Origin of the sequence: Stenotrophomonas geniculata, from assembly GCF_034508895.1 — a bacterium.
GTDB classification, from domain to species: Bacteria; Pseudomonadota; Gammaproteobacteria; order Xanthomonadales; family Xanthomonadaceae; genus Stenotrophomonas; species Stenotrophomonas geniculata.
Genome location: NZ_CP140571.1, coordinates 3276270 through 3384726, shown reverse-complemented (window position 1 = coordinate 3384726; position 108457 = coordinate 3276270). Strand labels below are relative to the sequence as shown.

Annotated in this window: 129 protein-coding genes and 6 tRNA genes (2 of these 135 only partly in view); 51 read left to right on the top strand and 84 right to left on the bottom strand. The window is 66.1% G+C overall.

Going from position 1 to position 108457, the window contains the following annotated elements:
- On the top strand, window positions 1-1803 hold the 3' portion of the coding sequence (locus tag RI032_RS15615; protein WP_322547279.1) for a DUF4034 domain-containing protein. It extends 270 nt beyond the left edge of the window; the window shows 1803 of its 2073 coding nt (coding positions 271-2073); its start codon lies beyond the left edge, outside the window; it ends in the stop codon at window positions 1801-1803.
- Between the two features lie 88 nt (window positions 1804-1891).
- Here RI032_RS15615 and RI032_RS15610 read toward each other — a convergent pair whose 3' ends face one another.
- Both RI032_RS15610 and RI032_RS15605 read right to left on the bottom strand, forming a co-directional pair.
- Entirely contained in the window at window positions 1892-4222 is a 2331-nt protein-coding gene (locus tag RI032_RS15610; protein ID WP_100446290.1) for a TonB-dependent receptor, read from the bottom strand.
- 180 nt (window positions 4223-4402) lie between these two features.
- Entirely contained in the window at window positions 4403-4984 is a 582-nt protein-coding gene (locus tag RI032_RS15605) for a TetR/AcrR family transcriptional regulator (RefSeq protein ID WP_010486565.1), read from the bottom strand.
- Window positions 4985-5085: 101 nt separating this feature from the next.
- On the opposite strand from RI032_RS15605, the gene RI032_RS15600 reads away from it, so the two are divergent.
- The 5 genes from RI032_RS15600 (at window position 5086) to RI032_RS15580 (ending at window position 9512) form a co-directional block, all read left to right on the top strand.
- Window positions 5086-6141, top strand: a complete 1056-nt coding sequence (locus RI032_RS15600) for a sugar phosphate isomerase/epimerase family protein (protein WP_322547278.1) — start codon at window positions 5086-5088, stop codon at window positions 6139-6141.
- 21 nt (window positions 6142-6162) lie between these two features.
- Window positions 6163-7056, top strand: a complete 894-nt coding sequence (locus RI032_RS15595; protein ID WP_010486561.1) for an alpha/beta fold hydrolase — start codon at window positions 6163-6165, stop codon at window positions 7054-7056.
- A complete protein-coding gene (locus RI032_RS15590; protein WP_099559648.1) occupies window positions 7046-7972 on the top strand; it encodes an alpha/beta hydrolase in 927 nt (308 codons plus the stop codon). The genes RI032_RS15595 and RI032_RS15590 overlap by 11 nt, the downstream gene beginning before the upstream one ends.
- Window positions 7973-8071: 99 nt before the next feature.
- Window positions 8072-8147 (top strand) — tRNA-Ala (locus tag RI032_RS15585).
- A 156-nt stretch (window positions 8148-8303) separates the two neighbouring features.
- Window positions 8304-9512 carry a tyrosine-type recombinase/integrase gene (locus RI032_RS15580; RefSeq protein WP_322547277.1) on the top strand — a complete coding sequence of 403 codons (1209 nt, stop codon included), beginning with the start codon at window positions 8304-8306 and terminating at the stop codon, window positions 9510-9512.
- Window positions 9513-9584: 72 nt separating this feature from the next.
- On the opposite strand, the gene RI032_RS15575 is transcribed toward RI032_RS15580, so the two are convergent.
- Both RI032_RS15575 and RI032_RS15570 read right to left on the bottom strand, forming a co-directional pair.
- Complete coding sequence (locus RI032_RS15575; RefSeq protein ID WP_322547276.1) at window positions 9585-10568, bottom strand: hypothetical protein; 984 nt, start codon at window positions 10566-10568, stop codon at window positions 9585-9587.
- Between the two features lie 67 nt (window positions 10569-10635).
- Window positions 10636-11073: a hypothetical protein gene (locus RI032_RS15570; protein ID WP_425603800.1), complete on the bottom strand. Its 438-nt coding sequence runs from the start codon at window positions 11071-11073 to the stop codon at window positions 10636-10638.
- Between the two features lie 357 nt (window positions 11074-11430).
- On the opposite strand from RI032_RS15570, the gene RI032_RS15565 reads away from it, so the two are divergent.
- On the top strand, window positions 11431-12102 hold the full coding sequence (locus tag RI032_RS15565; protein ID WP_322547275.1) for an SOS response-associated peptidase: 672 nt from the start codon (window positions 11431-11433) through the stop codon (window positions 12100-12102).
- 50 nt (window positions 12103-12152) lie between these two features.
- Window positions 12153-12455 (top strand): hypothetical protein, encoded by a 303-nt coding sequence (locus tag RI032_RS15560; RefSeq protein WP_322547274.1) that lies wholly within the window; start codon window positions 12153-12155, stop codon window positions 12453-12455.
- A gap of 32 nt (window positions 12456-12487) precedes the next feature.
- Here RI032_RS15560 and RI032_RS15555 read toward each other — a convergent pair whose 3' ends face one another.
- From RI032_RS15555 to RI032_RS15365, 39 genes are all read right to left on the bottom strand, one after another.
- A complete protein-coding gene (locus tag RI032_RS15555; protein WP_322547273.1) occupies window positions 12488-15529 on the bottom strand; it encodes a hypothetical protein in 3042 nt (1013 codons plus the stop codon).
- A gap of 21 nt (window positions 15530-15550) precedes the next feature.
- Window positions 15551-18616, bottom strand: a complete 3066-nt coding sequence (locus tag RI032_RS15550; RefSeq protein WP_322547272.1) for a host specificity factor TipJ family phage tail protein — start codon at window positions 18614-18616, stop codon at window positions 15551-15553.
- Entirely contained in the window at window positions 18613-18990 is a 378-nt protein-coding gene (locus RI032_RS15545) for a nitrite transporter (protein ID WP_322547271.1), read from the bottom strand. Before RI032_RS15545 ends, RI032_RS15550 begins: the two co-directional genes overlap by 4 nt.
- Entirely contained in the window at window positions 18990-19469 is a 480-nt protein-coding gene (locus RI032_RS15540) for a DUF1833 family protein (protein ID WP_322547270.1), read from the bottom strand. Before RI032_RS15540 ends, RI032_RS15545 begins: the two co-directional genes overlap by 1 nt.
- A complete protein-coding gene (locus tag RI032_RS15535) occupies window positions 19466-19930 on the bottom strand; it encodes a hypothetical protein (protein WP_322547269.1) in 465 nt (154 codons plus the stop codon). The genes RI032_RS15540 and RI032_RS15535 overlap by 4 nt, the downstream gene beginning before the upstream one ends.
- A gap of 27 nt (window positions 19931-19957) precedes the next feature.
- Window positions 19958-22978 (bottom strand): phage tail length tape measure family protein, encoded by a 3021-nt coding sequence (locus RI032_RS15530; protein ID WP_322547268.1) that lies wholly within the window; start codon window positions 22976-22978, stop codon window positions 19958-19960.
- The gene (locus tag RI032_RS15525; protein WP_425603861.1) at window positions 22975-23223 is read right to left on the bottom strand and encodes a phage tail assembly chaperone; all 249 of its coding nucleotides are present in this window, start codon (window positions 23221-23223) and stop codon (window positions 22975-22977) included. The genes RI032_RS15530 and RI032_RS15525 overlap by 4 nt, the downstream gene beginning before the upstream one ends.
- 94 nt (window positions 23224-23317) lie before the next feature.
- Window positions 23318-23710: a hypothetical protein gene (locus RI032_RS15520; protein WP_322547266.1), complete on the bottom strand. Its 393-nt coding sequence runs from the start codon at window positions 23708-23710 to the stop codon at window positions 23318-23320.
- A 73-nt stretch (window positions 23711-23783) separates the two neighbouring features.
- Window positions 23784-24083, bottom strand: a complete 300-nt coding sequence (locus RI032_RS15515) for a hypothetical protein (RefSeq protein WP_322547265.1) — start codon at window positions 24081-24083, stop codon at window positions 23784-23786.
- A 78-nt stretch (window positions 24084-24161) separates the two neighbouring features.
- Entirely contained in the window at window positions 24162-24629 is a 468-nt protein-coding gene (locus tag RI032_RS15510) for a hypothetical protein (RefSeq protein ID WP_322547264.1), read from the bottom strand.
- A 127-nt stretch (window positions 24630-24756) separates the two neighbouring features.
- The gene (locus RI032_RS15505) at window positions 24757-24999 is read right to left on the bottom strand and encodes a hypothetical protein (RefSeq protein WP_322547263.1); all 243 of its coding nucleotides are present in this window, start codon (window positions 24997-24999) and stop codon (window positions 24757-24759) included.
- Window positions 25000-25008: 9 nt separating this feature from the next.
- Window positions 25009-25419 (bottom strand): phage tail terminator-like protein, encoded by a 411-nt coding sequence (locus tag RI032_RS15500; RefSeq protein WP_322547262.1) that lies wholly within the window; start codon window positions 25417-25419, stop codon window positions 25009-25011.
- Window positions 25416-25841, bottom strand: a complete 426-nt coding sequence (locus RI032_RS15495) for a hypothetical protein (RefSeq protein ID WP_322547261.1) — start codon at window positions 25839-25841, stop codon at window positions 25416-25418. The genes RI032_RS15500 and RI032_RS15495 overlap by 4 nt, the downstream gene beginning before the upstream one ends.
- Window positions 25822-26901, bottom strand: a complete 1080-nt coding sequence (locus RI032_RS15490; protein ID WP_322547260.1) for a phage minor head protein — start codon at window positions 26899-26901, stop codon at window positions 25822-25824. Before RI032_RS15490 ends, RI032_RS15495 begins: the two co-directional genes overlap by 20 nt.
- 6 nt (window positions 26902-26907) lie before the next feature.
- Window positions 26908-27264, bottom strand: coding sequence for a hypothetical protein (locus RI032_RS15485; protein WP_322547259.1), 357 nt, complete (start codon window positions 27262-27264; stop codon window positions 26908-26910).
- A complete protein-coding gene (locus RI032_RS15480; RefSeq protein ID WP_322547258.1) occupies window positions 27261-27773 on the bottom strand; it encodes a DnaT-like ssDNA-binding protein in 513 nt (170 codons plus the stop codon). The genes RI032_RS15485 and RI032_RS15480 overlap by 4 nt, the downstream gene beginning before the upstream one ends.
- Before the next feature lie 2 nt (window positions 27774-27775).
- Entirely contained in the window at window positions 27776-28363 is a 588-nt protein-coding gene (locus RI032_RS15475; protein ID WP_322547257.1) for a hypothetical protein, read from the bottom strand.
- 45 nt (window positions 28364-28408) lie between these two features.
- Entirely contained in the window at window positions 28409-29347 is a 939-nt protein-coding gene (locus RI032_RS15470) for a DUF2184 domain-containing protein (protein ID WP_322547256.1), read from the bottom strand.
- Window positions 29348-29359: 12 nt separating this feature from the next.
- Window positions 29360-29812 carry a structural cement protein Gp24 gene (locus tag RI032_RS15465; protein WP_313242145.1) on the bottom strand — a complete coding sequence of 151 codons (453 nt, stop codon included), beginning with the start codon at window positions 29810-29812 and terminating at the stop codon, window positions 29360-29362.
- A gap of 3 nt (window positions 29813-29815) precedes the next feature.
- On the bottom strand, window positions 29816-30946 hold the full coding sequence (locus tag RI032_RS15460; RefSeq protein ID WP_322547255.1) for a DUF2213 domain-containing protein: 1131 nt from the start codon (window positions 30944-30946) through the stop codon (window positions 29816-29818).
- Window positions 30947-30948: 2 nt separating this feature from the next.
- Complete coding sequence (locus RI032_RS15455) at window positions 30949-32733, bottom strand: anti-CBASS protein Acb1 family protein (RefSeq protein WP_322547254.1); 1785 nt, start codon at window positions 32731-32733, stop codon at window positions 30949-30951.
- Window positions 32733-34262 (bottom strand): phage terminase large subunit, encoded by a 1530-nt coding sequence (terL, locus tag RI032_RS15450; protein ID WP_322547253.1) that lies wholly within the window; start codon window positions 34260-34262, stop codon window positions 32733-32735. Before terL ends, RI032_RS15455 begins: the two co-directional genes overlap by 1 nt.
- Complete coding sequence (locus RI032_RS15445; protein WP_322547252.1) at window positions 34177-34650, bottom strand: terminase small subunit; 474 nt, start codon at window positions 34648-34650, stop codon at window positions 34177-34179. The genes terL and RI032_RS15445 overlap by 86 nt, the downstream gene beginning before the upstream one ends.
- Window positions 34650-34823 (bottom strand): hypothetical protein, encoded by a 174-nt coding sequence (locus RI032_RS15440; RefSeq protein ID WP_322547251.1) that lies wholly within the window; start codon window positions 34821-34823, stop codon window positions 34650-34652. The genes RI032_RS15445 and RI032_RS15440 overlap by 1 nt, the downstream gene beginning before the upstream one ends.
- Window positions 34820-35296, bottom strand: coding sequence for a lysis system spanin subunit (locus RI032_RS15435; protein ID WP_322547250.1), 477 nt, complete (start codon window positions 35294-35296; stop codon window positions 34820-34822). Before RI032_RS15435 ends, RI032_RS15440 begins: the two co-directional genes overlap by 4 nt.
- A gap of 1 nt (window position 35297) precedes the next feature.
- Entirely contained in the window at window positions 35298-35513 is a 216-nt protein-coding gene (locus RI032_RS15430) for a hypothetical protein (protein WP_312738865.1), read from the bottom strand.
- Entirely contained in the window at window positions 35510-35839 is a 330-nt protein-coding gene (locus RI032_RS15425) for a hypothetical protein (RefSeq protein ID WP_322547249.1), read from the bottom strand. The genes RI032_RS15430 and RI032_RS15425 overlap by 4 nt, the downstream gene beginning before the upstream one ends.
- The gene (locus RI032_RS15420; RefSeq protein WP_322547248.1) at window positions 35836-36351 is read right to left on the bottom strand and encodes a glycoside hydrolase family 19 protein; all 516 of its coding nucleotides are present in this window, start codon (window positions 36349-36351) and stop codon (window positions 35836-35838) included. The genes RI032_RS15425 and RI032_RS15420 overlap by 4 nt, the downstream gene beginning before the upstream one ends.
- Before the next feature lie 309 nt (window positions 36352-36660).
- Complete coding sequence (locus tag RI032_RS15415) at window positions 36661-37260, bottom strand: hypothetical protein (RefSeq protein ID WP_322547247.1); 600 nt, start codon at window positions 37258-37260, stop codon at window positions 36661-36663.
- Window positions 37247-37462: a hypothetical protein gene (locus RI032_RS15410; RefSeq protein WP_322547246.1), complete on the bottom strand. Its 216-nt coding sequence runs from the start codon at window positions 37460-37462 to the stop codon at window positions 37247-37249. Before RI032_RS15410 ends, RI032_RS15415 begins: the two co-directional genes overlap by 14 nt.
- On the bottom strand, window positions 37459-37968 hold the full coding sequence (locus RI032_RS15405; protein ID WP_322547245.1) for a RuvC family protein: 510 nt from the start codon (window positions 37966-37968) through the stop codon (window positions 37459-37461). The genes RI032_RS15410 and RI032_RS15405 overlap by 4 nt, the downstream gene beginning before the upstream one ends.
- The gene (locus RI032_RS15400; RefSeq protein ID WP_322547244.1) at window positions 37950-38300 is read right to left on the bottom strand and encodes a Ref family recombination enhancement nuclease; all 351 of its coding nucleotides are present in this window, start codon (window positions 38298-38300) and stop codon (window positions 37950-37952) included. Before RI032_RS15400 ends, RI032_RS15405 begins: the two co-directional genes overlap by 19 nt.
- Window positions 38301-38329: 29 nt before the next feature.
- Window positions 38330-38881 carry a hypothetical protein gene (locus tag RI032_RS15395; RefSeq protein ID WP_322547243.1) on the bottom strand — a complete coding sequence of 184 codons (552 nt, stop codon included), beginning with the start codon at window positions 38879-38881 and terminating at the stop codon, window positions 38330-38332.
- Window positions 38878-39507, bottom strand: a complete 630-nt coding sequence (locus RI032_RS15390; RefSeq protein WP_322547242.1) for a hypothetical protein — start codon at window positions 39505-39507, stop codon at window positions 38878-38880. Before RI032_RS15390 ends, RI032_RS15395 begins: the two co-directional genes overlap by 4 nt.
- Window positions 39504-40988 carry a replicative DNA helicase gene (dnaB, locus tag RI032_RS15385; RefSeq protein ID WP_322547241.1) on the bottom strand — a complete coding sequence of 495 codons (1485 nt, stop codon included), beginning with the start codon at window positions 40986-40988 and terminating at the stop codon, window positions 39504-39506. Before dnaB ends, RI032_RS15390 begins: the two co-directional genes overlap by 4 nt.
- Window positions 40985-41875 carry a phosphoadenosine phosphosulfate reductase family protein gene (locus tag RI032_RS15380; RefSeq protein ID WP_322547240.1) on the bottom strand — a complete coding sequence of 297 codons (891 nt, stop codon included), beginning with the start codon at window positions 41873-41875 and terminating at the stop codon, window positions 40985-40987. The genes dnaB and RI032_RS15380 overlap by 4 nt, the downstream gene beginning before the upstream one ends.
- Window positions 41876-41925: 50 nt before the next feature.
- Window positions 41926-42885, bottom strand: coding sequence for a hypothetical protein (locus RI032_RS15375; RefSeq protein WP_322547239.1), 960 nt, complete (start codon window positions 42883-42885; stop codon window positions 41926-41928).
- Window positions 42886-42964: 79 nt separating this feature from the next.
- On the bottom strand, window positions 42965-43408 hold the full coding sequence (locus RI032_RS15370) for a phage regulatory CII family protein (protein WP_322547238.1): 444 nt from the start codon (window positions 43406-43408) through the stop codon (window positions 42965-42967).
- Between the two features lie 153 nt (window positions 43409-43561).
- Window positions 43562-43792, bottom strand: a complete 231-nt coding sequence (locus tag RI032_RS15365; protein ID WP_322547237.1) for a hypothetical protein — start codon at window positions 43790-43792, stop codon at window positions 43562-43564.
- A 72-nt stretch (window positions 43793-43864) separates the two neighbouring features.
- Here RI032_RS15365 and RI032_RS15360 point away from each other — a divergent pair, with 72 nt between their 5' ends.
- The 15 genes from RI032_RS15360 (at window position 43865) to RI032_RS15290 (ending at window position 51325) form a co-directional block, all read left to right on the top strand.
- Window positions 43865-44347, top strand: a complete 483-nt coding sequence (locus tag RI032_RS15360) for a helix-turn-helix domain-containing protein (protein WP_322547236.1) — start codon at window positions 43865-43867, stop codon at window positions 44345-44347.
- Window positions 44301-44690, top strand: a complete 390-nt coding sequence (locus RI032_RS15355) for a hypothetical protein (protein WP_322547235.1) — start codon at window positions 44301-44303, stop codon at window positions 44688-44690. Before RI032_RS15360 ends, RI032_RS15355 begins: the two co-directional genes overlap by 47 nt.
- 196 nt (window positions 44691-44886) lie before the next feature.
- Entirely contained in the window at window positions 44887-45246 is a 360-nt protein-coding gene (locus RI032_RS15350) for a hypothetical protein (protein ID WP_322547234.1), read from the top strand.
- Window positions 45243-45524, top strand: a complete 282-nt coding sequence (locus RI032_RS15345; RefSeq protein ID WP_322547233.1) for a hypothetical protein — start codon at window positions 45243-45245, stop codon at window positions 45522-45524. The genes RI032_RS15350 and RI032_RS15345 overlap by 4 nt, the downstream gene beginning before the upstream one ends.
- Entirely contained in the window at window positions 45521-45730 is a 210-nt protein-coding gene (locus RI032_RS15340) for a hypothetical protein (protein WP_322547232.1), read from the top strand. The genes RI032_RS15345 and RI032_RS15340 overlap by 4 nt, the downstream gene beginning before the upstream one ends.
- A complete protein-coding gene (locus RI032_RS15335) occupies window positions 45727-45882 on the top strand; it encodes a hypothetical protein (RefSeq protein ID WP_322547231.1) in 156 nt (51 codons plus the stop codon). The genes RI032_RS15340 and RI032_RS15335 overlap by 4 nt, the downstream gene beginning before the upstream one ends.
- A complete protein-coding gene (locus tag RI032_RS15330; RefSeq protein WP_322547230.1) occupies window positions 45879-46121 on the top strand; it encodes a hypothetical protein in 243 nt (80 codons plus the stop codon). Before RI032_RS15335 ends, RI032_RS15330 begins: the two co-directional genes overlap by 4 nt.
- 39 nt (window positions 46122-46160) lie before the next feature.
- Window positions 46161-46682, top strand: a complete 522-nt coding sequence (locus RI032_RS15325; RefSeq protein WP_322547229.1) for a hypothetical protein — start codon at window positions 46161-46163, stop codon at window positions 46680-46682.
- Window positions 46683-46770: 88 nt separating this feature from the next.
- Complete coding sequence (locus tag RI032_RS15320) at window positions 46771-47064, top strand: KTSC domain-containing protein (RefSeq protein ID WP_322547228.1); 294 nt, start codon at window positions 46771-46773, stop codon at window positions 47062-47064.
- Window positions 47065-47382: 318 nt separating this feature from the next.
- Window positions 47383-48357, top strand: a complete 975-nt coding sequence (locus RI032_RS15315) for a hypothetical protein (protein ID WP_322547227.1) — start codon at window positions 47383-47385, stop codon at window positions 48355-48357.
- On the top strand, window positions 48354-50117 hold the full coding sequence (locus RI032_RS15310) for a YqaJ viral recombinase family protein (protein ID WP_322547226.1): 1764 nt from the start codon (window positions 48354-48356) through the stop codon (window positions 50115-50117). The genes RI032_RS15315 and RI032_RS15310 overlap by 4 nt, the downstream gene beginning before the upstream one ends.
- Window positions 50117-50407, top strand: a complete 291-nt coding sequence (locus RI032_RS15305) for a hypothetical protein (protein ID WP_164242555.1) — start codon at window positions 50117-50119, stop codon at window positions 50405-50407. Before RI032_RS15310 ends, RI032_RS15305 begins: the two co-directional genes overlap by 1 nt.
- Window positions 50404-50625: a hypothetical protein gene (locus RI032_RS15300; RefSeq protein ID WP_322547225.1), complete on the top strand. Its 222-nt coding sequence runs from the start codon at window positions 50404-50406 to the stop codon at window positions 50623-50625. The genes RI032_RS15305 and RI032_RS15300 overlap by 4 nt, the downstream gene beginning before the upstream one ends.
- The gene (locus tag RI032_RS15295) at window positions 50622-51071 is read left to right on the top strand and encodes a hypothetical protein (protein WP_322547224.1); all 450 of its coding nucleotides are present in this window, start codon (window positions 50622-50624) and stop codon (window positions 51069-51071) included. Before RI032_RS15300 ends, RI032_RS15295 begins: the two co-directional genes overlap by 4 nt.
- A complete protein-coding gene (locus RI032_RS15290; RefSeq protein WP_322547223.1) occupies window positions 51068-51325 on the top strand; it encodes a hypothetical protein in 258 nt (85 codons plus the stop codon). Before RI032_RS15295 ends, RI032_RS15290 begins: the two co-directional genes overlap by 4 nt.
- Before the next feature lie 2 nt (window positions 51326-51327).
- Here RI032_RS15290 and RI032_RS15285 read toward each other — a convergent pair whose 3' ends face one another.
- Entirely contained in the window at window positions 51328-52050 is a 723-nt protein-coding gene (locus tag RI032_RS15285) for a hypothetical protein (protein WP_322547222.1), read from the bottom strand.
- A gap of 32 nt (window positions 52051-52082) precedes the next feature.
- Here RI032_RS15285 and RI032_RS15280 point away from each other — a divergent pair, with 32 nt between their 5' ends.
- Genes RI032_RS15280 through RI032_RS15245 form a run of 8 tightly spaced genes read left to right on the top strand, consistent with a single transcriptional unit; the run spans window position 52083 to window position 58310 of the window.
- Window positions 52083-52223, top strand: coding sequence for a hypothetical protein (locus tag RI032_RS15280; RefSeq protein WP_322547221.1), 141 nt, complete (start codon window positions 52083-52085; stop codon window positions 52221-52223).
- Entirely contained in the window at window positions 52220-52540 is a 321-nt protein-coding gene (locus RI032_RS15275) for a hypothetical protein (protein WP_322547220.1), read from the top strand. Before RI032_RS15280 ends, RI032_RS15275 begins: the two co-directional genes overlap by 4 nt.
- Window positions 52533-54317, top strand: coding sequence for a DNA cytosine methyltransferase (locus RI032_RS15270; protein ID WP_322547219.1), 1785 nt, complete (start codon window positions 52533-52535; stop codon window positions 54315-54317). Before RI032_RS15275 ends, RI032_RS15270 begins: the two co-directional genes overlap by 8 nt.
- Window positions 54314-54649 carry a hypothetical protein gene (locus RI032_RS15265; RefSeq protein ID WP_322547218.1) on the top strand — a complete coding sequence of 112 codons (336 nt, stop codon included), beginning with the start codon at window positions 54314-54316 and terminating at the stop codon, window positions 54647-54649. The genes RI032_RS15270 and RI032_RS15265 overlap by 4 nt, the downstream gene beginning before the upstream one ends.
- Entirely contained in the window at window positions 54646-55314 is a 669-nt protein-coding gene (locus RI032_RS15260; protein ID WP_322547217.1) for a hypothetical protein, read from the top strand. Before RI032_RS15265 ends, RI032_RS15260 begins: the two co-directional genes overlap by 4 nt.
- Entirely contained in the window at window positions 55307-57820 is a 2514-nt protein-coding gene (locus tag RI032_RS15255) for a DNA methyltransferase (RefSeq protein ID WP_322547216.1), read from the top strand. The genes RI032_RS15260 and RI032_RS15255 overlap by 8 nt, the downstream gene beginning before the upstream one ends.
- The gene (locus tag RI032_RS15250) at window positions 57817-58074 is read left to right on the top strand and encodes a hypothetical protein (protein WP_322547215.1); all 258 of its coding nucleotides are present in this window, start codon (window positions 57817-57819) and stop codon (window positions 58072-58074) included. Before RI032_RS15255 ends, RI032_RS15250 begins: the two co-directional genes overlap by 4 nt.
- A complete protein-coding gene (locus RI032_RS15245) occupies window positions 58071-58310 on the top strand; it encodes a helix-turn-helix transcriptional regulator (RefSeq protein ID WP_164242564.1) in 240 nt (79 codons plus the stop codon). Before RI032_RS15250 ends, RI032_RS15245 begins: the two co-directional genes overlap by 4 nt.
- Window positions 58311-58471: 161 nt before the next feature.
- Here RI032_RS15245 and RI032_RS15240 read toward each other — a convergent pair whose 3' ends face one another.
- Window positions 58472-58642 (bottom strand): hypothetical protein, encoded by a 171-nt coding sequence (locus RI032_RS15240; RefSeq protein WP_181390032.1) that lies wholly within the window; start codon window positions 58640-58642, stop codon window positions 58472-58474.
- A 160-nt stretch (window positions 58643-58802) separates the two neighbouring features.
- On the opposite strand from RI032_RS15240, the gene RI032_RS15235 reads away from it, so the two are divergent.
- A complete protein-coding gene (locus RI032_RS15235; protein ID WP_049455706.1) occupies window positions 58803-59288 on the top strand; it encodes a hypothetical protein in 486 nt (161 codons plus the stop codon).
- Window positions 59289-59294: 6 nt separating this feature from the next.
- On the opposite strand, the gene RI032_RS15230 is transcribed toward RI032_RS15235, so the two are convergent.
- Window positions 59295-60056, bottom strand: coding sequence for an SDR family oxidoreductase (locus RI032_RS15230; protein WP_043400854.1), 762 nt, complete (start codon window positions 60054-60056; stop codon window positions 59295-59297).
- 132 nt (window positions 60057-60188) lie between these two features.
- Here RI032_RS15230 and RI032_RS15225 point away from each other — a divergent pair, with 132 nt between their 5' ends.
- A complete protein-coding gene (locus tag RI032_RS15225) occupies window positions 60189-61031 on the top strand; it encodes a bifunctional transcriptional activator/DNA repair enzyme AdaA (protein ID WP_322547214.1) in 843 nt (280 codons plus the stop codon).
- 73 nt (window positions 61032-61104) lie between these two features.
- Here RI032_RS15225 and RI032_RS15220 read toward each other — a convergent pair whose 3' ends face one another.
- On the bottom strand, window positions 61105-62130 hold the full coding sequence (locus RI032_RS15220) for an NADP-dependent oxidoreductase (RefSeq protein WP_313510822.1): 1026 nt from the start codon (window positions 62128-62130) through the stop codon (window positions 61105-61107).
- A gap of 334 nt (window positions 62131-62464) precedes the next feature.
- Here RI032_RS15220 and RI032_RS15215 point away from each other — a divergent pair.
- The 7 genes from RI032_RS15215 to dxs all read left to right on the top strand — a co-directional run bounded on the left by RI032_RS15215 (window position 62465) and on the right by dxs (window position 69163).
- A tRNA-Phe gene (locus RI032_RS15215) sits at window positions 62465-62540 on the top strand.
- 73 nt (window positions 62541-62613) lie between these two features.
- Window positions 62614-62689: transfer RNA gene (locus tag RI032_RS15210), tRNA-Phe, on the top strand.
- A gap of 161 nt (window positions 62690-62850) precedes the next feature.
- On the top strand, window positions 62851-63402 hold the full coding sequence (locus RI032_RS15205; RefSeq protein WP_322547213.1) for a lipocalin family protein: 552 nt from the start codon (window positions 62851-62853) through the stop codon (window positions 63400-63402).
- A gap of 162 nt (window positions 63403-63564) precedes the next feature.
- Window positions 63565-64041 carry an LEA/WHy family protein gene (locus tag RI032_RS15200; protein WP_010486516.1) on the top strand — a complete coding sequence of 159 codons (477 nt, stop codon included), beginning with the start codon at window positions 63565-63567 and terminating at the stop codon, window positions 64039-64041.
- Between the two features lie 65 nt (window positions 64042-64106).
- Complete coding sequence (locus RI032_RS15195) at window positions 64107-65897, top strand: acyl-CoA dehydrogenase C-terminal domain-containing protein (RefSeq protein WP_109815166.1); 1791 nt, start codon at window positions 64107-64109, stop codon at window positions 65895-65897.
- A 587-nt stretch (window positions 65898-66484) separates the two neighbouring features.
- Window positions 66485-67150: an HNH endonuclease gene (locus RI032_RS15190; protein WP_019336875.1), complete on the top strand. Its 666-nt coding sequence runs from the start codon at window positions 66485-66487 to the stop codon at window positions 67148-67150.
- Between the two features lie 105 nt (window positions 67151-67255).
- Window positions 67256-69163, top strand: a complete 1908-nt coding sequence (gene dxs, locus RI032_RS15185; RefSeq protein ID WP_322547212.1) for a 1-deoxy-D-xylulose-5-phosphate synthase — start codon at window positions 67256-67258, stop codon at window positions 69161-69163.
- Window positions 69164-69263: 100 nt separating this feature from the next.
- Here dxs and RI032_RS15180 read toward each other — a convergent pair whose 3' ends face one another.
- From RI032_RS15180 to RI032_RS15170, 3 genes are all read right to left on the bottom strand, one after another.
- Window positions 69264-69467, bottom strand: a complete 204-nt coding sequence (locus RI032_RS15180; RefSeq protein WP_005417823.1) for a hypothetical protein — start codon at window positions 69465-69467, stop codon at window positions 69264-69266.
- A gap of 167 nt (window positions 69468-69634) precedes the next feature.
- The gene (locus tag RI032_RS15175; protein WP_322547211.1) at window positions 69635-70198 is read right to left on the bottom strand and encodes a DUF3011 domain-containing protein; all 564 of its coding nucleotides are present in this window, start codon (window positions 70196-70198) and stop codon (window positions 69635-69637) included.
- Window positions 70199-70330: 132 nt separating this feature from the next.
- A complete protein-coding gene (locus tag RI032_RS15170; protein WP_010486505.1) occupies window positions 70331-70537 on the bottom strand; it encodes a hypothetical protein in 207 nt (68 codons plus the stop codon).
- Window positions 70538-70939: 402 nt separating this feature from the next.
- Here RI032_RS15170 and RI032_RS15165 point away from each other — a divergent pair, with 402 nt between their 5' ends.
- From RI032_RS15165 to RI032_RS15150, 4 genes are all read left to right on the top strand, one after another.
- The gene (locus tag RI032_RS15165) at window positions 70940-71212 is read left to right on the top strand and encodes a hypothetical protein (protein ID WP_019336879.1); all 273 of its coding nucleotides are present in this window, start codon (window positions 70940-70942) and stop codon (window positions 71210-71212) included.
- Between the two features lie 12 nt (window positions 71213-71224).
- Window positions 71225-71458 (top strand): DUF1653 domain-containing protein, encoded by a 234-nt coding sequence (locus RI032_RS15160; RefSeq protein ID WP_197599694.1) that lies wholly within the window; start codon window positions 71225-71227, stop codon window positions 71456-71458.
- An 88-nt stretch (window positions 71459-71546) separates the two neighbouring features.
- A complete protein-coding gene (locus RI032_RS15155; RefSeq protein ID WP_043401897.1) occupies window positions 71547-72119 on the top strand; it encodes a TetR/AcrR family transcriptional regulator in 573 nt (190 codons plus the stop codon).
- 13 nt (window positions 72120-72132) lie between these two features.
- Complete coding sequence (locus RI032_RS15150) at window positions 72133-72465, top strand: SMR family transporter (RefSeq protein ID WP_005410423.1); 333 nt, start codon at window positions 72133-72135, stop codon at window positions 72463-72465.
- A 22-nt stretch (window positions 72466-72487) separates the two neighbouring features.
- Here RI032_RS15150 and RI032_RS15145 read toward each other — a convergent pair whose 3' ends face one another.
- The 5 genes from RI032_RS15145 to RI032_RS15125 form a co-directional block, all read right to left on the bottom strand.
- Window positions 72488-72661, bottom strand: coding sequence for a DUF1328 domain-containing protein (locus tag RI032_RS15145; RefSeq protein WP_006380555.1), 174 nt, complete (start codon window positions 72659-72661; stop codon window positions 72488-72490).
- A 94-nt stretch (window positions 72662-72755) separates the two neighbouring features.
- Entirely contained in the window at window positions 72756-73397 is a 642-nt protein-coding gene (locus RI032_RS15140; RefSeq protein WP_019336882.1) for a LysE family translocator, read from the bottom strand.
- A gap of 98 nt (window positions 73398-73495) precedes the next feature.
- Window positions 73496-74104, bottom strand: a complete 609-nt coding sequence (locus tag RI032_RS15135) for an ATP-dependent Clp protease proteolytic subunit (protein ID WP_019336883.1) — start codon at window positions 74102-74104, stop codon at window positions 73496-73498.
- A gap of 37 nt (window positions 74105-74141) precedes the next feature.
- The gene (locus RI032_RS15130; protein ID WP_260362724.1) at window positions 74142-74492 is read right to left on the bottom strand and encodes an SRPBCC family protein; all 351 of its coding nucleotides are present in this window, start codon (window positions 74490-74492) and stop codon (window positions 74142-74144) included.
- Complete coding sequence (locus tag RI032_RS15125) at window positions 74492-74803, bottom strand: ArsR/SmtB family transcription factor (RefSeq protein WP_010486485.1); 312 nt, start codon at window positions 74801-74803, stop codon at window positions 74492-74494. The genes RI032_RS15130 and RI032_RS15125 overlap by 1 nt, the downstream gene beginning before the upstream one ends.
- A gap of 85 nt (window positions 74804-74888) precedes the next feature.
- Between RI032_RS15125 and RI032_RS15120 the strand changes: the two genes are divergently transcribed.
- Entirely contained in the window at window positions 74889-75581 is a 693-nt protein-coding gene (locus tag RI032_RS15120) for an aspartate/glutamate racemase family protein (RefSeq protein ID WP_049434133.1), read from the top strand.
- A gap of 24 nt (window positions 75582-75605) precedes the next feature.
- Here the strand turns inward: RI032_RS15120 and RI032_RS15115 are convergent, their stop codons facing one another.
- Window positions 75606-76001: a hypothetical protein gene (locus RI032_RS15115; RefSeq protein WP_012511691.1), complete on the bottom strand. Its 396-nt coding sequence runs from the start codon at window positions 75999-76001 to the stop codon at window positions 75606-75608.
- Window positions 76002-76243: 242 nt separating this feature from the next.
- Between RI032_RS15115 and RI032_RS15110 the strand changes: the two genes are divergently transcribed.
- The 3 genes from RI032_RS15110 (at window position 76244) to RI032_RS15100 (ending at window position 77630) form a co-directional block, all read left to right on the top strand.
- On the top strand, window positions 76244-76753 hold the full coding sequence (locus RI032_RS15110; protein ID WP_010486479.1) for a DUF3011 domain-containing protein: 510 nt from the start codon (window positions 76244-76246) through the stop codon (window positions 76751-76753).
- An 86-nt stretch (window positions 76754-76839) separates the two neighbouring features.
- Window positions 76840-77193 (top strand): DUF6713 family protein, encoded by a 354-nt coding sequence (locus RI032_RS15105; protein WP_010486477.1) that lies wholly within the window; start codon window positions 76840-76842, stop codon window positions 77191-77193.
- Window positions 77190-77630: a GNAT family N-acetyltransferase gene (locus RI032_RS15100; RefSeq protein ID WP_322547210.1), complete on the top strand. Its 441-nt coding sequence runs from the start codon at window positions 77190-77192 to the stop codon at window positions 77628-77630. Before RI032_RS15105 ends, RI032_RS15100 begins: the two co-directional genes overlap by 4 nt.
- Before the next feature lie 68 nt (window positions 77631-77698).
- On the opposite strand, the gene RI032_RS15095 is transcribed toward RI032_RS15100, so the two are convergent.
- The 9 genes from RI032_RS15095 to thrS form a co-directional block, all read right to left on the bottom strand.
- Window positions 77699-77775 (bottom strand) — tRNA-Pro (locus RI032_RS15095).
- A gap of 68 nt (window positions 77776-77843) precedes the next feature.
- The gene (locus RI032_RS15090) at window positions 77844-78200 is read right to left on the bottom strand and encodes a MerR family transcriptional regulator (RefSeq protein ID WP_005410431.1); all 357 of its coding nucleotides are present in this window, start codon (window positions 78198-78200) and stop codon (window positions 77844-77846) included.
- The gene (locus tag RI032_RS15085) at window positions 78181-78480 is read right to left on the bottom strand and encodes an integration host factor subunit alpha (protein ID WP_005410432.1); all 300 of its coding nucleotides are present in this window, start codon (window positions 78478-78480) and stop codon (window positions 78181-78183) included. The genes RI032_RS15090 and RI032_RS15085 overlap by 20 nt, the downstream gene beginning before the upstream one ends.
- A 27-nt stretch (window positions 78481-78507) precedes the next feature.
- On the bottom strand, window positions 78508-80889 hold the full coding sequence (pheT, locus tag RI032_RS15080) for a phenylalanine--tRNA ligase subunit beta (protein ID WP_322547209.1): 2382 nt from the start codon (window positions 80887-80889) through the stop codon (window positions 78508-78510).
- 121 nt (window positions 80890-81010) lie between these two features.
- Window positions 81011-82006 carry a phenylalanine--tRNA ligase subunit alpha gene (locus tag RI032_RS15075; protein ID WP_005417865.1) on the bottom strand — a complete coding sequence of 332 codons (996 nt, stop codon included), beginning with the start codon at window positions 82004-82006 and terminating at the stop codon, window positions 81011-81013.
- Between the two features lie 193 nt (window positions 82007-82199).
- Window positions 82200-82559, bottom strand: coding sequence for a 50S ribosomal protein L20 (rplT, locus tag RI032_RS15070; protein WP_005410435.1), 360 nt, complete (start codon window positions 82557-82559; stop codon window positions 82200-82202).
- An 11-nt stretch (window positions 82560-82570) separates the two neighbouring features.
- Window positions 82571-82768 carry a 50S ribosomal protein L35 gene (gene rpmI, locus RI032_RS15065; protein WP_005410436.1) on the bottom strand — a complete coding sequence of 66 codons (198 nt, stop codon included), beginning with the start codon at window positions 82766-82768 and terminating at the stop codon, window positions 82571-82573.
- A 265-nt stretch (window positions 82769-83033) separates the two neighbouring features.
- On the bottom strand, window positions 83034-83576 hold the full coding sequence (gene infC, locus RI032_RS15060) for a translation initiation factor IF-3 (RefSeq protein WP_005410437.1): 543 nt from the start codon (window positions 83574-83576) through the stop codon (window positions 83034-83036).
- A gap of 48 nt (window positions 83577-83624) precedes the next feature.
- Window positions 83625-85526, bottom strand: coding sequence for a threonine--tRNA ligase (thrS, locus tag RI032_RS15055; RefSeq protein ID WP_010486466.1), 1902 nt, complete (start codon window positions 85524-85526; stop codon window positions 83625-83627).
- Window positions 85527-85954: 428 nt separating this feature from the next.
- Here thrS and RI032_RS15050 point away from each other — a divergent pair, with 428 nt between their 5' ends.
- The 3 genes from RI032_RS15050 to RI032_RS15040 are packed head-to-tail and all read left to right on the top strand — an operon-like array spanning window position 85955 to window position 88084.
- Window positions 85955-86251 (top strand): hypothetical protein, encoded by a 297-nt coding sequence (locus RI032_RS15050; protein ID WP_005410439.1) that lies wholly within the window; start codon window positions 85955-85957, stop codon window positions 86249-86251.
- Window positions 86251-86514 (top strand): hypothetical protein, encoded by a 264-nt coding sequence (locus RI032_RS15045; protein ID WP_049409275.1) that lies wholly within the window; start codon window positions 86251-86253, stop codon window positions 86512-86514. The genes RI032_RS15050 and RI032_RS15045 overlap by 1 nt, the downstream gene beginning before the upstream one ends.
- A 10-nt stretch (window positions 86515-86524) precedes the next feature.
- A complete protein-coding gene (locus RI032_RS15040; protein WP_322547208.1) occupies window positions 86525-88084 on the top strand; it encodes a PepSY-associated TM helix domain-containing protein in 1560 nt (519 codons plus the stop codon).
- 24 nt (window positions 88085-88108) lie between these two features.
- On the opposite strand, the gene RI032_RS15035 is transcribed toward RI032_RS15040, so the two are convergent.
- The 19 genes from RI032_RS15035 to nuoG all read right to left on the bottom strand — a co-directional run.
- Window positions 88109-88513 carry a VOC family protein gene (locus RI032_RS15035; protein ID WP_010486459.1) on the bottom strand — a complete coding sequence of 135 codons (405 nt, stop codon included), beginning with the start codon at window positions 88511-88513 and terminating at the stop codon, window positions 88109-88111.
- A 90-nt stretch (window positions 88514-88603) separates the two neighbouring features.
- Window positions 88604-89794 (bottom strand): glycoside hydrolase family 18 protein, encoded by a 1191-nt coding sequence (locus RI032_RS15030; protein ID WP_049455698.1) that lies wholly within the window; start codon window positions 89792-89794, stop codon window positions 88604-88606.
- A 277-nt stretch (window positions 89795-90071) separates the two neighbouring features.
- A complete protein-coding gene (pnp, locus tag RI032_RS15025) occupies window positions 90072-92180 on the bottom strand; it encodes a polyribonucleotide nucleotidyltransferase (protein ID WP_019336892.1) in 2109 nt (702 codons plus the stop codon).
- 151 nt (window positions 92181-92331) lie between these two features.
- Window positions 92332-92592 carry a 30S ribosomal protein S15 gene (rpsO, locus tag RI032_RS15020; RefSeq protein ID WP_005410445.1) on the bottom strand — a complete coding sequence of 87 codons (261 nt, stop codon included), beginning with the start codon at window positions 92590-92592 and terminating at the stop codon, window positions 92332-92334.
- 173 nt (window positions 92593-92765) lie between these two features.
- Complete coding sequence (gene truB, locus RI032_RS15015; RefSeq protein WP_019336893.1) at window positions 92766-93674, bottom strand: tRNA pseudouridine(55) synthase TruB; 909 nt, start codon at window positions 93672-93674, stop codon at window positions 92766-92768.
- 105 nt (window positions 93675-93779) lie between these two features.
- Entirely contained in the window at window positions 93780-94163 is a 384-nt protein-coding gene (rbfA, locus tag RI032_RS15010; protein WP_005410447.1) for a 30S ribosome-binding factor RbfA, read from the bottom strand.
- Window positions 94164-94295: 132 nt separating this feature from the next.
- The gene (infB, locus tag RI032_RS15005) at window positions 94296-96941 is read right to left on the bottom strand and encodes a translation initiation factor IF-2 (RefSeq protein ID WP_010486450.1); all 2646 of its coding nucleotides are present in this window, start codon (window positions 96939-96941) and stop codon (window positions 94296-94298) included.
- Between the two features lie 92 nt (window positions 96942-97033).
- Window positions 97034-98545 (bottom strand): transcription termination factor NusA, encoded by a 1512-nt coding sequence (nusA, locus tag RI032_RS15000; RefSeq protein WP_006458580.1) that lies wholly within the window; start codon window positions 98543-98545, stop codon window positions 97034-97036.
- A 4-nt stretch (window positions 98546-98549) separates the two neighbouring features.
- Window positions 98550-99140, bottom strand: a complete 591-nt coding sequence (rimP, locus tag RI032_RS14995; protein WP_005410450.1) for a ribosome maturation factor RimP — start codon at window positions 99138-99140, stop codon at window positions 98550-98552.
- Window positions 99141-99498: 358 nt separating this feature from the next.
- Window positions 99499-99575, bottom strand: a tRNA-Met gene (locus RI032_RS14990).
- Window positions 99576-99657: 82 nt separating this feature from the next.
- A tRNA-Met gene (locus RI032_RS14985) sits at window positions 99658-99734 on the bottom strand.
- Window positions 99735-99861: 127 nt separating this feature from the next.
- Window positions 99862-101322 carry an NADH-quinone oxidoreductase subunit NuoN gene (nuoN, locus tag RI032_RS14980; protein WP_005410451.1) on the bottom strand — a complete coding sequence of 487 codons (1461 nt, stop codon included), beginning with the start codon at window positions 101320-101322 and terminating at the stop codon, window positions 99862-99864.
- Between the two features lie 15 nt (window positions 101323-101337).
- Complete coding sequence (locus RI032_RS14975) at window positions 101338-102846, bottom strand: NADH-quinone oxidoreductase subunit M (RefSeq protein ID WP_005410452.1); 1509 nt, start codon at window positions 102844-102846, stop codon at window positions 101338-101340.
- Between the two features lie 23 nt (window positions 102847-102869).
- On the bottom strand, window positions 102870-105029 hold the full coding sequence (gene nuoL, locus RI032_RS14970) for an NADH-quinone oxidoreductase subunit L (protein WP_191849726.1): 2160 nt from the start codon (window positions 105027-105029) through the stop codon (window positions 102870-102872).
- A gap of 7 nt (window positions 105030-105036) precedes the next feature.
- A complete protein-coding gene (gene nuoK / locus RI032_RS14965; RefSeq protein ID WP_006381125.1) occupies window positions 105037-105342 on the bottom strand; it encodes an NADH-quinone oxidoreductase subunit NuoK in 306 nt (101 codons plus the stop codon).
- Window positions 105339-105995 (bottom strand): NADH-quinone oxidoreductase subunit J, encoded by a 657-nt coding sequence (locus RI032_RS14960; protein WP_322547207.1) that lies wholly within the window; start codon window positions 105993-105995, stop codon window positions 105339-105341. The genes nuoK and RI032_RS14960 overlap by 4 nt, the downstream gene beginning before the upstream one ends.
- 9 nt (window positions 105996-106004) lie before the next feature.
- Window positions 106005-106493, bottom strand: coding sequence for an NADH-quinone oxidoreductase subunit NuoI (gene nuoI, locus RI032_RS14955; protein WP_005417924.1), 489 nt, complete (start codon window positions 106491-106493; stop codon window positions 106005-106007).
- A 4-nt stretch (window positions 106494-106497) separates the two neighbouring features.
- Window positions 106498-107592, bottom strand: a complete 1095-nt coding sequence (nuoH, locus tag RI032_RS14950) for an NADH-quinone oxidoreductase subunit NuoH (RefSeq protein WP_006381129.1) — start codon at window positions 107590-107592, stop codon at window positions 106498-106500.
- Window positions 107589-108457 carry the final stretch of an NADH-quinone oxidoreductase subunit NuoG gene (gene nuoG / locus RI032_RS14945; RefSeq protein ID WP_322547206.1) on the bottom strand. Its footprint extends 1366 nt past the window's final position, so 869 of the gene's 2235 nt are visible here — the last part of the coding sequence; the start codon falls outside the window, past its right edge; its stop codon occupies window positions 107589-107591. The genes nuoH and nuoG overlap by 4 nt, the downstream gene beginning before the upstream one ends.

Sequence of the window (108457 nt, the reverse complement as noted above, 5' to 3'; positions counted from 1 at the left end):
CGCCTGGGCGCCTGCTGGCAAGACGCTGCCGGTGAACTGCGCAGCGCCGACGTGGCCGCACTGGTGGAGGACAGCCAGTGGCTGGCCGCACAGCTGGCCCGCGACCATGCCGTACATGCTTACCTGCAGGCGACCGCGCTGTCGCCACGGCCCGCACTGGCATTGGACGGCATCAAACGCATCATCAGTTTCCTGCGCGAACCGAACTGGCTGCGTGCGCTGCAGGCCGGCCAGCCGCCGGAATCCGATGATGCCGCGCTGGCCGAGCACTATCCGCAGGCCTGGCCGCAGGCACTGCAGCTGCTGTCGCGCTTTGGTGCACCGCTGCAGGCGTTGCCCGCCACGCTGCCGCCGCTGCTGCGCGAACGCAGCCAGGACGACTTCGATGCGCCCTTGGCGTACTGGATGCGGCTGGTGCTGGAACAGCGCCCCGACGACCTGAGCACGTTGGAGAGCACCCTGTATTTCCTGTACCCGCGTTGGGGCGGCAGCCACGAGGCGATGGAAGAGTTCATCGAGGGCAGCTGGTGTCGTGGCCTTGATCTGACGCAGAGCAATGCGCTGCGCTGGCGAAAGGCGCAGGACTGGCTGGCCGAGCTGCCACAGCGCGACGACAGCGAAACCGTCGCGGCGCACGAGCAGGCCTACGCGCAGATCCTCGATTGGCACCTGGACCGTGCCCTGCGCGCGGAGGTGCTGACCCAGCGTGCCGGACTGCGCTACCGGCTCGGGCGCCGTGAGGATGCCGAGAACGACGTCCAGTGGGACGCCCAGCATATGCAGGCGGTGTTCGAGGACCTGCAGCAGGCCTGGACGCTCGACCGCGACATGGTCCTGCATGAAGGCCTCAGCAATCTCGAGGCCTGCGCCTGGTTTGCCCACGTCGATGGTGCCGAAGCGCTGTTCGCCCAGGTGGTGGACTACGCGGCACGCGAAGGTGATTCCGCGATCGGCCTGCTCTGGGCGGCCACCGCCATCGAGCATGGACTGCTCGGCCAGACCGCCGACCCGGTACGTGCCGCGCCCCTGCTGCAGCGCGCCCTGGAACTTGCACCGCGGGAGAACACCTCTGCAGTCACCTTCGCGGCCAACCTGTTCTGCGATGTATCACAGGCCGCCGGCCTGTCGCTGCTGCAGCGCATGGCCGACGATGGCGACGCCGGCGCGATGTCGGCACTCTGCGACCTGTACAAGGGCCGCCTGGGTGGCCGTGACCAGCCTCAGTTCGTTGATGCAGAAAAGGCCGCTCACTGGCAGGAGCGTGCGGTGGAAGGCGGCGACCTGATCGCCACCTACAACTTGGCCGTGCGCCTGGTCGCTGCCGGTGGCGCCGGCAACGAAGCCCGCGCGCGTGAGCTGTATCTGCGCTGCCTGGATGAAGCGGAAACCGGTGAACGCGTCTGGGCCCCCACTTGCCGCAACCTGGCCTGCTTGGCATTGGATGGCGAGAACGACGCGCACAAGCGCGAAGCGGTCGAGCGCGCATTGATCCCGCTGTGGTGGCGCGGCGATGACGACGACAAGCTGTGGGCGGCCGGCTATCTGGCCGACGTCTACCACTTCGGCAACGGCGTGCCGGCCAACGCCTTCCTGGCGCTGACCTGGCTGCAACGCGCCAGCGAGATCGATCCGGAGTATGTGGATGTGGTGCGCATGGCGCCGCTGATCAATGGCGAAGGTCGCTGGTTCGGTGCCAGCCGCGCACGCAGGCAGCAGGCGCAGGACCGCCAGCAGGTGGACAGCGCCACCTGGGCCCTGACCTTCGGCCAGCGCAGCCAAGACAGCGACCTTACCGCGGTCTGAAGCAACGCAAAGGGCGGCCCGGAACTCCGGGCCGCCCTTTGCTTTCCAGCAGTGCGATGGCGGGAGGCCCCGCCACCGCGCCAGAGCCTTACCAGTTCATGTTCAGCGAGACACCCACGGTACGCGGTTCGTTGTAGACCGCCGCCATGTAGTTCTCGATCACACCCTTGAGGTTCTTCTCGTTGGTGATGTTGCGCGCGAACAGCGCAACTTCGTAGGCACCGTAGTTGCCCGAGTAGCCGATCTTCAGGCCACCTTCGAAGTCGCCCTTGGAGTTGAACTCCTTGCTGTCGTACAGCACGAAGCTGGTGTAACCCTGCTTGTTCCAGTCGGTGGAGACGAACATGGTGCCGGCGTCGCTGACCGGGAAGTCGTAGCGGGCAGCCAGGTTCACGTTGTACTTCGGCGCGTTCGGCAGCGGGTTGCCGTCGATCTGCGCGAAGGTGTTGGCACCGACCTTGATGGTCGGGTCGCCGACGGTGCAGACCACCTGGCCGTTGAGGCCGCAGACCTGCGCGTAGACGCGCTTGTCCTTGATCTCGCTGTGCAGCAGGCTCAGGCCGGCGCTCAGGGTCAGGTTCGGGATCGGGCGCAGCTCCATGTCGGCTTCGAAGCCGTAGGCCTTGGCCTTGTCGGCGTTGAACAGCACGCCGTTGCCGTCCGAATCGTTGCCGTTGAGCTGGATGTCGTTGACGGTGTAGGTGAACGCGGTGGCGTTCAGGCGCAGGCGGTTGTCCCACAGGCTGCTCTTCACGCCCGCTTCCCAGGACAGGATCGTCTCGGAATCGGCGGTGGTGAAGTCGGCATTGAACACTGCCGAACGACCCTGGATGGTCGGGCCACGGAAGCCACGCGCGACCTTGGCGTAGACGCTCACGTCCGGCGTGATCTGATACATCGCGCTCAGATCCCAGCTCGGGGTGGTGTCGGACATCTTGACGTCGGTGCGGCCCTTGTAGGTGACCACGCCGGCAGCGGTGTCGGCGGTCTTCAGCAGGCGGGTGTGCTTCTCGTCCCTGGTCTGGCGCAGGCCGGCGGTGACGGTGAACTTGTCGGTGAAGGCGTAGCTCAGCTGGCCGAAACCGGCCCACGAGGTGTTCTTGTTGCGCAGGCGCACCCAGTTGTTCGGATTGCGTGCCGCGCCCTGCAGGAACCAGGCGCGCTGGTAGAAGTCGGTGGTGTCGCTGCCGTTGAAGTAGAACGCACCGGCCTGCCACTGCAGCGCGCTGTCGTCATGGCTGGCCAGGCGGAATTCCTGGGTCCACTGGTCCAGGTCGCGGATGCGGCCCATCGACTGGCCGTAGCCGTTCGGCACGCCGTTCACCGGGAAGTTCACCGCAGCGCCGCCGTCGGTGTCGCCACGGCTGTAGCCGGAGGTGGTTTCGTAGGCGGTGATCGAGGTGAAGTCGATCGCGCCGAAGTCGTAACGTGCCTTCACCGAGCCGCCGTAGGTCTTGTAGGCCTGCGGATTGTTGTCGGCTTCGTCGTAGGCAACCTTGTCGCGCGGCACGTCGGTCTTGTTCGAGCCCTTGGTCAGCGCACCGCGCAGGAAGAGGGTTGAGGTACCTTCGTAATCACGAGCATGGGCCGAGGCCAGGATCGAGAACTGGTCGCTCGGGGTCAGCAGCAGCTGCGCGCGCACGTTGCGGTCATCGAAGCCGCCCATGGCGTTCTTCTTCGGGCTGACCGTGCCGTCGGCGCTCGGGCCCCTGTAGGTGTTGTCGACGTAGTCGTCGCGGTGCTGGTACAGGGCCGACACGCGGAACGAGGCGATGTCGTTGATCGGGCCGCCGAAGCCGCCGTCGATCGACACGCTGTTGTAGGTGGCGTAGCTGGCGCTGACGCGGCCGGTATAGTCCTGGGTCGGCTTCAGGGTGTCGAACTTGACGATGCCGGCGGTGGTGTTGCGGCCGAACAGCGAGCCCTGCGGGCCGCGCAGCACTTCCACCTGGTCCACGTCAAAGACCGGGTTGGACTTCAGCACCACGTGTTCCAGCACCACGTCGTCCTGGATGATCGAGACCGGCTGCGAGGCACCCAGGTAGAAGTCGATGTTGCCCAGGCCGCGGATGTAGAAGCGCGGGAAGATACGGCCGGTGGTGGTTTCCGCATACAGGCTCGGCACGCGGCCGGACAGCGCCAGCAGGGTGTCGTCGCCGCCAGCGGTGAAGTCGCGCATGCGCTCGCCCTGCACCACGCCGACCGAAACCGGCACTTCCTGCAGGTTCTGCTCACGGTGTTCGGCGGTCACGGTGATCGTGTCCAGGCCGGTCGGGGTCGGCGCGCTGTCCTGCGCGGCGGCGCCGAAGCTGCCGACCAGGGCCAGACCGGCACAGGCCAGTGCCAGCGGGTGGCGGCGGAAGGAAACAAGGGAAGACGACAGACCCGACAGGCGGCGGGAATCGGTATGGGAGGGCATGCAATGCTCTGAGGAGGCGTCCGAGCGGCCTGCGCGGGCCGGGCGGCAAAAAGGAGGAAAACTGCGCAAGCGGCCATTATCCCCCAAACTGTTACGATTTCGTTGCGCAGCACCCAAACCCGGCGAAACAAGCGCTTTCGGCACAGTTACAGGGCATTCCGCACGCCCTGAAGGCTTGACTCAGGGCAGCGGGGTCAACGCGACATCGACCATCGCCAGCAGGCGCTCGCGGCTGATGCCGTCACGCGCCTGCACCGAGATGCCATGCAGCACCGTGGCGAAGTGGTCGCCCAGCGCCTGCACCGCCGCGTCGTCGGCCAGCTCCCCCTCGGCCTGCGCCTGCTGCAGCCGCGCGATGATCGCCGCCGTGCGCTGGCGACGATGACTGGCCAGCCAGTCCCGCACGCCTTCGCCATCGGGCGACACGCTGCTGGCCGAGGACACCACCAGGCAACCATGCGGGCGCCCGCGACGGGTGTAGGTCATCACCGCCTCGCGCAGCATCGAACCGATCGCCTCACGCAATGTTGCCTGCTCCAGCGCGCGCGGCGCGAAACCGCCCTCGCCTTCTTCGTACAGCGCCACGGCTTCGCGGAACAACTGCTCCTTGCTGCCGAACGCGGCGTAGATGCGTGCAGAGGCAATGCCCAGTGCTTCGACCAGTGCCGACATCGACGTGCCTTCATAGCCGTGCTGCCAGAACAGCAGCATCGCCTTGCGCAACGCCTGGTCCCTGTCGAATTCGCGCGGTCGCCCTGCCATCTGCCTGCCTGCTCCAGTGAGGCGCGCAGTGTAACGCGGGTGTTGACCATCGCGAGAGTCGCGCCTATTCTTTGTCGACCGACAAATAATTGGAGCAACACATGCAGACCCTCAAGGGCCCCAGCCTGCACCTGGCGCAGTTCGCCGGCGACCAGGCCCCGTTCAACTCACTTGCCAGCATTGCCGCGTGGGCCGCCGGCCACGGTTTCAAGGCGCTGCAGATTCCCGCGTGGGATGCACGCCTGTTCGACCTGGCCACCGCCGCCGACAGCCAGGAATACTGCGACGACATCCGTGGCACCCTGGCCGAGCACGGCCTGCAGGTCAGTGAGCTGACCACCCACATCCTCGGCCAGCTGGTGGCCGTGCATCCGGCCTACGATGAACTCTGCGATGGCTTCGCGCCGGAAGCACTGCGCGGCAATCCGCAGGCCCGCACGGAATGGGCACAGCAGCAGCTGCACCTGGCCGCTCGCGCCTCGCGCCGTCTTGGGTTGCAGGACATGGGCACCTTCTCCGGCTCGTTCGCCTGGCCCTACCTGTTCCCGTTCCCGCAGCGCCCGCCGGGCCTGATCGATGCCGCCTTCGATGAACTGGCCCGCCGCTGGCGGCCGATTCTCGACAGCTGCGAGGACAATGGCATCAACCTCTGCTACGAGATCCATCCCAGCGAAGACCTGCACGACGGCACCAGCTTCGAGCGCTTCTTCGAGCGCGTCGGCCAGCACGAGCGCTGCCGCATCCTGTTTGATCCCAGCCACTTCGTGCTGCAGCAGCTCGACTACCTGCAGTACCTCGACATCTACCACCCGCTGATCCGCATGTTCCACGTCAAGGATGCGGAGTTCCGCCCCAGCGGCCGCCAGGGCATCTATGGCGGCTACGCCGACTGGACCGAGCGCGCCGGCCGCTTCCGCTCGCTGGGCGACGGCCAGGTCGACTTCAAGTCGATCTTCTGCAAGCTGGCCCAGTACGACTACCAGGGCTGGGCGACGCTGGAATGGGAGTGCTGCCTGAAGGACCAGGAAGCAGGCGCGCGCGAAGGCGCTGCATTCATCCACGACCACATCATTCCGGTCACCGACAAGATCTTCGACGACTTCGCCGGTGCACCGATCAGCACCGCGCAGATGCAGCAGATGCTCGGCATCGCCTGAGCCCCAACGGAGCACTCCCTCATGACCACTTCTCTTTCCGCTGGCGCTGCCGGCGACGCTCCCCTGCGCCACCATTACCTGCGCATCGACGGCCAGCGCGTGCATTGCGTGTCCGCGGGTCATGGTGAACCCGTATTGCTGATTCCCGGCTGGCCGCAGACCTGGTACGCCTGGCGCCATGTGCTGCACGCCCTGGCCGAAGCCGGCTTCGAAGCCATCGCGGTCGATCCGCCGGGCATCGGCGAATCCGATCGCCCCAGCCACGGCTACGACACCGGCAGTGCCGCCGCCGTCCTGCACCAGACCATGCAGGCGCTGGGCCACGAGCGCTACCAGGTAGTCGGACATGACATCGGTATGTGGATTGCCTATGCACTGGCCAGCGACCAGCCGCAGGCGGTGCGCCAGCTGGCGGTTACCGAAGCGGTGATTCCCGGCCTGGCGCCGGAACCGGGCATCTTCGCTGCCCCGGCCGACAACATCTTCCTCTGGCACTTCATGTTCAACCAGGTCGCGGACCTGCCTGAAGCACTGATCAGTGGCCGCGAACGCGCCTACCTGGAGTTCATGTTCGACCGCTGGTCGTACCGCCGTGACGCGGTGGCTGCCGACACCTACATCGCCGCCTACAGCCGGCCCGGCGCACTGCGGGCCGGCTTCGCCTGGTACCGCGCGATCCCGGAAACCATCCGCCAGAACAAGGAACGTGCACAGCGCCGGCTGGCGATGCCGGTGCTGGCCATCGGCGCCGAGCACGCCACCGCCGATGCGCCGATGCTGACCCTGCAACCGCACGCCGACAACGTGCGCGGCAGCATCGTGCCGGGCTGCGGCCACTTCATCATGGAAGAAGCGCCGCAGGCGTTCCTGGCGCAGCTGCTGCCGTTCCTGCAGGAGGTGCGCCATGCAGCTTGAACCGGCGCTGCAGCAGTTCGTCGATGCCGTCGCGGCGCATCCGCTGCCGGAGGAGCTGCGCGAACTGCGGGCGATCAGCGAGAGTGCGCTGCCACAGTTGCAGGGTGCGCCGCAGCCGGTTGCGCATGTGATCGAACACACGGTGATCGCACGCGACGGGCAGGCGCTGGACGTCCGCCTCTACACACCGGAAGGTTTGCCCGACGGACCAGCGCCGGCCCTGCTGTTCGCCCACGGCGGCGGCTGGTTCCAGTGCTCGTTGGCGGTCTATGACGGTCCCTGCCGTGCGCTGGCCAATGCCAGTGGCTGCGTGATTGTGGCCGTGGGCTATCGGTTGGCGCCGGAACACCCGTTCCCGGTGCCGCTGCACGACGTTGCCGATGCCTGGTCGTGGCTGCAGGACAACGCCGAGCGCCTCGGGCTGGACCCGCAGCGATTGGCGATCGGCGGCGACAGCGCCGGTGGCAATCTGGCCGCCGCCTGCTGCCTGCTGCTGCGCGATCTCGGCCTGCCGCAACCGTGCCACCAGTTGCTGCTGTACCCGGCGCTGGATGCCGGCATGGGCAGCGATTCCTACCGCGACTACGCCACGGGCTACTACCTCAGCGCCGAACTGATGCAGCGCTGCTGGCAGGCCTATCTGGGCAATCTGGATCAGCCGCCGTCACTGGCCTCGCCCGCGCAGGCAACAGACCTGCAGGGGCTGGCGCCAGCCTCCGTACTCAGCTGCGAGCACGACCCGCTGCGCGACGAAGCCGAGCAGTACGCGCATCGCCTGCAGGCCGAGGGTATCGCCTGCACGCTGGAGCAACTGCCCGGGATGATCCATGCCTGCATCCACCTGCAGGGGGTGGCTGTTTCTACCGGCGTGGCGGTACAGCGCGCGGGCGCCCTGCTACGCCAGGCCCTGGCCTGAATCAGTGTGGGACGGTGGTGGCTGCACGGCTGCCGCTGTTCCGGTCCGGCCCGACGCTTGGCAAGCCCGCCGGGCAGCGCTACACTGAAACCCTGCCGTGGGGCCATAGCTCAGCTGGGAGAGCGCGTCGTTCGCAATGACGAGGTCAGGAGTTCGATCCTCCTTGGCTCCACCACTATTCAGTGCGGCAACGTACTCAGAAGGCCGGAACTCCTGAAATAACAGGGCTTCCGGCCTTTTTCGTTGCACGGTGCAGACCGGTCCAATGCGTTGCAGCTGGTGAGACGGTGGGGGCATATTTTGGGGCATCCGCCCAATGCCCCCAAGATCGATGCCCCCACTCTCCGACCTCGCAATTCGGCGCGCCAAGCCGACCGGAAAGACCCAGAAGCTGTTCGACGGCGGTGGGCTCTATCTGGAGATCTCCCCGGCCGGCAGTCGCTGGTGGCGGATGAAGTACCGCTTTGATGGGAAGGAGAAGCGCCTGGCGCTGGGGGTCTACCCCGAGGTGCCCCTGCAGCTGGCCCGGAACCGTCGCGAGGACGCACGGCGCCTGCTCGCCCAGGGCGTGGACCCGAACCAGCAGAAGAAGGAAGCCGCCGCGGCGAAGGCCGGCATGGAGGCGCAGACGTTCGGCGCGATCGCGCGCGAGTTCATGGATGGTCGGATCTGGTCCGACGACTACCGGGTGAAGGTCGAGGCCTGGATGAAGAACGACATCCTTCCGTGGATCGGCAGCCGGCAGGCGGCCGAGCTGGAGGCACCTGACTTCCTTGCCCTCGCCCGGCGGATGGAGAAGCGCGGCGCCATCGAGTCGGCGCACCGGGTCATCCAGAAGTGCGGGGAGGTGATGCGGTATGCCATCGCCTGCGGCATGGCCAAGCGTAATCCGGTCGCCGACCTGCGCGGCGCGCTGCAGCCGACGCCACGGAACCACTATGCGGCGATCACAGAGGCCCGCGAGCTGGTGCCGCTGCTGCGCGCCATCCCCGCATACCGCGGCAGGCAGGTCACACGCTGGGCATTGGCCCTGGCACCGCTGGTGTTCGTGCGCCCCGGCGAGCTGCGGAAGGCGGAATGGTCGGAGTTCGATCTGGACGCCGGGCAGTGGCTGATACCGGCCGGCCGCATGAAGCGGCGTAGGGAGCACCTGATTCCCCTATCGAAACAGGCCCTGGCCATCCTCCGCGAGATCCACCCGCTCACGGGCAAAGGGCAGTTCGTGTTCCAGGGGCGGAACAGCCCGAAGCGCCCGCTCAGCGAGAACACGATCAACGCCGCGCTGCGCAAGATGGGGTTCGAGGATGACGTGATGACCGGGCACGGGTTCCGCGCGACTGCGCGCACCATCCTGGACGAGGTGCTGGGCTTCCGGCCCGACATCATCGAGCACCAGCTGTCGCACATGGTCAAGGATCCGGACGGACGGGCTTACAACCGGACCAAGCACCTGGAAGAGCGCGCCCGGATGATGCAGGAGTGGGCGGACTACCTGGACCGGCTGCGCGACGGCAACGTGGTGCAGCTGCGGGTGGCCTGAGAGGACGCATCGAAGTTATGGAGATGCTGGCCCGCTGATTGGCGGCAGTTGAAACTCTGCCGCCAACGATTTTCATGCAGCGACCGGCGCGATAATTAGACCGGTTTCACTACCCTGGCCTCGAGTCAGCGAGACGTCCAAGTCCTCCTCTTGAGTTGCAAGGAGTTCAGGCTGAGCAAGCGGCATGAGTGCCGTTAGTACGTCCAGTATCGGATAATCTCGGCGCTCTTCTAGGAACCGACAGACTTGGCGGTCAGCAGGTCGGGGGAGCGAAACTTCCCGCGGTACACGTGCGTCAGCGTGGATGAACTGCTGAACAATTTGCCAGCCTTGATAGAAGACTTCCATGAACGAACCATCGTATGGAAGTGGCACCACGACCAAATTTCGATGATCGTCCCGCCTAATCTGATCCTGCCGTCCCTGCTGAGAAGGCACGATTGCAAGCCTAAGCCCTTGAGCACCCTCTAGATGCCGGGGATTAATCTTTACCGTTGTGCCGACCCACTGATCGGGGCCTATATCACCTACGAACAGATCTGCCTTCCACAGACCGTTGATTGAATCAGGCAGGTCCTTTCTAACTGCGCTTCGCCTAAACGCAGCAGCGACCGAATCGATGTGGCGCCTCAATTTAACTGGCTGACCTCTACTGCCAGATAGCAGACGACTCTCATCAGTAAGCACTTCTCTCGCAGTCTGGATGAGCTGGACTGCGCCGGTCTTCTCCGCACCAAATAGGATGGACGAGGGAGCTGCTCCTCGAATACGGCAGTGATCTCTCAGCGCGGTTGAAACGCGATCCAGTATCGATGGATTTGCATTTGCGATTGCATCGTGAACCGCGTACTCAAAGCTGATACCGCAATCACCATCGCCAGGGCGATAGATGCGGGGCAACTGCCGAAGCAGAACCCGTTCCAGCCCTCCCGCATCGTTGACGGCCTCAGCCTTAACCGCGAAAAGCACACCCTTTAGAATGGGAATTGTGACAGCGATGAGAGCTTGAACTTCATCAGCAACCGGGCTGCGCTGTATTTCCTTTCTAAGTTCCATGATTCCCCTGAATGTGGATGGGCTTCCCGCCCACGCCGATCATAATGAGGAATGGTTGTAAAAGTCTCTACTTCCGCACTAATGCACTGAGCGCTAGCTTTGCCTCCTCACATGCAGCCGCAGATACTGCACTTAGCCTTTCGGCTTGCTGAAGCTGCTCCGGTGTCGGCGGTAGGCCCGGCAGCGGCCGCCTTGGCTTGATGGGAGTTTTGTCGGTCAGGAGGACGACCGCCTCTCGCAGCGGCAGATCCGGAAGCAGCCTGGCGGCGCACCAGCGCTCGGCGAAGCGCTTGCCCTGGCGGATGCTGGCGACCGGAGCGTTCTTGGTCTGCCACATCTTCAAGGCGTTCATGTGCAGGCGGTAGCCACCCTCGCGGGTCGGGGTGACGCTGGCCACCTCGCGCCCGTTCCACCACAGCGCCCAGCGCTCGCCCATCTGCACCCAGCCGGACGGGATGGGGGCGGTGCGGAAGCCTTGGTAGCCGAGCGAGGGAAGCATGGCCATGAGGATACGACCGCGAGTCGCAGAAGCTGCGACCAGAAGTATGAACCGATCAGGCCCCGGTGCGGGTTATTTTCACTTCGACCTCTCCACCACAGGGGCACGATGCGGACCTGATGACCTCCTCGCCATAGGAGTTCTCGAGGCTCAGGGAAAACACCTCGGACTCCGGAACGCTCCAGCTACCGGCAGAAAAGCTGCCTCCCCCTCGCTCGCGCGCGACGGGCTCGTCCACCGCCCCGCATCCTTTACAGGTCAGACGGTACTCAGTCGAGTCAATGGTGCCCATGCAGCCTCCGGTCGTTGAACCAGAGCATATTCCTACCCTCCCCATCACGCCAATCGGGATAGGTTCCAGCCATGTGCGGAAGATTCGTCCAGCTCCCCGTTGTCGACTTTGGCCAGCCCGGCTTGGCTGACCTCGCCCCCGGCTTGGCCATTATCGAACCGAGCTACAACCTGGCTCCTACCCAGCGGGCCTCGGTCATCCTCGAGCGCGGCGAAGGGCGGCAGGTCACCCGAATGGCCTGGGGCCTGCTGCCGTTCTGGGCCAAGGCCAAGGGCCTGCAGGGCTCGACCATCAATGCCCGCATCGAGACGGTGGCCACCAAGCCGGCATTCCGCACGGCGTTCAAGAAGCGCCGCTGCGTCATCCCTATGGCCGGGTACTACGAATGGTCCGTCAGTCCCGAGGACGGGAAGAAGGATCCGTGGTTCATCCACGCCGCCCGCCCACTCCTGGCGGCCGGCCTGTGGGAAGACAGCAGCCCGCTCCTACCCGACGGCAACCTGGGCACCTTCACCATCATCACCGGCGACAGCAGCGGCGTTTCGGCGGACATTCACGACCGCATGCCGGTCTGGCTGAAGGCCGGCCAGATCGATGACTGGATGGCCGCCAGCCCGGACGACGCCATGGCCATGCTGCTGGCCAGCACGCCCCCGTCCATGGAGGCCTACCGTGTCAGCCGCGCGGTGAACACGCCTCGGAACAACCGCGAGGATCTTCTCAATCCTGCCTCCCTTGAATGAGGCTTACCGAGTTCCCATTACGGATTTCCAACCAGCCAGAGGGAACAACCATGGGCGAGACACCGGAGCAGCTGCAGGCAGAGATTGACCATCTGCGGAAAGAGATCAAGCGCGTCGTCGCATTGAAGAATCAGCTCAGTCCGGCCGAGTACACGGCCAAGATTGATGAGAATCACGCCCGTATTGACGAGATCAATAAGATCTTGGACGGGCTGGGCGAGGACGATCTGGAGGAAGAGAACGACCTGCTCGATGAGCGCGATTCTCTCCTGAACGAAGGCCCGGGCGGCCTGGACTCTATCGACGAAGAAATCGAGGAGCGCCTGGCGAAGCTGAAGAAGCTCGGCCAGTAGGGGTGCGGCGGGGCCTGAATGGCCCCGCTTTTTCAGTCCAGCCAGGAGGCAAGTCGCTTGCCAAGCAAGTTGTGTTCTCGCGGGCCCGGGTGCACATCGAAGGTGGCAGCGCTGAAGTCGTTCGCCGACAGCCCGATTGCACCCGCCACGGCATCGTCGTAGAGCATCTCGGTCGAGATGTACGCCGCCCCACATGCATATGCCGCTTCCCTCAGTGCGCGCTGGGTGTACCGCCAGTTCCCATAGGTGTGCACAGCGTTGAGGTCGTTGGCGTTCGGGCGGAAGCACCCCACCACCACCACCGCGGCGCCCACTGCCTGGAAGGCCTGACAGATCGCGATGATGTTTGACCGGGTCGAGGCCTGCCCCAGCTCGTTCTGGCCGAACCCAACAAGGACCAGATCGCCGGCACCCACGTCGGCCACCGCCGCAGCAAGCCTGACGGTGTCCTGCCCCTGATAGGTAGCGTTGGCTGAGGTGCTGCCAGGGATGCTCCGATTGCTCAGCGTCACGTTGCTGCCGTACCCCGCCTGCAGGGCGCGCACCAGTTCCCAGACCATGCCGAAACGGGTGTGCACGGCGCCAGCACCGTCCCCCGTGTCATACACGGGAACCGTGGCCAGTACGTCGGCACCATACGGCGGATTCGCCAGCAGCCCGCCCACGTCCTTGGTGCGGTCATGGAATACGGTGTTGGCTGAGGAGCGCACAGCCGCGAGGCTGTAGGGACCACCCATCTGAGCGAAGTTGCTGTCGCCGTAGGCCAGGACCTTGAGCGGCAGCCCCTGCCGAAGCTTGCGCAACACCGGCATGAGCAGCCTGCGGTTGCGCGCCAGCTCACTACTGAACTCCGCCATCGACTGCCGCTTTACCCCTTCCGGGGCGTTGTCCCAGACGGGCAGAATCACCCTGGCCTCAACGTCGACAGCGAACAGCGCCATCTGCCCAACGCCAGGAGCCGGCACAAACTCACTGGCGTCCCGCACCCGCTCCACGCCCGTGACCACTGACACCGCGCCGGTAAGGGGGGTGTAAACCACAAGGTCGTAGCGCCGCGCTTTCCAGCTGTAGCTGACCAGAGCGGCCCTCTCTGCACCGCTGGTGCCGGGCAGGGAGAAGGCGCCCAACGCCGGAATCGACCAGTAGTCGGTTTCCACGCCCAGAACTCCACCGGTGCCGGCATCCTTGACCACCACCCCCGTCAGAGCCGCGTGCGCCACTCGGTCCCGCATGTAACTCCAGGTCTTTGCAGTGCCGCCGGCTGCCCGCAGCGTGATCGGCTCATCGGTCACGCTGCCGCCGGTGAGCGGCGCCAGACTTACGGTGGTGTCCAGTGCGCGCTTGCCACCACTGCGCGAGGCAGTGAACTTTACTCGCAGGCCGGCGCCCTGCCACCGAGCGGTCGCCTCAAGGATGGAATCACCCAGCCAGACCTCCGCCCCCTTGTCGTCCTGGTCGAGCTGATATCCGGTCAGGGTCAGGTCGTAGGCAAATCGGTAGGTGGTCGAAGATGCGCCATTCGACCACGACGACACCGGACCGCTGCGCCAGAACTTTCGGTACTGATCAGGAGCCAATCCAGCTGCGCTGTGGTAGGTAATCGCAGAAAGCAGGCGCGCTCCGCCAGCGTCCTGCGCCTCCACCACCAGGTAGTACATGGTCCCGGCCTCGACGGTGAAGCGCGAGAGCGGCAGGTTTACGGTGGCCATCGACGGCGCGCCGGGCACGATGCCCAAGTCATCCACAGTTCCCTGCGCGCTCGCCACGAGGACGTCACCACTGAACCCTGGGGACTGCACCTCCCAAGCCGCGCCGCGCGGGCGCGAGTACAGCCATACGGAAACTTTCGCCGTGCTGGCCTCAACCATCAGCGGGATGTTCACACCATCAGCCACGATGCCGGCCGGAACATCCAGTCCACCGACGATTCCAATGGCCCAGGTATACCGCCCGGTGGGAATGGTGAAAGCGCTCTCGCCGGCCAGGGCGGCCACCGTCTGCGGGGCGCTGGGGATCACCCTATCGATCGCAGCCTTGAACGTTTCCAGCGAGGTTGCCCGGGCATCCAGCTCCGCCGACTTCACAAGCTGCGCCGCGCCCAGGCTCCACGCAAGCGCTGATCCCGCGCCCATGTTGCTCCAGAAGCCGGCCGAAGGGGTAGAGAGGTAGTAGCCCATCCTCCGCTGAGACAGACCGGTGGCGCTGAGGTAGCCCATACCCAAGGCCAATGCAGCGTCCGACGCATCGCGCGCATCAAGCGTGACCAGGTAGGTGTAGCCAGCCTCAGCGATCACCACCGGGATCGGAACCCACACCCTCGACGCGAGGCCAACGGTCAGTCCAAGATCTGAAACGGGAACGGATTTGCGGGAGATCAGCACATCTCCGGCAAGGCCTGGCCCCGCGCGGTCCTGCGTGGTCACCGCGAGCGACCGGCGCCACACAGATACCCGCAGCTGCGTGGTCCCTGCAACGAGCTGAAGCTGCGCACGAACGCCGTCGAAACTGGCACCGGCCGCGATATCGGTGCCAACATCGAATGCCTGCGTCCACGACGAGTAGCCAACGCTGGACGCAACCAGGGCGGTGGGCGCGCGCGAGATCAGTTCGTCGTACATGCCAGAGCGCACCGCATCAGTGAGAGGATCGACTTGGCTGATCGCCGGGCGAACCTCATAGCGGTTGGCCTTCTGCGACATCACATCCGCATCCCGCCACTGCAACCCGGCAGCAACCATCACGTAGCGACCGCTGTTGCTCACGGTCAGGCCGGAGACGGGGTCAGTGTGGGTTCCACCATCACCGATCACCGCCACCTGGCGGTTCAGCGGGATCTGCCCTGCGCTAGCCGCAGCGCTCGCCGCCGCCCACGTCGGGAACTCGATGGTGCTGCCATCGGCCAGGAACTTCGCAAAATCCTGTTCGACCCCGGCCATGCTCTTCCGCGTGCGGCCCTTTCGATCAACCCAGGTCGGGGCATCGCCATTGATGCCGCTGTCCAAGTTCTCCGCGTTGTCGTACAGATCTTTGACAGCCGCCGACGGCACCGGGTTCCCAGTGTTGTGAGTCGTCATCTTGGTGTATCTCCGTTGGTGTTACGGCGCGTTCGCGTCGTCGTACTGGTAGAAGGCCGGGTCGTACTGCAGTGCGGCGATCTCCACCGAGCCGTCGTCGCCGGGGGTGATCTCGGAAAGCACTGCGTCGTAACCGACCCGCGAGCTGTCGCAGAAGATCAGCTCCGGCGGGTCGATGGTCGCGTCATCGAGGATCCAGGTGCTGAAGGAGTGCTCCGCCGGCAGTGCCGACGCGGCGATGGTCAGGGTGTGATCATCCACCCGCGTGGGCACGATCACTGCCGACGCCGAGCCGTCCTGGAACCGGATCAAGCAGCGCGGCGCGGCCAGGCTCCAGTCCAAGTACTCGCCCACCTCGATCAGCACGCGCGTGCCCTGCAGCTCGGCGTGGTAGATCATGCAGCTGGTGGTGCTGGAGCCGGGGATATCGTCTGTCAGCTTGACCCGGTCCCCGAAGTCGAACCGCAGGCCCATCAGCTCCGTCTTAGTGGTGTAGGTCAGCCGCTGGCCCTGATACTTCAGCAGCCGGCGCATGCCGATCCGGTATGCCCTGTTTCGGTTCCCTACCCCCTTCAGTTCGAACGTCTCGACCTTCATCGGCGTGTCACTGCCCGGCAGGCGGCATTCCACGGTTTCGGCTGCCCAGGTCACCTCATCGATGTAGGTCACGTCGACCCCATCGAAGTCATCCGGCCCCGGCGCGGTGAACGACGTGGCCAGCGGCTCCAGCTGCCTCTGCGGCGAGATGGCACCGCGCCAGGTCTTGATGCCTTCGCGCCCTGCCGAGCACATGCCGTCGCTGAGCAGGAAGTAGCCCATGCCGGCCTGCGTGGCCAGCTGCAGCACGTCCAGCGCGCTGCTGCCGGACTGCTCGGGGCTGTAGTCGAAGAACTCCCCGCGCGGCGTCCAATAGGTCTCCTCAAGATGATCCAGCGTGGCGCTGTCGATCTGATCCTCAGGCAGGCCCAAGGACCGCAGCACGTGCTTCATGGCACCGCTGATCGTCCGCGCTGTGCTGCCCTCGTACTGCCGCGTCGCCATCACGTTGAACCGCCTATCCGACTGCGCCGCCAGCTTCGTGCCGGTGGTCACCGTCAGTCCGATGGTGGTCAGGTCGTCGTAGCGCGTGGGCCGTTGCGCCAACCGCGCGCGCAGGCCCTGCCAGTAGCAGGCGTCCTTCGCCGAGTTGCCGCCGCGCTCGGTGACACGCCGCACGCGGACCTCAATCTGCCCGGGCGTGGCCAGCGTAACCCGCTCGCTGAACCCCAGAGAGTCGTCCGTCATGCCGGTGTAGGTGTGCGTGCGCACAGTCCACGCCGCGCCGGATCCGAACACGCGGTAGCCCACCCGCAGCGACACGGTGAAGGTGCGCTTGTTACCCTTGTCCGTGTACCAGATCAGCCCCCCGGGAAAGTTCAGGTCGTACTCGAAGGCATCGGTCACCTCCCCGTCCGGGCACACCAAGAACGGGCCCAGCCACTCTTCGCCCTCCTGGAATCCCGTGGCGCGGTAGTCGGTGGCCGTCCGGCTGGCCCAGCCCGGCCAGCTGGTGTCGACCACGCCAGCCTCGGTCAGGCGCTGCACCGTCAGCGTGAACCCTGACTTCGATGCGATGCGGTACTCGCTCTGGCCGCGCGACATCGCCAGCGAGACGGTGCCAGGCGGCAGGCCACCGAAAGCCGTGCCGGCCGCGCTGTCATAGGCCAGCGTCACACGCGGCTGCGTCGCAGGCGTGCCGCCAGTCGTGGCCACACCGGCCGTCGTGGTCGGAGCGCTGCCGAACACCGCCGCCGGCAGGCCGCTGAAGGTGATGCTGCCACCGGCATACGGACTCTCTGCCTCGGCGATGGTCACCACGCCGCCGGACTGTGTGGCCACCAGCCCGCTGTCCACCAGCTGGTCGTTGATTGCCGTCAGCAACACGCCCAGGGTGATGTAGTTGGCCTCCAGGGCAACGCTGTGGGTGATGCCGCGCCAGATGATGCCGAAGGTCACGGGGGTGCCGCTGAAGTCGAAGCTACTGGCCGCCGAAGACCCGACCAGCCGCGCCGGGCTGCCGCCCACGCCGGGGATGGCCGGGGTGCCAGCAGCATAGGTGGCCACGTACAGCGCATAGTCCGCACCGTTGTAGGTCAGCAGCACCGGCATGCCCACGTAGGGCGCCAGCTCCGCCACCGTGCTGCCGGAGATGATCGAGAACAGCCCGCTGGTGGTCGCGGTGTAGGTGGCCGCCACCTTCAGCGTCAGCACTGCCCCCACCACCCAGCTGAGCGGAAGAGAGGTGGCCGGCCGTTCCTTGCCGTCGGCGCCGGTGATGGTCGCGTTGTTCAGGGTGAACACATTTCCCGAGACCGTCACCGAGTCCGCGTTGATGCCGGTAACCACGTCGGCCGTGTCGCTCAGGTCCAGGCCGGCCGTGCCTGATGCAGTTGCACCCACCTCGGTAGAGTTCACCCAGTTCTCGGACCGCGCGTCACCACCTACGTCTGCACCAGGCGGGTAGATGGTCATCTGCACGTCGGAACCGAACGAGCTGAGCGGGGTGTTGCCGATGCGCGCCCCGCCGGCGGGGATCACGTGCTGACCGCGGCCCACGCAGACGAACATGGAGGTCTGGTAGCTGCTGCCGCCCACGAAGCGGGACACTGGCTGCACCAGGTAGTCGGGATAGACGCGATACTGCCCCAGCACCTCACGGATGGGGCTCCCCAGCCGCGCATTGTTCGCTCGCGCGGTGTCCAGGCTGAGGGAATCACCCTGGCCAAACCGGTTGCCCGATGGCATGTTGCTGGCCATGTAGATGGCGTAGGCGGCAGCAACGGCCACGACCACCCAGTACACGACCGCAGCCACGCCCTCGCCGTAGGCGACCGGATAGATGCGCACGTCCGCCTGCGATTCCACCCAAGTGGTCGCCCATATATCAGCAGGCAGCGGCACGCCATCCACCTCCACCTCGATCGGGTGCGGGCCGGCTGCGGTGTAGCTGGGCACCGTGGAGCGCAGCCACCCCTCGACCGTGGTCCGGCCGTGGGCGTGCGTCTCCAGCGGCTCGCCCGGCAGGCGCGACGGATAGATTCGGATCACGCGTAGTACTCCACTCGGGTGAAGCGCCGCTCGAAGCGCGCCACAGGCAGCACCGTCACATCGTGGTGCTCATTGCATTCCAGCGCGCACAGGCGGCCATCCGCCTCGATCAGCACCGCCACGTGCTCAACCACGCTGCCCTGGTAGCAGAAGGCCACAGCCCCCTGCCGCAGGTCGCTTCCGCTGCGCTCGGTGGCTGCGTCTGCGGCGAGGTCCGGCAGCTGCACGGCCGTGGCACCGGCATGCTCCGGCCATGCCTCCAGCCCCAGGTCCCTGCGCACCTCATTGACCACCCCGTAGCAGTCCAGCTCGGGGAACGCGCGGCCGCCGCGCACCCAGCGCACGTCCTGGTACTTCTCCAGATCGATTTCCATCACATGTACCTCAGGCCGGGATGCTTCGACAGCACGTAGCGGTTGCGCGGCCATTCCGTGTCCAGCACGTTCATGAAGCCGGCGGTGATCTGCACCTCGGTCGCCGTCCACTGGCCGCCCTTGATGACCACGCTGAAGGGCCGCTGCGCCGGCGCCAGCAGGTCCGTGCTGAGGTACAGCCGGAACGTAGCGACCATCTCCACCTTGGCGGCCAGCGCCGCGCGGATCTGGTTGCTGACGACGCCGGAGATGTTGCTGATGGCGAAGCGCAGGTCCTGCACGCCATCCGCATTGCGCGCCGGCTTGGCGATGTCCATACCGCAGGCGGTGAACGTCACGGTTTCGCCCGTCTCCAGCCTGGCCGTGATGTCGTCCCACCCCTTCGTCAGGTAGAAGGTCTGCGCACCTACCTGGATGGCCAAGGTCTCCAGCTCGACCTCGCGGCCACCCGAGGCATACAGGCGTTCGAGGATGCTCATGCTTCGGGCCACTCCCTGTTCGCCGCCAGATCAACGATGGCCGCATTGAAGATCGCGTCGGGGTATGCGGTGGAGCCGTCCGCCAGCAGCGGCCGCCGGAAGATCTCCAGCGTGGCGTCGATCCGCCAGAAGTTGCCGTCGACCAGGTAGGGGCCGTTGTAGAAGTCGGCAGTGAAGCGCGCGCGGTAGTAATCCACCCCCAGCGGGGTTTTCAGCTTGCAGAGGAACCAGGCCGATCCATCGACCAGGTCCTCCTGCACCCACTTCTCGAACATCGCGGCCGTGAGGTCCTTCAGCAGCCACGACAGAGTCACCATCGTGGGCGTGCTGGTGGACCGCCGGCGGGTCAGCGATGCACCGCTCTGGAACCTCGACGTCAGCAGGGGCGTGACGGGTTTGAACCCATAGCCTTCGCGGAGCGGCAGGGGTAGCCATGCCGGATAGGGGACTGCAGCTGCCATGTGGGGCCTCGCATTAGCTGCGCCGGATCAGGTGACCCGGCGCGACACGTTGTTTCCTCTGCGCAAGCCCTTCCCGACCCGACCCAGTCCTGTGGTCAGTTCGGAGGAGATGCGGTCGTAGTTCTGCTGCATGCCGCGGCGGACGCTCTGCTCCACCATCGCCAGCGTTCTGGCGTCCGGGTCACCGTTGATCTGGATCGTCGGGGCATACACGTTGCCGCCAGCGCCAGGCCCTGCCGCGCGCGAGGACGCGATGCGATCCAGCGTCGCGTCCATCTTCGCCGCGGTCCCTGCGGTCAGCACGCGCTCGCCCTTGTTGAGTAGCCAGGTGCCCTCCGTGGGAACCGAGTCGATGCCGTCGTGGGCCATGCCGGCCAGAGCCGTCGCGGAGATGGCAGCCACGTAGCTCTGCGACACCGCAGCAGCAGCCGCAGCAGCAGCCGGCGCCATTGCCGGACCGACGATTGGGATGGCTGCCGTAGACGCAAACGCTGCCAACTGCGCCTGCAGAGCCGTAGCCTGTGCAGTCGCCACCACCGCAGGAATCGAAGCTGCGCGAGTGGCCTTGCCGGTGGCCAGCTGCACAGCCTGATAGACCAACCACTGGGCGGCCATCTGCTCGAGGGCACCGATTACCGCGTTCCCCATGTCCACAGCAATGTTCTTCAGGGACTCGCCCAGGGACTGATTGCCGCGCACCATCTCATCAATCTGGCTGGCCACGCTGCTGGTGGTCGCCGCCAGCGTACCCTGCACTGCGTCCTGCGCCTGCTGGTTGTAGTTGGTGGCGTCGAAGGCGTAGTTCTGCCATGCCACCTGCGCACCCAACCGCCAGTCACCCAGCATCGCCAGACGCTGATCCTGAAAGGCCCGCTCCTTCGCCAGCTCCTGATTGCGGAAGGCGTCGGCGTTGGCCGCCAGCAGATCCCACGTAGCCTTGTCCTTAGCCACGTCGCGGCTTCCCAGCCGCTTCAGCTCGTCCTGGTACTCGCGCTGGATGTCCAACTGCCGGCGTAGCATCGCCACACCGTCGGATCCGCCGCTCATGCCCAGCAGGTCCAGCTCGTTGGATCGGTCGCGGTTGCTGGCTGCCTGGGCCAGGATGGCCTGCTGTCGAGCCAGCGCCTCTGCCGCCTCCTTCTCCTTGGTGTAGGCCACTGCCTTTTGCCCCGAAGCGAGCAGGTCCTCCTTCGCCGCCTCCAGCAGCGCCCGGGTGGACGCGGTCATGGTGTTCTTGCTCTTGGCCAGCAGCTGCTCGATCGCCATTGCCTGGCGCTCGCTGTCGGTCACCTTGATGCCGGTTTCGACCAGCTGCTTGTTCGCCTCGATCTGTCGCTGTGCGGTGGCCAGCACGTTCTGCGCCGCAGTGTCGTCGCCGTTCTTCTTGCCGACACCCTCGCGACGATTGAACTGCCGGTTCACGTCGGCCTCGGCCTTGGCAATCAGCCGCTGCATGGACCCATCGAAGTGCCGGGCGTCGTTGTCCTCTAGCTTGTTGTAGTCGGCAATGATCTTGTTGATGGCCTGGCGCTTCGCGGTCTCCCGGTCCAGCCCCGCCATCCTGGCCTTTACCGCCTGATCGGCAACCTCTCGCTCCTTCGCAAGCTCGCGTTCCGCGGCGATGACGTCACGGTCGTACTGCCGGACCTGGCCCAGGATGGCTGCGCCATCGGCCATCTCCGCCTTCCACTGCTGTAGCTGGGCGATCCGCTGACGGGCGGCGTCGGCGCCGGAGAAGCCGCGCGAAGCATCACCGGGGATCGGGCTGCTGCTCAGGCTCTGGAAGAACTGCAGGTCATCCCTTGCGCGCTTCAGCTGGCTGTCCAGGTCGTTCGCACCGATGGACTTGATGCTCTCCACGGTGTCAGCGAACGCCGCCAGTGCCCCCTTCCACGCCCTTTCGACCACGCCCGCGCTGTCGGCCATGCTGTTGGCACGGTCCCGCATGGTCCCGTCCAGCTGCTCCAACGCTGCTTCTGTGGCCGCATAGTCGCCGCGCTGCTCCCGGATCGCTTCGATGTGCCGGTAGATCTCCGGCGTCAGGAAGTTGTAGCGGTCATTGAGCTTCACCAGCGCGTCCGCGCCGCCTTCGGCCAAGCTCCTGACCTCTCCCACGGTGGTGCTGATCGAGCTGCCGGTGAGGTCGGCAAGGTTCACGGCTGCAGATGCCATCAGCTGCAGCGTGTGACCGCTGGCGTTGCCCTGCTGGACTAGCTCCCCGATGGCTGCGCCCGCCTCCTTGTAGCTGCCGCTGGCGCTGCCGATCTCCCTGCGCATGGCCAGCAGCTGGCCGGCGGTGAGACCTGCAGCCGTACCGGTGGCTGCGACCTGCCCCTCCAGCTTGCGTAGCTCCACATAGCCAGTGATGGCCACGGCCGATAGCGCCGCGATGCCGGCAACCGCCGCACCGACAGCAAGGCCCGTGGCCGTCATCACGCCGCTCAGTGCGCCAGTGCGCGCCGTCAGCGAGGTGATGGACGCCTGGGCCTGCCCGATGTCGCCGGTGGCGAGGGCCCGGAACAGCATCATCACCGACTGCTGGGTCTCGACCGTGCGCAGGTTCAGCTGACCCAGACGGCCGGAGAGCACGTCCGTGCCCTGCGCCGCGCTGAGCACCTTCGTCCGCGTCGCGTCCAGCTGGGCCTGGTACTGCTGGTAGACCTGCGGCTTGATGAGGCCGAGGTCGCGGGCCTTGGACAGGCGATCCTCCTGCTCTGCCAGCCTGTTCAAAGCGGCCACTGTGGGATTGATCTGCCCCAACAGCTTCTGCAGGTTCAGCTCACGGGCTTCCGTGGCAGTCGCGGCCTGCTTGGTGGCGACCGCCGTTCGCTGCTCGATGCGCTCCATCTCCTGGACCCGCGCGTTGATCTTCTGCTGCTCACCAGCCCAGTAGGAGGCCGACTTGCCGGTGCCCTGCTGGGTCTTCTCCAGACGCTCTGCAGCAGCGCCAGCCTTGTCGGCAGCAGCGGCGTTGTCGTCCAAGGCCTTGGTCCCCTCGACCAGACCGCTGCTGTCGACCTTGTAGCCCAGCTCGGCGATGTCGGTCATTTCCTGCTCCTCGCTTCCTCGATGGCGCGCTGCTGGGCTGCCGCCTGGTCTTCCCGCACGGCCTTGAGATAGGTGTCGTCCATGGTCATCAGCATCTCCACCTCCTGCGGGAGCAGGTCGACCAGCAGCAGCCGGCTCCAGTCCCCAACGTCAGCAAAGGTCAATGCCTCAGGACCGCTCTTGCGACGCGCTGATAGCTGCCAGAACCAATTCCAGACGTGTGCGCCCCTCTCGGGAACCCTCACCTCTGGGGATGGCTCTCCGAAGCGCTCATTGCGGGTACGGCGGGTTTCCCCGTTGCTGTCCGGCACGTCGTACCGGACCGTCAGGTAGATCGCGTCAGCCAGCTTCCTGGTCAGCTCCGCGAAAGAACTCGGCGCGGTCGCCCAGGGCCGCGTCCACCTGCTCTGCCACCCAGGGCAGATCCTTGAACAGGGTGCGCAGGGCCTTCTCCTCGAAGGAAGGCTTGTTGCCGTGGAAGGTCAGGTCCCCCTGCCACTCCCAGCCGCCCACCGAGGCCACCAGCATGTCGATGCGGCCGGCCTCCATCTTCTCAGCGGTCAGCTTGCCCCGGCCGAGCATGCGCTCGTTGGTTAGCTTGCGGGATGCGGCGCGCACCTCCGGGCTGCTGTCGGGGAGGATGGTCAGCACCAGGCCTACGGGGGCATCGGTGGCCGGGTGCTTGATGTCGATCGTGCGCGCGGCGGCGACGATGGTGCTCAGGTCGGTCATGGGTCTCTCATCCTGGGAAAAAGAAAAGGCCCGCGATGTGCGGGCCTCATGGGGTCTCGGTTTTCGGCACACCTCAGGGGGTGGCGACCTCGGCTACAGAGTGGCTTTCCACCACTCCATCCCTCAGCACCACGCTGACGGACTTGCCCTGCGCGCGGCCGAATGCGTTGGCCTTTGCGTAGGTCCACACCATCATCCGGGTGCCATTGGAGTTGGTAACCGTGGAGTAAGGGCGCCCGAGTTGCGCCACAAGCTGCGCCTCTGTGGTCTGGCCATCGGTAATGGCCGCCACGGACTCATCGCTGATTTCCTTACCCACCGTTGCGCAGCCTGCGATGGCCAGTGCCAGCGCCCCCGTCAGAATCCTCTTCATGGAAATCTCCTTCGCCGAAAGGGGCGATGGTATCCCATGCGGTCTGGCCCTACTGGGCGCCGGCCACTGGCCTGCCGGTCACGGGGTCGCCGGCGGCGCCACATCAATCGGCTGCTGGTTCAGCGCGATCGTGTAGGTGTTAAGGCGGAAGTCCTCATTGCGGCCGCCCGGCTTGTTCGGACCGGCCACCAGGCCACGCAGGAACTCGATGCTGCCGTCGGTGTGCTCGATCTTGAAGGCGTAGGCATCCGGGACGTCCGGTGCACCGGCAGCGCGCATGGCTACCTGACCCGGATCGGCCAGGTCCTCGGCCATCTCGACCTGCGGGTCACCCGCGTTGGTGATGCCCTTGCCCTTCATCGAGACCAGGGTGTCCAGGGTGTCGTAGTTGACGATATTGGTGCTGATGCCGCGCTCGCCGATGCTGCCGACCTTCTTCACCTGGATGTAGGCGAGGGCCTTGAACTCGGTTTCGGTGAGGTCTTCGTTCTGGGGGGTAACGCAGATGCTCAGCTTGCTGCCTGCATTGGTCTTTGCTTCGGCCATGGCCGGTCTCCTGTGGGTGGGCAATAAAAAACCCGCCACGGGGCGGGGGTCGGGTGAAACGCGAAAGGCCCGCTGGTGGGCGGGCCTCTCGAATAGATTCCGGAATAATTTGCGGTCGGGCGTGTCGTTACTTGGCGCCGGGGCCCAGCTTCGCCGCGACCAGCTGCATGGCCTGCGGCCGGGTGAACCCCGCCTCCACGTAGGCCAGAAACTCGGAGCGGACGAACAACGCCTGCTCCCGGTTGAACTCTTCCAGCAGATGCCGGTTCCGCTTCATCCGGTCGATCGCATCACGCAGCGCCTTCAGCTCACCCTCGGTGGGCGGGGCGTCGCTGCGGACAAGATGCAGGGCGGGCGGCTTGGGGCTCATGGCCGGATTCTACCCCGATACGAAGCCACGCCAAGGGATGGTGACCGGGTGCATGATGCGCTCCGGGTCCTGGATCAGGCTGGACGTCCACGGCCGGCGGTACACCGACACCCCGCCGAAGGTCGTGCCCTTGGCGAAAGCGGCGATGATCTGGTCCGTGACCGCGGTGCCGACCATGATCCCCTGCCCAGGCCGGTAGCACGCCGACAGCTGCCCGAAGCCCTGCAGCAGCGACGGGCCATCGTCGGCAAGGCCGTAGTTCTGGGTCTGGTTCGGGTACCACTGCAGTTCCAGCCAACGAGCGTCCTTCCCCACCGGCGGAGTGAACCCCCTGCCCGGATAGGAACAGGTCAGCTGCTGCGCGGCGGCGAACCGCTCCACCAGAATGGCGAAGGCGTCATAGATGGCGGTGTCGCTCATGGGATCTGGTCCTTCACCTCTTTGGCCACCGCTTCCACGATGAACACCCAGTTCTGCGCCGCCGCGCGCGCGAAGCCCTTGCCGGCCTGCGCGTACGTGCGACCCTTGCTGTCCTCGCCGTAGAAGCCGTGCTCCATACGCATGGCGTACTTCGCCGTCCAGCCCGCCCACACCGTCTGGCCGACCTGCAGGCCCAGGAACACCAGCCCGATGGCCTGGCCGCCCGCCTCCGGTGGTCCTTCTGTCGAAGCCCCGGCCGAGTTGCGCAGGAAGCCGGTGTCGACCGGCATCTTGCCGCCCTGGCCCTCCGGCGTGTTGGCCTCATCCATCAGCCGCTGGGCCGATGCCTTGAAGATGGCCTCTTGCCGCAGCTTGGCCTTCTCCGCGAAGGCCTTCACCTGGTCACCGAACTTGCTGGCCACGACGCAGCACCTCCGCCGCCATGTTGATCTGGTACCGCTTCATGCACCGGCACTGGATGATCTCTTCCGGCCCGGCACCCAGCGACGTGTCGCCCGGGTAGTGCATCAGCGCCCCGCTCGGCGTCTGGAATGGCTGACCGAAGGTCCGCTTCTGGCCGTTCATCGCCGCATGGCTGTGGCGCGTGCGCTCGTCGCCGGTGGCCGACCAATCGCATTCGATGTTCTCCGGGAGCACCTTGCCCCCTTCCACCTGCTGCCGGTAGGACTCTTCCCGCCCGGCATTCATCGCGGTCAGCGACTCGGTCCGTGCGATCACCTCGCCGCGCAGCGCCAGCAGCCGGTCGGAGTAGCGCCCGGCGATCTTCTCGATGTCCGCCGGCGCCACCGGCTTGCCGGCCTTGATGGCGCGGCTGACGATGCCGTCCAGTCGCTTGTCCCTGCGCTTCCGGCCGAAGTAGGCGGCCATCTGCGCAGGGTCGCCGCTGGCCAGCTGCTGCCGGACATTGGCGACGAACTGCGCCTGCTGGGAGGTCAGTCCCACCATGCCGCCGGCGCGCCTGCCGGTCTCGCTCACGCGGCCGACCAGGTCCAGTGCCGTCTGCCGTGGGTTGCGGCCCACCACCATGCCGTGCTGCAGCGCGCCCCGGATCAGCCCCCGCTGGTCATCGATGATGCCGGTGATCAGCCTGGACGAGTTGTCGCGCAGCCAGGCCTCTGCCACCGGGTTGCGCATGTCGAAGCTCCAGCGCAGCACCGACGTCTGGCTGACCGGGTTGTAGCTGCCCCTGATCTGCTGCCGCAGCGACAGCGCCGGTAGCTCCTCGATGCCGGCCTGCGCGCCACCCACGAACGCCAGGCGGATGGCCTCGGCCACCGGGGAGAAACGCGCTTCATCGAAGCCCAGCGCTTCCAGCAGAGCGTCCACGCGGCCGGCCGTCACCAGATCCGTCACCAGCTGAATCGTGGCCGCCCGCTGCGATGCCTCGACCGCCTGGAGGAACGCGCGCCTGATGGCCGGGGCCATCCTCTGTGCCAGCAGTTCCAACTCGCGGGGCGTCATGGTCGTTTACCTGCGAACGTGGAATTCGTAGAGCAGGACCTGGCCGCCCGGGGACAGCGGCTGCAGGTCGATGAAGTGATACCACTGGCCGCCCAGCAGCAGCCGGTCGTCCTTTGCGGGCGGGATGTCGACCGCGGTAGAGATCAGGCCCAGCTTGTCGCCCTGCAGCACCAGGGTGCTGTCGCGGTCGGTCAGGCTGTAGTCCAGCTCCACCACCGTGCAGTCGTGCTGCGTGGCGGGACCGGGCTGCGGGTTGTGCGGCGGTCCGGTCGGTGCGCCGTCGCGCTCGAGCTTCGTGGCATAGCCGAAGCGGGCAATCAGCCGCTCGGCCGTGGCCTGCATGCGGTCATAGAACGCGCTCATACCACCCTCACCGCGGGATAGACAGGCGGCGTCCGCAGCAGCGGCGCCAGGATCTCATCGATGGCCGGGACCACCGGTCGATTCGGCACCTGGCCTGCGGCGCTGGCGTCGGCATAGGTGACCTCGATCGGGCCGACCTTCTCCTTCGTCACCGCCGCGCTTGCCACGTAGTCCGGCGACAGGCTACCCGGGCTCACCAGCTCGCGCAGCGCCGCCTCGTAGGTCGCGCGCTCGACTTCGTCGGGCACTTCATCCGGCTGGATGGGGTCGCCGTCGTAGTCGATCGCACCGATGCGGGGCCACTCGTTCGGCTGGCCCCGCCCGGCCGTGCGCACGCCGGGGAACATGGACGACCAGCGGCCCGATGCGAGCAGCACCCGGTACCGGCCGTCGATGTAATCCGTGGCGCGCACCAGTGCCCCGGTCCGGGCTTCTTCCGTGCCGGCAGCCCAGGCGGCATTGCCACGCGCCTGGTGGTAGAGATCCGCGCCTTCCAGCGTGCCGTACATGGTCAGCCCTCGCCCTTCTTGGCCTCGGCCTCGGCGATGGCCGCCTGCAGCTTCAGCACGCCCCAGGTGCCCTTGGCGTCGATGCCCAGTTCCTTGGCGCGGGCCAGCAGCGCATCCTTGTCAGCCGCCGGCGGGTTCTGCGTGCCCGTGCCGCCGCTGGCCTTGGCGTTCTCGCCGTCAGCGGTCGCGGCGCCCTTCTTGGCCTCGGCATCAGCTTCTGCACGGGACTGCAGCTCGCGCACCATTGCCGCCAGCTCCGCTTCGCGGTCGCCTTCTTCCAGCGCGTTCCAGTCGGCAACGCTCAGGCCCGTGTGCTCGAACGCCTGGCGCACGACTTCGCCCAGCTGGACGGAAACGCCTTCGGCCAGCTCGATGTTGGCCGGCAGCACGTTGGAGCCGTTCAGAGATTCCTGCGCCGGCGCGGCGGACCTGCCGCCCTCGACGGTCAGGATCTTGCCCTTCAGCCAGCCCTGCACGACCGCGTTGCCCTTCAGGGCATCCCAGTTCGCGATCGAGGTGGCCTCGCCCGGCGTCAGTATGGTGCCGTCCGGCAGGCCCAGCGGGCCCTTGTGGTTGTTCGTGATCTTCATGCTTCGCTCCAGTGAGGCCCCGGCGCGCGGCCGGGGCCAAGCGGATCAGATGCCGTCGAGGTAGACGACTTCCTTCGGCAGGCGAACGTCGAGGCCGCCCAGGCGCATTACGCCCGGGATGTCCCAGCGCAGCGGGCCGCTCTGCCAGGCCGGCAGGAAGCGGTGCGGCATCGGCATGTGCAGCTTCAGCACCTGCGGATCGTTGCGGTACGCCACCAGGCGCGTGGTGCCGCCGACGCCAGCGGTATCCAGCCCGCGCACGCCGCGCAGGGTCAGCTGCTGACCGGTCTGCACGGTGTAGACGTTGTTGGCCAGGAACCACTGCAGGATGGTCATGTCGCTCTGGTCGCTCATCTTGCGAGTAGCGATCAGCAGGTACTTCGTCCACGGCAGCAGCAGGGTGTTGGCGATCGACGCGGTGTTCGTGCCGTTGAACACGTTGAGCAGCGCCTGGTTCAGCGTGGCCACGATGAGCTGCGAGTCGGTGGTGGCGTCCCAGCTACCGGTCGGCGCGGCCACGGGGGTGACGCCGGCGGCGTTGAACAGGCCGGTGAAACCCTTGCTGGAGTCGCCCTGCAGCGCGACGCGATCGACCATCTCTTCGGATGCCTGGCGCGCCGCAGCTGCATCGTCGGACTGCAGGGAGATGCCCAGCAGCTGCGCACGGCCAACCTCTTCCCAGCCGAAGCCATAGCCGATGCCCGCGGTGTGCACACCGGTCTGGTGCTGCGAGCGCGTGGTGCCGGCCTTCGGCACATCATCGGCGTTGCCGTTGATCCAGCCCGCCTTGCCGTACTGGTCGGACGAGTAGTAGGTCACCGAGGTGGCGAACTCGCTGCCCGAGGTATCCACCGGCACCAGGCCGCGGTACTGGACGGAGGGATACACCGTCCGGTAGACGCCCGGCTCGATGATCGAAGCCTGGGCAACGACGAAGCCGAGCGCGGCCTGTGCGTCGAACAGGTGCATGGAATTTCCATTCATGGGCTTGGCTCCTTAGCCGAGACGGACGACGGCCAGCTGGCCGGCCGCGGTGGTGCTGGTGTCCCAGCGGGCGCCGGTGAAGGCGGTGTTGTCGGTGGCGACGTTGGTGAAGGTGCCGGTCGCGGTCACGAAGACCGGATCGCCTGCCTTCACCGCGACGGCCGCGGCCACCCAGATGTCGCCCTTGGTGATGACGCGGGCCGAGGTGCGCTGCGCGAAGCTGTCCGGCACGCCGGCACTGCCGACGGCGGAGCGGTCCAGCAGGGTGATGCCCACCAGCTTCGTGGCGCCGGTACCGGCCAGGACAATGCCCTTGTCGGCGGTGCCCTGGGCCACGGCGCGGCCAAAGCCGATACCGGGCGAGGTTTCCACGTCGCGGCTGATGATCGTGGCCGGCAGCATGGTTGCCTGCGCGCCTTCGATGGCAACCGGCTGGGTGTCCGGATAGTTGGTCTGCAGTGCCATGGCTTAGGCCCCCTTCTGGTTGGCGGTGCGGTAATCGAGACCGTTCACGGACTCGGCGTAGCCGTTGTCCTGCATGGTCTGGCGGTGGGTGGAACGGTCGCCGAGGGCCAAGGCCACCGGGTCGCGCGGCTTTGCCTGGCCATACAGGCCATCGAACAGCGCTTCCACGTAGGCCTCATGCTTGCCGGCCACGGCCGAATCGCCGAGCTTGGCCACCACTGCGGTCTTGCGGACGTCGGCGTCGCTCTTGCCGCTGTAGTCGGCGTCGTGCACGGCCTTGGCCTTGGCGATCAGATCGCCGCGCTGCTGGACGCGCTGGTCCAGGTCGGCGTCGCTGAGGACCTGGGCCTTCAACGCGTCGCGCTCCCCCTGCGCCTTGGCAATGTCCGCATCCTTGGCGGCGATGGTTGCCTGGTGGGATGCCGCGGCGGTGCCGGCGGCGGTGTGGGCATCCTGCAGCTGCTGCTGCAGCTTGCCGATGGCGGCGGCCGATGCGTCGGTGCACTCGACGGGCAGGCCGTCGACCACGACGATGCGGGTCTGCTGGTTGCTCATGTGGTTCTCCTGCGATTGGGGATGGGCGCTCGGATCCGGTGCACCGGGGGTGCGCCCATCCCCGATGCGAAACTGGGAACCAGCCCGGCCGCGACAGACCAGGGCCAGATGGTTGTTGCGGATGTTTTTCAGCTTGGCGTCGTAGGGCTCGCCCTCGGGCGTGAAGCCGTCTTCCCAGACGATCTCGGCCGAATAGCCCTGCGACAGCTCGCGCTTGCCGGCATCGAAGTCATCGATGGCGGCCTGATCCATCAGCACCAGCGGTACGCGGACACGGGTCTTGTCGTGCGCGACCTCGTCGCCGGTATGGCCGATGGCGTAATCCTTCCAGTTCTTGGCGCTGACGTCCTCCGGCGGATGGTCGTTGGTCATCGGCCGGTGGGCGAAGCTGCGCATCGTGGCGTCGGAGAACACCTCCTCCGGCGGCCGGTACACGCGAACGTTCAGCAGGTCGGGTCGCCCAACTTCCTCACCCAGGTAGTTCTGGATGCCGGTTCGGGCCACGTAGGCGTCGGCCACAAGGTAGCCGTCCGCGGTGCGGCGGGGAGCCGTCACCGAGACGCGATCGGTCAGGAACATGGTCAGTCCTCGCGTACTTCTTCGAAGATTTCCGGGCCCAGCACGATGCGGCCGCGGTACTGCTCGACCTTCGACAGGTCGATGGTCGCCTTTGTCAGGCTGATGTGCGGCGTGTAGTCCGGGTAGTCGTGGGAACCGCCCGCCCGGATGATGCTTTCGTGGCGCCAGCACAGCTGCGACGACGCGAACAGCAGCACCGCCGACATACCGCCCAGCGGCTCGACCGCGCGCGGCCCACCCTCGGGGATCACCAGCTGATCCTTGCCGTCGGTGCCCCACTCGTTGGCGTTGCCTGCCTTGATCCAGTCGAAGGCCTGTCGGGAATAGGCGACCGTGACATGCAGGTCGTCCCGCAGCTCCCCGATGCCTTGCTCCTTTGCCCAGGCTGCGATCTCATCCGCGTTCACCACCTTGCGGCTGACGTACAGCGACCGCGGCTGCGCATCCTTTACCGGCACTGCCGCTGCGATCTCCTCTTCGTCGTCCTCGCCCGTTTCCTCCTGCGGCGTCGACTTTCCGTACTCCAGCATCTCGGCTTCCAGGCCCGGGGCGATGCCTGCCTCGGTCAGCATGTTCACCGCAACCGTGGACAGCACGTTGTCCGGGATCAGCTTCGTCTCGGAGATGATCTTGATGCTCTCGGCGGTGCTCTTGCCAATGGCTGCGCGCTCCGTGTCGGTGGTCTGCCACAGGCTGCGCCAGTTGTAGAACACCTCCGGCGGCCGGCTGCCCAGCGCGGAGCGGATCAGGCACTCATCGAGGATCTGCAGCGACGGCTGCAGCACCAGTTCCTGGTTGCTGCTGATGCGGTCGTAGTAGTTCCGCAGGTCGCTCTCGCCGCTGGCGTTGAGGCCACCCGGCGACTGGCCCAGCAGACGGGTCATCGGGATGTCGGACGCGCCCGACGTCAGCTGCATGAAGCCCATCATCAGGTCGACCAGTCCCCCGAACTGAGCCTGCTTCTGCTCGTATTCCTCCTCCGCGTCCAGCAGCAGCGTTCCGTTGATGCCCTTCGCCATCGCCGCGAGGGTCATGCGCTGCAGAACCTTCTGTTCGTACTCCGGGTCGGCCAGGCTCGACATGAAGTTCGGAATCTTGACCACGTCGACCTTCGCCTCGAACACCAGCGAGGCGATGTTCGCTGCGCTGGCGTCGGCGTCCTTGATGGCCTTGCTGATGGCCAGCAGCACCGAATCGCCCCACCCGTCGCCGATGCCGAACTCCGGATCCGGCCTTTCTGCACCGTGCAGGATCACCAGGCGCGACGGATGGATCTGCACCTGGCCGGCCGTGCCGCTGCTCAGGGTGTAGAACGCCGGCAGACCGTAGCCCGGCGATTCCGGGTCAAGGTCCAGCTCGCCGGCCTGCAGCACGCGCTTCGACAGCACGTTGATGTGGCGAATGCCGCCTTTGCCAATGGACTCCGGCTTCAGCGGCAGCATCGGGTCCGATTGGCCCGTGCCGATGTAGAGCGCGGCGCCGCCGGTAAGCCGTGCGCGGATCATCGCCTTCAGCACCTTCTGCTGCAGGCCGAGCCGCTTCTCCTCCTCCTCGATCGCGGTGATCTGCTCCTGGTCTGCGCTCCAGCCGCGCCACTTCCGGCAGCTGTCCATTGCCGGGATGTCGATCACCTTCCGCGCCAGCCAGGTGCCGCGGTAGGCGTTGTCGGCTTCCTGCTCCGACAGCGTGGGCATGGCGTAGAACGTCGAGGCGGCCTTGTCGCGCGGCGTGCCCAGGTTGGCAACCAGGTTGACCAGCCCGTCTTTGATTTGTGCGAGCTTGCCCATCAGAGCGCGTTCCCGAGGTTGTAGGTGCTGCCGGTGACCAGCTCAGCGAAGGCGCCCGAGAGGGCGTCCACCTGATCGTCGTGCTTTGCGTTGGGGAACTCGGCGATCTCGTCCAAGAACGCAGCCACCCATGGACCGTTCACCAGCTTGATGTTCCCGGCCTCGGCCTGAGCCTCGACCGGCGTTGCCCGGACCTCCTTGGATCCGGATTCCAGCGCTGCTTTGACATCCCAGCCGGCCAGCAGCTTGATCTGGTGCGCGGCGTTGCTCTTGCCGGCGGCGCCAGGGTCCTGCGGGATCCGGACCTTGATCGACTTCCCGTCCTGCAGCGCGGTGTTCTTCAGCATCGTCTCCACGCCTGCCGGCGACTTCTGGTCGCGCACGACGTCGAGCACGTAGTAAACGCCGCCGACTTCTCCCAACAGCAGACCGACTGTGTAGTCGGGGTCACCCTTCTTCTTCTGCAGCTTCGGATCCGTAGCAGCGAAGTCCCAGCGGCGCACCTTCCGCGCTGCCAGGATCGCCGGCGCTGCCTCCACGACCTCGAACCAGTCCCGTTTGAACTTGCCGCCGTCGCGCGGGGTCGGCCGTTGCTGCTGCTGGCCGGCAACTGCGTAGCTGCCCAGGATCTTCTTGTCGCGCTCCACAACGGCGCGCGGGAAGCGCTCTGGGAACAGCAGTTCGCCGTCCTCGGTGCGAGGATCCTCGAAGCCGATGGACGTCCGGCAGCGACGTTCTGGCTCGAACTCCATCGGCAGCATTAGGTGCTCGTACCCCAGACCGAGGTCCAAGATCTGCCCCGACACGTCCTTTTCGTGCAGGCGCTGCATGATCACCACGATTGCAGACGTGGCCGGGTTGTTCAGGCGGGTGGGCACCGACTCGCGGAAGATGCGGGTTGTCGTCGCGCGCTCCGCCGGGCTCTCCGCCGTCTCCGTTGAGTGCGGGTCGTCGATGATCACCCGGTCGCCGCGGCCACCGGTAAGGCTGGCAAAGGCCATGCCCTCGCGATTGCCCATCTTCGAATTGGCGAAGGACATTTCGCCCGACCGGTTCAGCTCGATCTCCGGCCAGAGGCTGCTGAACCACTCCGACTGCACCAGGTCGCGCATGCGCCGGCTGTCGCGCTTGACGAACTTCTCCGCGTAGGAGGTCGTCAGGTAGCGCATCGACGGCAGGCCGCGCGGTCCCCACTCCCATGCCGGCCAGAAGACACTGGCCACCAGCGACTTCATCGTGCCCGGCGGGATGTTGATCAGCAGCCGCGTGATCTGCCCGTCGGTGATGGCCTCCAGGTGTTGGCACAGGACGTCGATGTGCCAGCCGTGCACGTAGGGCTGCGCCGGCTCCAGAACCGGCCAGGCCTCACGGATGAAGCCAGCCAAAGTGGTGCAGCGCTGCCGGATCGCCTCGCCATCGCGGGCAAGGCGCTCGCGCTCAGCATCAGCCGCCCTCCTCGCCCGCTCCGCTCGGATCTCCGCCAGCGTCGGCAAGCGGACCGAGGATCTGTTCAAGGCGGTCGAGTTCATGGTCTGAAAGCTTGCTCAGGTCGTAGGTGCCAATCGCACCGCTGTGCTTGTGCTTCTCCACCAGCAGGCCGGCCAGCTTCCCCTTGCCCATCGTGGCGGTGACCGCCGCGCTGGCCTGTTTCTCCTTCAGCGCCAGCTTCCGGGCCTGCTCCAGCTCGGCCATCAGGCTGTCGACAGTCACCTCGGCTTTTTTGGCCACCTTCTGCTGGCCGGCGCGCACCGCAGCCTGGATGCGCGGCTCGCTCAGGAGCCGTGAGCCCTGCTGCTTGGCAGTCTTGTCGCTGTACCCGGCGCGGATAGCCGCTTTGGTGCCGTTGTGGTCCTGCAGGTATTCCTGGACGAACCGCTGCTGCTTTGGGGTAAGCGCAGCGGCGGGCTTGGCAGCCATCAGCTGAAGAACCCGCCCCACCAAAGCAGGGCCAGGATCAGCGAGGAAGCGACGACCGTGGTCCAAGCGTTGTGCCGGGAAGGCTTCCGAACCTGACCGTGCCGCGCCAGCTCCAGACCGATGCCTACAAGGACCAGCACAAAGTAAATGGCCTGCGGCCAACCGATGTTCATGGGTAACTCTCCTGGCGGTCTGCCGCGATCACGGCTTGGCAGGCGCGGACGTGGTCGTCTGCGTCTCGCCCGATTTGAACAAGAGCGCCCGCGACCTCTGCTCGTAGTTGGGCTGCCTGGTCACGTTCGACGGCGCCGGCGGCGGCTTGGGACAGGCGAGCGGTATTGCAGGTGGCGAGGTCGTCGCGCAGCTGGAGGCTGCCATCGCGCACGCCAGCAGCAACAGCACCCGGGACGGCCGTGGCCGCAGTTCGGTCTTCTTCATGCTTGGCTCCGATGGTGTCCAGCGTCTCGGCCTGGCTGTGCTCAACGGCACGGGTCTCGGTGAGCTGCTGGACCTGGCCGGCGTTGGTGCTGGCCTGCTGCAGGGCCTCCCCTGTCTCGGCGCGGTCGCCGCGCCAACCCCAGCCAGCACCGAACATGCCGGCAGACCACGCGGCGAACACCAGCAGGTAGATGGCGATGCGATTCACGTCAGGCCCCCGGACCCTTGCGGGTCATGCCGAAGAAGTAGCCGATGACCATGCCGGTGGCATTGTTCAGGCCACCGATCAGCATGCCGAACGAGTCCTTGTTCTCCGGCGGGATGGCTACCGCAATCAGTGCGGCCATGGCCATGCCGAGAAGGAACAGCACCAGCACGGCGATGCCGACGCGCGCAGCGCCAACGTTTCGGGTCGCGAAGGTCATGCGGCACCTGCCAGTGAGTGAATTTCCTCCAGCGCCCAGTGGTAGAGGGGCTGGTCGATGATGGTCACGCGGGTGAGGCGCTTACCGCGCACCTCCTTCACCGCGACCTGGGTGGATTGCTGGACCGCCAGCAGCACGAACGCGATGCGCTGCTTGGTGGGGTCAGGCTCCTGCAGGACCGCTAGGGCATCGCTGACCATCTCGCGGATGGCCAGCAGCAGCTCGGCGGTCGGGTTCTTGGCCTTCTGGTTCTCCAGCACCACCAGCACGCCCTGCAGCTGGTTCACTGGCGACAGCTTCGCGGCCTTCCTCTTGGCGGCCGTCATGCGAGGCGGAACAGCTTCTTGGCGTGGGCCAGTCGGTGCTTTCGATCTTCCAGCCCGTTGGTGCCGCCGTTGATGCGCCGAGTCACCGCCACGACGTCGTCGCGGTCAGCCAGGGCGTTCAGGCCCTTGCGCTTCCAGAACCAGCCGGCCGCCGAAACCGCCCAGGGCAGCTGGGCAACCAGCTCGGGGCTGCGCAGGAACAGGTCACCCTGCCCCATGGCGTTGCTGAAGGTCGCGTAGTTCTCGCGCCCGGTCAGCTGGATGAGCCCCCGGCCTTTAAAGCGCATGCCATCGCCCGGCTGCACGTTGCCCAGATCGGCCCGGCCTTCGTAGGCGCGGCCCGATGCGTACTCGGCCGCCGTCCGGAAGCCATCGGATTCATGCGCGACCTGCGCCAGAAAGTGCGCCTTCTGCAGCGCGGTCACGATGCCGAACTGGATGCAGGCATCCTCGAGGGGCTTGGCGTACTGACCGGCGCCCATGGCGGCTGCTACGGTTTCGGTGCTCACCATGGTGTCTCCGGAATAGGTGCCCGCCCCTCGACCGGCTTCGCTGCGCGGTGTGGTTGGTCCGGGGGGCTGCGGGCGTAGAGGGCCGATCACCACCGCTGCCTAGGCGCTGCCCGGCCTCCAAGGGCCGTGCGCAGACCGCCCGCCTGCGTGGACGCCAGCCCCAATCGCCTCACGGCGAGCGGAGGGGGTTTCGGCGCGGTGGTTGATCGGTGTTCTGGGTCCCGGAAACGCAGAAGCCCCAGCGCAGGGCCGGGGCTTCGGGGACAATTCTTGACAGTCGCAGAATTCGACCATTTGCTGCCGTCACTGTCAAGCGGCTTCGGCCCACCTCATACCTCGCAGGAGGTCCATCGCCCTCGAAAGCTCGTAGCGGTACTGGCGTGCCGTCAACGCGACAGGGTCGCCCTGCTGCCGCCCTGCTGGCTCAACGCCAAGCCGCTGCGCCATCTCCTTCTCGAACTGCTCGCATGCCATCCGAGCCTTGATCGCCTGGCTCACTGAGTTCGTGAACTCCACCCTGACGATGATCGACCTCAGAAGGCTCTGCCGCTGCAGCGATGAGAGCGCGCGATCCACCCAGCGAAGGTCATCCGGGACACCAAGGTCTACCGCGATCTCAGGGTTGTCGTGGGGGCGGTCCGCGTCGTTGGCCGCTCGTATTGGATCGGCAGCCCACAGTGGCACGACGCGCAGGCCCTTTACCCCGCTGCCGGCGGCCATCAAACGCCGGCGGTCACCGCCATCGCGATCCACAAGATCACGCATTGCACGCTCAGGGGTCTTCGGTGCCATGTCGCGAGCCCGCTCCAGCACATGCGCGCTGCGGTCGGCGCGGCTCAGGGCAAACCGATTCACCTGGGCGTGGCCCCAGCGGCGCAGTTCTTCGGTCAGCGGATCAGTGTTGCGCATCGCGCATGCCCTCCAGTACGGCGTCATCGAATCGGAAAACCGGCAGCTTGCTGTCGGTGTCGCAGGAGCCGGCCCGGTCAGGCCAGCCCTTGCAATGGAAGCCCGCGGCACCGGTGGCCCGGAACTGGCAGACCGAGCAGCGGCCGTGCTTCTGCACATAGGACCGGTACCGCTTTTGCATGCGGAGCTCAGCGCCGGTCATGCGGCGGCCTGGCCCATGGCCAGCTGGTGCTCAGCCCACAGGGCAATTAGGAGCGCGTCGGCCCGGCCGTTGTCCTTCTTCCGCTGCAGCTGGAACGCGGCGGCCGGGAAGCGTTGGATGGCCAGCAGCCGGGCGGCGTCTTTGTCCTGCCCGATCAAGCCGAAGCGGCGTTTCCACACTGCAGGAATGGCGCGCAGGTACGGCACGCCCATCACCTGCAGCACCGCGCGGACCTGGCCGTAGCTGTCGCCGAACCGGAATGCGCTGGTTCCGCCGTCGCCAGGGCGCGCGCCGACCTTCTCCAGCGCTGCCTGCAGCTGCGCACTCGGATGGGCCTCGCGCTGGGCGCGGATGAAGGTGGCTACCGCGCGGGCGTCGACCTCCTTCCAGCCGTCCACCTCGCGGGTGGGCATATCCAGGATCGGGCCAGGCACGCCGTCGATCAGGGTGGCCACTGCCCCGGACAGGCCCGGGTCGATGCCAAAGGTCAGGCGGCGGGTCGCCATGAGGTCTTCTCCAAGTGCTGTTCGATCAGGGTGTTCTGCAGGTCCAGCAGGTAGTCGTCGGTGCCGATCTCCTGCCGGAACCGATGCGGTTCGCGGGCGTAGCTGGGGCCATACCGATCAGCGCAAGCCGAGTGGCTGAGGCCGCCCATCGGCTCACCGACGTGGTGCCAGGGGCACAGGCCGATGGTGAAGTCGTGGCCCCGCCGCTTCTGTCCATGTTTGCCGCCGACCAGCAGGTGGTGTTCGTGGCACCCCATGTGGCCGAAGCCCAGCGCAAAGCAAGCGATGCAGCCAATGTCCTTGATGGCTTCTAGCCGGGCCTGCTGGGCCATGGTCTTGTTGCCTGTAGACCGTCCGCGCTTCATGCTTCGCTCCACAAACCACAGGGGGTTGCATGGATTGCTCTTTTATCGGTTGGTGCGCGTTGAAGCCTGAAGCGCAGGCCGCTTGGGTTCAGGCTGTTTTTTCGGTCGTCGCTATCGCAGCAGCGGTAGCGGTGCCTTGGTGGCAACATCGCCGCGACGCAAAGATTCGAGAGGAGCAAGCTGAGGCGAAAGCCGCCGGGCGTGCCGCTGCAGTTCTTACCGACGTCAGGAATCTGCGCTCCAACCTGTTGCGCATGATCGCTGCAATCGAATCCGTCGATCGCAAAGAAGACCGCATTGCTATCGGCTACCCTGGCGTTCCAAAAGGTCTGCAGGATCAGGCGAGCCTTCTTCCAGAGCTGGGCGCTGCTGGGACTAGTCTTCTCCGTGCAATCGGTCGATGCATGGAAGCTAGAGCGGTCCTTAGGAATGGTTTCATTGTTCGCGAGAAATTCCAGGACTTCGAGGATCACGTCCGCCATGCCGAGAGGCACGCTGAGGCTGCCCTGATTGCGATTAAAAAGATGCTGAGCTGAGGAACGACTCATGCTGCTCTCCCCTGCTGCCGGCCGTTGACCATCCGCCAGTAGTCCGCGCGCACGTCGTCCAGCATGACGTGCGCGTAGTGGTCACCGATCCAAGCGGTGATGCCCTTGAAGAAGGCGCCGAAGTCCTCCTCCTCCATCGAATCAAAGGCCAGGGACTGGGCCACCTTCACCGGAATGGTTCGGATCTCCGGCAGCACGCCAGACAGCACCTTGCGCGCGCCCGCGCCCAGCACCGTCTCTGCGGCATCCAGCAGAGCCTTCACCACCGGGCTGGCGTCCATCTCCACCATCTCGCAGCAGATTCCCGACTCCAGCTGCACCTGCTTCAGCGCGGCATGCGCGTCCAGGTCACGGAACGCCTCGACGTTGTCGACCAGCAGGTGCCCGATGACATGGGCCAGGCGATGGAACGCGGCATTGCGCGAGGCTTTGATCTCCAGCCGGTACTCATGGCCGACGCGGTAGCCGCGGTCCTTGGCGAGCCTGCGATCGATGTCGTTGCTCGGGGCAAACGCACCGATCTCCTCGCCCGTGGCTGGATCGACCAGGCGCAGGCAGATGGCGTAGATGGGCCGGCTGGCCCGCTTTGCGCGGATCTTCCGCGCAGCTGCTGTCATAGCGGTCATGCGTCATCTCCTGCGGCCATGTCCCGGCGGCTGCGCCGGCGGCGCCCCGGCGAGGGAACGTCGAAGTCATCGTCGCCACCGCCTGCAGTGGCCACGCCCTTGAGGCTGTAGTTCGGCCGGGGGCCGGTGTAGTCATCGAAGGCACTGCACTGCAGCCGGTGCTGCAGGTAGCAGGTGCCGGTCTCGCCCTGACGGTTCTTTGCCACGATCAGCTCGGAGATCCCCGGGGCACCGCAGGCATCCTTGCTGTAGTAGTCGTCGCGGTACAGGAAGGCGATCACGTCGGCGTCCTGCTCGATGGCACCCGACTCGCGGAGGTCGGCCATGCTCGGGCGCTTGTCGGTCTTGCTTTCCACGCCGCGGTTGAGCTGCGACAGCGCCATCACCGGGCAGTGCAGCTCCTTGGCCAGCCCCTTCAGCCGGCGCGAGATGTACGACACCTCCTCGTTCCGGTTATCCGATTTGGCCTTACCTGTCAGCAGCTGCAGGTAGTCGACGACGATCAGGCCCAGGCCACCCGGCACCTTGGCGTGCATGCGGGAGGCGCGCGCAGCCAAGGCATCGACCGACAGCGCGCCGCAATCATCGATCGCCAGCGGCAGCGACTGGATGTAGTTCCGGGCCTGCGAGAGCCGCGCCCATTCGTCGTTGTCCAACGCGCCCTTCTCGCGCATGCGGTTGAGGTCTACGCCGGCGTGCGCGGCCATGAGGCGCAGGCTCCACTGGGAAGCCGACATCTCCAGGCTGAAGGCTGCGACGTTCCTGCCGCCGGCAGCCGCGTCCTCGGCCCAGTTCAGCGCATGCGCGGTCTTGCCCATGGCCGGGCGTGCGCCCAGCACCATCAGGTCGGTCGGCTCCAGATACGGGATCTTCCGGCGCACGCTGCTCCACTTCGGCACCAGGCCCTGCGTGCCCTCACCGTGGTAGCGCGCTTCCATTTCATCCCACGCCTTCTGTACGCCGCTGCGCACCATCACCAGACCGCCGCTGCCGCTCGACTTCACGGTCAGGCTGGCCAGCTTCGTCGCCGAGGCGGACACGACCTCCTCCGCCTCGTCGTCGCTGGCGCTGTAAGCGCTGTCGGCGATGTCGGTGGTGGTCTCGATCAGCTGCCGGAGCAGTGCCTTGTTCCGCACGATCTCGGCATAGGCGCGGACGTTGGCCGCCGACGGCGTGCTGCCGGCCAGATCGTAGACGGTGGCCACCAGCTCCTGCGCGCCGATCTCGACGTTGGCCGTGATCCAGTCGCCCACGGTCACCACGTCGACCTCGCGCTTGAGGTCAGCCACGCCGCAGATACCCTGGTAAATCAGCTGGTTCTCGCGGCGGTAGAAGTCTTCCGGCGCCAGCTGGTCGCGGACCTGAGCCAGCGATTCGCCCACCAGCAGCAGCGCGCCGAGGACCGATTGCTCGGCCGGCACGGAATGCGGCGGCACGCGCAGATGGGCGACGTTGTCCAGGTAGTCGGGCACCGCGCTCATGCTGCGGCCCTCTCGCACAGGCCGAGATCGGAGGCGCAGCCGCCGCCGGCCTGCTGCTGGAAGAACAGATCGAACTGCCTGCCACCGCGGCTGGTTCGGCTCCATTCCACAAGGGTATCGATCCGCGAATAGGTACCGGGGCGGTCGACGTCGGTCGGGTCGGTCACCGCCGGGAAGAACGTTGCGCTGCCGCGCTTGTTGGCAGCAGCCACCACCGCCTCCCAGCTCCGAATCCGGTCGATGTGATCGGGGAACAGGTCAGCGATGTTGCGCAACTCCGACTTTCGGCAGTTGATGCACGGCATGCAGCCGACTCGGCCCATGCCGAGCGCATAGAGCGGGTTGGGCTTGATGCCATGACGGCGGTGCTGTTCCCAAACCTGCTGGACCGTCCAATCGAAGATCGGTCTCCATACCATCGAGCCCGCCTCATGGCGGTTGAACCTCGGCTGCCTTGCACGGTTGGCCGATTCCTCGGCGCGGATGCCCAGCCACTGCAGCACAGGACCAGTCTTCAGCATCGGCCCGACCACCTGGGTGGTGATCGGGATGGTCTTCAGTTCCTCGGTGCAGAACTGAGCCATGCGCGAGGGGAAGCGACCCTTGCTGATGCAAAGGTCCAGGAAGGGGTTGCCGGTAGGCTCATGCAGCGCGGCGGCCTGGCGAACGACTTCGTCGGGGATACCCTGATCCGGCCACTTCTGCAGGATGTATTCGCGGTGTTGCGCCAGCTGCCGGCTGAAGTCCGCGCGCACCGTCTCAACGACTGGGCCGCCGGTCAGGCGCGGCAGGTCGGCGACGTAGTCGTACACCCGCTGGTCCTCATTGCCGGTGTCGGCGAACACGGCACGGAACGGTCGGCCCAGCTCGATGGCGCGCAGGTACACCGCAGTGCTGTCCTTGCCGCCGGATACGTTCACCAGGTGCTGTATCCGGCTCATGCCGCCTGCTCCTGCAGGGCAAGCTGATCCTGCCGCTCACGTTCGCGCTCGGCATCGCGTTCCCGCTTGACCTGCACGCCAGCCGTCGTCAGCTCGCAGCCACCGCCGTTCGGGCACCACCAGAGCTTGAACCAGTTCCGGCGCACGGCATCGCGGAAATGGGCGCGCCAGTCCTTCTGCAGCTTGCCACTGTCCCGGTGCTTGATGGCGAACTCGCGCCAGGCCAGCGCCACGAACTCGCGCGGGATACCTGCGTCCTCGGCGAAGTCGAAGATCGGGTCATCAGTCCGGATCGGCCGCTCGCCGGCAGACCGGCAGGCGTCGATGAAGGCGCTGAAGGTGACCTTCTCCCGCTTCTGGCGGGTGACCTTGCCCTGACCAGATTCCCCACCTTGCGCCCCACCGGCGGCAGCCGGGGGGGTATGGGGGGTTTCTTCTTTTGGAGACGGATTCGGAGACGGAGACGGATTCGGAGACGGGGCAGTGCTAGAACCTGCTACTGGCATGTTTGAACCTGCTACTAGCAGACCATCCTCCTGCCCGCCCTGTGCTTGTAGCAGCTTGGCGGCATATTCTGGCATTAGGCGCGTAGCTTCCTGACGCCCGTGGCGACGGCACAGTGCCGCCCACTTCGCCTTGTCGGAGCGAGCCTCAGCACCAGCGGACCACGGCTGATGCTCAGGCCAGTCATGCAGCTGGTAGCCGCCCTCGCTGCCATCGAGGAACCCAACCGAGGCCAGTTCGCGCACCAGCGCATCGTTCTCGCCTGCCCAGTCGGCAGCCAGCTCGATGTCTTCGGCCGTCATGCCACTGAGGTCTCCATCGGGGCGGCTCGACCTCGCCCAGAGGATGAGGCACACCAGCGACCAGCCGGCGGCGGGGCCGAGCCGGCGCACCAGCTTCTTCGTCTTCGGGTGGCCCGGCAGCCCAGTGCTGAGGCGTGCGTCAGTGCTCATGCATCCTCCCGCAGCACCAATAGGCACCCGGCGAGATACCAAATCTGCCGCACATGGATCATGGCCTTGGCGGTGGCGTTCATACCCCACCCCGCTCCGCCGCTGCCTCAGCGTGCTGGCTCACCTGCACCATGGCGGCCATGACAAGAGCGCATGCCCTGGCGATCGCGTCCGATTCGTTGGGGGAGATCCTGCCGTCAGCCATGGCATCGGCAATCAGCTCAGCCAGATCGCCCTTCGCAGCGGCAGCGGATAGCAGAGCGGCGATCAGGCTGCCCGATTCCGGCGCTTCAACGCGCTGGGCAACGAAGCCGTGTTCTGCGCACAGGGCGTGCAGGATCCGGTAATCGCCGGTCCTGGCCATCAGCATGTCCGCCTCCTGCAGACTCAGCAGATTGCGGTCGGTGTTCGGGTTGACCTTGCCGCGCAGGGTCGCGGCGGACATGCCCATCCTGGGCGCCAGAGCCTCACTGCCACCGGGTTGCTGGTGGACGGTGTCGTAGGCGGCATCGGTGACATTCATGGGCGGTTTTCTCGATTGGAGACGGGGCGGCGACTGCGGCGCACCATCAGCGCCATGGACGAAATCAACTCAGGGAAGAAAGGCGCCCCTCTCCAGCGGCAGGCCCGCGGTCACCACACGCACGGGAAAGCTGGAGAGGGGCATAGATCGAGCTCAGGCAGCCTGGTCGTGCTGCTCGGGGTCGTTCGCCGGCGGCTGCCGGAAGTCGCCGAACAGGTCGGGACGCAGCGCCCTCGCCTGCCACTGCCGGCCTTCGGGCAGCGGCTCGTCCTCATCCCACCGCCCTACTGCCTGCTTGGTGGTCTGGAAGAAGCTCGCGAGCTGGGTGTCCTGAGCAAAGCCCAGGGCCGTCTTCGCCATTGCTTTGGTGATGGGCTCGTTCATGGCAGTGAGTAAACCACCGTTTACCAAATGACGTCAACCACTATTTACCACCTGCCGTCAACAATGGTTGACATGAGCATTGGTGAACGACTGCGAGAACTCCGCCTGGCCAAGGGCCTGACCCTTGAACAGGCTGGTGCCGTGGCCGAGACCACCAAACAGTCCATGTCCCAGATCGAAAAGGGCGTGACCAAGGAGCCTGGAGCTCTGCCGCTTCTTCGCTGGGCGCGCCACTACGGTGTCAGCGCGGAATGGCTCATTACCGGGAAAGGGAATCGCTTCGATGCCCCGTCTCAGGATTCGCGACCGGACTTCGACAAGATCGCCTCAGCGGTCAACGTGCTCACGCACTACCTGGAGCTGGTTAACGATCCACCGGAATGGGTGCACGATCCGATCCTCCTGGAGACCGCTTACATGGTCGTGGAGGAGTTCGGTGAGCCATCAGCGCCCAACAACGTCCTCGACCTGACGAAGCTACTGTTTAAGCGCCTCAGGGGGTCGAAGGATGAGCAACAAGAAGTTCGAGGAACTGGCACAGCGGCTCGCCGCTAGGACTGAGCAGCTGCGCTCAGAGAGACCTCCCGCACGCCCTGCCCTGCACCTGGTGCGCGGTACCAAGGCGATTGATCCGGATGAAATCCTAGCGGCCGGTTGCCGGGGGCAGTCCGCGATCATGGTCGAGTGGCACTGCCGCATGATCCGCAATATCCGGCGGCGCTGCGGCGAGGCCGGCCAGCACATCATCGATCAAGCCTGCCGCGGCGTGGCTGGTATTGAGAGCCTGCCGCATGAAGATCTGATCCAGCTCCACAAGGACATGGAGCGGGCGGAGGAGTGCTTGCGGGAGGGCATTTCGTTCCACGACGCAGGCCTCCTTCGCACCCACTACGGGTGACAGGGAACCTGCGGGATCAACAGAAACGGCCACCCGCGCAACCGTAACCACGCTGGACACATAGGCCCTGACCCTTCCCCGGAGGTGCTCAGGGCTTTTTTTTGCCTTGTCGGTAAATTGTTGTTGACTTTTCAAAGTAAACGATGATTTACTGCGATCCGTCGACCAGCACCGTGCTGGACCGCCGGAGCCCGAGATGGACCACACCGCCCACAAACCAGCTGTCCAAGCCCTCCACCCCGAGGCAGACGTTCGCCGCCACCGCCGGAACATCCCGGTCGTCATCGCCAACCTGAAGGCAACTGGCCTGAACATGCCCGGCGTGGACAGCGCCTACCGCGCGGCTCTGTTCGCCGGGGCCACCGATGAGATGGCTTGGGAAGCGGCCCGCCGCCATGAGCTGGTGCTGATTGGCTTCCCCGACGAAATCTCCGACGCCGCCACCGACCTGAGCAAGGTCCAGTCGATGCGTAAGCGCCGCCAGGCGCTGATCGATACCTGCCGTGCCCTGCCCAACCCGTTCGCGCTGGGCGCCGACGTGCAGGTGGCGGCATGAGCCGTCCCCTCTCCGTCTCGGAAATTCTGGACCGCGCCGGGCTGGCACTCGAAGCCGTGGCCACTGCAACGATGCTGCCCGGTGACATCCAGAGCGTGCAGGACTTTGAACAGGCGCGCGCAGCGGTCGCCGAGCTGATTGACGCAGATTCGGAATACGACAGTGCCCGCGCCGCATGGCTCGCCGACCACTCCAAGCACGACAAATTCCTTGCAGCCCACACGGCGTGGGATCGCCGTGCAGCTGCGCTCGCCCGCGTCAAAGGAGAAGCCGCATGAGCACCAACGTTCGCCAGATCCGCGAGTTCCAGGCCGTGCGCGATGCGATCGCCAGCACCGGCCTCAGCCCGGCCCCGCTGTTCCGCCGCCTCAACGATGAGCAGCGCCGCGGCAACCGTGGCCTGTCCGTGGTCGACAACGCGCTGCGCCTGCGCCGCCAGTTCCGCGACGAATTCACCAACCAGCCTGGCCCGGAGGCCGCATGAGCGACAAGACGTCCCAGTTCGAGGATCTGCTGAAGGCGGATACCGCCAGCATGTCGGTCGAGTTTATGGCCTACGGCGCGGTGATCGGTCTGATCGTCGGCATCGCCGGCACGCTGATCCTGCAGGACATGCTCCAGGCGGTGTTCCAGTGAGCCGCGCACAGCTTGCCGCCGTGCTGGCCGTGTTCGCCCTGGGCGTGCTGCTGGGTGTTTCCATCGCCGCCATCTTCATCTTCCGCGATGTGCTCGCCACCGTCTTCGCCGCCGGCGCATTTGCCGCCTGGGTGATCTGGGCCATCTGCGCCGCGTGGAAGCACCTGATCGAACTGCTGTCCCCTTCCACCAGCAGCGATAGCCCCGCCGTGACCGAGCCGGCGGAAGACCTGCAGTAAGCCACTGCCGGCCCGGCCGGCTCAACCGACGAGGTCCACATGTTCCACCTGAAGAACAACCCGGCGGCCGTCTCCAACGTGAACCTGCGCATCGAGAAGCACGGCGATGAGCGGCACCTGGCGGTCGACCTTTCCATCACCACCAGCACCAGCAACCTGGTGCTGGACCACTTCGACAAGGAACTGCGCAAGGCCCTGTTCCGGAAGCCGGGCAAGGGCGAGCAGCAGTCGCTGCCGACCATCGGCGACCACCTGACCGAGATCAAGATCCCGAGCCTCGAGCCCATCAAGGTGGGCCACGAATTCAAGGGCTTCGAGCTGCAGATCGACGGTGAGCTCGACAACACGCAGCCGATCTTCCTGGTGGACGTGAAGCTCAAGAAGTTCGTCATCGCCCCGAAGGAAGGCGGCAGCGTCGAGCTGACGTTCAAGGCCTCGGCCAGCGTCACCCCCGACGAAGTCGCCGAGCTGACCGAAGCGCTGATCCGCGAAAACGTGGTCCTGACCCTGCAGCCCGGCCAGGCCAACGAAATCACGCAGCAGGAAGACCTCGCTGCCTGATCCCCCCGCCCTGCGCTTCCCCCCCCCTGTGGCGCATGGCTGACAGCCCGGAAAGACGGGCAACCCTCTACCCGCCCTGGAGCACAACATGACCAGCACCACCCCGGCCACCGGCCGCATCCAGCTGTTCGACGTCGACAGCTCGCAGATCCACAGCATCGGCCACGACGCCGCCACCAACACCCTCGCCATCTGCTTCAAGCGCGGCAGCGGTCCTGCGCGCGGCCCGGGCTCGGTCTACCACTACGCCAACTTCAGCGCCGAGGAGTTCCAGGCGTTCAAGGACGCCGAGTCCATCGGCAAGCACTTCGGCGCGTACATCAAGCCGTTCCCGGAGAAGTACCCGTACCACAAGGTCGCCGAGCAGCAGCAGGCCGCCTGACCGAACCCAGACGGCGGGGCTGCAGCAGCAGCGGGCCGCGCGGGAGACGTAACCCGCCCCAGCGAAAGCTCATGGGTAAACGAGTGGTGCGGATGCAACGCCGCTGACAGCCGGGAAAGACCGGCATCCATCCGACTGCAGCCCCACCGTATCAGGTTGAAGACCAACCCCACGATGGGCACCGACGACGCGGCAGCACTGGCAAGGCACTGGCGGGCAGCACCAGCCGCTATCTGAGGACCAGGCGCGGGGCTGCAGCCGGATGGATCGCAACACCAACCCACAACGCCGGCAGCCCCCGGCAGGAGATACAGCCCCATGAATGCCCAGGTACAGGAAGGCCAGCTCGTCCCCGAGGAGGGCATGGCCGCGATGATCAACCGCTCGGAAATCGAGCAGCAGATCAGCACCGCCCGCCGCTTCCCCCGCTCGCTGAAGAAGTTCCGCGACGAAGCCATCCAGATGGTCACCCTCAGCCAGAGCATCGCTGAGCAGTGCGTCTATGCGCTGCCGCGCGACGGCAAGACCATCGAAGGCCCTTCTGCCCGCTTCGCCGAGGTGATCGCCTCTGCCTGGGGCAACAACCGCGCTGGAGCCCGCGTCATCGATGACAAGGGCGAGTTCATCATCGCCCAGGGCGTGTTCCACGACCTGGAGCGGAACGTCGCCATCACCTACGAGGTGCAGCGCCGGATCGTGGACCGCCAGGGGCGTCGCTTCAAGCCCGACATGATCGGCGTGACCGCGAATGCGGCCTGCTCTATCGCGCTGCGCAATGCTGTGCTGAAGGGCGTGCCCAAGGCCTTCTGGGAGGACATGTACGTCGAGGCACGGAAGGTGATCATGGGTGACATCAAGACGCTGGCCAACCGCCGCGCCGATGCCCTCGCCCACTTCCAGCGCTTCGGCGTCACCGCCGAGCAGGTCTGCGCGAAGCTGGGCGTGGCCGGCGTCGAAGACATCGGTCTGGAACACCTGGTCCTGCTGCGCGGCATCGTCACCGCCATCAAGGAAGGCGACACCACGCCGGAAGATGCCTTTGCCATCGAAGGTGCGCCCGCCGCCCAGAAGAAGACGCTGGCGGCCTACACCGATGAAGCGTTCGCCGCAGCGCTGCCGCAGTGGGAAGCCGCCATCAAGGCAGGCAAGAAGACGCCCGAGGCCATCATCACGATGGCGCAGACGAAGGGCACGCTCAACGACGCGCAGAAGAAGCAGATCCTCGACCTGGTCGAAAAGCCCGATGGTGCGCAGCAGACCGGCCCGGCCGTGGCTGAGGAGGTTGCCGAATGATCACCGTCGACTACATCCAGGGCACGCAGGAATGGCATGCGCACCGCGCGCAGCACCTCAATGCCAGCGATGCGCCGGCGATGCTCGGTGCCTCCACGAATCACTCCCGCACCGACCTGATCCGCGAGCTGGCCGCAGGCGTGCCGCGCGAGTTCAGCGACTTCGTCCAGGAGCGCGTCATCGACCCGGGCCATGAGTTCGAGGCACAGGCCCGTGCTATTGCCGAGGAGCTGATTGGCCAGGAGCTGTACCCGGTCACCGGCGTCTCCGGGAAGTACTCGGCCAGCTTCGACGGCCTGACGCTCCTCGAGGACATCGCCTGGGAGCACAAGCGCCTGAACCAGACGCTGCGCGATGCCATGTTCGACGGCTGCACCGGCACCGACCTGCCGCTGATGTACCAGATCCAGATGGAGCACCAGGCGATGGTCTCCGCATGCGAGCGTGTGTTCTTCATGGCGTCCGAGTGGCGGCAGGCCTCGGGCGGCTGGCAGCTGGTGGAAGAGCGGCACTGCTGGTACACGCCGAATCCGGAGCTGCGCGCGCGCATCGTCGCAGGCTGGGCCCAGTTGGAAGCCGACGTGGCAGCTTTCGAGCCCGGCCCGGCCAGCGAGCCTACGCCGGTCGGCCGCGCGCCGGAGACGCTGCCGGCGCTCAGCATCCAGGTCACGGGCATGGTCACTGCCTCCAACCTTGCAGAGTTCAAGGAGAACGCGCTGGCCGTGCTGGGCTCGATCAACCGGGAGCTGCAGTCCGATGAGGACTTCGCCAATGCCGAGAAGACGGTCACCTGGTGCAAGGGCGTCGAGGAACGGATCGAGGCAACGAAGCAGCAGGTGCTGGGCCAGACAGCAGATATCGACGCGGTGTTCCGCACGATGGATGACGTGGCCGCCGAGACGCGCAAGATCCGCCTGGAGCTGGACAAGCTGGTTGCGAAGCGGAAGGAAGAGCGCCGCACGGAAATCGGCAACACCGCCCGCCGCGCGGTGATCGACCACATCCACGCTATCAACGAGACGCTGGGCGCGCACGCTGTCCCGATGCCCGCGACGCTGATCGCCGATCTCCAAGCTGCGATCAAGGGCAAGCGCTCCTTCTCCAGCATGCAGGACGCCGTCGATACGGTCGCCAACAACGCCAAGATCACCGCCAGCCAGGCGGCCGACCGCATCCGGGCGAACATCCGGGTCATGGACCTGGAAATGGGCAGCTATGCGGCCCTGTTCCCGGACGCCGTGCAGCTGTGCTCCACGAAGTCGCCGGAAGACCTGCGGAACCTGATGGACGTGCGCATCACCCAGCACAAGAAGGCCGAGCAGCAACGTCTGGACGACGAGCGCGAGAAGATCCGCAAGGAGGAAGAGGCTCGCGCGCAGAAGAAGGCAGCCGACGACGCCGCAGCCGCTGCAGCTGAGCAGGCCGCCCAAGCAGCTCAGGCGGCACAGCCGGCAGCAACCGAGCAGCAGACCGGGCCGGTGGCAGCCGCGGCACCGGTGCGCACTGCGCCGACGGCAGTGGTCAGCACACCGGCACCGGCCGCTGCACCGCGCGAGGTGGTCAAGATCAAGCTGGGCGATATCAACGCGCGCATCGCCCCGCTCTCGATCAGCGCCGACGGGCTGGCCATGCTGGGCTTCAAGCCGATCAACGCAACCGGCGCCGCGAAGCTGTACGACCAGGCGCAGTTCCCGGCCATGTGCCGGGCCATGATCGACGGCCTGCAGGACGCGGCCAACAGCTACCCGCTGGCCGCCTGATGGAACTCTGGCGCACCAGCGAACTGCGGGTTCTGCGCCAGATGGAGGGCCGCGACGCGATGACCGTCGCGGCTGCCCTCGGGCGCTCGCCCCGCGCGGTCCAGGACATGGCCCGCTGCCAAGGGATGCCGGTACCGCGCCAGCCTCACGGCCGGTACTGGCCGGTCACCACCAAACGCCGCGCCCGGCAGCTCCGGGCCAGCGGCAACACCGTCAACCAGATCAGCGCCGCGCTGGGTGTCCCGTTCGGGACCGTGCGCCGCTGGGTCTACGAAGGAGCAGCAGCATGACCAGCATCCACGTGAAGCCCGTCTTCAGTGGCGCGACCGACCGCGAGAAGGACCAGGCCCGGCAGAAGCTGGCCAGCGACATGGCGCGCTTCGCCGCCGCTGGCGGGCAGGTCCAGGTTCTCGGCACCACCGGCATCGACAAGAGCACGATCAGCCGCCGGCAGGTGGTCGAGGGTGCCCACGGCCGCCGCGCTGGGAAGAAGGCGGTCAGCGCATGATCCGCCGCCACCAGCTGTTCCGGCATGAGCCGCACAACGACATCTACGGCGACTGCCACCGTACTGCCATCGGCTGCCTGCTCGATCTGGAGCCGTGGCAGGTTCCCCATTTCGTCCAGCTCGGCCATACCGTGCCGGGCTACAGCTGGGAGGCTGGCCAGGCCGAGTTCTTGGCACAGCACGGCCTGTTCGCCGTCGACCTCTACTTCGATGGCAGCTCCCTCGAAGGCGTGCTGGGCTTCATGCAAAACCGGAATCCGAAGGCCTTCTACCTGCTGGCCGGCCAAAGTCCCAGAGGGACCGATCACTCCGTCATCTGCTGCGGCGGCGGCTTCGAATGGGATCCGCACCCTGATGGCGGGTTTTTGGTTGGCCCGATGTCGCACGGCTTCTACGAGATCACCTTCCTGCTGCCGATGGCGATGCAGATGAAGGAGGCAGCATGAGCCGCCACATCGCCCGCCGCGCGCCCAAGGAAACCTTGGGCTTCGCCTGGGGCCGGTTCCCGACCACGGACGGCAGCGCCGTCACCTGGCGCCTGTACCGCCGCGACCACCGCCGTGCACTGCACATGCACGTGCTGACCTTCTTCGCGCATGAGGACCGCGCGGTGATCGCTGCCCACCTGCGCCGCGCGCGCCGCTATCTGCGCGACAAGGTGGACGACATCGACCTGCTGGCGATGGGGGTGGCTGCGTGATTTCAGTCATCAGCCTTTTCAGAGAGCACAGAGCGGGCGCTGTCGAATGCCTCTTGGTAGCTCTGTTGCTCAACCCCGACGAACCGGCGGAAATCCCCTGCAAGGGTGATCGACATCAGCAGGAGCTCCGCAGTGTGCGCCCGAATTCTGGACAGGTCCTTTCTGTCGCCCTTGTAGGTGAACCTGGCGCCGCCCTGTGCCGGGCTGGCGAACTGGGCGCCACTCCGAGCTTCCACGCGACCAGCAACGGCATTCAGCGACTGGCACGCGCCGATCATCGTAGCGAGATCCGCGCCGAGCACGTCCGGCAGGTTATGGATTCGCTCTTGGGACCGCTCGGAGGAAGGCATCAGATTTTCCTGAGCTTCGCTCAAGGCCGATTTGAACACCGGAAGGTTTCGGATAGTCACGGGGCCGGACGTATCCATAGCCTGATTGAGCATCCGAAGGATCATCTCCAAACGACCTGGGAGGGAGGCCACTTCACTGAGAAGCAACCTCCCAAGAACTCGCGCCGTCTCTTCACGCAGCCTCACAGCCTCTCTCTGCTGTTGCTGGGCGATGTCCTTGGCGTCCTCTGCAATCTCGGTAGCTCGTTTGGAAGTTCGGTTTGCCGACACCGCTACGAGGATCGTTCCTGTAGCCGCCCCCAACCCCACCAGAACGGCAGCCCAGTCCGCCACGTTCCCCCAATCCACCGCGAGCGGGCATATCGCCATCGCCATTTCCCCCTGTCCATGTTGGAGCCGATTCTGCCATGACCTACATCCATCCGAACGACCGGGTCTACGCGCTGGAGCGCGCTCTGGCCGCCGCCGTCGTCCAGGGCGAGGACCGCAAGGTGCAGGACGACCTGCGCGAGATCCTGGCCGAAGCCCGCCGCGAGGCCCGGGGGTGAGCGGCCTGGTGCTGGTGCCGGCGCCGAAGGATCCGGGCGTACCGGCCCGCATGCGGCAGCCGACGAAGGACGCCTATCGCCAGTGGCTGACCCAGGCCAACGAGCGCATCGAGCAGCTGCAGGCCGAGGTGGCCGAGCTGCGCGCCGGCGGCAGCACCAGCACCACCCGGCCCGGGCTGGTCACCGACCTGGTCACCGCCGCCTCTGCCCTCGGGCACCACGAAACGCTGCGCAGCAGCAGCGACGAAACCATCGACTACTGGCGCACGCGCGTTGAGCAGCTGCGCGCCGAACTGAACGGAGAACACCATGGCTGACGGCTCCCGCGCCCCAGAGATCCGCGTTGCACGCAAGACCCGCCCGATGCTGGTGGCCGACCTGTTCTGCGGCGCCGGCGGCCTGTCCAACGGCACGGCCCGCGCCATGCGCCAGCTGGGCCTGCCGGTGCAGATGATCGGCGTGAACCACTGGCCGGTCGCCATCGAGACGAACCGCCGAAACCACAAGGAGCACGCCGACCGCATCCACTGCGCGGACCTGGAATCGGCTCTGCCGCTGACCATCGTCCCAGAGGGTCGCCTGGACCTGCTCACGGCTGCCCCGTCCTGCGTCTTCCACAGCCGCGCGCGCGGCGGCCGGCCGGTGCACGACCAGCAGCGCATGGACCCGTGGCACGTCGTGCGCTGGTGCACCGAGCTGCGCGTCGCCCGCGTGCTGGTGGAGAACGTGCCGGAGTTCATGGACTGGGGCCCGTGCAGCCTGGTCACCGGCCGGCCGATCAAGTCGCGCCGCGGCGAGTACTTCCGCGCGTGGGTTGCCGCCTTGGAGGCCGTGGGCTTCAAGGTGGACTGGAAGGTCGTCTGCTGCGCCGACTTCGGCGACCCGACCACCCGCCGCCGCTTCTTCCTGATCGGCCGCAGCGACGGCAAGCGGCTGTCCTGGCCGGAGTTCACGCACGATCGCGTGGGCGGTACCGACCTGCTGGGCAGCCGGCCGCGCTGGCGCGGTGCACGCGAGGTCATCGACTGGACCATGACCGGCAAGAGCATCTTCACCCGCACCAAGCCGCTGAAGCCGAACACCCTGCGCCGGATCCTTGCCGGCGCGGTGAAGTACAGCTGGCCCCGGCCCTACATTGATGCCGTGCAGGCCCTGCTCGATGGCCATGCCCCGAAGCTGGTTTTCACCCGCGCAGAGGCCGTGGCCTTGGGCCTGGTCAGCGCGGATCCGATGCTGGTCCACCTGCGTGGCACCAGCGAGCAGCACCTGCAGGCCACGGCGAAGTCCGCCGACGAGCCGCTGCCCACGCTCACCGCTGGCGGCAGCCACATTGGACTGGTGCTGGCCACCAGCAGCGGCGGTGCCGCGCGCGACCTCGACCAGCCCCTGCCGACCATCACCACTGGCGGCGCAGGTGCCGACCGCCCCGGCTGCGCACGTCCGCAGCTGGTGGAGCCGATCATCGTGCCTACGTCGAACACCAGTAGCGCCGGGGTGCCGCGCTCCGCCGCTGAGCCGATTCGCACGGTGACCACCGCCAAGGGCGGCGACCAGGCGCTGGCTGTGCCGCTGGTGGCCCAGTACTACGGCGCCACGGCCACCGCGCAATCCGTAGCTGAGCCGGTGCCGTCAGTGACCACCAAGGCCCGCTTCGGCTTGGCCGAGCCGGTGGTGATGCGCGGGAACGTTGGCACCGGCCGTACTGGCGACATGCGGCCGGCCAGCGAGCCCATGCCCACCATCACCTGCTCCGAATCCCTGGCTCTGGCCGAGCCGTTCACCATGCCGGTCACCCACCACGGCGGCGAGCGCGTGCGCGGCGTCGATGAGCCGCTGCCGACCATCACCGGTGCCAACCGGGGCGAACTGGGCCTGGCTGCAGCTGCAGCAGACGTGGCCGATGAGGTCCGCATCGACATCAACTACCGGATGCTGCACTGGCGCGAGCTGGCCCGGGCCACGTCGTTCGATGACGAGGGCGAGGTCTACGACTTCGCCGGCAACGCCACCGAGATCACTAAGCAGATCGGCAACGCGGTCCCGAACCGCACCGCGAAGGCGCTGGCCCTCGGCCTGATGAGGGACGCCGCATGAGCACCCGTCGCCAGCACGCCAACAACGGCATGGCCGCCGGTGGCCGGCCCATCCGCATTCCCCGCTCGGTCGACAGCGTGCGCGCGCACCTGAAGCGGCACCTGGTCGAGGAAGGCAAGCGCATGCAGGACCTGGCCGACGCCTGGGGCTGCTCGAAGCACAACGTCTACGACCTGTTCTACCGCGACCGGCCCATCTCCCCAAACCACATCGAGCTGGCCGCGAAGCTGCTGGGCTTGGACGAGTTCGACACCAACGAGCTGCGCCTGCTCGGTGCCCGCGAGGCCGGCTGGCAGATCGACCCCAACTTCCTTCTGGAGACGCACGCATGAACACCACGATGGCAGCAGGCGCCAGCGAGCGCCTGGACTCACAGATCGCCGATGCCCTGTTCGGGCAGCCGGGCATGAGCAAGATGGACGTGGCCAACCGGCTGCGGGAGCTGCGTGGCGATGGTGCACCGGTGCTGGCCAATGTCGGAAATCCGGTATCGCCCTCCCCGGCTGTCCTGGAGGATGCTCCCGAGATTGAGCAGCTGAGAAAGCTCGTATCCAGCATCCTCAGCACGGTTTCGCTGGGCTACCAGACCGGTCCCTACGCCTACGCGGGCGAGGACTTTGGGGGCTACCTGCGCGAGGCTGCCAGCAACTGCCGAACGATCATGCGGGGGCTGTCCGCCCTCGCCGCCCGCCAGCCGGTGGGGCAGGAGCTGAGGATGCTCGCCTATTCCACGCCGCTGCGCGAGGCGGCTTTTCGGGCGCTCGGGTTCATCGACCGGTCGAACGAGCATAGTGAATCCGCCTTCCACCAACTTCGGCGCGCCCTGCTCGATGACGCCGCCCCGCCCGCGCAGGCCGTGGACCTGGGGCAGTTCCGCTGGGCCGTCGAGCTTTCCCGACAGCACCATAGCCATGGATCTGCGCTCAATGAGCAGGTGATCGCCGAGTGCGACCGACTGCTGGCCCTGATCGACAGCAAGGCGGTGGGCAATGGCTGACCCCTACCGCGACTTCCTCGAGCGCAAGGTGCGTGTCGCTCCTTCGCTGGGCTTCGATGTGCAGCCGGAGGACGTATCCCCGATCCTGAAGCCCCACCAGCGCGACAGCGTGGTGTGGGCGTGCCAGGGCGGCCGGCGCGCACTGTTCCAGCGCTTCGGCCTGGGCAAGAGCTTGCAGCAGCTGGAGATCTGTAGGCTGGCCCGCCAGCACCAGGGCGGCGCGGTCGGTATCGTCATCCCGCTGGGTGTCCGGCAGGAGTTCCGCCGCGATGCGGCGATGCTGGGCATGGAGACCCGGTTCGTGCGCTCCAGCGGCGAGGTCGACCCCGAGTTCGACGGCGTGCACCTGACCAACTACGAATCCGTGCGCGACGGGAAGCTGGATCCCAACCTGTTCTCCGCGGCCAGCCTCGATGAGGCGTCGGTGCTGCGCAGCTTCGGGTCGAAGACCTACCAGCAGTTTTTGACCCTGTTCGATGACGTCCGGTACCGGTTCGTCGCCACCGCGACGCCGAGCCCGAACCGCTATAAGGAGCTGATCCATTACGCCGGCTTCCTGGGAGTCATGGACACCGGCCAGGCCCTGACCCGCTGGTTCAAGCGCGACAGCACCAAGGCGAACAACCTGACCCTGTACCCCCACAAGGAGCGCGAGTTCTGGCTGTGGGTGGCGAGCTGGGCCCTGTTCCTGCAGCGGCCGTCAGACCTGGGCTACAGCGATGAGGGGTATGACCTGCCCGCCCTGCAGGTGCACTTCCATGAGGTTCCGGTCGACCACGGCAGCGCCGGTACTGAACGGGACGGCCAGGCCAAGATGTTCCGCGATGCCGCGCTGGGGGTGATCGATGCCGCGCGCGAGAAGCGCGACACGCTGCCCGCGCGCGTGGCTGCGGTGCAGGAGATCGTCGGCGCCCGGCCGGACGACCACTGGCTGATCTGGCACGACCTCGAAGCCGAGCGCCACGCCATCGCTGCAGCGGTACCGGAGGCGGTCAGCATCTACGGCGACCAGGATCTGGATGAGCGCGAGGCGGCGGTGGTGGCCTTCAGCGACGGCGAGACCCGGATCCTGTCGGCAAAGCCGGTCATCGCCGGCAGCGGCTGCAACTTCCAGCGGCACTGCCACCTGGCCGTGTACGCCGGCATCGGCTTCAAATTCAACGATTTCATCCAGTCGATCCACCGTATCCAGCGGTACCAGCAGCAGCACGGCGTCGAGGTGTGGATCGTCCACGCTGAAAGCGAGCGCGAGGTGCTGGCCAGCCTCATGGAGAAGTGGAAGCGGCACGAACAGATGGTGGAGAAGATGAGCGAGATCATCCGGGAATACGGCCTGAGCAAGGCCGCCATGGCGCAGGTGCTGCAACGCTCGATCGGCGTGGAGCGGATCGAGGCCAGCGGCGAAGGCTGGACGGTGGCCAACAACGACTGCGTGCTGGAAGCGCGCGGCATGGCCGAGGACAGCGTCGACCTGATCGTGACCTCGATCCCCTTCGCCAACCACTACGAGTACAGCCCCAGCTACAACGACTTCGGGCACACCGACGACAACGCGCACTTCTGGGCCCAGATGGACCACCTGGCGCCGGAGCTGCTGCGCGTGCTGAAGCCGGGCCGGATCGCCGCCATCCACGTGAAGGACCGGATCCAGTTCGGCTCGGTCACCGGCGCGGGCGCCCCGACCGTGAGCCCCTTCCATGCCGAGACGATCTTCCACTACCGCCAGCACGGCTTCGACTACATGGGCCTGATCACCGTCGTCACGGACGTGGTGCGCGAGAACAACCAGACCTATCGCCTGGGCTGGTCGGAGCAATGCAAGGACGGCACGAAGATGGGCGCCGGCTCCCCGGAGTACATCGTGCTGCTGCGGAAGCCGCAGACCAACCGGTCGAAGGGCTATGCCGACGAGCCGGTGCGAAAGGAGAAGGCCGCCTACACCAGGGCGCGCTGGCAGGTCGACGCGCATGCGTTCTGGCGCTCCAGCGGCAACCGCCTGATGACCGCCGAGGAGCTGGCCAAGCTGGGCCCAGGCAAGCTGGCCAAGATCTTTACCCAGCACAGCCTGGCCGATGTCTACGACTACGAGGCCCACGTGCGCATCGGCGAGCAGCTGGAAGCACGCGGCGCGCTGCCCTCCGACTTCATGTCGCTGGCTCCCGGCAGCCACCACCCGGACGTGTGGCACGACGTGAACCGCATGCTGACGCTCAACGGCGACCAGACCAAGAAGGGCTTGGAGAACCACATCTGTCCTCTGCAGTTCGACATCGTGGACCGCCTGATCGAGCGTTACAGCAACCCGGGCGAACTTGTGTTCGACCCTTTCGGCGGCCTGTTCACCGTACCGTACCGCGCCCTGAAGCTGCGCCGGCGCGGCCGGGCTGCCGAGCTGTCCACCGGCTACTTCTTGGACGGTGTGAAGTACCTGCAGGCCGCCGAGCGGGAGATGTCGATGCCGGACCTGTTCGAGGGCCTGGAGCCGCACATGGATGAAGCGGCATGACCACCGACCTGCTGCAGGGCACCGACGTGCCCGACTTCCGCGAGGTGGGCCACGTGCTGGCCAGCCTATCAGGGGTCGACCTCGGCAAGGTCAGCAAGGCCGCCGTGCGCGCGTGGGAGGCGCGGGGCCTGGCCCTGATCGAACTCTCCCGAGGGGACCGGGCCGAAGCCGAGCGGATCATGGCCCCCGTATCGAAACGCCGCCGCCGCGGCACCAATCTGGCCGCCGCCGGCGCGCCGAAGGAGAAAGCATGAACGACCCCATCGCCCTGCCCCGCGTCCCCAACCTGCTCCGCCTGAAGGAGGTCAGCGCAAGGACCGGGCTGGCCAAGAACACCATCTACGACCGTATCCGCCGCGGCGAGTTTCCTGCGCAAATCGACCTCGGCGGCAACTGTTCGGCCTGGTCGGAGGACGAAATCAACGCATGGATTTTGTCCAAAATGGAGGCCCGCAACGTGGATGAGCGCGGCCTGCCGAAGGCAGCATGATGCGGGGGCATATCTGGGGGCATGTCACCGCCCCCACATCTCAAAACCCCTGCGCCACAATGGATTCGCCGCATAGCGGGATTCCCCTTGGCTCCACCACTATTCAGAAGAACCCGTAGATCTCCGCGATCTGCGGGTTTTTTCTTTTCAGCACCCGGGGCTCAGGCCGGCTCCTCACCGCCATCCTTGCGATGTGGACTGCGCGAGTGCCTATCGCGCACCTGTTGATCGCGCTGCCCCGGCCGCTGCTTGGCCACATCGTCCTGCTTCCTGTCCTGGCGGCTTTCCTGGATGCCCTGCTTCGGGTCCTGATCCTTGCCTCGCTCGTTCATTGAAATCTCCCACGCCGGCGGCGGGCCCACGTTGCCCACCACGCTAGAGGTTGCCGGGTAAGCCGCAGGTCAGTCCTGCGCCAACGTCATGTGCAGGCACTGGCTTGCCGCCACGGCCCCGCGCAGCCAGAATCCGGGGCACCACGCCCACCGGTATGCCATGCCCTCTTCTGCCCAGCACGCAGCCCACGCGTTGCCGATGCTCCTCGATGCGACCAAGGGCAGCATCCAGCTCGGCAACCTGCCGACGTTGATCTGCCCCACCCTGTCACTGGAGGAGGCGCGCATCGACTTTGCCACGCTGATGCGAGGAGAGCGCGATGTCGGCACCGGCTATCACTGGCTCAGCCTGCACCAGCTCAGTCTCGGCGGTGCGCCCGCTGGCATCAGCCTGTGCTTCCACGGGCAACAGCTCGACATGGTGACAATGGGCGTCGATCTACCCGGTGCAACGTTGGAAGACGGCTGGCCGACCCAGGCCGCGATCGATGCCGAAGTCGCCTTCATGCGCCGCACCCTGGGTGCGGCGCTGGGTCGCAAGCTGGCCGGCGGCCACGCCCGGTTCGGCTGGGGCGAAGCCTGGGCCCGTTTCGATCCGAAAGGCTTCATGGCCAGCAGCGGTATCCGCTACGCGCCACGCTCCTGACCCCGCTCAGGTACGTGTGATCGACACCCCACCTTCCACACGCATCGCGGTTCCGGTAACGAAACTGCTTTCATCGCTGGCCAGGAACAGCGCCGCGTTGGCGATCTCCTCCGGCTCGGCCATGCGCTTCAGTGCGTGCAGCGAGCGCACGAAGTCGCGGGCATCGCCGGTGGGTGCGGCCTGCCGCCCCATCTCGGTATCGGTGCCACCGGGCAGCAGCACGTTGCTGCGCACGCCGCGCGCGCCGTATTCGGCAGCGATCACCTGGCTCAGGCCGATCAACCCGGCCTTGCTCGACGCATAGGCCGCCATGCCCGGGAATCCCACGGTGTGGCCGACGAAGGTACCGACGAACACCAGCGAGCCGCCGCCGCGCGCCAGCAGTGCCGGCAACTGCGCGCGTGCCGCATGGAAGGCGGCATCCAGATTGGTCGCCATCACTTCGCGCCAGGCGTCCACCGGGAACTCCGCCGCCGGCACGCCCGGGCCAAGCATGCCGGCATTGTTGAGGGCGATATCCAGGCCGCCGAATGACTGCTGGGCCAGGTCGACCAGCGCCTGCGCCGTACCCGGGTCGGCCACGTCGGCGGCATGTACCACGGCTTCGCCACCGGCGGCGCGAATCTGCTCGGCCAGCGCCTGCAGCGGCTCCGGCCGCCGTGCGTTGAGCACCAGCTTTGCCCCTTCGGCAGCGAAGCGCAGGGCGCTGGCGCGGCCGATGCCGGCGCTGGCACCGGTGATGAGAGCGATCTTGTTGTTCAGGCGCATGGTCGTGGTACCGGTTGTGAAGTGGCCGCCACGATGCCGCGCCTCTCCCCTGCCAACACTCCGTTTCCGGGCCTGGCCCATCGGTGCAGGAAACGGAGTTTCCGCAGCACCGGCGCGTGCCAGAATCCGGCCATGGACAGTACCGCCACCACCGCCCTCGATGCCCGCGTCGAACGGGTCTGCCGCCACCTTCAAGCCAGCCACGACGAACCCTCGCTGCAGGAACTGGCCGGGATCGCGGGTTGCAGCCCAACCCGCCTGCATCGCCTTTTCAAGGAAGCAACCGGGTTGACCCCGAAGCAGTACGCTGCCGCGCTGCGCGCCGACCGCCTGCGCACCGGGCTGGAACAACAGGAACGCATCACCGACGCTTTCCACGATGCCGGCTTCGGCTCCAGCGGACGCTTCTACGAGAACGCACCGAAGTTGCTGGGCATGACTCCCAAGCAATGGCGCGCAGGTGGTCGCGGCGAAGTCATCCATTTCGCGCTTGCCGAAAGTTCACTGGGCAGCGTGCTGGTGGCCAGCAGTGCCACCGGCGTGGTCGCGATCCTGCTCGGCGACGATCCGGAGACGCTGCTGCAGTCATTGCAGCAACGCTTCCGCCAGGCCGAACTGGTCGGCGCCGACCAGGGCTATGAACAACTGGTGGCACAGGTGGTGGGCCTGGTCGAGGATCCCACGCGGGGCGCCGCGCTGCCGCTGGACATCCGCGGCACCGCGTTCCAGCAACGGGTATGGCAGGCGCTGCAGCAGATTCCGCGCGGGCAGACCGCGTCGTATGCGGATGTCGCCGCACGCATCGGCGCGCCCCGCTCGAGCCGTGCCGTAGCACGTGCATGCGCAAGCAACCCGCTGGCGGTGGCAGTTCCCTGCCACCGCGTCGTACGTCGCGATGGGGACCTGTCCGGCTATGCGTGGGGTGTAGCGCGCAAGCGCGAACTGCTGCGCCGGGAAAAGGCCTCGACTGCCTGACGTGGGTGCCGACCTTGGTCGGCACGCCCAGCTTCCGGTAGGTGCCGACCTTGGTCGGCACACCGCCAAGCCCTCAATCCAGCTTCACCACCAGCTTGCCGAAGTTGTGCCCCTTCAGCAGCCCGAAGAACGCCTCCGGCGCATTCTCCAGCCCTTCCACCACATCCTCGCGGTATTGGATGCGGCCTTCGCGCAGCCACTGCGGCATCTCGCGTTCGAAGTCCGGCCACAGGTGGTTGAAGTCGTGCACGATGAAACCGCGCACGGTCAGGCGCTGGCGCAGAATCTGGCTGAACAGTGCGGGCAACCGGTCCGGACCGGGCTGCTCGACGCCGCGCTCGTTGTAGGTGGCGATGGTGCCGCACACCGGAACGCGGGCGAAGTCGTTGAGCAGCGGCAGCACTGCATCCAGCACGTGCCCGCCCACGTTCTCGAAATACACGTCGATACCCGCAGGAACCGCTGCGCGCAGCTGCGCGGCGAAATCAGCGGCGCGATGATCCAGCGCCACGTCCACCCCCAACGTCTGCAGGTAAGCGCGCTTGGCTTCGCCACCGGCGATGGCGACCACGCGCGCGCCCTGCAGCTTGGCCAGCTGCGCCACGGTCGCACCCACCGGCCCGGTCGCGGCAGCCACCACCAATGTCTCGCCCGCCTTCAAACGGGCGATTTCATGCAGGCTGGAATAGGCGGTGAAGCCGGGCATGCCATATACCCCCAGCGCCGTACTCAGCGGCAGCCCGGCCGGATCCAGCCGGCGCCCCAGTGCCTTGGCCGGCAGCACCGCGTGGGTCTGCCAGCCACCCGGTGCCAGCACCAGCTCACCTGTGGCTACGCCCTCGGCGTTCGACTGCAACACCTCGGCCACGGTCTGCCCTTCCATCACCGCGCCCACCGCCACCGGCGCGGCGTACGACGGGCCCTCGTCCATGCGTCCCCGCATGTACGGGTCCAGCGACAGGTAGCGGTTGCGCAGCAGCACCTCGCCAGCGGCCAATGACGGCAACGCAACTTGTTCCAGGCGGAAATTGGCTGCACTTGGCGCCCCCTGCGGACGCGACGCAAGCACGATGCGGGAGGTGGTCGAGGAATCGGACATGGCCAGGTCTCTGCTGTTGCCAGCATCAGGAAAGGAGTGCCGACACTACGCCGCAGCCATCCCCGATGGCGGCCACGAAAACAGCGTTCCATGGACCGGCGCGGCACGGGGCCGGCGCAGCCCTTGCCCTTGCAGCTTTGTCGATCGCGGCGATCTGCTGATTTCCACCGCAGACGATGATCGACTGACCACGCCCCGCCCCAAGACGGAGGATCAAGCACTTGCGAGCGCGCAGACGGCAATGTGAAGAAATCTTGGCAAAACGCTTGCCGAAGGCAGCCGACCTCCGTAATATACGCGTCCTTGGCAGCGACCTCGCTGCAACGAAACATGTGGCCGAGTAGCTCAGTTGGTAGAGCAGGGGATTGAAAATCCCCGTGTCGGCGGTTCGATTCCGTCTTCGGCCACCACTTTCGAAGGCCTGCAGAAATGCGGGTCTTTTTTTTCCGGAAACCGGGTTTGATGACGGTTGCCACACAATTTGGCCGAGTAGCTCAGTTGGTAGAGCAGGGGATTGAAAATCCCCGTGTCGGCGGTTCGATTCCGTCTTCGGCCACCATCTTCAGAGACCTGCAGAAATGCAGGTCTTTTTTTGTCTGCGATCTGCGATCCCCCTCCTGGCCTCGATACATGCCAGCCCACCGCCGTCCGGTTGACGAAACATTTACACCGCCGCGCGCCGCGGCACCTACGCTCCAGACTCCTGCCTGGAGCCTGTCGATGCATCTGCGCCCCGCCCTGCTCGCCTGCCTGCTGCTGGCCGCCCTGCCGGTGATCGCCGCCGAGCCGGTGCGCGCGGTCGACACGCTGGACATCGATCGCTATGCCGGCCAGTGGCACGAGATCGCGCATCTTCCGGTGTCATTCCAGAAGCAGTGCGTCGGCGAAATCACCGCCAACTACGGGCTGCGCCGCGATGGCCGCATCAGTGTCACCAATGCCTGCCGCAACGGCGACGGGAAACGTGTGGTTGCTGAAGGGGTAGCACGCCCGGTTGCCGGCCATCCCGGCCAGCTGCAGGTGCGCTTCGTGCCGGACTGGCTGAGCTGGGTGCCACTGGTCTGGGCCGACTACTGGGTCCTGGCCCTGGACCCGGACTATCAGTGGGCGTTGGTCGGTGAACCGGACCGCAAGTACCTGTGGATTCTCTCGCGCCTGCCGGAAATGGATCGCGCCCGGTTCGAACAGCTGAAAGCCAAGGCCGAGACGATGGGGTACGACCTCGGCCCGCTGCGCCTGATGGCCCCGATTCGCGATACACCCGCCGACTGAACCGCCCGGCATCCAGCGCACCACGCGTGCGCCATCCGGCGCTGCGGACGCCCGGCCGCCATCTTCACGCGCTACCCTCTGCGACGGGTCGCCACAGGCGATCCAAACGACCATACGCCGTAGTATGCTTATCCAACGCACCCCTCCAGAGGACCTGCGCCCATGCTCCACCGCTTCCGTATCGCCTTGATCGTCCTGTGCACCCTCGCCCTTGTTGCCTGCAACAACGGCATCGTCAAGCGTGTTTCGGAACCGGCAGCCAGCCTGCAGCAGCTGACCGTGCGCGCCGACGGCAACTGGACCGTGGCCCTGCGCCTGCAGAACTACAGCTCCATGCCCATGACCTTCGATGACGTCGCGCTGGCGCTGACCGTGGGCGACAGCGACGCCGGCACCCTGCAGGCCAAGCCGGGCATCTCCATCGGCGGCACCTCGGCCGATGTCATCAATGTCGACCTGGTGCCCAGCTCGGCCGCACGCCTGGTGGTGGCCGACGCATTGGCCAGCAACCGCACCCTGGCTTACGGCCTGAAGGGAACGGTGGCGGCCACGCCGCAGGAAAAGAAGCAGCGCAGCTTCGACATCAGCAGCCGCAGCACCCTCAACCAGGCCCCGGGCCTGCCGGGCGTGCTGCGCTGACTCCCGCTTTCCGCCGCGGCGCCCGGCGCCGCTCCCCCTGTCCCTGATCAAATCGAGACGTACCGATGAGCAGCTACACCGCCCCGCTTTCCGACCTCCGTTTCGCCCTGCACGACGTGCTCAAGGTCGAGCCCCTGTTCGCCCGCCTGGGCTTCACCGACGCCACCGCCGACGTGGTCGATGCCGTGCTGGAAGAAGCCGGCCGCTTCAGCGCCACCGTGCTGGCCCCGCTCAACAGCGTCGGCGACGAGATCGGCTGCGTGCTCGACCAGGCCACCGGTGAAGTGACCACCCCGCCCGGCTTCAAGCAGGCCTACGACCAGTTCGTCGATGGCGGCTGGACCGGCCTGACCGCCTCGCCGGAGCTGGGCGGCCAGGGCCTGCCGCACACCCTGGGCGTGCCGCTCAACGAAATGATCAACGCCGCCAACCTGGCGTGGGGCAACTTCCCGCTGCTCTCGCACGGCGCCATCGAAGCGCTGAAGCAACACGGCGAAGCCTGGCAGCACGAAGCCTTCCTTAAGCCGCTGATCGAAGGCCGCTGGACCGGCACGATGTGCCTGACCGAGCCGCACTGCGGCACCGACCTGGGCCTGCTCAAGACCAAGGCCGAGCCGAATGCCGATGGCAGCTACGCGATCACCGGCACCAAGATCTTCATCACCGCCGGCGAGCACGACCTGACCGGCAACATCGTGCACCTGGTGCTGGCCAAGCTGCCTGACGCCCCTCCGGGCGCCAAGGGCATCTCGCTGTTCGTCACCCCCAAGTTCAAGGTTGACCGCGATGGCAACGTCGGCGAGCGCAATGCACTGCGCTGCGGCTCGATCGAGCACAAGATGGGCATCAAGGGTTCGGTCACCTGCGTGATGAACTTCGATGGTGCGCAGGGTTACCTGGTCGGCCAGCCGCACAAGGGCCTGCAGGCGATGTTCACCATGATGAACACCGCGCGTCTGGGTGTGGGCCTGCAGGGCATTGGCCTGTCCGAGCGCGCCTACCAGAACGCGCTGAAGTACAGCCGTGAGCGCCTGCAGTCGCGCGCCCTCAGCGGCGCCAGGTTCCCGGACAAGCCGGCCGACCCGATCCTGGTGCATCCGGACGTGCGCCGCATGCTGCTGACCGTGAAGTCACTGGTCGAAGGCAGCCGCCTGCTGGCCCTGCACGCTGCCACCCTGATCGATGTCGCCCACCATGCCGAGGATGCCGCCGAGCGCGAGCGCGCCGACACCCTGGTGAGCTTCCTCACCCCGATCTCCAAGGCCTGCCAGACCGAGTGGGGTATCGAGAACACCTACAACGCCCTGCAGTGCTTCGGTGGCCACGGCTACATCCGCGAGCACGGCATGGAGCAGCTGGCGCGCGACGCCCGCATCACCACGCTCTATGAAGGCACCACCGGCATCCAGGCACTGGACCTGATCGGCCGCAAGACCGCGTCCAGCCAGGGCGCCGGCCTGAAGCTGATGCTGGCCGAGATCGAAGCCTTCGCCAAGGAACACGAGGGCAACGAAGCGCTGGCCGAGTTCATCGGCCCGCTGCGCGCAAAGGCCACCGAATGGGGCAAGCTGACCCTGGACGTGCTGCAGCGCGCGGCCGCCAACCCGGACGAACTGGGTGCGGCCAGCTACGACTACCTGTTCTATTCGGGGTACGTGGTTCTGGCCTACTGGTGGGCCCGCAGCGTGGCCGCCGCCGATGCCAGCGCGCACGGCGCCGCCTTCGCCCAGAGCAAGCGCGAGACCGCGCGGTTCTACTTCGCCCGCGTGCTGCCGCGCACGCTCAGCCATGCCGCCGCCATCCAGGCCGGCGCCGCCCCGCTGATGGCGATGGACGACGAGCGCTTCGGCGCCTGAGCCGGGCTGCCGCGGTAGTGCCGGCCGCTGGCCGGCAACCGCAAAAGCAACAGCTGGATCCCGGTGGATGGCGGGGCGGTGTGGGCTGGCAGGACACGCCGTAAACCCCGCTCCGCGGTCCGGCCCAGCCGCTGGCGGCTGTGCGTTCGGGCGCTTGCGAAGCAGTGCTTCGCAAGCAAAGCACCCTCACCCTTGGGGGCTCGATGGCGCCTTGCTCGTGTGCGCTGTCCTGCGCACACGGCAAGACCGGGGTTGGGGCGTCCTGCCCAACCCGCCCGAGGCATGCCTCGGGCCCATGGCGCCAACGGTCCTGCCAACCCACACCTCCCCGCCTCTGACAGTTCCCCGCGATCTGCGTAGATCCACGTCATGCGTGGATGAAAACCACCGAAATCCATCTGGAGAAAAGCCCCCCTTTGTTAAGGGGGGCGCGCCGACGGCGCAGGGGATAGGAGGAATGCGTGGGCATCCCAACCCGCCATCGGCGGGCTGGGATGCGGAATGCGCGGACCTGAATCTTGCGATTTGGGTTTCGCCCACAGGGCGATACCCAAATCGCAATGATTCAGGTATAAGCTGTTCTCCCGATGGAGACAGACACTACACGCTTGGGTCTGATCGAAGCCGGAGCTCCGTTTTCTGCTCCGGGCGCCGAAGCATCGCCCAACGCCACGACGCTGCATCGCCCCGGTTCGGTCCGGCTGCTCTCGCTTGATGCCCACGGACGCGTACTGGACTGGATCACCTGGCAGGATGCGGCGTGCCTCTACGCCCGCGAAGCCGTCGCCTGGACACTCGGCGATCCCTGCCTGCACATCCACGGCGGCACAAACCGCTTCAGCGGCCTGCAAAGCGGCATGGACCTGCACCCGATCATCGCCGCCCGCGGCCACGCCCGCTCCCGCGCGATCGACCCGACGCCGAACCTGACCAACCCGGCCCTGTTCGCCCGCGACGCCCACCTGTGCATGTACTGCGGCCAGCAGTTCAACCGCCCCACCCTCACCCGCGACCACGTCATGCCGCTGTCCAAGGGCGGCCTGGACTGCTGGGAAAACGTGGTCACCGCCTGCTTCCACTGCAACTCGCGCAAGAGCGACCGCACCCCGCAGCAGGCCGGAATGCCACTGCTGGCGGTGCCCTACCGGCCCAGCTGGATCGAGCATCTGATCCTGTCCAACCGCAACATCCTGGCCGACCAGATGGCCTTCCTGAAGGCGCAATTGCCGAAGCGCTCAAAACTGAGCACCTGAATCGCCGAAAATGCAACCCTCACCGTCCTGTCACGGGCGGCGGCGTTTGCTTGCCCCACCCCCGTTTGAGGGCGAAAATGGGCGTTCAGAACAAGTGCGAACATGATGATCGACTCTGCCCGCTATCCCCGCCTCGCGCGCATCCAGACACCGGATGACCTGCGCACGTTCGACGAATCCGAATTGAGGGCGGTCGCCGACGAACTGCGTGCCTACCTCATCGAGTCGGTGGGCAAGAGCGGCGGCCACTTCGCCGCCGGTCTGGGCGTGATCGAACTCACCGTGGCCCTGCACTACCTGTACCAGACCCCGCAGGACCAGCTGGTCTGGGACGTCGGTCACCAGACCTACCCACACAAGATCCTGACCGGTCGCCGCGACGAGATCCACACCGTCAAGCAGAAGTACGGCGTGGCACCGTTCCCGAAGCGTGAAGAGAGCGAGTACGACACCTTCGGCGTCGGCCATTCGTCGACCTCGATCTCGGCCGCGCTCGGCATGGCCATCGCTCGCCAGTCCGAAGGCGACAACCGCCAGGTCGTTGCGGTGATCGGTGACGGTGCGATGACCGCCGGCATGGCCTTCGAAGCGCTGATGCACGCCGGCGGCATGGAGCCGGAACCGAATCTGCTGGTGATCCTCAACGACAACAACATGTCGATCTCCGAGGCGGTCGGCGGCCTGACCAAGATGCTCGGCCGTGCTACCGGCAGCCGCACGCTCAATGCACTGCGCGAAGGCGGCAAGAAGATCCTCGGCGACAAGAAGAACAACCCGGCGCGCTTCGTGAAGCGCTGGGAAGAACACTGGAAGGGCATGTTCGTGCCGTCCACGATGTTCGAGGAAATGGGTTTCCACTACACCGGCCCGATCGACGGCCACGACATGCCCGCCCTGCTGTCCACGCTGAAGACGCTGCGCGCCTCCAAGGGCCCGAAGCTGCTGCACGTGATGACGACAAAGGGCAAGGGCTACGAGCCGGCCGAAGGCGATCAGATCGGCTACCACGCGGTGGGTCCGTTCGATCCGGACAAGGGCCTGGTGGCCAAGGCTGGCGCCAAGAAGCCCACCTATACCGACGTGTTCAGCGACTGGCTGTGCGATGCCGCCGCCGCCGAGCCGCGCCTGTACGGCATCACCCCGGCGATGCGCGAAGGCTCCGGCCTGGTGCGTTTCAGCAAGGAGTACCCGCAGCGCTACTTCGACGTGGCGATTGCCGAACAGCACGCGGTCACGCTGGCCGCCGGCATGGCGACCCAGGGGGGCAAGCCGGTGGTGGCGATCTATTCGACCTTCCTGCAGCGCGCGTACGACCAGCTGGTACATGACGTGGCCATCCAGGACCTGGATGTTCTGTTCGCCATTGACCGCGCCGGTGTGGTCGGCCCGGACGGTGCGACCCATGCCGGCAACCTCGACCTGAGCTTCCTGCGCTGCGTTCCGAACATGGTGGTGATGGCGCCATCCAATGAGGCCGAGTGCCGGCAGATGCTCAGCACCGGCCTGCAGCACCCGGGCCCAGCCGCCGTGCGCTATCCGCGCGGCACCGGCACCGGCGTGGCTGCCGGCACCGACCTGTCCACCCTGCCGATCGGCAAGGGCGAGTTGCGCCTGCAGGGCAGTCGTATCGCCCTGCTCGCCTTCGGCAGCACCGTGGCCGCCGCCGAACAGGTTGGCCGCGAACTGGGCCTGAGCGTGGTCAACATGCGCTTCATCAAGCCGCTGGACCGCGAGCTGGTGCTGGCTGTCGCCGCCCAGCACGAGGGGCTGGTGACGATCGAAGACAACGTGGTGGCCGGTGGCGCCGGCTCCGGCGTCGGTGAGCTGCTCAATGCCGAAGGCGTGCTGCGCCCGATCCTGCACCTGGGCCTGCCCGACAGCTACCAGCACCACGCCAGCCGCGAGGACCTGCTGGCCGAAGCCGGCATCGACGCCGCAGGCATCCGCGCGGCCGTACTCAAGCGCTGGCCGCAGCTGGCTGCCGGGACCCCGCCGCTCAGCGCGGCAGGCTGAGACCGGTCACCACCCAGTGGATCCACGCATGGCGTGGATCCACTGCGGAACAGGGGTCGATCCACGCCATGCGTGGGGACAGATCAGGGAGCCCCAGCCCTCAGCCGTAGCTGACCGCTTCCACGAACGCGCCGCTGGCCTCCACCCGCACCGCAGCGCGCTGCCCGGTGTCGACGAAGTGGAGGCGTGCAAGGGTTTCAGCGAAATCGTAGGCCCGGGCACCATCGCGGAACTCGATCGGTTCCGGCCGGTCCGGGTGCAGCACGCGCCATTGGCGTTGCTCGCATTGCAGGCGGATCAACATGCAGCTCACTCCTTGAGGCAGCGTATCGACGGTGGCGGGACGGGCGTGCCGGTTACGGCAGACTTCATCGCGGCGGATCAGGGGCACGCAGAGGTGCCCTGATCGCAGAAGATACGACGTTCAAAATGTGAGCTGTATCAGATTATTCTGATTTTCGAGGCGCGTGCTCAATTCACCTGGAACTGCGCCCGGCAACCGTCGCTGACCCAGATGCCACGGCGGTCCCAGCCCCAGGTCTGGCCCTCGATGCAGGCGCTGCGTGAATCCTGGCGGACCAGGCGCACACCACGACGGATGCGCGCATCGCAGTACTCCTGGCGATGACCGTTGGAATGGCAGGTGATCACCTCACCCCCACCCCAGCCATTGCCACCATTGCCCCAGCCGTTGCCATGGCCACCACCCCAGCCACCGCCGCGGCGGTACTCGCCAACGAACTCGGCACGACAGCCCTGGGTAACCCAGACACCGTAGCGCGATTGTCCCCAGGTCTCGCCTTCCACGCACGGCGAGCCCGACAACTGGCGGATCATCCGGGCACGGCCTTCCAGGCGACATTCATTGCTGCGGTTCTTGATCGATTCGCAGCGTACGATGCCGCTGCCATCACGACCGCCGTAGCGATCATCTTCATAACCGTAACCATAGCTCTGCGCCTGCGCGCCGCCCGCGGCCGCCAGCATTGGCAGCAGGGTGCAGGCCAGGGTGCGCCAGGTGAGTGCCTTGCCCATCGGGATCTCCGGATGAATACGATGGCGCAAGCATCGGAGATTCGTGGCGCGGCGCACAGGGGGGCGCCCCACGGCGGTTTTTTCCCCATTCAAACAACTCAACCGTGGCTGACTGCGCCTCAGCCGGTGGTGTCAACTTCCGACGTGGAGTGCGTCCACCGAATTGCCGAGCGCCTCGACCCGTACCGTGCTGCGCTGGCCGGTACGGCGGTGGTGCTCCAGGGCCCGCGCCGCAGCGACATCGAAAGCCTCGGCGCCCCGTGCATAACGGGTGGCGTCATGCGCCTGCGGATCCAGTACGGACCAGTGCCGGGCGTTGCATTGAACGGTAATGACCATTGGAAGACTCCTGCGGAATGAAGGCACGTCGGCAGCGGAAGGCGCTGAGTGCCGGTACACCATCAGGCTAGCGAGCACCTCCGGGATGGCCTATCAGATTTGTACGAAAATGCCGCGCCGGACTGTCAGACCGCCCCGCCCTCACATCCCTGAGGCCGTTTAGTGAATCCCTTTCGTGACCCTTGTCACGGAGTTGACAGAGCTTCACACTACCGTCACCAACAGGGGCCCCTTCCACATGCGCACCTTCTTCTCGCAGCAGCGTTCGACGTTGCTGAAGTTCTACTTCGTGGCCAGCTATCTGGTGCTGATCGAGGAACTGATCCGCGCCGCCCTGCACTGAGCACTTGCTGCCATTTTTCCTGCGGCCGACACTGTTGCTTTAGGCACGGAGCTCCGCCGATGAAATCCCTTCTTCTGATTCCCGCGCTACTGGTCCTGGTCGCCTGCGCCAGCCCGGACAAGGCACCCACGCACGCCGAAGCGACAGCCACGCCGGTGGTCGGCGGTGATCGCGATGCGCATGGCTGCATCGGTTCGGCCGGCTACCAGTGGTGCGAGCACAGCCAGCGTTGCGAACGCCCGTGGGAACTGGCGCAGGCACAGGGCCTGGCCAACACCGCCGAAGCCATCAACGCCTATTGCGCAAAGCCGGCCAGCCCGGCGCGCAAGTGAGTCGCGCCCACCATGGCTGAGCTGAGTCCGCTCCCCCCCCTGGCCCCGGGCCGCTACCGCCACTTCAAGGGCGGCGAGTACGAAGTGCTGGACATCGTCCGCAGCAGCGAGACCCTGCAGCCGATGGTGCTGTACCGCGCGTTGTATGGCGAAGGCGGCCTGTGGGTACGCCCGTACGCCATGTTCGTCGAGCAGGTGCCCGGCGAGCACGGACCGCAACCACGTTTCGCCCGCGTCGACGCATGACGGTTCCGCTGCCGGTCCAGGCCGGCAGCGCGCGGCAACACAGCGGGCCTGCGCTACAATCGTACCGTCCAGTCGGTTTCTTCCCGCCATGTCCGCATCCCCCTCCCGTTCGCGCCGCAAGGCGCCCGACAGCGTGCGCCAGTCACTGCTGCAGGCCACCATTGAAGTGATCGGCCGTAACGGCCTGGCCGCGCTGACCGTGCAGGACGTCGCGCAGGCCGCTGGTGTCAGCAAGGGTGCGTTGTTCCATCATTTCAGCAGCAAGCAGGCACTGGTGGATGAAGCCGTCGGAGCGCTCATCGGCGAGTTCGAAACGCGGGTACGCGCCCTGCTGCAGGAGAATCCCGAAGGCCATGGCCGTTTCAGCCGCGCCTATGTGCAGGCCAATTTCGAGCATCTGCTGCAGCAGGAGCAGGACAACGACATCGGCCTGACCCTCGGCAACCTGATGGAACCGGCCCTGCTCGCGCATTGGCGCACCTGGAAGCGTGCGATGCTGGCCGAATTCGCCGGCGAAGCCAACGATCCCCGGCTGTACGCGGCGCGCTGCGCTGCCGATGGCTACTGGGCCACGGCCTATGGGCGTCCGCTGGACGAGGAGGAACGTGCCAACGCATTGGCCATGGCCGAGCAGGCCCTGAAACTGTGCGACCCGCAGTGAGCTGGAGCGCGCAATGAATCCCTACCTCTACCTTGCTGCCGCCATCGTGCTGGAAGTGATTGCCACATCACTGCTGAAGGCATCCGACGGCATGAGCCGGCTGGCGCCGACGCTGGGCGCGCTGGTCGGCTACGGGCTGTGCTTCTACCTGTTGTCGATGACCATGAAGTCGATCCCGACCGGCATCGCCTACGCGATCTGGTCCGGCGTCGGCATCGTGCTGATCTCGCTGATCGGGCTGGTCGTGTTCAAGCAGCGCCTGGATGCACCCGCGTTGATCGGCATCGGCCTGATCTGCGCCGGTGTACTGGTGATCAATCTGTTCTCGCGCAGCAGCGCACACTGAGCACGCTGCTGCGCGATCAACGCTAGCTGACCTTCTTCGCTACGGTCATGCCGAGCAGGAACAGCACCACGGCGATGATGATGCCGGCCCAGAACAGGAACTTGGCGATGCCGACCGCGGCACCGGCAATGCCACCGAAGCCGAGCACGCCCGCAATGACGCCGATGATGGCGAAGATGATGGCCCACTTGATCATGTCAAACCTTTCCCCGCAGGGACTGCGTACTGGATGATCAGGCTAGGCCGTGGCCGATGCGGCAGTCGTGAACAGGCCGCGTGCGCGGCGTGAATCAGCGCGGACGGAAGCGCAGCAGCGCGACGGCAAACGCCAGGAACACGCTGCCCACCAGCCGCTCGAACCAGCGTCGTGCAAACGGCTTGGCCAGCCAGCGGCGCAGGCCATGGCCACCGGCTGCATACATCACGTACCAGAACAGTTCGCAGGCGGCGAAGGTGGCCACCAGCACGCTGTACTGCAGTGCCTGGCCGCGTGACGGATCGACGAACTGCGGCAGGAACGCCGCCGCGAACAGCAGCAGCTTGGGATTGCTCAGGCCCACCAGAAGGCCACCACGGAACACGGTCCAGGCACCAAGCGTCGGCGTCATCGGCAGTGCGGCATCCACCGTCACCGCAGGCGCGGGACGGCAACTATCGCGCCATGCCTTCAGGCCCAGCCAGGCCAGGTAGGCCACACCCAGATAGCGCAGCACTTCGAACAGCATCGGCGAGGAATGAAGCAATGCGCTCAGGCCAGCAGCGGACGCGGCCAGCACCAGCAGCATCGCCAGCAGGCAGCCGGCCATCGCCGGCACACTGCCGCGGAAGCCGAGTCCGACGCTGCGGCCGAGGATATGCAGCATGTTCGGCCCCGGCGTGCCACACAGAACAAACACCGTGGCCAGGAACCACCACCAGGTATGCAGGGCCATAGCGCACATCCACTTCAGAAGACGCAACCAGCATAGAACGCGCCTGCAGCGCGCGGCACATACAGCACAGCGTGGATGTGGTGGTTACAGAGGCCGGCTCAGGCAGCGAGCGCGTCGCGCCGTACCAGTACCTGGTCGATCAGGCCCCATTCGCATGCCTGCTCGGCACTCATGAAACGATCGCGGTCCAAGGTCTGCTCGACGTCCTCGACACTGCGTCCGCAATGCTGCGCATACAGTCGGGTGATGCGCTGCTTGGTGCGCTGCATCTCCTCGGCGTGGATGAAGATGTCCGAAGCTTGGCCCTGCACCCCGCCCAGCGGCTGGTGCACGTGCAGGCTGGCATTGGCCAACGCCGCGCGGTGACCGGGCTCGCCGGCCATCAGCAGGAACGACCCCATTGACCGTGCGGTGCCCATGCACAGCGTATGCACCGGGGCCGAGATGTATTGCATCGTGTCGTACATCGCCAGGCCGCTGGAGATCACCCCACCCGGCGAGTTGATGTACAGATGGATCGGCTTCTCCGGGTTTTCCGATTCCAGGAACAACAACTGCGCGCAGACCAGCGCCGACACGGCGTCATCGACTTCGCCGTTGAGAAAGATGATGCGCTCGCGCAGGAGCCGCGAGTAGATGTCATAGGAGCGCTCGCCCCGCTCGCTGCGCTCCACCACCATCGGTACCAGCTGCATTCTGTCCGGCATGTTCCTGCTCCTTGTCCGGTGGGATTGAGGCGCCACCTCAGCCCGCGCGCATCATGGTGCGATGATCGTCGTTGGCGGCCAACGGCAGCGGCGCGCGCAGGTCGGTGAGCCGATGCACGATGGTCAGCACCGTCCCCCCACTGTCATCCGCGCGCAGCTGGAAACACACCAGGCTGTGCAGATGTGGGGGCTGCGCATCGCGCAAGTGGAACCCCAGCTCCCGTCCTTCCTCGCACAGGCAGGGCTGCGGGTCGGCAAGATCGGCTGCAGGCAACCAGCGCTCACGCAGCGCTGGATCGCACAGTGCGCGCCAGACCCGTCCCGGTGGCGCTGGCAGCCGTTGCTCCATCACCAAGGCGGGAGCCGCTTCGTTCAGAACGTCGTCCATCAGTCCATCTCCTCCAGCAGGTTCTGCAGTGCGGACATCCGCGCCGGCCAGTAGGCCCGGTAGCGCTGCAACCAGCGGCCGATGTGGGCCAGCCCGCGCGGATCGACCTCGTAGTGGACGAAGCGGCCTTGGCGCTGCTCATGCACCAGTCCGGCATCGCGCAGCACTGCCAGGTGCTGGGACATCGCAGACTGGCTGATCGCCATGCCCTCGCGCAGCGCGCTAGCATGCTGCCCGCCCTCGGCCAGCTTTTCGAAGATATGGCGGCGGGTGGGGTCGGCCAGCGCCTTGAACAGGGCGTTCTCGATCATGATCAATACATTAGTATCCACTAATGTTTAATGCAACCCTCCGATCTGCTGTGCTGCAATGACAGCCTCTTCCCTGGAGCAATGCATGAAGACCCTTGGCCTGATCGGCGGCATGAGCTGGGAAAGCTCGGCCCAGTACTACCGGCTCATCAACGAGGACGTACGGCAGCGCCTCGGTGGCGCGCACTCCGCGCAGCTGCTGCTGTGGTCGGTGGACTTCGCCCCGATCAAGCAGCTGCAGCACGACGGCGACTGGGATGCACTGGGCGACCACATGGTCGACGCCGCACGACGCCTGCAGGCCGGTGGTGCCGATCTGCTGCTGGTCTGCACCAACACCATGCACACGCTGGCCGACCGCATCGAGGCGGCCTGCCCACTGCCGCTGCTGCATATCGTCGACCCCACCGCCCAGGCCATCGTGCAGGCAGGCGCACGCAAGGTGGGCCTGCTCGGCACCGCCTTCACCATGGAGCAGGACTTCTACCGCGGCCGGCTGCAGGATCGCTTCGATCTGGAAGTGCTGGTGCCCGATGCCGATGACCGGCGCAGCGTGCACGACATCATCTACCAGGAGCTGATTGCCGGCGTGGTCAGCGAGCACTCACGGCAGGTCTATGCCGGCGTGATCGCGCGACTGGTGGCGCGCGGTGCCGAAGCGATCATTCTTGGCTGCACCGAGATCATGCTGCTGGTACGCCCGGAGGACAGTGCAGTGCCGTTGTTCGATACCACTGCCCTGCATGCGCGGGCTGCCGTGGACGCAGCACTGGCCTGATCCTGCCTTCGGTGCAGCGCGGAATCAGTCCGCGCCCTGCACTTCCAGCGCGGTGATCAGCCACTCGACCACCGCCTGGGAATCGCACAGGAAGAAGATGGCATCGCCGGAGCGCGCTTCGGTAAGCAGGCGATAGACCGTGATCGCCACCGCCGACTGGTTGGCGATGAACACTTCCGGGCTGCGCGGCCCTTCGCTGTGGCCGGCAACCGCGTGCAGCGCCTTGCGTGCGGCCACGGTCGCAGCCGGGTCCGCGCTGCGGGTCAGTTCCGGCCCGCGCAGGCCCCAGGCAATGAACACATGCTTGCCCTTGAACGTGGTGTCCAGGACCCGCACCTCGGCGCCGCCTGCGTCGGCCGAGCGATGAATGACGGTACTGCTGATCAACGCAACCCCCTGTGGTCGTCGTGGTCCGCGCATCCTCCCCCACAGGCCGCCCGCACACCAGTGACGGCAGCCACAGGCTGCGCCGACAGGCGTGGAAGACATGTAAGAAGGTGTAAACCGATGCGATCGGATGTGCAGCGATGATACGGGATGTAAGCCTCTGCATGGGCCCGTGCGCACTACTAAATCCTTACTGAGCCACATCCGGAACGATGCGTTCCGACGGCCTCGTGCTAGGTCATTCTTGCCGCCCGAATCCCCACTCGAGGCTCCCTATGACCCTTCGCCCGCTGCTGCCGATCACCGGCGCCGCCCTTGTCCTGCTGCTGGCCGCCACCGCCGTGGCCGCCCAGGACTACGACACTGATCACATTCCAGCGCTGCGCTGCGAATCCCAGTTCAACAAGACCGAGCAATGCCCCATCGAGGGCCCGATGCGCCTGGCCAGGCAACTGTCGGTCACCCGCTGCGTGGAGAACCAGAACTGGGGCCAGAGCCGCCGCACGTTATGGGTGACCGACGGCTGCCGCGCCGAGTTCGTCGCCGATGGATACGGGCGCTGGCCGGGACGTGGCCGCGGCCGTGACCGCGACAACGAGGGTGAACGCCTGGTCTGCGAGTCCTACGAGAACAAGGACAAGGAGTGCCGGATTCGCGTTCGTCACGAGGTACGGCTGGTCAAGCAGAAATCGGTGACGACCTGCATCGAGGACCGCAACTGGGGCTGGGACCGTCGCGGCGTGTGGGTCAGCGACGGCTGCCGTGCCGAGTTCCGGGTGTATTGACTGCCTGCCACGCGCTGGCTGCAACGCGTAGGCGTGCGTGCAAGGCGGAGTCGATAGACTATGGCCTGCATGGCAGGGAGCACGACATGGAACGATGGTATCTGGCGACGCTGCTGGCGTTGATCCTGCATCAGATCGACGCTGCGTTCTGGCAGGAATGGACCATGTTCCATGTGCCCGGCGGCATCCAGGGCTTCCTGCTGTTCAACCTGTTCGCAGTCGGCGCCGTGCTTTGGGGTTATCGCCATGCCCTGCTGGGTACATCCACGGCGCGCGGCTATGCACTGGTTTGTGGCGCGCTCGGCATTGGCACGGCGCTGATCCACCTGGCGTTTGCCCTGCTCGGTCGCAATGAATTCCACCTGCCGCTGTCGATCATCGTCCTGCTCGCCTGTTTTGTATCGGGTGGCGGTCTGTTGCTGCAGCTCCGCCCGCGATGAGCCGGACGTCCCGTTCTCCGCGCCTGCGTAACGGCAGCCCCCACGACGCGGATGCCTTGATCGCGCTCGACAGCGTGGCAGCCATTGATCCAGAGCGGATCATGCAGATTGGCAACTGGCTGGCACACGGCGGCCTGCATGTCGCCGAGCAGGACGGCAGGGGCGTCGGCTACCTGGTCATGCATCACCACTTCTTCGGCGAGGCCTTCGTCGAGATGCTGATGGTGGCGCGCGAACGCCGCGGCCACGGCATTGGTACCGCACTGCTGCGACACGCGATCGCACGGCGCGGTCGCGGCAAGCTGTTCACCTCGACCAATGCCTCCAACATCGGCATGCAGCGCCTGCTCGTTGCGTCGGGCTTCATCGACAGCGGCATCGTGCATGGATTGGATGACGGCGACCCGGAGCTGATCTACCGCTTCGCTGAAGACTGATCATCGGCACCAGCAGCGCGCACAAAAAAGCCCACGCATTGCTGCGCAGGCTTCTTGATTCATCACAGTGGTCGGGACGGCCGGATTCGAACCGACGACCCTCTGCCCCCCAGGCAGATGCGCTACCAGGCTGCGCTACGCCCCGACTGATGCTGCGATGTGCCCGCCAGTGCGGCGGGCCGTGAAGTATAGCGGATTACGATGGAAATGGGATCAGCGGCGCAACAACTGCAGCACTTCTTCCAGCTCCATGCGTACCTGCTTGATGATCTGGTTGCTCAGCGCCGATTCCTCGCGGGCATCGGGGCCGTCCAGACGCAGGCGTGCACCACCGATGGTGTAGCCCTGTTCGTACAGCAGGCTGCGGATCTGCCGCACCATCAGCACGTCATGGCGCTGGTAGTAGCGGCGGTTGCCTCGGCGCTTGGCCGGCTCAAGGCTGGGAAACTCGGTTTCCCAGTAGCGCAGGACGTGCGGCTTGACGTCGCACAGCTCGCTGACTTCACCGATGGTGAAGTAGCGCTTGGCCGGGATCGGCGGTAGTTCGCGGTTACTGCCCGGATCCAGCATAAGCTTCCACCCTCTCCTTGAGCTTCTGGCCCGGACGGAAGGTGACCACCGTACGGGCGGAAATCGGAATTTCCTCGCCGGTCTTGGGGTTGCGACCCGGGCGCTGGTTCTTGCGCCGCAGATCGAAATTACCGAAGCCCGACAGCTTCACCTGACGTCCCTGTTCCAATGCTTCACGCAGCACATCGAAAAACGCGTCGACGAATTCCTTGGCTTCCCGCTTGTTCAGACCGACTTCGTCGAACAGCTTTTCCGCCATCTCCGCCTTGGTCAATGCCATTGCCTGCTACCCCCGAGTGCTGCCCGCTCAGCCGCGGATCCGGGCGTGGTGTTCACGCTCGATGGCAGTGACCGCCTCGGCCACCACCGCATCCACGTCGCGGTCCGTCAGAGTGCGCGACTTGTCCTGCAAAATCAAGCCCATAGCGAGACTCTTGAATCCCGGCTCGACGCCCTGGCCGACATAGCGGTCGAACAGGTTCAGGTCGCGCAGCAGCGGGCCGGCGGCCTGCCGGACGGTCGCCGCCAGATCGGCCCAAGCCACCTGTTCAGGCACCAGGAACGCCAGGTCGCGACGCACCGCTGGGAAGCGCGACAGCTCGCCAGCACGGGGCAGGCGGCGGGCGGTCAGCGGTTCCAGATCCAGTTCGAAGGCGTAGACGTCGGATTCGATGTCCATCGCCTTGACCAGGCGCGGATGGACCTGGCCGATCCAGCCCATCGCCACGCCATCGCGGAACACCTCGGCCGAGCGCGCCGGGTGGCCGTAAGGACGGGCCGACGGGCGGAACTCCAGCTGCGCGCCACTGGCAGCGGCCAGCGATTCCAGGTCGCCCTTCAGATCGTGGAAGTCGACCTTGCGGGTCGGCAGGCCCCACTGCACCGCCTGCGCATCACCGCAGACCGCAGCGGCCACGCGCGGGGTTTCCAGCGGCGCCGGCTGGCCATCTCCGGCCTGCTGGGTGAACACCCGGCCGAGCTCGAACAGGCGCACGCGACCCAACTGGCGCGCGGCATTGCGGCCCAGCGTGGCGACCAGGCCCGGCAGCAGCGACGGGCGCATCACCGCCAGTTCGGCCGACAGTGGGTTGGCCAGCGGTACCAGGCCATCGCGCAGCTGCCACTGGGTCAGCAGCGCGTCGTCGACGAAGGCAAAGTTGACGGTTTCCTGCTGGTCGCGGGCGATCAGCTGGCGACGAACGCTCAGCGCGTCCAGCTGGGTCTCGCTCGGCATCGCCACGCGCGAGGCACCGCCCGGCAGCGTGGTCGGGATCTGCTCGTAACCGTGGATGCGGGCCAGTTCTTCGATCAGGTCTTCTTCGATGGCGATGTCGAAGCGGCGGCTCGGCGCGACGACCTGCCAGCCCTCGGCCGTCGCAGCCACGTCCATGCCCAGCGCGCGCAGGATGCGCTCGACTTCGGCGTCGTCGATGGTGATGCCCAGCACGCGGCTGATGCGCGCACGGCGCAGTACGATCGTCGCCGGCTGCGGCAGGTCATCGGCACGCACGGCCTCGGTGACCGGCGCCGGGGTACCGCCGGCGAGGTCCAGCACCAGGCGGGTGGCGTATTCGATGGCGGTGCGCGGCAATGCCGGGTCGACGCCACGCTCGAAGCGGTGGCCGGCATCGGTGTGCAGGCCGAGCTTGCGGCCACGGCCCATGATCGCGGCCGGCGCGAAGTGCGCAGCTTCCAGGAACACGGCGGTGGTCGCGTCGGTGACGCGGGTATCGAAGCCGCCCATCAGGCCGGCCAGACCGACCGCACGGTCAGCATCGGTAACCACCAGGAAGCTGTCGTCCAGTGCGGCATCGCGGCCGTCCAGCAGCTTCAGGCGCTCGCCCGCACGCGAACGGCGCACGGCGATGCTGCCCTGCAGGGTACCGAGGTCGTAGGCATGCATCGGCTGGCCCAGCTCCAGCATCACGTACTGGGTGATGTCGACCAGCAGCGAGACCGGACGCACACCGCTGCGGCGCAGGCGCTCAGCCATCCACAGCGGGGTCTTGGCAGCGGCGTTGACGCCTTCGATGACGCGGCCCAGGTAACGCGGTGCTTCGGCGCCGGCGTCGAGCTGGATCGACAGTTCGCGGCTGCCGACCGGCGCAATGGCGTCGGCCGCGAAGTCCAGCACTTCACTGCGGGTGGCGGCGGCGACGTCGTAGGCGATGCCGCGCAGGCTGAAGCAGTCGGCACGGTTCGGGGTCAGCTTGATCTCGATGCTGGCGTCCGGCAGCCCCAGATACTCGACCAGGGACTGGCCGACCGGTGCGTCGTCCGGCAGTTCCAGCAGGCCGGAGGCATCGTTGTCCAGGCCCAGCTCCTTGGCCGAGCACAGCATGCCGTTGGACTCGACGCCGCGCAGCTTGGCCGGCTTGATCTTCAGCTCGCCGATCTGCGCGCCGACCATCGCCAGCGGCGCGACCAGGCCCGGGCGCGCGTTCGGTGCGCCGCACACGATCTGCAGCAGCTCGCCCTGCCCGGCATCGACCTTGCACACCTGCAGGCGATCGGCTTCGGGATGGCGCACCGCTTCGACGATGCGCGCCACGACCACGTGCTCGAGGCCTTCGCCAAGCGCGGTCACCTCTTCCACTTCCAGGCCGATGGCGGTCAGCACCGCGCTGAGCTCATCGCGCGAGGCGGAGGTCGGGACGTGGCTGCGCAGCCAGTTTTCGGAGAATTTCATGGTGTCACCCTGGTGGGAGGTGTGCCTCCCGTTGCGGTTTTTGTGGTCGCCCAGCGCATGCGCAAGGAGGCGTCCATCCAGAAAAGCAGCCGAGCATGGCTCGGCTCTACACGGTTGCGGCTTACGCGAACTGCTTCAGGAACCGCACGTCGTTCTCGAAGAACGCGCGCAGGTCGTTGACGCCGTAGCGCAGCATCGCGAAACGCTCCACGCCCATGCCGAAGGCAAAGCCGGTGTAGCGCTCCGGATCGATGCCGACATTGCGCAGCACGTTCGGATGGACCATGCCGCAGCCGAGCACTTCCAGCCAGCGGGTGCTGCCATCGGGCTGCTGCCAGGCGATGTCCACTTCCGCACCCGGTTCAACGAACGGGAAGTAGCTGGGACGGAAACGCATCTCGAAGTCGCGCTCGAAGAACGCGCGCACGAACTCGGCCAGCGTGCCCTTCAGGTCGGCGAAGGTCGAATGCTCGTCCACCAGCAGGCCTTCGACCTGGTGGAACATCGGCGAGTGGGTCTGGTCGCTGTCGCTGCGGTACACCTTGCCGGCGGCGATCATGCGCAGCGGCGGCGCGTGGTCGCCCATGTAGCGCACCTGCACACCGGAGGTATGCGTGCGCAGCAGGCGTCCGTCGCCGAAGTAGAAGGTGTCGTGCATGGCGCGCGCCGGGTGGTGCGGCGGGAAGTTCAGCGCCTCGAAGTTGTGCCAGTCGTCCTCGATCTCCGGCCCTTCCGACAGCTCGTAGCCCAGCCGGCCGAAGATGCCGGTGATGCGCTCCAGGGTGCGGGTGATCGGGTGCAGGCCGGCGCGGTCGCCGTTGCGACCCGGCAGGGTGATGTCGATGGCTTCGGCGGCCAGGCGCGCATCCAGTGCCGCGTCTTCCAGCAGTGCCTTGCGCTCACCCAGCGCGCGGGTCAGCGCATCGCGGGCCTGGTTGATCGCTTCACCGGCGGCCTTGCGCTCGTCGGCCGGCAGCGCGCCGAGCTGCTTGAGCTGCGAAGTGATGCTGCCACTCTTGCCAAGCAGGGCCACGCGCAGCTGTTCCAGCACGTCGGGGCTCTGTGCGGCGGCCACATCGGCCAGCGCCTGGGTGGTGAGGGATTGGATGTCGCTCATGGGGGGCCGGAACTCCAGTCGATCTGCCATCGCGATGCGCGAAGGGCCGACCCCTGTCGCCACCGCCGTCCCCGCGCTGCCATCGTGGCCTCGCCGGGACCCAAAAAAGAATGGGGAAGGACTTGCGCCCTTCCCCATGCATTGCCTTGACCTGACACCGTTCCGAGTGAACGGTTACGGCATCGGGAAGGACTTATGCCGCCAGCGCGCCCTTGGCCTTTTCGGCCAGCGCAGCAAAACCGGCTGCGTCGTGCACGGCGATGTCAGCCAGGACCTTGCGATCCAGGGTGATGCCGGCCTTCAGCAGACCGTTCATGAAGCGGCTGTAGCTCAGGCCGTTGATGCGGGCAGCCGCATTGATACGGGTGATCCACAGCGAACGGAAGTTGCGCTTCTTCTGCTTACGGCCGATGTAGGCGTACTGCTGAGCCTTGATGACCGCCTGCTTGGCGACGCGGAAGACCTTGCGACGGGCGTTGTAATAGCCCTTGGCGAGATCCAGAATCTTCTTGTGGCGGCGACGCGCCTGTACGCCACGCTTAACTCGTGCCATTTTTCAGTTCCTCAGAGGTAAGGGAGCATGCGGTCCAGACGGCCTGCGTCTTCTGCACGGACATGGCCCGTCTGACGCAGATTACGCTTACGCTTGGTCGCTTTCTTCGTGAGGATGTGGCTACGGTTGGCGTGGCCGCACTTGTACTTGCCCGAGGCGGTCTTGCGGAAACGCTTGGCCGCTGCCCGGTTGGTCTTGATCTTGGGCATTGCAATGTCCTTGATGGGATATGACCCTGGTTTCTGACTGATCTGGCGGCGGCCTGGGCCGCTCTTTCCGTCCTGCCATGATCGGCGTACGACCCGTCCTGGGTGGGTCGAGCCGGGCATGATACAGGCAAAACCGCCCTGCCACCAGCCCCTGCAACCCTTTCACGGCAATTCACCGGCATGCCGCAAAAGCGAAGGGGCGCCGATGGCGCCCCTTCACCCTGAACCGTTCAGCCAGGCGCCCCGGAGGGCGGCCCGTCAGGCCTCAGGTCTTCTTCTTCGGCGCGATCATCATGACCATCTGACGCCCTTCCAGGCGCGGACGGGATTCAATGACGATGTCCTCGCCCAGATCGGTCTCGATCCGGTTGGCCATTTCGCGGCCCAGTTCCTGGTGGCTCATTTCACGGCCACGGAAGCGGATGTTGACCTTGATCTTGTCACCATCCTCAAGGAACCCGCGCATCTTGCGCAGCTTGATCTGGTAGTCGCCCTCGTCCGTGACCGGACGGAACTTCACTTCCTTGATCTCGACCTGCTTGGTCTTCTTCTTGGCCTCGCTGGCCTTCTTCTGCGCTTCGAACTTGAACTTGCCGAAGTCCATGATCTTGCAGACCGGCGGATCGGCCTGCGGCTGGATTTCGACCAGGTCCAGGCCTTCATCTTCGGCCATGGACAGCGCTTCGTCGCGCGACAACACGCCGATCATTTCTCCGTCACTGCCGATCACGCGGACGCGCGGCACACGGATTTCCTGATTCTTGCGGTTCTGTTTGTTGTCAGGGGTGCTGATATTACGTTCTCCCAAGGGTATCGAACCGGTCCGGGTGCCTGTGCGCCCGGACCGGACCTTTGCTTACGCGCCCTCGGCGTGGAGCCGCTCGATGAAGGCCTGCAGGCTCATGCTGCCCAGATCTTCGCCAGAACGCGTACGCACCGCCACAGCCCCATTTTCCTTCTCGCGGTCACCAATGACCAGCAGGTAGGGCACGCGCTGCAACGTATGCTCGCGGATTTTATAGCCGATCTTCTCGTTACGCAAATCCGAGCTGACGCGGAAGCCTTGCTCCGCAAGGGTTTTGGTCACGCCCGAGACGTAGTCGGCCTGGGCGTCGGTGATGTTGGCCACCACCACCTGGGTCGGGGCCAGCCAGGCCGGGAACTGGCCGGCATGGTGCTCGATCAGGATGCCCAGGAAGCGCTCCATCGAGCCGACGATGGCCCGGTGCAGCATGACCGGGTGCTTCTTCTGGCTGTTCTCGTCCACGTACTCGGCGCCCAGGCGGCCCGGCATCATGAAGTCGACCTGCATGGTGCCCAGCTGCCAGGTACGGCCGATGGCGTCCTTCAGGTGGTACTCGATCTTCGGGCCATAGAAGGCCCCCTCGCCCGGCAGCTCCTGCCATTCCACGCCACAGGCGGTCAGCGCCGAGCGCAGCGCGCCCTCCGCTTTGTCCCAGGTCGCATCGTCACCCAGGCGCGATTCCGGGCGCAGGGCGATCTTGATCTGGATGTCGTCGAATCCGAAGTGCTGGTAGACCGCCAGCGCCTGCTGATGGAAGGCCGTCACTTCCGACTCGATCTGGTTTTCCGTGCAGAACACGTGGCCGTCGTCCTGGGTGAAGCCACGCACGCGCAGGATGCCGTGCAGCGCGCCGGACGGCTCGTTGCGGTGGCAGGAACCGAACTCACCGTAGCGGATCGGCAGGTCGCGGTAACTGTGCAGGCCCTGGTTGAACACCTGGATGTGGCCCGGGCAGTTCATCGGCTTGACCGCGTAGGTGCGCTTCTCCGATTCGGTGAAGAACATGTTGTCCTGGTAGTTGTCCCAGTGGCCGGACTTCTTCCACAGGCTCACGTCCAGGATCTGCGGGCAGCGCACTTCGCCGTAGCCGCTGTTGCGGTAGACCTTGCGCATGTACTGCTCGACCACCTGCCACAGCGCCCAGCCCTTCGGGTGCCAGAACACCAGGCCCGGCGCTTCTTCCTGCAGGTGGAACAGGTCCTGCTGCTTGCCGATGCGGCGGTGGTCGCGCATCTCGGCTTCCTCGATGCGCTTGATGTACGCCTCAAGCTGCTTCTTGTCCGCCCAGGCGGTGCCGTAGATGCGCTGCAGCTGTTCGTTCTGCGCGTCGCCACGCCAGTAGGCGCCGGAGATGCGGGTCAGCTTGAAGGCCTTCAGGAAGCGCGTGTTCGGCACGTGAGGGCCACGGCACATGTCCACGTATTCCTGATGGTAGTACATGCCCATCGCCTGGATGTCGTCGGACATGTCCTCGATCAGGCGCAGCTTGTAGTCCTCACCACGGGCCTTGAAGATCTCGATCACTTCGGCGCGCGGCGTCATCTTCTTGATGACGTCGTAGTCCTGGGCGATCAGTTCACCCATGCGCTTCTCGATCGCGGCCATGTCGTCCGGGGTGAACGGGCGCTCGGAGTAGATGTCGTAGTAGAAGCCTTCGGCGATCACCGGGCCGATCACCATCTTCACATCCGGGTACAGCTGCTTGACGGCGTGGCCGACCAGGTGGGCGCAGGAGTGGCGGATGATCTCCACGCCCTCCTCGTCCTTGGCGGTGATGATGCGCAGGCTGGCATCGTGGTCGATGACGTCGCTGGCATCGACCAGCACGCCATCCACGGCACCGGCGATGGTGGCCTTGGCCAGGCCGGCACCGATCGACTGGGCGACGTCCATGACGCTGACGGGGTTTTCAAACTCGCGGCGGCTGCCGTCGGGGAGGGTAATGTTGATCATCGGAGTGGCTTCGTGCGGGGCCCGCTGGGCGGGCTGGAAAGCGCTCCCGGGGCGGCGCCCGGGCAATAAAAAAGCGCCACGAGGGCGCCAGGGACACAGGGCCTTCGGGGGCAGGTCAACAGTGGGCGGTGGTAGTGCTCATGTCGCACGCTCGGCCGGCGCTGGGCGCGGGCCACCTTGTTCCAGTCAGGGAATGTGATGATCTTAAACCAGCGCACCGGAAAGCCCAAGGGCTACCGTACGGTACGCTGAATGGCCCTCGCTGGCGGCGTGAAAACGCAATGATTACCATGTCCGCGCAGCCCGCCCCGTGCCAGCCTGCCCGCTTCCCCCCAGGACCTCGTGATGCGCCACCCGCTCCGACCGGCTCCCGCCGGCCCCGCCCGTGCCCCGCGTTCGCTGGCCCGCTGCCACGGCGGCCGCCCGCAATGATCACCGTCGGCCTTTCCACCCTGGGCTTCTGCAGCCTGGGCATGCTGGCGGCGATGTTCTCCGCGCTGGCCTTCTATGCCGCCTCGCCGCACTGCCGCTGGCCGCGCCTGCGCCGCGCCGGCCGCCTGGGCCGCCAGATCGGCCTGGTCGCGGCCGCCGCCGCGCTGTGGCTGTGGATGGCCGAGCTCGGCTTTGCCGCCGGCCTGGTGGCCATGCTGTGCACCTGGATGCTGGCGGCGATGCTGCTGCCGGCACTGGCCGCCTGGCATCGCCCGGGCACGGAGTCGCCCTGATGTGGCCGCGCGCCTTCGCCGGCATCGTCGCCGGCTTCTTCCTGGCCGCGGCCGCGACCGGCCTGCTGGCATGGCTGCCGCCCGGCCCCTGGCAGCGGGCGCTGGTGCCGACCCTGATCGCTTTCATCCCGCTGTGGATGCTGGCCGCCCTGTGGGCGTTCAGTTTCCGCAGCGCGCTGCGCGCCTGGCTGGTGCTGGGCGGCAGCGCCGCCGCCGGCTTCGGCGTGCTCGGGCTGCTGCGCCTGACCGGCGCGGTGCAATGAGACCTCTCCCATGAAGTTCAGTTCGCAGACGCTGCGCACGTTCACCACCCTGCACACCTGGGTCGGCCTGGTCGCCGGGTTCGGCCTGTTCGTGGCCTTCTACGCCGGTGCGCTGACCCTGTTCCATCACGACCTGCCGCTGTGGCAGACCCCGGGCGCGGCCACCGCACTGCCAGCCGGGCTGGACGATGCGCAGTACCTGCTGGAAGACGTACTGGCGACACACCCGGAAGCCCGCCGCCACGTCGGCATGACCTTCCCCGGCGCCGACCACCCGCAGCCACTTGCGTACTGGCAGGCCGATGATGGCAGCTGGCGTTATGCCTGGCCGGGGCAGATTGGCGGCAGCCCGACGCCGCCGCAGACCGGGCTGGCCGAGCTGGTCAACGAGCTGCACTACAGCCTGGGTCTGCCCGTGGCCGGCATCTACGTGATGGGCATTGTCAGCCTGCTGTACGGCATGGCGCTGCTCAGCGGTCTGGTGATCCATCTGCCGAAGCTGCTCGGCGACCTGTTCGCGCTGCGTCCGGGGCGCAACCTGAAACAGCTGTGGCAGGACGCGCACAACGTGATCGGCGTACTGAGCCTGCCCTTCCACCTGATGTTCGCGGTGACCGGCGCCCTGCTCTGCCTGGTGTTCGTGCAGATGGCCCTGCTCAACCCCCTGATCTTCGACGGCAAGGCCCTGCAGGCCGTGCCAACAGCGATGGACACCGCACCGGTGCGTGAAGCGACCGGCATCCCCTCGCCGCCGGGCAGCCTGCGCGTGCTGCAGGCGCGGGCGCTGGAGGTGGCGCGCGCACAGGGCGTGACCAGCTTCGAGCCGGCCTACCTGAAGCTGGCCAACGCGGGCGACACCAACGCCACCATCGAGATCACCGGCGAATCCACCGGCACCCTCGGCCCGCTCGGCGCCGTGGCGCTGGATGTCGCCACCGGCGAGGTACTGGCCACCCAGCTGCCAGGCCAGCGCGACGCCAACCACGCCACGCTCAGCGCCGCCTATGCGCTGCACTTCGGCGAGTTCGGCAACGGGGTGGTGGTCTGGCTGTACTTCCTGCTCGGCCTGGGCGGTGCGTTCCTGTTCTACTCGGGCAACCTGCTGTGGATCGAGTCGCGGCGCAAGCGTCGCCAGCCGCAGCAACCGCGTGCCGGAGTGAACATGGCACGGGCCACGGTCGGCGTGTGCATCGGCCTGTGCGTGGCGATCTCGGTCGCGTTCCTCACCGCGCTGGTGCTGGAACGGCTGGCGCCGGCGGCGGTCGACCACGGCATCCGCTGGGCCTGCTTCGGCAGCTGGGCGGCCTGTGCGCTGTGGGCCGCGCTGCGCCGCCCGGCACAGGCCGCACGCGAGCTGCTGTGGGCGGCGGCAATCAGTACTGCGCTGGTGCCGATCCTGCACGGCGCACTCAATGATGACTGGCTGTGGCGTGCGGCCGCGCGTGGCCACTGGCCGCTGTTCTGGGTCGATGCCATCGCGCTGGCCATGGCCTTCGGCTTCGCCCGCCTGGCAGTGGCCAGTCAACGCCGCGCCCGCAACGGCGATCCGAACAGCGTCTGGGCCAACTGAGCCTTCGCCGGGCATGGCCCGGCGCTACCGGAGCAGGTGCGCTGGGTCCAGGTAGCGGCTGACTTCGATCAGGTTGCCATCCGGGTCGCGGAAGTACACCGATTCGATTGGACCCAGTGCGCCGGTGCGGGCCACCGGCCCCTCCTCCACCGCGACGGCCTGCGCCTGCAGGTGTGCCAGCACATCGATTGTCGCCGTAAGCGTGACCAGGCACAGGTCGGCACTGCCCGGCGTGGGTCGTAACGCATGCGGCTGCAGCGGGGCACTGGCCGGATGCAGATTGATCTTCTGCTGGCCGAACTGCAGCGCGGTACGTCCCGCGCCGAAGCGCACGACCTGCATGCCGAGCACGCGCTGGTAGAAATCACAGCTGCGGTCGATGTCGGCGACGGTGAGGACCAGATGGTCCAGGCGTTCGAGATGGATCATGCCCGCAGCGTAACGCTGCGGGCGTGGACATGCTGTGCGGGGTTGGGCCGATGGCGTTGCGGCATTGCGCCGGGCATCGCCTGATGCAGCTCAATCGCCGATGCGCGCCTTCTGCCAGGGGCCCAGCATGGCGTTGAGCAGGCTGGCCTGCTCGTCGTCGCCGGTCAGCTCCCACATGAATACACCGGCCAGGCCCTGCTCGCGGGCGAACTGCGCACGCAGCCCGATCGAGCGCGGGTCTTCATAGCTGATGAAGACCTTCTGTTCGGCGTTGTACAGCCACGGGCTCTGCGCCTGCGGCTGCCAGTGCTTCGTCCAGCCCGGCTGGTCGAGATAGCGCGCCTTGATCACCCGCCAGTCGCCTGCATCGGCCGGTGCGCTGTAGGGCTGGTACAACCCATCCGGGGCATCACCTGTAACCTTGAAGCCGCGCCCGTAGAACGGCACGCCCAGCACCAGCTTGTGGGCCGGTACGCCGTGGTCGCGGTAAAACTGCACGGCACCGGCCACGTTGTTCCAACGGCGCAGCTCCGGCGCCAGTGGATCGGCCGCCACCTCAAGCAGCGGTGCGTTGAAGGTCGACACCGCCGAGAAGCCGGTGCCCATGTCGTAGCTCATCAGGTTGATGAAATCGAACACCTTGGCCAGCGCCGGCAGGTCGTAGCTCGCCGCCGGATCGTAGGGGCCATCCGTCTGCAGGCGACCGGCGGCCAGCGCGGCGGTCAGCAGCATCGGCTGCCCCGCCTTGCGACCGCGCGCATCAAGTGCCACGCGGAACGCCTGCGCGAGCCGGGTCAGGTTGGCGCGATCCTGCGGGCGGTGCGCCAGTTCCTTCGGCCCACCACTGACCGGGAATTCCCAGTCGATGTCCACACCATCGAAGCTGCCTGCATGGCGCTCGAAGAACAGCGTCATGCATGAGTCGACCAGGCGCTTGCGGCTGGTTTCGGTCAGTGCCGCATCGGAGAACCCGCCTGCGCCCCAGCCACCGATCGAAATCAGCGTGCGCAGGTGCGGATGCGCCTTCTTGAGTTCGGCCAGTGCGGCGAAATTCTTCGGCGCTTCCGCACCGATCGTGCAGCGCCCGTCCTCGATGGTCGAGAACGCGTAGAACAGGTGGGTCAGGCGCTCGGCCGGAATGCTCGACACCGGATAGCGCTCGGCGGAACCACCGGGGTAGTAGGCACCGAAGATCGGCGGCTGTGCGGGCGCAGCGTGCGCGGCAATGGGCAGGGCGCCGGCAATCAGTACGGCAAGGACGGCCACAGTCTGGCGGAACATGGAATCTCCCGGTTCGAAGGCGCCGCCACGTTAGCAAACCGATGGGGCTGTGGGACCGATGTCGTGGCATGTCGTCCGATGGACAGGCGCGATCCGTGCAACGGTGACAGAACAATGGCTGCGTAGCGCCTCTCACGCACCGCAGCAGGACATGCGGCGACCTGGGTGAGCGGTTGTTCGCAACTTCGAGGCAAAGAAAAAGCGGGCCGAAGCCCGCTTTTTCATTTCAGCGATTCCAGGAGCGTGTCAACCAAGCAAGGTTGACACCCACCGCCGATTATTCGGCGCTGACGGCGTCGCCTTCTTCCACGGCCTTCATCGACAGGCGGATACGGCCCTGCTTGTCGACTTCCAGCACCTTGACCTTGACCACATCGCCTTCCTTCAGCACGTCGCCGACCTTCTCGACGCGATCGCTGGAGATCTGCGACACGTGGACCAGACCGTCCTTGCCCGGCAGGATCGTGACGAACGCACCGAAGTCCATGATCTTGGCGACCTTGCCTTCGTAGATGCGGCCCGGCTCGACGTCCGAGGTGATCTGCTCGATGCGGGCCTTGGCGGCCTGGGCAGCGATGGCGTTGACCGATGCGATGACGATGGTGCCGTCGTCCTGGATGTCGATCTGGGTGCCGGTTTCCTTGGTGATGGCCTGGATGGTCGAACCACCCTTGCCGATCACTTCGCGGATCTTGTCCGGGTGGATCTTGATGGTCAACAGGCGCGGCGCGTAGTCCGACAGCTCTTCACGCGGAGCGGTCAGGCCGTGGGCCATTTCGCCCAGGATGTGCAGACGGCCAGCCTTGGCCTGCTGCAGGGCCTGCTTCATGATCTCTTCGGTGATGCCTTCGATCTTGATGTCCATCTGCAGGGCGGAGATGCCCTCAGCGGTACCGGCCACCTTGAAGTCCATGTCGCCCAGGTGATCTTCGTCACCCAGGATGTCGGACAGGACGACGAAGCGCTCGCCTTCCTTGACCAGACCCATGGCGATACCGGCAACCGGCGCCTTCACCGGCACGCCGGCGTCCATCAGGGCCAGCGACGAGCCGCAGACCGAAGCCATCGACGAGGAACCGTTCGACTCGGTGATTTCCGAGACGACGCGGATGGTGTACGGGAAGGCTTCCAGCGACGGCATGACAGCCAGCACGCCGCGCTTGGCCAGGCGACCGTGGCCGATTTCGCGGCGCTTCGGGCCCATCATACGGCCGCACTCACCCACCGAGAACGGAGGGAAGTTGTAGTGGAACAGGAAGTTTTCCTTGTACTCACCGGCAACGGCGTCGATGACCTGGCCGTCACGGGCGGTGCCCAGGGTGATGGTCACAATGGCCTGGGTTTCGCCGCGGGTGAACAGCGAGGAACCGTGGGTACGCGGCAGCACGCCGGTCTTCACGGTGATCGGGCGGACGGTGTCCAGCGCACGGCCGTCGATGCGCACCTTGGTGTCCAGCACCGAGTCACGCATGGTGCGGTATTCCAGCTCGCCGAATTCCTTCGACAGCTCGGCCGGGTTCCAGCCTTCGGCGGCCACGCGGCCTGCCAGGGCTTCGACCACGTCCTTCTTGATTGCCGAGATGGCGTCGCGGCGCTGCAGCTTGTCGCGCACCTGGAAGGCTTCGCCCAGGCGCGGGCCGATGGCTTCCTTCAGGGCGGCGATCAGCGCGTCGTTCTTGGCCGGGGCTTCCCAGGTCGACGGCTTGGTACCGGCTTCGACGGTCAGCTCGTTGATCGCGTTGATGACCTTCTGCATCTCGCGGTGACCGAAGGTCACGGCGCCCAGCATCACTTCTTCGGACAGCAGCGCGGCTTCGGATTCAACCATCAGCACGGCGTTGGAGGTGCCGGCGACGACCAGTTCCAGCTGCGAGTCAGCCAGTTCGCTGACGGTCGGGTTCAGGATGTACTCGCCGTTCTTGTAACCGACCTTGGCAGCGCCGATCGGACCCATGAACGGGGTGCCGGCCAGGGCCAGGGCAGCCGAGGCGCCGATCAGGGCCGGGATGTCACCGTCCACGTCCGGGTTCAGCGACATGACCGTGGCGATGATCTGCACTTCGTTCTTGTAGTCTTCGGGGAACAGCGGGCGGATCGGACGGTCGATCAGACGCGAGATCAGGGTTTCCTTCTCGGTCGCACGGCCTTCACGCTTGAAGAAACCACCCGGGATACGGCCGCCGGCGTAGAACTTTTCCTGATAATCGACGGTCAGCGGGAAGAAGTCCTGGCCTTCGCGCGCGCTCTTGGCGGCGACGGCGGTGACCAGCAGTACGGTGTCGTCCATCTTGACGATGACGGCACCGCTGGCCTGACGGGCGACTTCGCCGGTCTCGAGCGTGACGGTGTGCTTGCCGTACTGGAAGGTTTTGGTGATTTTTGCCACGGAGGGTGTCCTTGGGGATGCTGTCTGCGAATTTGGACCGTCGGCGACCCTTGCCGCCAGCGGGTGGCCGGATCGTTCCGGCCTGAATCGGGGATTGCGGTGCTACAAAACAAAACCGCGGCGCATCGCTGCGCCGCGGGGGATTCGTTGCTTAGCGACGCAGGCCAAGCTTTTCGATCAGGGCCTTGTAACGCTCGACGTCCTTCTTCTTCAGGTAGTCGAGCAGGCTGCGACGGCGGTTGACCATCTGCAGCAGGCCGCGGCGGCTGTGGTGGTCCTTCTTGTGGGTCTTGAAGTGGCCGGTCAGCAGTTCGATGCGCGCGGTCAGCAGTGCAACCTGGACTTCCGGGGAGCCGGTGTCAGCCGAGCTGCGCTTGTTGTCTTCAATGACCTTCTGGGTGTCGATCGACATTTCTTTTTTCTCTGTGATGCGTGGCCGGCAGGAACGCGCTTCGCGCACCGCCAGGCTCGCCGTGGACTACGAGGATGAAACCTGCGCGAGGCAGGCTGCCGGAAAACGGCCGCGAAATTGTAACGGTCGGGGGGCCTCGGAACAAGGTCCGGGGCTGAACCGTCCGGGCCCGGTCAGAGGTTGAAACGACGCTGCGGAGCCAGCAGGCCACTGTCATCGACCTGACCCAACCCCTGGACAGCATCGTCCGGACCGAACACGGCCACCAGACCACGGGGCCACGACAGATCGCGCTGGCGCTGGCCGACGCAGAAGCGGTGGGCCTGGTCGGCATCGAGGTCGACCCGCGGGTATTCAGCCAGGCCGGCCGCCAGCGGCAGCAGCAGCGCGTCCATGCCCGCCTCGTCACCCGCCTCGACCATCGCCCGCAGCTGATCCAGGGTGACCATCGCCGGTTCACGGAACGGCTCGACCCAGAGCCGGCGCAGCGCACTGATATGCGCGCCACAGCCCAGCGCCTCGCCCAGATCGCGGGCCAGGCTGCGGATATAGGTGCCCGAGCCGCAGGTCACACGCAGCCGCAACCGCTCCGGCTGCTGCTCGAGCACCTCGATGGCGTGCACCTGCACCTCGCGCTCCGGCGCTTCAATGACGTCACCGCGGCGGGCCTTCACATACAGCGGCTCCCCGCCCTGCTTCAGCGCCGAATAGATCGGGGCGCGCTGGCGGATGCTGCCGGTCAGCGGCGCCAGCGCCGCCTGCAGGGTCTCGGCACTGATCGAAGGCACCGGGCGCTGCAGCAGCACCTGGCCTTCGGAATCGTCGGTGTCGGTGGTCTGGCCCAGCATGATCTCGGCGTCGTAGGCCTTGGCCGAGCCGAGCAGCAGGCCGGCAATCTTGGTCGCCTCGCCGAAGCACAGCGGCAACAGGCCGGTGGCCAGCGGGTCGAGACTGCCGGTATGGCCGCCCTTTTCGGCACGGAACAGGCGACGAGCCACCTGCAGGGCGGCGTTGGAACTCATGCCGGTCGGCTTGTCGAGCAGCAGGATGCCATCCAGACGGCGGAACTGAATTCGGGTCATGACAGGACGTTGTAGAGCCGAGCCATGCCCGGCTGCCGCAACGCGGCCCGCACAGGCGTCGCGTTGCCGGAATGAAAAGACGCCGGGCATGGGCCCGGCGCTGGCTTATTCTTCGTCGCTCTCGCGACGCTTCTCCGCGGCCAGCGTATCGGGCAGGTCGCGCAGGATGTTGTCGATGTGCTCACCACGGTCGACCGAGTCGTCGTAGTGGAAATGCAGCTCCGGCACGTGGCGCAGCTTCATCGCGCGGGCCAGATCCATGCGCAGGCGGTAGCCCAGCTCCTTCAGGCCTGCCACGGCTTCAGCCGAACGTTCCGGCATCAGCGCGGTGACGAACACCTTGGCATGGGCCATGTCGCGGGTGATTTCCACGTCGGACACGCTCACCGAGGGCAACCCATGCTCGCGCACGGCGTTGTGCACCAGGGTGCCGAGTTCACGGCGCAGCTGGGCGGAGACACGGTCGGTTCGATGGAAAGTCTTGGGCACGAGGAGCTCTTGGTTCAGTTGTCGCCCGACCAACGGTCGGGCGCTACCTTTGATTCGATTGTCGCCCGACCAACGGTCGGGCGCTACAGGTACATGGTAGGGCCGGACCGTTGGTCGGGCCACCTTGCAGCATTACAGGGTGCGCGGCACTTCGATACGCTCGAAGCACTCGATCTGGTCACCCGGCTTGACGTCGTTGTAGGCCTTCACCGCGATACCGCATTCGGTACCGTTGCGGACTTCCTCGACGTTTTCCTTGAAGCGGCGCAGCGATTCCAGTTCGCCTTCGAAGATCACCACGCTGTCGCGCAGCACGCGGATCGGCTTGTTGCGCTTGACCACGCCCTCGATGACCATCGAGCCGGCAACGGCGCCCAGCTTGGAGCTGCGGAACACGTCGCGGACCTCGGCGATACCGATGATCTCTTCGCGGATCTCCACGCCCAGCAGACCGGAGGCCACCTGCTTCACCTGATCGATCACGTCATAGATGATCGAGAAGTAACGCAAGTCGACGCCGTTGGATTCGATGATGCGACGGGCCGAAGCATCCGCACGCACGTTGAAGCCGATGACGGTGGCCTTCGAAGCAGCCGCCGAGTTGGCGTCCGATTCGGTGATGCCGCCCACGCCGGAGTGGATCACGTTGATGCGGATGTCGTCGTTGGACAGCGCGACCAGTGCCTGGCTCAAGGCCTGCACCGAACCCTGCACGTCGGCCTTGATGACCAGGTTGAGGACCTGCTGGCCCTCGCCCTTGCCCAGGGTCGCCATGATGTCTTCCATGCGGCTGCCAGCGGTGGCCACCAGGCGCGATTCACGGCGCTTGGTCTCACGCTGCTGGGCAACGTCCTTGGCCAGGCGCTCATCCTCGACGACCACGAAGTCGTCACCGGCTTCCGGCACGCCGGACAGGCCCAGGACCTGCACCGGGATGGACGGGCCGGCGAACTCCGGCTGCTTGCCGGTTTCGTCGAACAGCGCACGCACGCGGCCGTACTGGATGCCGCACACCAGGTAGTCGCCCTTCTTCAGGCGGCCCTGCTGCACCAGCACGGTCGCGACCGGGCCACGGCCCTTGTCCAGCGACGATTCGATCACCACGCCCGAGGCGCGGCCTTCGTCGACGGCCTTCAGCTCCAGCAGTTCGGCCTGGATCGAGATGGCGTCCAGCAGGTCGTCGATGCCCAGGCCGGTCTTGGCCGAGATCTCCACCATCTGGGTATCACCACCGAAGTCTTCGGCCACGACCTGCTCGGACAGCAGTTCGTTCTTGACCCGCATCGGGTCGGCGTCGGACTTGTCGATCTTGTTGATCGCCACGATCAGCGGCACACCCGCCGAACGGGCGTGCTGGATCGCTTCCTTGGTCTGCGGCATGACGCCGTCATCGGCGGCCACGACCAGCACCACGATATCGGTCAGCTTGGCGCCGCGGGCACGCATCGAGGTGAAGGCAGCATGGCCCGGGGTATCCAGGAAGCTGATCACGCCCTTCGGCGTATCCACGTGGTAGGCACCGATGTGCTGGGTGATGCCGCCGGCTTCGCCGGTGGCGACCTTGGTACGGCGGATGTAATCCAGCAGCGAGGTCTTGCCGTGGTCGACGTGGCCCATGATGGTGACCACCGGCGGACGCTGGGTGGCTTCGCCCTGGTTTTCACCGGTCGAGGCCAGCAGTGCGTCTTCGGCATCGTTGTCATTGGCACGGATTGCCTTGTGACCGAGTTCTTCGGTCACCAGCGCGGCGGTGTCATGGTCGATGGACTGGGTGATGGTGGCCATCACGCCCATCTTGAACAGCGCCTTGACCACCTCACCGCCCTTCAGCGCGAGCTTCTGCGCCAGGTCGGCCACGGTGATCGTGTCGCCGATCGCCACTTCACGCACCACCGGCGCGGTCGGACGCTCGAAGGCGTGCGGACCGGCATTGTTGCCACCGCGCGACATGTCGCGACGGCCACCCGCCTGGTTGCGCCCGCCCGGACGACCACGGGTGTTGCTGTTGTTGCTGTTGCCACGACGCGCGCGGTCGGCAGCCGACAGGTGCATCTGGCCGGCGAAACGGTCGCCCGGGCCACGCTCGTTGCGCGGCGCGCTGCGGTTGTTGCGGTCGTCGTTGCGCGGCGGCGGCGGCGCACTGCGCGGCGCAGCCGGAGCGGCGGCCGGCGTGCGTGGCGGCCGCGGCGCGGTTTCATCGATCGGAGCGCGCTTGGGCTTGGTGGCGGCCAGTGCCTCGGCAGCCTTGGCGGCAGCCGCAGCCTCTTCGGCAGCCTTCTTCTCGGCCTCTGCGCGTTCCTTGGCCGCAATCTCTTCCTCACGGGCGCGGACGATGGCTTCGTCGCGCAGACGATCCTTCTCGGCCAGGGCCTGCTGTTCGGCGAGGTTGCGGGCACGCGACTCTTCCAGCTTGCGCAGGATGTCGGCGCGCTCTTCGTCCGGCGTCATGGCGCGCGCACCATCCTTGACGTAGGTGCGCTTCTGGCGCACCTCGACATTCACGGTCGTCTTGCTGCGACCGGAATTGACCGTCACTTCCTGCTGCTTCCGGCGGTTGAGCGTGATCTTCTTTGCAGACTGATCGGTCTCTTCCGGGGCCTGCTCGGGCTTGCCGTGCGAACGACGAAGGAAGCCCAGGAGCTTAACCTTCTCGGAGCTGGTCACGACCTGGTCGGGACCGCTGAACTTCATGCCGGCACCGGCCAGCTGTTCCAGCAGTTTTTCGACCGGCGTGTTGACCAGTTCGGCAAGCTTGCGGATGGTGGTTTGCTGCGACATTCGGATCCTATGATCTTGTGGGCGCCCCCCCGCATCTGGAGGTGGCGCGGATTCTACGCCCTGAGCGGCTCAGGGCCCTGTTCATTGCCGGCTCATTCGCCGCGTTCCAGTCGGGCGATCTCTTCGGCACGGGCGGCCAGGATCAGCGCAGCGGCGCGCGCCTGATCCAGTCCTTCGATACCGAAGTCCATGACCTCGTCGGCGGCCAGGTCGGACAGGTCCTCGCTGGTACGCACGCCGTGGCCGGCCAGCGCATATGCGGTGGCTTCGTCCATGCCCTTCAGGGACAGCAGGTCCTGCGCCGGCTGGCCGTCTTCAAGGCCTTCTTCGACTGCCAGGGCCTCATTGAGCAGCGCATCGCGGGCACGAGCGCGCAGCTCTTCGACGATGTCTTCGTCGAAACCTTCCACGGCCAGCAGTTCGCCGACCGGGACATAAGCGATTTCCTCGACGGTACCGAAGCCTTCGCTGACCAGGATGCCGGCGATCTCTTCGTCAACTTCCAGCTTGTCCATGAACAGCTGGCGGGCCGACGCCTGCTCGGCTTCCGACTTGGCGGTGACCTGGTCCTGGGTCATCACGTTGAGCTGCCAGCCGGTCAGGCGGCTGGCCAGGCGCACGTTCTGGCCGCCCTTGCCGATCGCCTGGGCCAGGCGGTCTTCAGCGACAGCCAGGTCCATCGAGTGCTTGTCTTCATCAACGATGATCGACTGCACTTCGGCCGGCGCCATCGCGTTGATGACGAAGTTGGCCGGGTTGTCGTTCCACAGCACGATGTCCACGCGCTCGCCATTGAGCTCGTTGGACACGGCCTGCACGCGCGAACCGCGCATGCCGATGCAGGCACCGATCGGATCGGTGCGCTGGTCGTGGGCCAGCACGGCGATCTTGGCGCGGTCGCCCGGATCGCGGGCACAGGCCTTGATTTCCACCAGGCCCTGGCCGACTTCCGGCACTTCCAGCTTGAACAGCTCGATCATGAATTCCGGGGCGGCACGGCTGATGAACAGCTGCGGGCCACGCGGTTCCGAACGGACTTCGGCCAGGTAGCCGCGCACGCGGTCTCCGGCGCGCAGCACGTCGCGCGGAATGCCCTTGTCCTTCGGGATGAAGCCTTCGGCGTTGCCACCGAGGTCGACGTAGATGTTGCCGCGCTCGGCGCGCTTGACCACACCGGTGATCAGCTCACCCACGCGATCCTTCCATGCATCCACGACCTGCTGGCGCTCGGCTTCGCGCACGCGCTGGACGATGACCTGCTTGGCGGCCTGGGCAGCGATGCGGCCGAAATCCGGGTTCTCGATCTGCTCTTCGATGTAGTCGCCGACGTCCACGCCTTCGGCTTCATCGACCGCGTCCATCAGGCGGATCTGGCGATCCGGCGATTCCATGACCACGTCATCGGCCACCACTTCCCAGCGGCGGTAGGTTTCGTAGCTGCCATCCTTGTGGTCGATGACCACGCGGGTCAGCACTTCCTCGTCGGGATAGCGCTTCTTCGCTGCCGAGGCCAGGGCGGCCTCGATGGCATCGAAGATCACTTCACGCGGCACGCCCTTCTCGTTGGCGACTGCGTCGACTACCAGCAACAGTTCCTTGCTCATTGGCTCACTCCGCGCGCGGCTTCTTTGCCGCCGGCTCGTTGGAAGAAGAATTCGTGTTCGGCTTCGGACGCTTCGGTGCCGGACCGGTCGGCTTGCTCGGGGCCAGCCCCAGCGCCACCCAGTCGGGCATGATCCGTGCCTTGTCGATGTTGTCGGCCGACACCACCACTTCGGTCTTGTCGACGATGAAGGTGATGGTGCCAGCGGCCTCGTCGGTCGCCTCGATACGGCCCTGCAGGCGACGACGGTTGTCCTGCGGCAGCTTCAGCGTGACCTTGGCCGATTCACCCTGGTGGCGGGCGAACTGCTCCAGGTTGAACAGCGGGCGATCCACGCCCGGCGAGGACACTTCCAGCGTGTAATTGCCGCTGATCGGGTCTTCGACGTCCAGCTGCGCCGACACTTCGCGGCTGACCCGCTCGCAGTCGTCGACATTGATGATGCGCTCGGGCTGTTCAGCCAGCGGCACGTCGATGTAAAGGCGCAGGGTCGCACCGCCGGGGGCCGGCAGATACTCAACGCCCAGCAGCTCCAGGCCCAGCGACACAACGGTCGGGGCGAGCAGATTCGCGATGTCGGTTGCCTTGTCGCTCACAGCCTGCCTTGATCTCTTGGTTGGGTGCCGGCCTTGGCCGGCGTGAAAACATGACGCCCCGGAAACGACAAAGGGCCCGCTGGGCCCCTTTTTCCGGAAAGACTCCGGTGACTGGATTCCGGTTGCAACCCGCATTGCCTGCCGGTTGCGGCCCTCCTTCCGGGTCTGGACTCCCGCTGGGGAGGCCACCTTCAGGGGTGTTGCTAGGTCGCTGATGATAGCGGCTGCACCGCGCTGGTGCAAGGTGCGGGGCTACCCCGAAGCGTCCGCTGCGCTCGCCGGGCATGGCCCGGCGGATCGAGCACCGCCCCAAAGAAAATCGCCTTCGAAGCAGGACTTCGAAGGCGATTTCTTTACTTGGTAGCGGGGGCAGGATTTGAACCTGCGACCTTCGGGTTATGAGCCCGACGAGCTGCCAGACTGCTCCACCCCGCATCAGAAGCGGAATTATGAGCGATAACTTCAAAACATGCAAGCTTTCCCTCATTCATCAGACCGGTTGGCGCCGGCTCGATGTTGGTAGCGGGGGCAGGATTTGAACCTGCGACCTTCGGGTTATGAGCCCGACGAGCTGCCAGACTGCTCCACCCCGCACCGGAAGTGTTTGAACTGCTGCCCTGCTCTTTCGAGGAGGGCTACTGCAACGATGTTCTGGCTGAACCGCTGCAGTGACAACTCAGGCTGCGCATATTACACGAATCGCGCAGCTTTGTGTCAACTTTTATGCAAGATGCGCAAATGCCTGCTGGCACCAGACCATGATCGGGTTCCAGGCCAGGCCCAGCGCCAGCAGGGCCAGCGCGTTCACGCCCAGCACCAGGCCCAGTACGCGGTCATTGCTGCGCGGCATGGCCTCGCCCACCGGCTCATCGAAGTACATGACCTTGATGACGCGCAGGTAGTAGAAGCAGCCGACCACGGCGCACAGCACGCCGAGGATGGCCAGCCACAGCAGGCCGCCATTGACGGCAGCGCCCAGCACGGCCAGCTTGGTCCAGAAGCCCAGGAACGGCGGGATGCCGGCCAGCGACGCCATGATGCACAGCACCAGGCCGGCCATCCACGGGTTGCGGGCGTTCAGGCCCTTGAAGTCCTCGATGTTCTCGGCTTCAAAGCCGGCACGCGACAGCGCGATGATCGCGCCGAAGGCGGCGGTGGACATGATGGCGTAGGCCAGTGCGTAGAACAGCGCAGCGGCATAGCCCTGCGCGCCACCACCGGCGATGCCCATCAGCAGGAAGCCGATGTGCGAGACGGTGGAGAACGCCAGCATGCGCTTGAGGTTGCTCTGCGCGATGGCCATCAGGTTGCCGATGACCAGCGAGACCGCGGCCAGGCCGGCGATCAGCAGCTGCAGTTCGGTCGACAGCGGGCCCACGCCCATTTCCAGCAGGCGGTAGGCCATGCCGAAGGCGGCCAGCTTCGGCGCCGAGCTGATGAACAGCGCGATCGGTGCCGGGGCACCCTGGTACACGTCCGGCAGCCACATGTGGAACGGTGCGGCACCCAGCTTGAAGGCGACGCCGGCGATCATGAACACCGCACCGGTGATCAGCAGCACGCGCTCTTCCGAGTGCGGGATGGCGTCGCGGATGACGTCCAGGTGCAGGCTGCCGGTGGCGCCGTAGATCAGCGACATGCCGTACAGCAGCAGGCCCGAGGCCAGCGAGCCGAGCACGATGTACTTCATCGCCGCTTCCGAGGCCAGGCCGTTCTCACGGTTGCTGGCGACCAGGGCGTAGGAGCACAGCGCCAGCAGTTCCAGGCCCAGGTAGACCATCAGCAGGCTGCCGGCCGACACCAGGATCATCATGCCGGCGGTGCCGAACAGGATCAGCACCGGGATCTCGCCCTGGAACAGGTTGCGGTCACGCAGGTAACGCCAGCCATAGACCAGGGTCAGGCCGCTGAGCAGCACGATCCCGGTCTTCATCACGTCCGCGGCGGTATCGCGCACGAACATGCCATGGAAGACCTCCCCCTGCCCGCCCACGCCGGTGGCCAGCATGAACAGCACCACGGCCAGCGCAGCGAGCGAGAACAGGTGGGTGACGATCTTGTTCCGGTTGCTGACGAACAGGTCGAGGATCATCAGGGCGAAGGCGCTGCCGATCAGCACCAGCTCGGGAGCGAGCGGTGGCAGGTCAGCGGCGGTCAATGGCAGCAGCGGCGAGGTGGTCATCATCAAATCCTGGAATTACAGCAGCTTGCTGGATGCGATCTGCATCGCCAGCTTCGCGATCGAGGGCTCCATCAGGTCGGTCAGCGGCTTGGGGTAGATGCCCAGCGCCAGCACGCCGATGGCGAACACGCCCAGCACCAGCCATTCGCGGCCGTTGATGTCCTTCAGTTCGGCCACGTGGCTGTTGGCCACCTCGCCGAAGAAGATGCGCTTGTACAGCCACAGGGTGTAGGCGGCACCGATGATCAGGGTGGTGGCCGCGCCCAGTGCGATCCACGGATTACGCTGGAAGGCCGACAGGATGACCATGAACTCACCGACGAAACCGCTGGTGCCCGGCAGGCCGGCATTGGCCATGAAGAACAGCATGGCGAAGGTGGCGAACCACGGCATCACGTTGACCACGCCGCCGTAATCGGCGATGCGGCGGCTGTGCATGCGGTCGTACAGCACGCCGACGCAGGAGAACATCGCACCGGACACGAAGCCGTGCGAGATCATCTGCACCATGGCGCCCTGCAGGCCCAGGCGGGCGGCATCGGCGTTGCCGGCCTCACGCACCAGCCACAGGGCGATGAAGGTGCCCAGGGTGACGAAGCCCATGTGCGCGATCGACGAATAGGCGATCAGCTTCTTCATGTCGTCCTGCACCAGAGCGACCAGGCCGACGTAGATCACCGCGATCAGCGACAGCGCGATCACCAGCCAGGCCCATTCCTGCGACGCGTCCGGGACGATCGGCAGGTTGAAGCGCAGGAAGCCGTAGCCACCGATCTTCAGCGCGATGGCGGCGAGGATCACCGAACCGGCGGTCGGTGCTTCGACGTGGGCATCCGGCAGCCAGGTGTGCACCGGGAACATCGGCACCTTGACCGCGAAGGCGATCAGGAAGGCGAAGAAGATCCAGGTCTGTTCCTTGGCCGACAGCGGCAGCGCGTACAGGTCGGCCAGCTGGAAGCTGCCGCCCTTCATGTACAGGTAGATCAGCGCCACCAGCATCAGCACCGAGCCGAGGAAGGTGTACAGGAAGAACTTCAGCGCGGCGTAGATGCGGCGCGGGCCACCCCAGACACCGATGATCAGGAACATCGGGATCAGCATGGCTTCGAAGAACACGTAGAACAGCATCGCGTCCGTCGCGGCGAAGATGCCGACGGTGACGCCTTCCAGGATCAGGAAGGCCGCCACGTACTGGTTCACGCGCTTGTCGATGGCGCTCCAGGCGCCGATCAGGGCAAGCACGCTGACCAGGGTGGTCAGCAGGATCAGCGCCACGGCAATGCCGTCCACGCCCAGGTTGTAGCCGATCTTGTACGCCGGGATCCAGGCATGGGTCTCGACGAACTGCAGGCCGTCGATACCCGCGTTGTAGCCGCTCAGCAGCGAGAGGCTTGCAACGAAGGTGAGCACCGCGACGCCCAGCGACGCCCAGCGGGCAGTCTGTGCATCACGGATCGCAAGGATCAGGGCGCCACCGATGATCGGCAGCCAGATGAGGACACTGAGTAGAGGCCAGTTCGACACGTCTTCTTATTCCGTACAGGTCATCAACGCAGGTAATGCATCAGCACGCCCAGCAGGGCAATCAGGCCGATGATCATCGCGAAGGCGTAGTGATAGAGGAAACCGGATTGGGTACGACGCAGCACGCCGGCTGCAACGTCCACAACACGTGCCGAGAGATTGACCACGCCGTCGACGATGTTGCTGTCGATCCAGCGCGAGACCTTGCCCAGCTTGACGCTGCCGCCGGCAAAGCCATCGATCCACAGCTTGTCGAAGCCGTACTTGTTTTCCAGCACCGAAACGATCGGGGCGAAGGTCTTGCGCGCCTTGCCCGACAGGTCCGGCTTCCAGAGGTAGAACAGCGCGGCCAGCAGGAAGCCCGCGAGGGTCAGCCAGAACGGCGGCAGCATCATGCCGTGCAGCGCGAACGCGACCGGACCATGGAACTCTTCACCCAGGAACGCGACGGTGTTCTTGGCCGGATCGTAGAAGTCGACGATGCCGGTGAAGAACGTCTGCGCCTGGCCCTTGATCGCCTCGTGCGCATGGTGGCCGGCCCAGTCGGTGCCATGCAGCATCGGGCCGATGCTGAAGAAGCCGATGGCGATCGACGGGATGGCCAGCAGGATCAGCGGCAGGGTCACCACCCACGGGGTTTCGTGCGGCTCATGCGGACCGTGGCCATGGCCGTGGTCGTCATGGGCATCGCCATGGTGGGCGTCGGCGGCGTGGTGATCGTCATGGCCATGGCCATGATCGTCGTGCGCGTCGCGGAAGCGTTCCTTGCCATGGAAGGTCATGAACAGCAGGCGGAAGCTGTAGAAGCTGGTCACCAGCACGCCACCCAGCACTGCCCAGTAACCATAGGTGGCCACCCAGCTGTTCTGCATGTGGGCGTGGATCTCGGCCGCCTCGATGATGGTGTCCTTCGAATAGAAGCCGGAGAAGAACGGCGTACCGACCAGGGCCAGCGTACCGATCCACATGGTGACGAAGGTGATCGGCATGTACTTGCGCAGGCCGCCCATCTTGCGCATGTCCTGCTCGTGGTGCATCGCGATGATGACCGAGCCGGCACCCAGGAACAGCAGCGCCTTGAAGAAGGCGTGGGTCATCAGGTGGAACACGGCCGCCGAATAGGCCGACACGCCCAGGGCGACGGTCATGTAGCCCAGCTGCGACAGCGTGGAGTACGCGACGACGCGTTTGATGTCGTTCTGCACGATGCCGATCAGGCCGGTGAAGAACGCGGTGGTGGCACCGATGAACAGCACGAAGTTCAGCGCGGTCTGCGACAGCTCGAACAGCGGCGACATGCGGGTGACCATGAAGATACCGGCGGTCACCATCGTCGCGGCGTGGATCAGTGCCGAGATCGGGGTCGGGCCTTCCATCGAGTCCGGCAGCCACACGTGCAGCGGGACCTGGGCCGACTTGCCCATGGCGCCGATGAACAGGCAGATGCAGATGACGGTGGCGATCGACCAGATCACCGGCTCGTTCAGCAGCTGCATGCCCAGGATCGTGCCGTCCCAGATCTGCAGCTGGGCGCGCGGGTCAGCCAGCATGCCGGCCTGCGAGAACACCTGCGAGTAGTCCAGGGTGCCGAACACCCACAGCACGCCGGCGATGCCCAGCAGGAAGCCGAAGTCACCGACGCGGTTGACCAGGAACGCCTTCATGTTGGCGAAGATCGCGGTCGGGCGCTTGAACCAGAAGCCGATCAGCAGGTACGACACCAGGCCCACCGCTTCCCAGCCGAAGAACAGCTGCAGGAAGTTGTTGCTCATCACCAGGGTGAGCATCGAGAAGGTGAACAGCGAGATGTAGCTGAAGAACCGCTGGTAGCCCGGATCGTCCTGCATGTAGCCGATCGTGTAGATGTGGACCAGCAGCGACACGAAGGTCACCACCACCATCATCATCGCGGTCAGCTTGTCGACCATGAAGCCGACGTGGGCCGAGTACTGGCCGACTTCAAAGAACGTGTAGATGTTCTGGTTGAACGGCTGCGCACCGCCCCAGAGCAGCTGGTAGAGCGTGTACATCGACAGGCCGCAGGCAACCGCAACGCCGAGGATGGTGATGGTCTGCGCGCCGAAGCGCTTGACCTGGCGACCGAACAGGCCGGCGATGATGCTGCCGAACAGCGGTGCAAGCACCACTGCGATCAACAGACTCTTGGAGAGAGTGATTTCCATCTGTGGATCAGCCCTTCAACGAATCGACTTCGCCGACATTGATCGTGCGGCGGGTACGGAACAGGGTCACCAGGATCGCCAGGCCGATGGCGGCTTCCGCGGCGGCGACGGTCAGGATGAAGAACACGAACAGCTGGCCGGACGGATCGCCCAGCTGACGCGAGAACGCGACGAAATTGACGTTCACCGACAGCAGCATCAGCTCGATCGACATCAGCAGGACGATGACGTTCTTCCGGTTGAGGAAGATGCCGGCCAGGCTGATGGCGAACAGCACCGCGCCCAGCGCAAGCATGTGGCCAAGGGTAATCACGGCTGGGTCTCCTCGCCGGTGGCCGGCTTGATGTTGCTGTGCACGACCGGCGCTTCGGCGCCCATCTTGACCATGCGCAGGCGCTGGCCGGCCTTGACCATGGTCTGCTCGCCCGGGTTCTGGCTCTTCACGCCGGTACGGCGACGCAGGGTCAGCATCACGGCGGCAACCACGGCCACGGTCAGGATGACCGCAGCGAACTCGAACGGCAGCAGGTATTCGGTGAACAGCGTGCGCGCCAGCCAAGTGACGTTGGAGCTGTCGGCAGCGACCGCGGCGGCGTTGTCGGCGGGGAACGGGGTAACCGCCCTGCCCTTCACGCCGATCAGGATCAGCATCTGGACCAGCATGGCCACGGCAACGATCAGGCCGACCGGCAGGTAGCGGACCCAGCCCTCACGCATCTTGGTGGGATCGATGTCCAGCATCATCACCACGAACAGGAACAGCACCATCACCGCGCCGACATACACCAGCACCAGTGCCACACCGAGGAACTCGGCGCCGACCAGCAGCCAGACGCAGGCGATGGAGAAGAAGGTCAGCACCAGGCAGAGCACGGCGTGAACCGGGTTGCGCACGCTGATCACCGCACCGGCCGAAACCGTTGCCGCGATGGCGAACACCCAGAAAGCGATATTTACCCAATCCATCTCTCGACCTCAGCGGTAAGCGGCATCGGCGGCGCGACGCTCGGCGATCTCGGACTCGAGACGGTCGCCCAGGGCCAGCAGCTGCGGCTTGGTAACGATGTTTTCGCCACGATTCTCGAAGTGGTACTCGAGGATGTGGGTTTCGACGATCGAGTCCACCGGGCAGCTTTCTTCACAGAAGCCGCAGAAGATGCACTTGAACAGATCGATGTCATAGCGCGTGGTACGGCGGGTGCCGTCTTCGCGCTTGGCCGAGTCGATGGTGATGGCCAGTGCCGGGCACACCGCTTCGCACAGCTTGCAGGCGATGCAGCGCTCTTCACCGTTGGGGTAACGGCGCAGGGCGTGCAGGCCACGGAAGCGCGGCGACTGCGGGAACTTCTCCATCGGGTACATCATCGTGTACTTGGGCTTGAAGCTGTACTTCAAGGTCAGCCAGAGACCGGCCAGCAGTTCGAGCAGCAGCAGGCTCTTGAAGTAATGGGTAATCCTGTTCATCACTTTAGACGCCCTTTTGAATCACGCCGAAGAACACCATGACGGCGGTAACCGCGATCCACAGAATGGCCAGCGGGATGAAGACCTTCCAGCCCAGGCGCATGATCTGGTCGTAGCGGAAGCGCGGGAAGCTGGCACGGAACCAGATGTAGGCACTGGCGAAGAAGAACACCTTGACGAACAGCCACGGTGCACCGCCCTTCCAGATCCAGTCGACCAGCGGCGAGACATCGCCGAAGTTGACCCAGCCCTGGATCGGGCTCAGCCAGCCGCCGAGGAAGAAGATCGAGATCAGGAAGCTGATCAGGATCATGTTCGCGTATTCGGCCAGGAAGAACAGGGCGAAGGCACCGCCGGAGTACTCAACCATGTGGCCGGCGACGATTTCCGACTCGCCTTCCACCACGTCGAACGGCGCGCGGTTGGTTTCAGCCACGCCCGACACCCAGTAGATGACGAACAGCGGGAACAGCGGCAGCAGGAACCAGTCGAAGAAACCGGAATTGCCGGCCTGCGCCATCACGATGTTGCTCAGGTTCAGGCTGCCCGACGCGATCATCACGCCAACCAGGGCGAAGCCCATGGCGATTTCGTAGCTGATCATCTGTGCCGAGGCGCGCATCGCGCCCAGGAACGCATACTTCGAGTTGGATGCCCAACCGGCCAGGATGATGCCGTAGATGCCCAGCGAGGTCATCGCCAGCAGATACAGCAAGCCGGCGTTGGCGTTGGACAGCACGATCTGCGAATCGAAGGGCACCACCGACCAGGCCGCGAAGGCCGGCGCCAGGGTGATCAGCGGTGCCAGCAGGTAGATCGCCTTGTTGGCACTGCTCGGCTGGACCACTTCCTTGAACAGCAGCTTGAAGACGTCGGCGAAGGCCTGGAAGATGCCCATGCCCACGTACATCGGGCCGTGGCGGACGTGCATCCAGCCGATCAGCTTGCGTTCCCAGACCACATAGAAGGCCACCGAGATGATCACCGGAACGGTGATCACCAGGATCTTCAGGATGATCCAGATCAGCGCGCCGATGTCACCGAGGCCAAGCAGCCACTGGTGCAGCGGGTCGACCGCGTTCAACAGCAATTCGTTCATGCAGCCACCACCGATACGCGAGCGGCACCCAGCGGCGCGGTCGCGCCGTGGCCCGATTCAATCCAGACCGAACCCGCAGCGACGCGGGCGTCGACCACCACCGGCAGGGTGGCCTTGCCGGCATCGGTGCCGACCTTGGCCATCTGCCCTTCCTGCAGCTGCAGGCGAGCGGCATCTTCAGCATTCAGCACGATGCGCGGGGCGTTGTTGAGCGGATGCGACTGCAGCGCCGGGGCGCGACGGACCACCGCATCGGTGCGGTAGATCGCGGCGGTCGAAGCCACTTCCAGGCCTTCGCCGGCGACCGCCGGCTGCGCCGAAGCGGCGACGGCGACCGACACCGGGGCCAGGCTGGCACGCAGGCCGGCCAGGTCGGTGAAGTCGAAACCGGCCACGGCCAGCTCGCCGCCCAGGGCGCGCAGCACGCGCCAACCCTCACGGGCCTCGCCCGGCAGCTTGCCGCCGGCACGGGCCAACTGCTCGCGACCATCGAGGTTGGTCAGGGTGGCGTCGATTTCCGGCAGCGCACCGATCGGCAGGATCACGTCGGCGACGTCGCGGGTCGAAGCACAGGCGAACTGGCTGAAGGCCACCACCTGGGCACCCACCAGCGCCTTGCGCGCGGCGGGTGCGTCGGCGAAGTCCAGGCCCGGCTCCAGGCCGTACACCACGTAGGCCTGGCGCGGCTGCGCCAGCATCGCGGCGACGTCCTTGCCGGCCGGTAGCACACCGGCGCGGGTCAGGCCAACAGCATTGGCGCCCTGCGGGATGCGGCACAGCTTGGCACCGGTAGCGGCAGCGAAGTCACGCGCGGCGGCGCGGATCGCGGCAGCCTGCGGGTGGTTCTCGGCGATGCCACCAACGA

Excerpts from the sequence above, each read along its gene's own strand:
- RI032_RS15460 (WP_322547255.1), bottom strand. The coding sequence starts at position 30,946 with ATGTTCCTGACCGATCGCGTCTCGGTGACGGCTCCCCGCCGCACCGCG.
- RI032_RS15265 (WP_322547218.1), top strand. The coding sequence starts at position 54,314 with ATGAGCACCCGTCGCCAGCACGCCAACAACGGCATGGCCGCCGGTGGC.
- rpsO (WP_005410445.1), bottom strand. The coding sequence starts at position 92,592 with ATGTCGATCGACACCCAGAAGGTCATTGAAGACAACAAGCGCAGCTCG.
- terL (WP_322547253.1), bottom strand. The coding sequence starts at position 34,262 with ATGAACTCGACCGCCTTGAACAGATCCTCGGTCCGCTTGCCGACGCTG.
- RI032_RS15470 (WP_322547256.1), bottom strand. The coding sequence starts at position 29,347 with ATGAATGGAAATTCCATGCACCTGTTCGACGCACAGGCCGCGCTCGGC.
- RI032_RS15280 (WP_322547221.1), top strand. The coding sequence starts at position 52,083 with ATGACCTACATCCATCCGAACGACCGGGTCTACGCGCTGGAGCGCGCT.
- RI032_RS15420 (WP_322547248.1), bottom strand. The coding sequence starts at position 36,351 with ATGGTGAGCACCGAAACCGTAGCAGCCGCCATGGGCGCCGGTCAGTAC.
- truB (WP_019336893.1), bottom strand. The coding sequence starts at position 93,674 with ATGACCCGAATTCAGTTCCGCCGTCTGGATGGCATCCTGCTGCTCGAC.
- RI032_RS15505 (WP_322547263.1), bottom strand. The coding sequence starts at position 24,999 with ATGAGCCCCAAGCCGCCCGCCCTGCATCTTGTCCGCAGCGACGCCCCG.
- RI032_RS15340 (WP_322547232.1), top strand. The coding sequence starts at position 45,521 with ATGAGCACCAACGTTCGCCAGATCCGCGAGTTCCAGGCCGTGCGCGAT.
- RI032_RS15250 (WP_322547215.1), top strand. The coding sequence starts at position 57,817 with ATGACCACCGACCTGCTGCAGGGCACCGACGTGCCCGACTTCCGCGAG.
- nuoI (WP_005417924.1), bottom strand. The coding sequence starts at position 106,493 with ATGAACAGGATTACCCATTACTTCAAGAGCCTGCTGCTGCTCGAACTG.
- infB (WP_010486450.1), bottom strand. The coding sequence starts at position 96,941 with ATGTCGCAGCAAACCACCATCCGCAAGCTTGCCGAACTGGTCAACACG.
- RI032_RS15230 (WP_043400854.1), bottom strand. The coding sequence starts at position 60,056 with ATGCGCCTGAACAACAAGATCGCTCTCATCACCGGTGCCAGCGCCGGC.
- RI032_RS15445 (WP_322547252.1), bottom strand. The coding sequence starts at position 34,650 with ATGGCTGCCAAGCCCGCCGCTGCGCTTACCCCAAAGCAGCAGCGGTTC.
- RI032_RS15350 (WP_322547234.1), top strand. The coding sequence starts at position 44,887 with ATGGACCACACCGCCCACAAACCAGCTGTCCAAGCCCTCCACCCCGAG.
- RI032_RS15335 (WP_322547231.1), top strand. The coding sequence starts at position 45,727 with ATGAGCGACAAGACGTCCCAGTTCGAGGATCTGCTGAAGGCGGATACC.
- RI032_RS15045 (WP_049409275.1), top strand. The coding sequence starts at position 86,251 with ATGTGGCCGCGCGCCTTCGCCGGCATCGTCGCCGGCTTCTTCCTGGCC.
- RI032_RS15155 (WP_043401897.1), top strand. The coding sequence starts at position 71,547 with ATGTCCGCATCCCCCTCCCGTTCGCGCCGCAAGGCGCCCGACAGCGTG.
- RI032_RS15085 (WP_005410432.1), bottom strand. The coding sequence starts at position 78,480 with ATGGCATTGACCAAGGCGGAGATGGCGGAAAAGCTGTTCGACGAAGTC.
- RI032_RS15310 (WP_322547226.1), top strand. The coding sequence starts at position 48,354 with ATGATCACCGTCGACTACATCCAGGGCACGCAGGAATGGCATGCGCAC.
- RI032_RS15540 (WP_322547270.1), bottom strand. The coding sequence starts at position 19,469 with ATGAGCATCCTCGAACGCCTGTATGCCTCGGGTGGCCGCGAGGTCGAG.
- RI032_RS15610 (WP_100446290.1), bottom strand. The coding sequence starts at position 4,222 with ATGCCCTCCCATACCGATTCCCGCCGCCTGTCGGGTCTGTCGTCTTCC.
- nusA (WP_006458580.1), bottom strand. The coding sequence starts at position 98,545 with ATGAGCAAGGAACTGTTGCTGGTAGTCGACGCAGTCGCCAACGAGAAG.
- RI032_RS15485 (WP_322547259.1), bottom strand. The coding sequence starts at position 27,264 with ATGAGCGCGTTCTATGACCGCATGCAGGCCACGGCCGAGCGGCTGATT.
- RI032_RS15150 (WP_005410423.1), top strand. The coding sequence starts at position 72,133 with ATGAATCCCTACCTCTACCTTGCTGCCGCCATCGTGCTGGAAGTGATT.
- RI032_RS15405 (WP_322547245.1), bottom strand. The coding sequence starts at position 37,968 with ATGGCGACCCGCCGCCTGACCTTTGGCATCGACCCGGGCCTGTCCGGG.
- dnaB (WP_322547241.1), bottom strand. The coding sequence starts at position 40,988 with ATGAGCGCGGTGCCCGACTACCTGGACAACGTCGCCCATCTGCGCGTG.
- RI032_RS15290 (WP_322547223.1), top strand. The coding sequence starts at position 51,068 with ATGAGCCGCCACATCGCCCGCCGCGCGCCCAAGGAAACCTTGGGCTTC.
- RI032_RS15545 (WP_322547271.1), bottom strand. The coding sequence starts at position 18,990 with ATGGAAATCGATCTGGAGAAGTACCAGGACGTGCGCTGGGTGCGCGGC.
- RI032_RS15165 (WP_019336879.1), top strand. The coding sequence starts at position 70,940 with ATGAAATCCCTTCTTCTGATTCCCGCGCTACTGGTCCTGGTCGCCTGC.
- rpmI (WP_005410436.1), bottom strand. The coding sequence starts at position 82,768 with ATGCCCAAGATCAAGACCAACCGGGCAGCGGCCAAGCGTTTCCGCAAG.
- RI032_RS15120 (WP_049434133.1), top strand. The coding sequence starts at position 74,889 with ATGAAGACCCTTGGCCTGATCGGCGGCATGAGCTGGGAAAGCTCGGCC.
- RI032_RS15090 (WP_005410431.1), bottom strand. The coding sequence starts at position 78,200 with ATGCTGGATCCGGGCAGTAACCGCGAACTACCGCCGATCCCGGCCAAG.
- RI032_RS15355 (WP_322547235.1), top strand. The coding sequence starts at position 44,301 with ATGAGCAACAAGAAGTTCGAGGAACTGGCACAGCGGCTCGCCGCTAGG.
- RI032_RS15595 (WP_010486561.1), top strand. The coding sequence starts at position 6,163 with ATGACCACTTCTCTTTCCGCTGGCGCTGCCGGCGACGCTCCCCTGCGC.
- RI032_RS15370 (WP_322547238.1), bottom strand. The coding sequence starts at position 43,408 with ATGAATGTCACCGATGCCGCCTACGACACCGTCCACCAGCAACCCGGT.
- RI032_RS15390 (WP_322547242.1), bottom strand. The coding sequence starts at position 39,507 with ATGACCGCTATGACAGCAGCTGCGCGGAAGATCCGCGCAAAGCGGGCC.
- RI032_RS15240 (WP_181390032.1), bottom strand. The coding sequence starts at position 58,642 with ATGAACGAGCGAGGCAAGGATCAGGACCCGAAGCAGGGCATCCAGGAA.
- RI032_RS15440 (WP_322547251.1), bottom strand. The coding sequence starts at position 34,823 with ATGAACATCGGTTGGCCGCAGGCCATTTACTTTGTGCTGGTCCTTGTA.
- RI032_RS15140 (WP_019336882.1), bottom strand. The coding sequence starts at position 73,397 with ATGGCCCTGCATACCTGGTGGTGGTTCCTGGCCACGGTGTTTGTTCTG.
- RI032_RS15535 (WP_322547269.1), bottom strand. The coding sequence starts at position 19,930 with ATGGCAGCTGCAGTCCCCTATCCGGCATGGCTACCCCTGCCGCTCCGC.
- RI032_RS15590 (WP_099559648.1), top strand. The coding sequence starts at position 7,046 with ATGCAGCTTGAACCGGCGCTGCAGCAGTTCGTCGATGCCGTCGCGGCG.
- RI032_RS15465 (WP_313242145.1), bottom strand. The coding sequence starts at position 29,812 with ATGGCACTGCAGACCAACTATCCGGACACCCAGCCGGTTGCCATCGAA.
- RI032_RS15410 (WP_322547246.1), bottom strand. The coding sequence starts at position 37,462 with ATGACCGGCGCTGAGCTCCGCATGCAAAAGCGGTACCGGTCCTATGTG.
- RI032_RS15300 (WP_322547225.1), top strand. The coding sequence starts at position 50,404 with ATGACCAGCATCCACGTGAAGCCCGTCTTCAGTGGCGCGACCGACCGC.
- RI032_RS15320 (WP_322547228.1), top strand. The coding sequence starts at position 46,771 with ATGACCAGCACCACCCCGGCCACCGGCCGCATCCAGCTGTTCGACGTC.
- RI032_RS15260 (WP_322547217.1), top strand. The coding sequence starts at position 54,646 with ATGAACACCACGATGGCAGCAGGCGCCAGCGAGCGCCTGGACTCACAG.
- RI032_RS15180 (WP_005417823.1), bottom strand. The coding sequence starts at position 69,467 with ATGTTGATCCGCCTGCAATGCGAGCAACGCCAATGGCGCGTGCTGCAC.
- rplT (WP_005410435.1), bottom strand. The coding sequence starts at position 82,559 with ATGGCACGAGTTAAGCGTGGCGTACAGGCGCGTCGCCGCCACAAGAAG.
- RI032_RS15130 (WP_260362724.1), bottom strand. The coding sequence starts at position 74,492 with ATGGACGACGTTCTGAACGAAGCGGCTCCCGCCTTGGTGATGGAGCAA.
- RI032_RS15235 (WP_049455706.1), top strand. The coding sequence starts at position 58,803 with ATGCCCTCTTCTGCCCAGCACGCAGCCCACGCGTTGCCGATGCTCCTC.
- RI032_RS15105 (WP_010486477.1), top strand. The coding sequence starts at position 76,840 with ATGGAACGATGGTATCTGGCGACGCTGCTGGCGTTGATCCTGCATCAG.
- RI032_RS15575 (WP_322547276.1), bottom strand. The coding sequence starts at position 10,568 with ATGGAACTTAGAAAGGAAATACAGCGCAGCCCGGTTGCTGATGAAGTT.
- RI032_RS15200 (WP_010486516.1), top strand. The coding sequence starts at position 63,565 with ATGCTCCACCGCTTCCGTATCGCCTTGATCGTCCTGTGCACCCTCGCC.
- RI032_RS15395 (WP_322547243.1), bottom strand. The coding sequence starts at position 38,881 with ATGAGTCGTTCCTCAGCTCAGCATCTTTTTAATCGCAATCAGGGCAGC.
- RI032_RS15305 (WP_164242555.1), top strand. The coding sequence starts at position 50,117 with ATGGAACTCTGGCGCACCAGCGAACTGCGGGTTCTGCGCCAGATGGAG.
- RI032_RS15530 (WP_322547268.1), bottom strand. The coding sequence starts at position 22,978 with ATGACCGACATCGCCGAGCTGGGCTACAAGGTCGACAGCAGCGGTCTG.
- nuoL (WP_191849726.1), bottom strand. The coding sequence starts at position 105,029 with ATGGAAATCACTCTCTCCAAGAGTCTGTTGATCGCAGTGGTGCTTGCA.
- RI032_RS15500 (WP_322547262.1), bottom strand. The coding sequence starts at position 25,419 with ATGAGCGACACCGCCATCTATGACGCCTTCGCCATTCTGGTGGAGCGG.
- RI032_RS15220 (WP_313510822.1), bottom strand. The coding sequence starts at position 62,130 with ATGTCCGATTCCTCGACCACCTCCCGCATCGTGCTTGCGTCGCGTCCG.
- RI032_RS15480 (WP_322547258.1), bottom strand. The coding sequence starts at position 27,773 with ATGTACGGCACGCTGGAAGGCGCGGATCTCTACCACCAGGCGCGTGGC.
- RI032_RS15190 (WP_019336875.1), top strand. The coding sequence starts at position 66,485 with ATGGAGACAGACACTACACGCTTGGGTCTGATCGAAGCCGGAGCTCCG.
- RI032_RS15490 (WP_322547260.1), bottom strand. The coding sequence starts at position 26,901 with ATGACGCCCCGCGAGTTGGAACTGCTGGCACAGAGGATGGCCCCGGCC.
- nuoH (WP_006381129.1), bottom strand. The coding sequence starts at position 107,592 with ATGAACGAATTGCTGTTGAACGCGGTCGACCCGCTGCACCAGTGGCTG.
- RI032_RS15425 (WP_322547249.1), bottom strand. The coding sequence starts at position 35,839 with ATGACGGCCGCCAAGAGGAAGGCCGCGAAGCTGTCGCCAGTGAACCAG.
- RI032_RS15115 (WP_012511691.1), bottom strand. The coding sequence starts at position 76,001 with ATGCGCGGACCACGACGACCACAGGGGGTTGCGTTGATCAGCAGTACC.
- RI032_RS15345 (WP_322547233.1), top strand. The coding sequence starts at position 45,243 with ATGAGCCGTCCCCTCTCCGTCTCGGAAATTCTGGACCGCGCCGGGCTG.
- RI032_RS15520 (WP_322547266.1), bottom strand. The coding sequence starts at position 23,710 with ATGACCGACCTGAGCACCATCGTCGCCGCCGCGCGCACGATCGACATC.
- RI032_RS15570 (WP_425603800.1), bottom strand. The coding sequence starts at position 11,073 with ATGGCCATGCTTCCCTCGCTCGGCTACCAAGGCTTCCGCACCGCCCCC.
- RI032_RS15555 (WP_322547273.1), bottom strand. The coding sequence starts at position 15,529 with ATGACGACTCACAACACTGGGAACCCGGTGCCGTCGGCGGCTGTCAAA.
- RI032_RS15315 (WP_322547227.1), top strand. The coding sequence starts at position 47,383 with ATGAATGCCCAGGTACAGGAAGGCCAGCTCGTCCCCGAGGAGGGCATG.
- RI032_RS15245 (WP_164242564.1), top strand. The coding sequence starts at position 58,071 with ATGAACGACCCCATCGCCCTGCCCCGCGTCCCCAACCTGCTCCGCCTG.
- pheT (WP_322547209.1), bottom strand. The coding sequence starts at position 80,889 with ATGAAATTCTCCGAAAACTGGCTGCGCAGCCACGTCCCGACCTCCGCC.
- RI032_RS15050 (WP_005410439.1), top strand. The coding sequence starts at position 85,955 with ATGATCACCGTCGGCCTTTCCACCCTGGGCTTCTGCAGCCTGGGCATG.
- RI032_RS15455 (WP_322547254.1), bottom strand. The coding sequence starts at position 32,733 with ATGGGCAAGCTCGCACAAATCAAAGACGGGCTGGTCAACCTGGTTGCC.
- RI032_RS15360 (WP_322547236.1), top strand. The coding sequence starts at position 43,865 with ATGAGCATTGGTGAACGACTGCGAGAACTCCGCCTGGCCAAGGGCCTG.
- RI032_RS14960 (WP_322547207.1), bottom strand. The coding sequence starts at position 105,995 with ATGGATTGGGTAAATATCGCTTTCTGGGTGTTCGCCATCGCGGCAACG.
- RI032_RS15195 (WP_109815166.1), top strand. The coding sequence starts at position 64,107 with ATGAGCAGCTACACCGCCCCGCTTTCCGACCTCCGTTTCGCCCTGCAC.
- RI032_RS15375 (WP_322547239.1), bottom strand. The coding sequence starts at position 42,885 with ATGAGCACTGACGCACGCCTCAGCACTGGGCTGCCGGGCCACCCGAAG.
- RI032_RS15030 (WP_049455698.1), bottom strand. The coding sequence starts at position 89,794 with ATGTTCCGCCAGACTGTGGCCGTCCTTGCCGTACTGATTGCCGGCGCC.
- RI032_RS15510 (WP_322547264.1), bottom strand. The coding sequence starts at position 24,629 with ATGGCCGAAGCAAAGACCAATGCAGGCAGCAAGCTGAGCATCTGCGTT.
- RI032_RS15270 (WP_322547219.1), top strand. The coding sequence starts at position 52,533 with ATGGCTGACGGCTCCCGCGCCCCAGAGATCCGCGTTGCACGCAAGACC.
- RI032_RS15580 (WP_322547277.1), top strand. The coding sequence starts at position 8,304 with ATGCCCCCACTCTCCGACCTCGCAATTCGGCGCGCCAAGCCGACCGGA.
- RI032_RS15475 (WP_322547257.1), bottom strand. The coding sequence starts at position 28,363 with ATGAAGATCACGAACAACCACAAGGGCCCGCTGGGCCTGCCGGACGGC.
- thrS (WP_010486466.1), bottom strand. The coding sequence starts at position 85,526 with ATGATCAACATTACCCTCCCCGACGGCAGCCGCCGCGAGTTTGAAAAC.
- RI032_RS15285 (WP_322547222.1), bottom strand. The coding sequence starts at position 52,050 with ATGGCGATGGCGATATGCCCGCTCGCGGTGGATTGGGGGAACGTGGCG.
- RI032_RS15515 (WP_322547265.1), bottom strand. The coding sequence starts at position 24,083 with ATGAAGAGGATTCTGACGGGGGCGCTGGCACTGGCCATCGCAGGCTGC.
- RI032_RS15415 (WP_322547247.1), bottom strand. The coding sequence starts at position 37,260 with ATGCGCAACACTGATCCGCTGACCGAAGAACTGCGCCGCTGGGGCCAC.
- RI032_RS15365 (WP_322547237.1), bottom strand. The coding sequence starts at position 43,792 with ATGAACGAGCCCATCACCAAAGCAATGGCGAAGACGGCCCTGGGCTTT.
- RI032_RS15135 (WP_019336883.1), bottom strand. The coding sequence starts at position 74,104 with ATGCCGGACAGAATGCAGCTGGTACCGATGGTGGTGGAGCGCAGCGAG.
- RI032_RS15160 (WP_197599694.1), top strand. The coding sequence starts at position 71,225 with ATGGCTGAGCTGAGTCCGCTCCCCCCCCTGGCCCCGGGCCGCTACCGC.
- RI032_RS15175 (WP_322547211.1), bottom strand. The coding sequence starts at position 70,198 with ATGGGCAAGGCACTCACCTGGCGCACCCTGGCCTGCACCCTGCTGCCA.
- RI032_RS15205 (WP_322547213.1), top strand. The coding sequence starts at position 62,851 with ATGCATCTGCGCCCCGCCCTGCTCGCCTGCCTGCTGCTGGCCGCCCTG.
- RI032_RS15400 (WP_322547244.1), bottom strand. The coding sequence starts at position 38,300 with ATGGCCCAGCAGGCCCGGCTAGAAGCCATCAAGGACATTGGCTGCATC.
- RI032_RS15600 (WP_322547278.1), top strand. The coding sequence starts at position 5,086 with ATGCAGACCCTCAAGGGCCCCAGCCTGCACCTGGCGCAGTTCGCCGGC.
- dxs (WP_322547212.1), top strand. The coding sequence starts at position 67,256 with ATGATCGACTCTGCCCGCTATCCCCGCCTCGCGCGCATCCAGACACCG.
- RI032_RS15605 (WP_010486565.1), bottom strand. The coding sequence starts at position 4,984 with ATGGCAGGGCGACCGCGCGAATTCGACAGGGACCAGGCGTTGCGCAAG.
- RI032_RS15170 (WP_010486505.1), bottom strand. The coding sequence starts at position 70,537 with ATGGTCATTACCGTTCAATGCAACGCCCGGCACTGGTCCGTACTGGAT.
- RI032_RS15255 (WP_322547216.1), top strand. The coding sequence starts at position 55,307 with ATGGCTGACCCCTACCGCGACTTCCTCGAGCGCAAGGTGCGTGTCGCT.
- RI032_RS15430 (WP_312738865.1), bottom strand. The coding sequence starts at position 35,513 with ATGACCTTCGCGACCCGAAACGTTGGCGCTGCGCGCGTCGGCATCGCC.
- RI032_RS15565 (WP_322547275.1), top strand. The coding sequence starts at position 11,431 with ATGTGCGGAAGATTCGTCCAGCTCCCCGTTGTCGACTTTGGCCAGCCC.
- RI032_RS15225 (WP_322547214.1), top strand. The coding sequence starts at position 60,189 with ATGGACAGTACCGCCACCACCGCCCTCGATGCCCGCGTCGAACGGGTC.
- nuoN (WP_005410451.1), bottom strand. The coding sequence starts at position 101,322 with ATGACCACCTCGCCGCTGCTGCCATTGACCGCCGCTGACCTGCCACCG.
- RI032_RS15125 (WP_010486485.1), bottom strand. The coding sequence starts at position 74,803 with ATGATCGAGAACGCCCTGTTCAAGGCGCTGGCCGACCCCACCCGCCGC.
- RI032_RS15295 (WP_322547224.1), top strand. The coding sequence starts at position 50,622 with ATGATCCGCCGCCACCAGCTGTTCCGGCATGAGCCGCACAACGACATC.
- RI032_RS15325 (WP_322547229.1), top strand. The coding sequence starts at position 46,161 with ATGTTCCACCTGAAGAACAACCCGGCGGCCGTCTCCAACGTGAACCTG.
- RI032_RS15145 (WP_006380555.1), bottom strand. The coding sequence starts at position 72,661 with ATGATCAAGTGGGCCATCATCTTCGCCATCATCGGCGTCATTGCGGGC.
- RI032_RS15560 (WP_322547274.1), top strand. The coding sequence starts at position 12,153 with ATGGGCGAGACACCGGAGCAGCTGCAGGCAGAGATTGACCATCTGCGG.
- RI032_RS15075 (WP_005417865.1), bottom strand. The coding sequence starts at position 82,006 with ATGAGCGACATCCAATCCCTCACCACCCAGGCGCTGGCCGATGTGGCC.
- RI032_RS15040 (WP_322547208.1), top strand. The coding sequence starts at position 86,525 with ATGAAGTTCAGTTCGCAGACGCTGCGCACGTTCACCACCCTGCACACC.
- RI032_RS15100 (WP_322547210.1), top strand. The coding sequence starts at position 77,190 with ATGAGCCGGACGTCCCGTTCTCCGCGCCTGCGTAACGGCAGCCCCCAC.
- RI032_RS15110 (WP_010486479.1), top strand. The coding sequence starts at position 76,244 with ATGACCCTTCGCCCGCTGCTGCCGATCACCGGCGCCGCCCTTGTCCTG.
- RI032_RS15035 (WP_010486459.1), bottom strand. The coding sequence starts at position 88,513 with ATGATCCATCTCGAACGCCTGGACCATCTGGTCCTCACCGTCGCCGAC.